General features: G+C 73.6%; 95 protein-coding genes, 3 tRNA genes and 7 pseudogenes (2 of these 105 cut by a window edge). 44 read left to right on the top strand and 61 right to left on the bottom strand.

Translation table 11 applies throughout. The features are described from left to right. Nucleotides 1-99: the 5' portion of a hypothetical protein gene (locus JS756_RS02250; protein WP_205381165.1), read on the bottom strand. The gene continues 39 nt to the left of window position 1, outside the view; the window shows 99 of its 138 coding nt (coding positions 1-99); the start codon lies at nt 97-99; the stop codon falls past the left edge of the window. Between the two features lie 365 nt (nt 100-464). Between JS756_RS02250 and JS756_RS02255 the strand changes: the two genes are divergently transcribed. Next, the gene (locus JS756_RS02255) at nt 465-2,660 is read left to right on the top strand and encodes an ATP-binding SpoIIE family protein phosphatase (protein ID WP_205381166.1); all 2,196 of its coding nucleotides are present in this window, start codon (nt 465-467) and stop codon (nt 2,658-2,660) included. 230 nt (nt 2,661-2,890) lie between these two features. On the opposite strand, the gene JS756_RS02260 is transcribed toward JS756_RS02255, so the two are convergent. Together JS756_RS02260 and JS756_RS02265 are read right to left on the bottom strand one after the other, a co-directional pair. Further along, entirely contained in the window at nt 2,891-4,252 is a 1,362-nt protein-coding gene (locus JS756_RS02260; RefSeq protein ID WP_205381167.1) for an MFS transporter, read from the bottom strand. A gap of 121 nt (nt 4,253-4,373) precedes the next feature. Continuing rightward, complete coding sequence (locus tag JS756_RS02265; protein ID WP_205381168.1) at nt 4,374-5,168, bottom strand: 3-hydroxybutyrate dehydrogenase; 795 nt, start codon at nt 5,166-5,168, stop codon at nt 4,374-4,376. A 356-nt stretch (nt 5,169-5,524) separates the two neighbouring features. Here JS756_RS02265 and JS756_RS36480 point away from each other — a divergent pair. Next, nucleotides 5,525-5,944: pseudogene (locus JS756_RS36480) on the top strand (CoA-transferase); the annotation flags it as partial. Nucleotides 5,945-6,049: 105 nt separating this feature from the next. On the opposite strand, the gene JS756_RS02275 reads toward JS756_RS36480, so the two are convergent. Further along, entirely contained in the window at nt 6,050-6,859 is an 810-nt protein-coding gene (locus JS756_RS02275; RefSeq protein WP_205381170.1) for a hypothetical protein, read from the bottom strand. A gap of 213 nt (nt 6,860-7,072) precedes the next feature. Here JS756_RS02275 and JS756_RS02280 point away from each other — a divergent pair, with 213 nt between their 5' ends. The 10 genes from JS756_RS02280 (at nt 7,073) to JS756_RS02325 (ending at nt 17,864) form a co-directional block, all read left to right on the top strand. Beyond that, on the top strand, nt 7,073-7,894 hold the full coding sequence (locus JS756_RS02280) for a pentapeptide repeat-containing protein (RefSeq protein ID WP_205381171.1): 822 nt from the start codon (nt 7,073-7,075) through the stop codon (nt 7,892-7,894). 275 nt (nt 7,895-8,169) lie between these two features. Beyond that, complete coding sequence (locus JS756_RS02285; protein WP_205381172.1) at nt 8,170-9,177, top strand: lysylphosphatidylglycerol synthase transmembrane domain-containing protein; 1,008 nt, start codon at nt 8,170-8,172, stop codon at nt 9,175-9,177. Nucleotides 9,178-9,336: 159 nt separating this feature from the next. Next, the gene (locus JS756_RS02290) at nt 9,337-10,077 is read left to right on the top strand and encodes an SDR family NAD(P)-dependent oxidoreductase (RefSeq protein WP_205381173.1); all 741 of its coding nucleotides are present in this window, start codon (nt 9,337-9,339) and stop codon (nt 10,075-10,077) included. A 74-nt stretch (nt 10,078-10,151) separates the two neighbouring features. Further along, complete coding sequence (locus tag JS756_RS02295; protein ID WP_205381174.1) at nt 10,152-10,937, top strand: crotonase/enoyl-CoA hydratase family protein; 786 nt, start codon at nt 10,152-10,154, stop codon at nt 10,935-10,937. 829 nt (nt 10,938-11,766) lie between these two features. Further along, the gene (locus JS756_RS02300) at nt 11,767-12,027 is read left to right on the top strand and encodes a hypothetical protein (RefSeq protein WP_205381310.1); all 261 of its coding nucleotides are present in this window, start codon (nt 11,767-11,769) and stop codon (nt 12,025-12,027) included. Next, the gene (locus JS756_RS02305; RefSeq protein ID WP_205381175.1) at nt 12,024-12,920 is read left to right on the top strand and encodes an XRE family transcriptional regulator; all 897 of its coding nucleotides are present in this window, start codon (nt 12,024-12,026) and stop codon (nt 12,918-12,920) included. The genes JS756_RS02300 and JS756_RS02305 overlap by 4 nt, the downstream gene beginning before the upstream one ends. An 11-nt stretch (nt 12,921-12,931) precedes the next feature. Next, on the top strand, nt 12,932-13,807 hold the full coding sequence (locus JS756_RS02310; RefSeq protein WP_205381176.1) for a hypothetical protein: 876 nt from the start codon (nt 12,932-12,934) through the stop codon (nt 13,805-13,807). Nucleotides 13,808-13,961: 154 nt separating this feature from the next. Next, entirely contained in the window at nt 13,962-14,159 is a 198-nt protein-coding gene (locus JS756_RS02315; RefSeq protein WP_205381177.1) for an antitoxin, read from the top strand. A gap of 242 nt (nt 14,160-14,401) precedes the next feature. Beyond that, nucleotides 14,402-15,496 (top strand): mechanosensitive ion channel family protein, encoded by a 1,095-nt coding sequence (locus tag JS756_RS02320; RefSeq protein WP_205381178.1) that lies wholly within the window; start codon nt 14,402-14,404, stop codon nt 15,494-15,496. A 148-nt stretch (nt 15,497-15,644) separates the two neighbouring features. Further along, complete coding sequence (locus JS756_RS02325; RefSeq protein ID WP_205381179.1) at nt 15,645-17,864, top strand: NADP-dependent isocitrate dehydrogenase; 2,220 nt, start codon at nt 15,645-15,647, stop codon at nt 17,862-17,864. 113 nt (nt 17,865-17,977) lie between these two features. Here JS756_RS02325 and JS756_RS02330 read toward each other — a convergent pair whose 3' ends face one another. Continuing rightward, entirely contained in the window at nt 17,978-18,319 is a 342-nt protein-coding gene (locus JS756_RS02330) for a DUF5713 family protein (protein ID WP_205381180.1), read from the bottom strand. 87 nt (nt 18,320-18,406) lie between these two features. Between JS756_RS02330 and JS756_RS02335 the strand changes: the two genes are divergently transcribed. Then, the gene (locus tag JS756_RS02335) at nt 18,407-19,204 is read left to right on the top strand and encodes an N-formylglutamate amidohydrolase (protein WP_205381181.1); all 798 of its coding nucleotides are present in this window, start codon (nt 18,407-18,409) and stop codon (nt 19,202-19,204) included. 133 nt (nt 19,205-19,337) lie between these two features. Here the strand turns inward: JS756_RS02335 and JS756_RS02340 are convergent, their stop codons facing one another. The 3 genes from JS756_RS02340 to JS756_RS02350 all read right to left on the bottom strand — a co-directional run bounded on the left by JS756_RS02340 (nt 19,338) and on the right by JS756_RS02350 (nt 21,969). Then, nucleotides 19,338-19,823 (bottom strand): hypothetical protein, encoded by a 486-nt coding sequence (locus JS756_RS02340; RefSeq protein WP_205381297.1) that lies wholly within the window; start codon nt 19,821-19,823, stop codon nt 19,338-19,340. A 77-nt stretch (nt 19,824-19,900) separates the two neighbouring features. Further along, the gene (locus JS756_RS02345) at nt 19,901-20,476 is read right to left on the bottom strand and encodes an RNA polymerase sigma factor (protein ID WP_205381182.1); all 576 of its coding nucleotides are present in this window, start codon (nt 20,474-20,476) and stop codon (nt 19,901-19,903) included. A 62-nt stretch (nt 20,477-20,538) separates the two neighbouring features. Beyond that, entirely contained in the window at nt 20,539-21,969 is a 1,431-nt protein-coding gene (locus tag JS756_RS02350) for a S8/S53 family peptidase (protein WP_205381183.1), read from the bottom strand. A gap of 110 nt (nt 21,970-22,079) precedes the next feature. On the opposite strand from JS756_RS02350, the gene JS756_RS02355 reads away from it, so the two are divergent. Beyond that, nucleotides 22,080-24,683 (top strand): CHAT domain-containing protein, encoded by a 2,604-nt coding sequence (locus JS756_RS02355; protein WP_205381184.1) that lies wholly within the window; start codon nt 22,080-22,082, stop codon nt 24,681-24,683. A 104-nt stretch (nt 24,684-24,787) separates the two neighbouring features. On the opposite strand, the gene JS756_RS02360 is transcribed toward JS756_RS02355, so the two are convergent. After that, nucleotides 24,788-26,647, bottom strand: a complete 1,860-nt coding sequence (locus JS756_RS02360) for a LuxR family transcriptional regulator AbsR2 (RefSeq protein WP_205381185.1) — start codon at nt 26,645-26,647, stop codon at nt 24,788-24,790. 70 nt (nt 26,648-26,717) lie between these two features. Here JS756_RS02360 and absR1 point away from each other — a divergent pair, with 70 nt between their 5' ends. From absR1 to JS756_RS02375, 3 genes and pseudogenes are all read left to right on the top strand, one after another. After that, the gene (absR1, locus tag JS756_RS02365; protein WP_205381186.1) at nt 26,718-27,800 is read left to right on the top strand and encodes a beta-glucuronidase AbsR1; all 1,083 of its coding nucleotides are present in this window, start codon (nt 26,718-26,720) and stop codon (nt 27,798-27,800) included. 317 nt (nt 27,801-28,117) lie between these two features. Further along, nucleotides 28,118-28,617, top strand: a pseudogene (locus tag JS756_RS02370) (GNAT family N-acetyltransferase). A 60-nt stretch (nt 28,618-28,677) separates the two neighbouring features. Then, nucleotides 28,678-28,768: pseudogene (locus tag JS756_RS02375) on the top strand (IS5/IS1182 family transposase); the annotation flags it as partial. 371 nt (nt 28,769-29,139) lie between these two features. Here JS756_RS02375 and JS756_RS02380 read toward each other — a convergent pair. The 4 genes from JS756_RS02380 to JS756_RS02395 all read right to left on the bottom strand — a co-directional run bounded on the left by JS756_RS02380 (nt 29,140) and on the right by JS756_RS02395 (nt 32,192). Next, nucleotides 29,140-29,562: a hypothetical protein gene (locus JS756_RS02380; RefSeq protein WP_240203102.1), complete on the bottom strand. Its 423-nt coding sequence runs from the start codon at nt 29,560-29,562 to the stop codon at nt 29,140-29,142. Nucleotides 29,563-29,745: 183 nt separating this feature from the next. Next, nucleotides 29,746-30,711 (bottom strand): phage baseplate protein, encoded by a 966-nt coding sequence (locus JS756_RS02385; RefSeq protein WP_205381187.1) that lies wholly within the window; start codon nt 30,709-30,711, stop codon nt 29,746-29,748. 296 nt (nt 30,712-31,007) lie between these two features. Then, nucleotides 31,008-31,727, bottom strand: coding sequence for an alpha/beta hydrolase (locus JS756_RS02390; protein WP_205381188.1), 720 nt, complete (start codon nt 31,725-31,727; stop codon nt 31,008-31,010). 388 nt (nt 31,728-32,115) lie between these two features. Then, nucleotides 32,116-32,192: transfer RNA gene (locus JS756_RS02395), tRNA-Pro, on the bottom strand. A gap of 345 nt (nt 32,193-32,537) precedes the next feature. Between JS756_RS02395 and JS756_RS02400 the strand changes: the two genes are divergently transcribed. Both JS756_RS02400 and JS756_RS02405 read left to right on the top strand, forming a co-directional pair. Beyond that, nucleotides 32,538-32,882, top strand: a complete 345-nt coding sequence (locus JS756_RS02400; RefSeq protein WP_205381189.1) for a cupin domain-containing protein — start codon at nt 32,538-32,540, stop codon at nt 32,880-32,882. Nucleotides 32,883-33,181: 299 nt separating this feature from the next. Further along, nucleotides 33,182-34,339, top strand: coding sequence for a Gfo/Idh/MocA family protein (locus JS756_RS02405; RefSeq protein ID WP_205381190.1), 1,158 nt, complete (start codon nt 33,182-33,184; stop codon nt 34,337-34,339). Here the strand turns inward: JS756_RS02405 and JS756_RS02410 are convergent. Next, nucleotides 34,323-34,916: a poly-gamma-glutamate hydrolase family protein gene (locus tag JS756_RS02410; RefSeq protein WP_205381191.1), complete on the bottom strand. Its 594-nt coding sequence runs from the start codon at nt 34,914-34,916 to the stop codon at nt 34,323-34,325. The two genes, JS756_RS02405 and JS756_RS02410, sit on opposite strands and share 17 nt — an antisense overlap. After that, complete coding sequence (locus JS756_RS02415; RefSeq protein WP_205381192.1) at nt 34,916-35,281, bottom strand: hypothetical protein; 366 nt, start codon at nt 35,279-35,281, stop codon at nt 34,916-34,918. Before JS756_RS02415 ends, JS756_RS02410 begins: the two co-directional genes overlap by 1 nt. A 319-nt stretch (nt 35,282-35,600) precedes the next feature. Here JS756_RS02415 and JS756_RS02420 point away from each other — a divergent pair, with 319 nt between their 5' ends. Continuing rightward, nucleotides 35,601-36,605, top strand: coding sequence for a Gfo/Idh/MocA family protein (locus JS756_RS02420; RefSeq protein ID WP_205381193.1), 1,005 nt, complete (start codon nt 35,601-35,603; stop codon nt 36,603-36,605). A gap of 152 nt (nt 36,606-36,757) precedes the next feature. Here JS756_RS02420 and JS756_RS02425 read toward each other — a convergent pair whose 3' ends face one another. The 5 genes from JS756_RS02425 to JS756_RS02445 all read right to left on the bottom strand — a co-directional run bounded on the left by JS756_RS02425 (nt 36,758) and on the right by JS756_RS02445 (nt 41,790). Further along, nucleotides 36,758-37,330 (bottom strand): GNAT family N-acetyltransferase, encoded by a 573-nt coding sequence (locus JS756_RS02425; protein ID WP_205381194.1) that lies wholly within the window; start codon nt 37,328-37,330, stop codon nt 36,758-36,760. A 523-nt stretch (nt 37,331-37,853) separates the two neighbouring features. Beyond that, complete coding sequence (locus tag JS756_RS02430; protein ID WP_205381195.1) at nt 37,854-38,756, bottom strand: sugar phosphate isomerase/epimerase family protein; 903 nt, start codon at nt 38,754-38,756, stop codon at nt 37,854-37,856. Nucleotide 38,757: 1 nt separating this feature from the next. Beyond that, nucleotides 38,758-39,669 (bottom strand): ATP-binding cassette domain-containing protein, encoded by a 912-nt coding sequence (locus JS756_RS02435; protein ID WP_205381196.1) that lies wholly within the window; start codon nt 39,667-39,669, stop codon nt 38,758-38,760. Nucleotides 39,670-39,673: 4 nt separating this feature from the next. After that, nucleotides 39,674-40,762, bottom strand: coding sequence for an ABC transporter permease (locus JS756_RS02440; RefSeq protein WP_205381197.1), 1,089 nt, complete (start codon nt 40,760-40,762; stop codon nt 39,674-39,676). Further along, a complete protein-coding gene (locus tag JS756_RS02445) occupies nt 40,759-41,790 on the bottom strand; it encodes a substrate-binding domain-containing protein (RefSeq protein WP_205381198.1) in 1,032 nt (343 codons plus the stop codon). The genes JS756_RS02440 and JS756_RS02445 overlap by 4 nt, the downstream gene beginning before the upstream one ends. Before the next feature lie 458 nt (nt 41,791-42,248). On the opposite strand from JS756_RS02445, the gene JS756_RS02450 reads away from it, so the two are divergent. The 3 genes from JS756_RS02450 to JS756_RS02460 all read left to right on the top strand — a co-directional run bounded on the left by JS756_RS02450 (nt 42,249) and on the right by JS756_RS02460 (nt 44,498). Then, nucleotides 42,249-43,127, top strand: coding sequence for a Cgl0159 family (beta/alpha)8-fold protein (locus tag JS756_RS02450; RefSeq protein ID WP_205381199.1), 879 nt, complete (start codon nt 42,249-42,251; stop codon nt 43,125-43,127). Between the two features lie 14 nt (nt 43,128-43,141). Next, nucleotides 43,142-44,032: a 5-deoxy-glucuronate isomerase gene (gene iolB / locus JS756_RS02455; protein ID WP_205381200.1), complete on the top strand. Its 891-nt coding sequence runs from the start codon at nt 43,142-43,144 to the stop codon at nt 44,030-44,032. Between the two features lie 73 nt (nt 44,033-44,105). Further along, nucleotides 44,106-44,498, top strand: a complete 393-nt coding sequence (locus tag JS756_RS02460; protein WP_205381201.1) for a hypothetical protein — start codon at nt 44,106-44,108, stop codon at nt 44,496-44,498. On the opposite strand, the gene JS756_RS02465 is transcribed toward JS756_RS02460, so the two are convergent. After that, nucleotides 44,452-45,678: an FAD-dependent oxidoreductase gene (locus JS756_RS02465; RefSeq protein ID WP_240203103.1), complete on the bottom strand. Its 1,227-nt coding sequence runs from the start codon at nt 45,676-45,678 to the stop codon at nt 44,452-44,454. The genes JS756_RS02460 and JS756_RS02465 overlap by 47 nt on opposite strands. A gap of 182 nt (nt 45,679-45,860) precedes the next feature. Between JS756_RS02465 and JS756_RS02470 the strand changes: the two genes are divergently transcribed. After that, the gene (locus JS756_RS02470; protein ID WP_205381203.1) at nt 45,861-46,613 is read left to right on the top strand and encodes a TetR/AcrR family transcriptional regulator; all 753 of its coding nucleotides are present in this window, start codon (nt 45,861-45,863) and stop codon (nt 46,611-46,613) included. Between the two features lie 113 nt (nt 46,614-46,726). Here the strand turns inward: JS756_RS02470 and JS756_RS02475 are convergent, their stop codons facing one another. The 3 genes from JS756_RS02475 to JS756_RS02485 all read right to left on the bottom strand — a co-directional run bounded on the left by JS756_RS02475 (nt 46,727) and on the right by JS756_RS02485 (nt 48,167). Continuing rightward, nucleotides 46,727-47,209: an HIT family protein gene (locus JS756_RS02475; RefSeq protein ID WP_205381204.1), complete on the bottom strand. Its 483-nt coding sequence runs from the start codon at nt 47,207-47,209 to the stop codon at nt 46,727-46,729. 76 nt (nt 47,210-47,285) lie between these two features. Then, nucleotides 47,286-47,924, bottom strand: a complete 639-nt coding sequence (locus JS756_RS02480) for a class E sortase (protein WP_205381205.1) — start codon at nt 47,922-47,924, stop codon at nt 47,286-47,288. 66 nt (nt 47,925-47,990) lie between these two features. After that, nucleotides 47,991-48,167: a hypothetical protein gene (locus tag JS756_RS02485; RefSeq protein WP_205381206.1), complete on the bottom strand. Its 177-nt coding sequence runs from the start codon at nt 48,165-48,167 to the stop codon at nt 47,991-47,993. 394 nt (nt 48,168-48,561) lie between these two features. On the opposite strand from JS756_RS02485, the gene JS756_RS02490 reads away from it, so the two are divergent. Next, the gene (locus JS756_RS02490; protein WP_205381207.1) at nt 48,562-49,611 is read left to right on the top strand and encodes a glycosyltransferase family 2 protein; all 1,050 of its coding nucleotides are present in this window, start codon (nt 48,562-48,564) and stop codon (nt 49,609-49,611) included. Nucleotides 49,612-49,988: 377 nt separating this feature from the next. On the opposite strand, the gene JS756_RS02495 is transcribed toward JS756_RS02490, so the two are convergent. The 3 genes from JS756_RS02495 to JS756_RS02505 form a co-directional block, all read right to left on the bottom strand. Then, nucleotides 49,989-50,792: a class I SAM-dependent methyltransferase gene (locus JS756_RS02495; RefSeq protein ID WP_205381208.1), complete on the bottom strand. Its 804-nt coding sequence runs from the start codon at nt 50,790-50,792 to the stop codon at nt 49,989-49,991. Beyond that, nucleotides 50,789-52,483 (bottom strand): radical SAM protein, encoded by a 1,695-nt coding sequence (locus tag JS756_RS02500; RefSeq protein ID WP_205381209.1) that lies wholly within the window; start codon nt 52,481-52,483, stop codon nt 50,789-50,791. Before JS756_RS02500 ends, JS756_RS02495 begins: the two co-directional genes overlap by 4 nt. A gap of 88 nt (nt 52,484-52,571) precedes the next feature. After that, a complete protein-coding gene (locus JS756_RS02505; protein ID WP_205381210.1) occupies nt 52,572-53,144 on the bottom strand; it encodes an SRPBCC family protein in 573 nt (190 codons plus the stop codon). A 125-nt stretch (nt 53,145-53,269) separates the two neighbouring features. Here JS756_RS02505 and JS756_RS02510 point away from each other — a divergent pair, with 125 nt between their 5' ends. Beyond that, nucleotides 53,270-53,962 carry a CDP-alcohol phosphatidyltransferase family protein gene (locus tag JS756_RS02510; protein WP_307790240.1) on the top strand — a complete coding sequence of 231 codons (693 nt, stop codon included), beginning with the start codon at nt 53,270-53,272 and terminating at the stop codon, nt 53,960-53,962. 253 nt (nt 53,963-54,215) lie between these two features. Here JS756_RS02510 and JS756_RS02515 read toward each other — a convergent pair whose 3' ends face one another. Continuing rightward, on the bottom strand, nt 54,216-54,908 hold the full coding sequence (locus tag JS756_RS02515; protein WP_205381211.1) for a TetR/AcrR family transcriptional regulator: 693 nt from the start codon (nt 54,906-54,908) through the stop codon (nt 54,216-54,218). Nucleotides 54,909-55,189: 281 nt separating this feature from the next. Here JS756_RS02515 and JS756_RS02520 point away from each other — a divergent pair, with 281 nt between their 5' ends. Next, a complete protein-coding gene (locus JS756_RS02520; RefSeq protein ID WP_205381212.1) occupies nt 55,190-56,698 on the top strand; it encodes an MFS transporter in 1,509 nt (502 codons plus the stop codon). 387 nt (nt 56,699-57,085) lie between these two features. Here JS756_RS02520 and JS756_RS02525 read toward each other — a convergent pair whose 3' ends face one another. After that, nucleotides 57,086-57,679: a PadR family transcriptional regulator gene (locus JS756_RS02525; protein WP_205381213.1), complete on the bottom strand. Its 594-nt coding sequence runs from the start codon at nt 57,677-57,679 to the stop codon at nt 57,086-57,088. Nucleotides 57,680-57,810: 131 nt separating this feature from the next. Between JS756_RS02525 and JS756_RS02530 the strand changes: the two genes are divergently transcribed. Beyond that, nucleotides 57,811-58,203 carry a nuclear transport factor 2 family protein gene (locus JS756_RS02530; RefSeq protein WP_205381214.1) on the top strand — a complete coding sequence of 131 codons (393 nt, stop codon included), beginning with the start codon at nt 57,811-57,813 and terminating at the stop codon, nt 58,201-58,203. Between the two features lie 242 nt (nt 58,204-58,445). Here JS756_RS02530 and JS756_RS02535 read toward each other — a convergent pair. Next, nucleotides 58,446-58,519, bottom strand: a tRNA-Pro gene (locus JS756_RS02535). Nucleotides 58,520-58,625: 106 nt separating this feature from the next. On the opposite strand from JS756_RS02535, the gene JS756_RS02540 reads away from it, so the two are divergent. Next, nucleotides 58,626-59,156: a DUF309 domain-containing protein gene (locus JS756_RS02540; RefSeq protein WP_205381215.1), complete on the top strand. Its 531-nt coding sequence runs from the start codon at nt 58,626-58,628 to the stop codon at nt 59,154-59,156. A gap of 48 nt (nt 59,157-59,204) precedes the next feature. Further along, nucleotides 59,205-59,984: a precorrin-6A synthase (deacetylating) gene (gene cobF, locus JS756_RS02545; protein ID WP_205381216.1), complete on the top strand. Its 780-nt coding sequence runs from the start codon at nt 59,205-59,207 to the stop codon at nt 59,982-59,984. A 162-nt stretch (nt 59,985-60,146) separates the two neighbouring features. Here cobF and JS756_RS02550 read toward each other — a convergent pair whose 3' ends face one another. From JS756_RS02550 to JS756_RS02560, 3 genes are all read right to left on the bottom strand, one after another. Beyond that, nucleotides 60,147-60,893 (bottom strand): cobalt-precorrin-6A reductase, encoded by a 747-nt coding sequence (locus JS756_RS02550; protein WP_205381217.1) that lies wholly within the window; start codon nt 60,891-60,893, stop codon nt 60,147-60,149. Between the two features lie 450 nt (nt 60,894-61,343). Further along, nucleotides 61,344-62,117: a sulfite exporter TauE/SafE family protein gene (locus tag JS756_RS02555; protein ID WP_205381218.1), complete on the bottom strand. Its 774-nt coding sequence runs from the start codon at nt 62,115-62,117 to the stop codon at nt 61,344-61,346. Between the two features lie 158 nt (nt 62,118-62,275). Continuing rightward, nucleotides 62,276-63,463 carry a thiolase family protein gene (locus tag JS756_RS02560; protein ID WP_205381219.1) on the bottom strand — a complete coding sequence of 396 codons (1,188 nt, stop codon included), beginning with the start codon at nt 63,461-63,463 and terminating at the stop codon, nt 62,276-62,278. 142 nt (nt 63,464-63,605) lie between these two features. On the opposite strand from JS756_RS02560, the gene JS756_RS02565 reads away from it, so the two are divergent. Beyond that, nucleotides 63,606-64,427 carry an alpha/beta hydrolase gene (locus JS756_RS02565; protein ID WP_205381220.1) on the top strand — a complete coding sequence of 274 codons (822 nt, stop codon included), beginning with the start codon at nt 63,606-63,608 and terminating at the stop codon, nt 64,425-64,427. Nucleotides 64,428-64,610: 183 nt separating this feature from the next. On the opposite strand, the pseudogene JS756_RS02570 reads toward JS756_RS02565, so the two are convergent. Next, a pseudogene (locus JS756_RS02570) lies at nt 64,611-65,082 on the bottom strand (HAD family hydrolase); the annotation flags it as partial. Between the two features lie 119 nt (nt 65,083-65,201). On the opposite strand from JS756_RS02570, the gene JS756_RS02575 reads away from it, so the two are divergent. The 3 genes from JS756_RS02575 to JS756_RS02585 are packed head-to-tail and all read left to right on the top strand — an operon-like array spanning nt 65,202 to nt 68,298. Continuing rightward, nucleotides 65,202-66,605, top strand: coding sequence for a type I glutamate--ammonia ligase (locus JS756_RS02575; RefSeq protein ID WP_205381221.1), 1,404 nt, complete (start codon nt 65,202-65,204; stop codon nt 66,603-66,605). A gap of 1 nt (nt 66,606) precedes the next feature. Further along, nucleotides 66,607-67,746, top strand: a complete 1,140-nt coding sequence (locus tag JS756_RS02580; protein ID WP_205381222.1) for an amidohydrolase family protein — start codon at nt 66,607-66,609, stop codon at nt 67,744-67,746. Between the two features lie 24 nt (nt 67,747-67,770). After that, complete coding sequence (locus JS756_RS02585) at nt 67,771-68,298, top strand: NUDIX hydrolase family protein (RefSeq protein ID WP_205381300.1); 528 nt, start codon at nt 67,771-67,773, stop codon at nt 68,296-68,298. Nucleotides 68,299-68,415: 117 nt separating this feature from the next. Here JS756_RS02585 and katG read toward each other — a convergent pair whose 3' ends face one another. The 17 genes from katG to JS756_RS02670 all read right to left on the bottom strand — a co-directional run bounded on the left by katG (nt 68,416) and on the right by JS756_RS02670 (nt 85,314). After that, a complete protein-coding gene (gene katG, locus JS756_RS02590; RefSeq protein WP_205381223.1) occupies nt 68,416-70,632 on the bottom strand; it encodes a catalase/peroxidase HPI in 2,217 nt (738 codons plus the stop codon). Between the two features lie 33 nt (nt 70,633-70,665). After that, nucleotides 70,666-71,103 (bottom strand): Fur family transcriptional regulator, encoded by a 438-nt coding sequence (locus JS756_RS02595; protein WP_205381224.1) that lies wholly within the window; start codon nt 71,101-71,103, stop codon nt 70,666-70,668. Nucleotides 71,104-71,159: 56 nt separating this feature from the next. Beyond that, nucleotides 71,160-71,681, bottom strand: a complete 522-nt coding sequence (locus JS756_RS38010; protein ID WP_205381301.1) for an RICIN domain-containing protein — start codon at nt 71,679-71,681, stop codon at nt 71,160-71,162. 16 nt (nt 71,682-71,697) lie between these two features. Then, a tRNA-Pro gene (locus tag JS756_RS02605) sits at nt 71,698-71,771 on the bottom strand. 316 nt (nt 71,772-72,087) lie between these two features. Further along, on the bottom strand, nt 72,088-72,444 hold the full coding sequence (locus JS756_RS02610; protein WP_205381225.1) for an MmcQ/YjbR family DNA-binding protein: 357 nt from the start codon (nt 72,442-72,444) through the stop codon (nt 72,088-72,090). A 94-nt stretch (nt 72,445-72,538) separates the two neighbouring features. Further along, nucleotides 72,539-74,932, bottom strand: a complete 2,394-nt coding sequence (locus tag JS756_RS02615; protein ID WP_205381226.1) for an ATP-binding cassette domain-containing protein — start codon at nt 74,930-74,932, stop codon at nt 72,539-72,541. Between the two features lie 103 nt (nt 74,933-75,035). After that, the gene (locus JS756_RS02620) at nt 75,036-75,602 is read right to left on the bottom strand and encodes a GNAT family N-acetyltransferase (RefSeq protein WP_307790244.1); all 567 of its coding nucleotides are present in this window, start codon (nt 75,600-75,602) and stop codon (nt 75,036-75,038) included. After that, nucleotides 75,599-76,204, bottom strand: a complete 606-nt coding sequence (locus JS756_RS02625; protein ID WP_205381227.1) for a helix-turn-helix domain-containing protein — start codon at nt 76,202-76,204, stop codon at nt 75,599-75,601. The genes JS756_RS02620 and JS756_RS02625 overlap by 4 nt, the downstream gene beginning before the upstream one ends. Nucleotides 76,205-76,250: 46 nt before the next feature. Then, nucleotides 76,251-77,153, bottom strand: a complete 903-nt coding sequence (locus JS756_RS02630; protein ID WP_205381228.1) for a LysR family transcriptional regulator — start codon at nt 77,151-77,153, stop codon at nt 76,251-76,253. 31 nt (nt 77,154-77,184) lie between these two features. Continuing rightward, nucleotides 77,185-78,378, bottom strand: a complete 1,194-nt coding sequence (locus JS756_RS02635) for a glycine C-acetyltransferase (RefSeq protein WP_205381229.1) — start codon at nt 78,376-78,378, stop codon at nt 77,185-77,187. 40 nt (nt 78,379-78,418) lie between these two features. Beyond that, nucleotides 78,419-79,447 (bottom strand): L-threonine 3-dehydrogenase, encoded by a 1,029-nt coding sequence (tdh, locus tag JS756_RS02640; RefSeq protein ID WP_205381230.1) that lies wholly within the window; start codon nt 79,445-79,447, stop codon nt 78,419-78,421. Between the two features lie 256 nt (nt 79,448-79,703). After that, nucleotides 79,704-80,279, bottom strand: a complete 576-nt coding sequence (locus tag JS756_RS02645; RefSeq protein WP_205381231.1) for a GAF domain-containing protein — start codon at nt 80,277-80,279, stop codon at nt 79,704-79,706. 61 nt (nt 80,280-80,340) lie between these two features. Then, a complete protein-coding gene (locus JS756_RS02650) occupies nt 80,341-80,967 on the bottom strand; it encodes a GTP-binding protein (protein WP_205381232.1) in 627 nt (208 codons plus the stop codon). Then, nucleotides 80,945-81,316 (bottom strand): DUF742 domain-containing protein, encoded by a 372-nt coding sequence (locus JS756_RS02655; protein ID WP_205381303.1) that lies wholly within the window; start codon nt 81,314-81,316, stop codon nt 80,945-80,947. The genes JS756_RS02650 and JS756_RS02655 overlap by 23 nt, the downstream gene beginning before the upstream one ends. A 2-nt stretch (nt 81,317-81,318) precedes the next feature. After that, nucleotides 81,319-81,753 (bottom strand): roadblock/LC7 domain-containing protein, encoded by a 435-nt coding sequence (locus tag JS756_RS02660; protein ID WP_205381233.1) that lies wholly within the window; start codon nt 81,751-81,753, stop codon nt 81,319-81,321. A gap of 116 nt (nt 81,754-81,869) precedes the next feature. Next, on the bottom strand, nt 81,870-83,936 hold the full coding sequence (locus tag JS756_RS02665) for a sensor histidine kinase (RefSeq protein WP_205381234.1): 2,067 nt from the start codon (nt 83,934-83,936) through the stop codon (nt 81,870-81,872). Between the two features lie 586 nt (nt 83,937-84,522). Continuing rightward, nucleotides 84,523-85,314, bottom strand: a complete 792-nt coding sequence (locus JS756_RS02670; protein WP_205381235.1) for a DUF429 domain-containing protein — start codon at nt 85,312-85,314, stop codon at nt 84,523-84,525. 611 nt (nt 85,315-85,925) lie between these two features. On the opposite strand from JS756_RS02670, the gene JS756_RS02675 reads away from it, so the two are divergent. After that, complete coding sequence (locus tag JS756_RS02675) at nt 85,926-87,593, top strand: ATP-binding SpoIIE family protein phosphatase (protein ID WP_438817278.1); 1,668 nt, start codon at nt 85,926-85,928, stop codon at nt 87,591-87,593. Nucleotides 87,594-88,211: 618 nt separating this feature from the next. Then, complete coding sequence (locus JS756_RS02680) at nt 88,212-90,281, top strand: SpoIIE family protein phosphatase (protein WP_307790248.1); 2,070 nt, start codon at nt 88,212-88,214, stop codon at nt 90,279-90,281. Nucleotides 90,282-90,308: 27 nt separating this feature from the next. On the opposite strand, the gene JS756_RS02685 is transcribed toward JS756_RS02680, so the two are convergent. Both JS756_RS02685 and JS756_RS02690 read right to left on the bottom strand, forming a co-directional pair. After that, on the bottom strand, nt 90,309-91,733 hold the full coding sequence (locus JS756_RS02685) for an FAD-binding oxidoreductase (RefSeq protein WP_205381237.1): 1,425 nt from the start codon (nt 91,731-91,733) through the stop codon (nt 90,309-90,311). Nucleotides 91,734-92,478: 745 nt separating this feature from the next. After that, entirely contained in the window at nt 92,479-93,147 is a 669-nt protein-coding gene (locus JS756_RS02690) for an esterase/lipase family protein (protein WP_438817281.1), read from the bottom strand. 345 nt (nt 93,148-93,492) lie between these two features. Between JS756_RS02690 and JS756_RS02695 the strand changes: the two genes are divergently transcribed. Further along, nucleotides 93,493-95,631: a helix-turn-helix domain-containing protein gene (locus JS756_RS02695; protein WP_205381239.1), complete on the top strand. Its 2,139-nt coding sequence runs from the start codon at nt 93,493-93,495 to the stop codon at nt 95,629-95,631. Nucleotides 95,632-95,713: 82 nt separating this feature from the next. On the opposite strand, the gene JS756_RS37500 is transcribed toward JS756_RS02695, so the two are convergent. The 4 genes from JS756_RS37500 to JS756_RS02710 all read right to left on the bottom strand — a co-directional run bounded on the left by JS756_RS37500 (nt 95,714) and on the right by JS756_RS02710 (nt 100,142). Beyond that, a complete protein-coding gene (locus JS756_RS37500) occupies nt 95,714-95,836 on the bottom strand; it encodes a hypothetical protein (RefSeq protein ID WP_275892633.1) in 123 nt (40 codons plus the stop codon). Next, on the bottom strand, nt 95,833-96,144 hold the full coding sequence (locus JS756_RS02700; protein ID WP_205381240.1) for a hypothetical protein: 312 nt from the start codon (nt 96,142-96,144) through the stop codon (nt 95,833-95,835). The genes JS756_RS37500 and JS756_RS02700 overlap by 4 nt, the downstream gene beginning before the upstream one ends. Before the next feature lie 51 nt (nt 96,145-96,195). After that, the gene (locus JS756_RS02705; RefSeq protein WP_205381241.1) at nt 96,196-97,842 is read right to left on the bottom strand and encodes a phospholipase C; all 1,647 of its coding nucleotides are present in this window, start codon (nt 97,840-97,842) and stop codon (nt 96,196-96,198) included. A 656-nt stretch (nt 97,843-98,498) separates the two neighbouring features. Continuing rightward, complete coding sequence (locus tag JS756_RS02710) at nt 98,499-100,142, bottom strand: LuxR family transcriptional regulator (RefSeq protein WP_205381242.1); 1,644 nt, start codon at nt 100,140-100,142, stop codon at nt 98,499-98,501. A 594-nt stretch (nt 100,143-100,736) separates the two neighbouring features. On the opposite strand from JS756_RS02710, the gene JS756_RS02715 reads away from it, so the two are divergent. Next, on the top strand, nt 100,737-103,622 hold the full coding sequence (locus JS756_RS02715; protein ID WP_205381243.1) for a M4 family metallopeptidase: 2,886 nt from the start codon (nt 100,737-100,739) through the stop codon (nt 103,620-103,622). A gap of 205 nt (nt 103,623-103,827) precedes the next feature. Here the strand turns inward: JS756_RS02715 and JS756_RS02720 are convergent. Together JS756_RS02720 and JS756_RS02725 are read right to left on the bottom strand one after the other, a co-directional pair. Then, a pseudogene (locus JS756_RS02720) lies at nt 103,828-104,229 on the bottom strand (enoyl-CoA hydratase-related protein); the annotation flags it as partial. A gap of 94 nt (nt 104,230-104,323) precedes the next feature. After that, nucleotides 104,324-105,289 (bottom strand): annotated as a pseudogene (locus tag JS756_RS02725) (AMP-binding protein); the annotation flags it as partial. A 543-nt stretch (nt 105,290-105,832) separates the two neighbouring features. Here JS756_RS02725 and JS756_RS02730 point away from each other — a divergent pair. After that, a complete protein-coding gene (locus tag JS756_RS02730) occupies nt 105,833-106,132 on the top strand; it encodes an NIPSNAP family protein (RefSeq protein WP_205381244.1) in 300 nt (99 codons plus the stop codon). Between the two features lie 414 nt (nt 106,133-106,546). On the opposite strand, the gene JS756_RS02735 is transcribed toward JS756_RS02730, so the two are convergent. Then, entirely contained in the window at nt 106,547-107,740 is a 1,194-nt protein-coding gene (locus JS756_RS02735; protein WP_205381245.1) for an MBL fold metallo-hydrolase, read from the bottom strand. 230 nt (nt 107,741-107,970) lie between these two features. Here JS756_RS02735 and JS756_RS02740 point away from each other — a divergent pair, with 230 nt between their 5' ends. The 5 genes and pseudogenes from JS756_RS02740 to JS756_RS02760 all read left to right on the top strand — a co-directional run bounded on the left by JS756_RS02740 (nt 107,971) and on the right by JS756_RS02760 (nt 113,436). Then, nucleotides 107,971-108,114, top strand: coding sequence for a hypothetical protein (locus tag JS756_RS02740; RefSeq protein ID WP_205381311.1), 144 nt, complete (start codon nt 107,971-107,973; stop codon nt 108,112-108,114). Between the two features lie 185 nt (nt 108,115-108,299). Further along, the gene (locus JS756_RS02745; protein WP_205381246.1) at nt 108,300-109,544 is read left to right on the top strand and encodes a sigma-54-dependent transcriptional regulator family protein; all 1,245 of its coding nucleotides are present in this window, start codon (nt 108,300-108,302) and stop codon (nt 109,542-109,544) included. A 115-nt stretch (nt 109,545-109,659) separates the two neighbouring features. Beyond that, entirely contained in the window at nt 109,660-111,177 is a 1,518-nt protein-coding gene (adh, locus tag JS756_RS02750) for an aldehyde dehydrogenase (protein ID WP_205381247.1), read from the top strand. Nucleotides 111,178-111,330: 153 nt separating this feature from the next. Next, nucleotides 111,331-111,555, top strand: a pseudogene (locus JS756_RS36485) (IS701 family transposase); the annotation flags it as partial. Nucleotides 111,556-111,750: 195 nt separating this feature from the next. Beyond that, the gene (locus JS756_RS02760; protein ID WP_205381249.1) at nt 111,751-113,436 is read left to right on the top strand and encodes a ribonuclease J; all 1,686 of its coding nucleotides are present in this window, start codon (nt 111,751-111,753) and stop codon (nt 113,434-113,436) included. Between the two features lie 354 nt (nt 113,437-113,790). On the opposite strand, the gene JS756_RS02765 is transcribed toward JS756_RS02760, so the two are convergent. Then, a protein-coding gene (locus tag JS756_RS02765; RefSeq protein WP_205381250.1) for a GNAT family N-acetyltransferase crosses the window boundary here: on the bottom strand, nt 113,791-113,855 show its 3' end. The gene runs 424 nt beyond the window's last position; the window shows 65 of its 489 coding nt (coding positions 425-489); the start codon falls outside the window, past its right edge; its stop codon occupies nt 113,791-113,793.

Below are 113,855 nucleotides of genomic sequence, written 5' to 3' on the forward strand. Positions count from 1 at the left end.
GGCGAGGCCGGCCCGCACCTCCGCGGGCCGCCGGGCCGTCTCCGGCACAGCCACCTTCGAGAGCGCGGGATCACGGCGGTGTTCATCGCGCGTGGCCATGCTCTCACCAGCCCTGATCCGCCCCGGCCTTCGTCGTTCGGTCGCGGCGCCGGAGCCGTCGCACCGAACGTGGGCGGGCGCTGACAGATCGTCACGACACCTCGCGAACCGCTGATCGGCGTCCTCGCCATCGACCGGGGCACCTCCCTGCCCGTGCCGCTCACCGGGCGCGGGGGCCCGGTGGTTCGACCGCACAGCCGACACCACCGGGGGGAGTGAAGGGGCGGCCCCGCGCGGCCCGCCCCTTCGCACGGGCGCACGTCGCCGACACAGCAGGCACCTCTCTCGGTACTGTGCGTGGTGAGCCGGTCCGCTCGGCGCCGTCCGGACGCGCGCACCCTGCGGAGCTTGGGTACGTTTCCGGTATGGGCAGCGACGTCGACGCCTTCCTGCTCCGGCTGGCTCGGGACCTCAGACCGCGAGAGGACCAGGCGGCCGAGATGCTGCTGATGCGCCTGCGCAGCGACCTGCCCGAGCTGTGGAAGTACGACGGCCTCGCCGCCATGGCGGCGAACGAGACGGCCGTGCACGTCACCACCTTCCTGGATGTGCTCGAGAACCGCGCCGACGTGGCCGGGGTCCAGGCGCCGCCCGAGGCACTGGAGGTCGCCCGCCGCTTCGCCCAGGGCGGGGTGCCGCTCAGCGCGCTGCTGCGGGCCTACCGCCTCGGCCACATGTGCCTGCTCCAGTTCATCCTGGGCGAGGCCACCCGGCTGACCGACGACCTGGAGCTGTTCAACGCCGCGGCGACACGGCTGATCGCGGCGGCGTTCGAGTACGTCGACCGCGGCTCGGAGCAGGTCGTCGCCACGTACCAGGTGGAACGCGACCGCCGGGTGCAGCGCCGGCTCGTGGTGACCAGCGAGGCGAGTCGCCGGATCGGGACCACGCTCGACATGACGCGCACCGCGCAGGAGCTGGCGGACGTCGGCACCGACGACTTCGCCGACCTGGTCACCGTCGACCTCCTCGACTCCCTGGTGCATCCGGACGCGCGCGTCCCGGTTCCGGAGACGGACGTCCCCCTGCTGCGCCGTGTCGCCGAGTTGTCCGCCCGGGACAGCGGGGCCGCCCGCACCGTCGGCCGCGGCCGGACGCACTCCTACCCGACGGGCTCGGAGCCGGCCCGTGCCCTGGCCACCGGGCACGCCCGCGTGTACCGCAGCAGGACCTCCGCCCCGCCCGCAGGCTGGATGCCCGCGCCGGACGGCGCGAACGCCGCGGACAACCCCGATTTCCGGTCGGTCCTGCTGCTGCCGCTGCGGGCCCGGGGCGACATCCTGGGCCTCGCCCAGTTCTTCCGCCACCGCACCGCCGCCCCCTTCGACGAGGACGACCTCCTGCTGGCCCAGGAGATCGCCGGCAGAGCGGCCGTGCACATCGACAACGCCCGCCGGTACACCCGTGAGCGCTCCACCGCCCTCACCCTCCAGCGCAGCCTGCTGCCGCAGCGTCCGGCGGAGCAGTCCGCCGTCGTGGCGGCCTCCCGCTATCTGCCCAGTGGTTCCCGGGCGGGCGTGGGCGGCGACTGGTACGACGTCGTTCCGCTGTCGGGCGGCCGTGTCGCGCTCGTCGTGGGCGATGTCGTCGGCCGCGGCCTGCACGCCTCCGCCACGATGGGCCGGCTGCGCACGGCCGTGCGTGCCTTCGCCGACATCGACCTGATGCCCGACGAGTTGCTCACGCATCTGAACGATGTCGTCATCCGCCTGCAGCGCGAGGACACGCAGGGTGACGGCGAACTCGGCGCCACCTGCCTGTACACGGTCTACGACCCGGTGTCCCGGATGTGCTCACTGGCGAGCGCGGGCCATGTGCTGCCGGCCGTGGCGAGCCCCCGTCCGGCACCGGGCGACGGAGCGGTCCCGCGGACGGTCGACTTCCCGGAGCTCCCGATCGGACCGCCCCTGGGGCTCGGCGGATTCCCCTTCGAGACAGCCCAGTTCGAGTTGGCCGAGGGCAGTCTGCTCACCCTGTACACCGACGGTCTCATCCAGGGTCGTACGCGCGACGTGGACACCGCGCGGGCGGTGCTGCGGGACATCCTCACCAGGGCGCCCGACGCGCCGGACGAGATCTGCGACCGGCTGCTGGCCGCCCTGCTGCCCAGACGGCCCTCCGACGACGTGGCGCTCCTGGTGGCACGGACCCGGGCGCTGGATCCGGGCCATGTCGCCACACTGGACCTGCCGTCGGACCCGGCGGCGGTCGCCGGGGCGCGCGACTACGCGCACGAGACGCTGACGGCCTGGGAGCTGGAGGAGCTGGCCTTCGGCACCGAGCTGATCGTCAGCGAGCTGGTCACGAACGCGATCCGCTACGGCAGGAGCCCCATCCAGCTGCGGTTGATCCTCCAGTCGGCCCTGACCTGCGAGGTCTTCGACGCCGCCGGCACCGCACCGCACCTGCGCCGCGCCCGCTCCCTCGACGAGGGCGGGCGGGGTCTGCTGCTGGTGGCCCAGCTCTCCGACCGCTGGGGTACCCGGTACAGCCGCGAAGGCAAGGTCATCTGGGCCGAGCAGTCCCTCTCCTCCGACGGAGACCACCTGAGCCGGTCGTGACCGCGGCCGTCGCCCTGGCCGCCGGCCGGAGACACGACACCGACGGTGTGGTCGACGCGCGCGGCCGAGGGGGATCCGAGGTGGGCCGGGCCGCCCGCGGCCGGGCGAGGTGTCGCGGACCGTCCGCCGGAGCGGACGGGGACTGGCTGCGGTCGCGCCGGTGGGCGGGGGTGGGCCCGGTCTGTCGCGTGCGGCGCGGCAGACCGGGCGGATCAGGGGGTGCGGCGGCCTCAGGCCGGGTCGCCCGCGGGGACCGGAGCGGTGGTGGCCGTCTCCTGGTCGCGGGAGCGGGAGAGGTCGCGGCCCCGGGTCTCCCGGGTGACCGCCACGGTGACGGTGGTGACCACGGCGGCGGCGCAGAGGTAGAGGCTGACGGGGGTGGAGGAGCCGTAGTCCTTGAGGAGTTCGACGGCGATGATCGGTGCGAGGGCCCCGGCGAGGATCGAGGCGAGCTGGGCGCCCAGGGAGGCGCCGGAGTAGCGGACCTCGGTGTCGAACATCTCGGAGATGAACGCGGCCTGCGGCCCGTACATCGCGCCGTGCAGCAGCAGACCGGTGGTGACGGCCAGGGTGATCACGGGGAACGAGGTCGAGTCGACCAGGCCGAAGAAGGCGAACGCCCAGACGGCCATGCCCGCGGAGCCGATCAGGGTGACCGGCCGCCGCCCGATGCGGTCGGACAGCGCGCCCCACGCGGGGATCGTGACGAAGTGGACGGCGGAGGCGATCAGGACCGCGTTCAGTGCGGTGCTCCGGGGCAGGTCCAGGTGCACGGTGACATACACCAGGAGGAAGGAGGTCAGGATGTAGTACGAGATGTTCTCGCCGAAGCGGGTGCCGATGGCGGACAGGACCTCGCGCCAGTTGCGCCGGAACACCTCGACGACCGGCGCCTTCTCCCGCGTGCCGTGCGCCGCTGCGGCCTCGGCCCGGGCCTGCGCGGCGAGGAACACCGGGGACTCGGACACCGAGACGCGGATCCACAGGCCGATCACCACGAGCACACCGGACAGCAGGAACGGGACGCGCCAGCCCCAGGCCTGGAACGCCTCGTCCGACTGGAACGCGGCCAGCAGCGCCAGCACACCGGTGGCGAGCAGATTCCCGCCCGGTGCGCCCGCCTGCGGCCAGGACGCCCAGAAGCCGCGGTGCCGGTCGCCGCCGTGCTCGGAGACGATCAGGACGGCCCCGCCCCACTCGCCGCCCAGGGCGAAGCCCTGGATCAGGCGCAGCACGGTCAGCAGGACCGGCGCGCCGACGCCGATGCTGTCGTAGGTGGGCAGCAGGCCCATGGCGAAGGTCGCCCCGCCCATCATCAGCAGGCTGACCACCAGCAGCTTCTTGCGGCCGATCTTGTCGCCGAAGTGCCCGAAGACGATCCCGCCCAGCGGCCGTGCGGCGAAGCCGATGGCGTAGGTGACGAAGGCGATCAGGGTGCCCACGAGCGGGTCCGCGCTGGGGAAGAACAGCGTGTTGAAGACGAGGGCCGCGGCCGAGCCGTACAGGAAGAAGTCGTACCACTCGATGGTGGTGCCGATCAGGCTCGCGGCGACGATGCGGCGGATGCCGTGTCGCGGGGTGGTGTCAGACATGGGTTCACCGGTTTCACGAACGGGACGGGGACGAAGACGGTGCGGGGACGAAGGGGGCGGCGGAGAGTGGTGCGCGGGAGCGGAACGGACGGCGCCGGGGCGGGGCGGCGTGGCTGCGGGGTCAGCCCGCGGTCCAACCGCCGTCGAGCGGGAGGGAGGCGCCGGTGAGGTAGGCGGTGTGGGGGCCGCACAGCCACAGGACGGCGGCGGCGACCTCCTCGGACTCCAGCAGGCGCTTGACGGGCGTGCGGGCGAGCAGGACGTCGGAGAGGACGTCGCCGCCGCTGATGCCGTGCGCGGCGGCCTGGTCCCGCACCTGGCCCTCGACGAGCGGGGTCCGGACGTACCCGGGGTTGACGCAGTTGCCGGTGACCCCGTGGGGAGCGCCCTCGATCGCGGCGACCTTGCGCAACCCCTCCAGGGCGTGCTTGGCGGCGACGTAGGCGGACTTGTAGGCGCTGGCGCGCAGTCCGTGGACGCTGGAGACGTTGACGATCCGGCCCCAGCCCCGGCCGTACAGGTGCGGCAGGATCCGGCGCATCAGCAGGAACGGAGCCGTGGCCATCACCTTCTGGATCAGCTCGAACCGCTCCGCCGGGAACTCGATAAGGGGGGCGACGTGCTGCAGGCCGGCGTTGTTGACCAGGATGTCGGCCTTCTGGGGAAGGAGGTCGACGGCGTCCCGGTCGGCGAGGTCGGCGACGTGCGCCTCACCTCCGCAGACCTCCGCGACGGCCTTGGCGGCTTCGCCGTCCCGGTCGACCACGTGCACGACGGCCCCCGCCCGGGCCAGAGCGTGCGCGCAGGCCCGGCCGATGCCGCTGCCGCCGCCCGTCACCAGCGCCGTGCGCCCTGTCAGGTCGACCGCGGCCGTCGGCGGCGGCAGCGCGGCCGGGGTGGGAAACGTGTTCGTCATGGCCGGAAACAGTAGGCAGGACCTGTGACGCGTCCCATGTAACCGTCCACCACAAATTGCACCCGATGAGTAGTGCTCGACTCCATAGGGCCGACACGGTGCGGCCCGGCGGAACCACGAGACCGGGTCCGCCCCCTGCTGTCCCCGCCCCCGGTGGCCCGTCCGGTACGACGATGCCCCGGCACCCGGCGACGGTCCGGCGCCGCCGAGGGTCCCGCCCCCGCCGTACCCCTCCACCCCGCGCTCCTCCCCGGCGGTCCCTCCCTCTCTCCCGGGTGCCTGCTCTCGCCCCACCCCGCGCCCCTGGCCGAACCACGGCGGCGCCGGCCCCCGACCGGACCGAGAGAGCACCCGCCGGAGCGTGCCGGGGCGGCCATACTGCGGCGATCACGCACGCGGCCATGGAGAGCCCCGTGCTCGGCGCCATGCAGGTCTCCGCGGCGGGCGACCTCGCCAACTGGATGATCCCCGGCAAGACGGTCAAGGGCATGGGCGGCGCGATGGACCTGGTGCACGGTGCGGCCCGCGTCGTCGTCCTCATGGAGCACACCGCCCGGGACGGCAGCCCCGAGCTCGTCGCCACCTGCAGCCTGCCGCTCACCGGCCGCGCCGTCGTCCACCGCGTCATCACCGATCTCGCGGTCCCCGACATCACCGCGGACGGCTTCCGGCTGGCCGAACTCGCACCCGGTGCGACCGTGGAGGAGGTGCGGGCGGCCACGGCCGCGGAGCTGATCGTGCCGGCCGCAGTCGGTGCCGTGGCGGCGGATTCCTGAGGCTCCGTCAGCGCCCGCGGACGGCCCCCGGGGCACGCACCGGTGCCGCGGGGCCCGCACGGACTCGGCCGACGGCCACGCGCGGACAGCGCCCGGGCGGCCGGGTCAGCGGAACGAGGGGCGCTGACCGTCGCGGTCCTCACCCGTCCCGCCCCGCGCGCAGTCGGCGCAGAGGTGCCCGCCCGGTGTGACGGGCGGGGCGAGGCGGTCGAGCAGCCCCCGGGCGGCCCGCCCGCAGCGCCCGAGGAGCGGGCACTCGGGCATCGCGGCGTCGGCCGGGGCACCGGGGACGGAGCACCGCGCCATGGCCGCCTCCTCCAGGCGCCCCAGCAGGAAGGGGACCGCTCCGCGTTCCAGCATGGCCAGTTCCCAGGCTTCCCGGGCCCTCGTCGCGGCCGGGCCGAAGTCGGCCGGCTCCTCGCCGTCGGCGGCGGTCCCCGTCGCCCACGTCCAGAGCACGTCGCCGGCTCCCGCTCCCACGGCCAGGGCCCCCGCCATCAGACCCGCCGTCATCAGGCCGCCGCCGACGTAGGGACGGTCTCCCAGTGCGCTCACCCCGTACCCGGTCAGCAGCAGAAGGGCCGCGATCCCGCCGGACAGACCGGGCACCAGGACGGCCGGCGGCGGCATCATCCCGCCCGTTGCCGACGACCGGGCCGTGTCACCGGTCGCCTCGACCGCGCCCCCGGATCCGTCCGCGCCGGTACGGGTCCGGACGTAGGCGTCGTACTCGACGGCCGCCGCGGAGGTGATGGCCGACCGCGCCCGGCGGGCCCGTCTGCGCAGCTGCTCCCGGCCCACGGAACCCCTTGCGCGGGCCAGGGCGTCCTGCACCTGCTGGGTGTCCAGGGCCTGGTCGAGGACCCGCTCGAAGACAACACCGATCTCCCGTACCGACGGCCCGGCCTCCGTCATTCGTCCCCCGAAGAGTGCTGCGCGACGTCCCCGTACCTGCGAAACGGCCGCGCCGAACTGCGTGTGCGGACTGGCGAGTCTAACGTTTCCCGGATTGCGCCACCTCGAAAGACGCGCTCCGGTGCGGCGCCTCCTCGCCCTGTACGGCGTTCGGGCGGCGACGGCCTGCGACAATGAGATCTTTCACGTCATGCGGATCAGGAGAGCGTCACCGTGGAGCCCGAGAACCCCGCCGCCGGCCGCGCTCAGCTGCGGGCCGACTGCTCCGCCTGCTTCGGGCTGTGCTGTGTCGCCCTGCCCTTCGCGCGCTCCGCGGACTTCGCGGTCGACAAGCCCGCCGGGAAACCGTGCACGAACCTGGGGGCGGACTTCCGCTGCGGGATCCACGCCCGGCTGCGGGAGGAGGGCTACTCGGGCTGCACGGTCTTCGACTGCTTCGGCGCGGGCCAGAAGGTCTCGCAGGTGACCTTCGGCGGGACGGACTGGCGCGCCGCACCGGAGCGGGCGGGCGCCGTGTTCGCCTCGTTCGCCGTGATGCGGCAACTGCACGAACTGCTCTGGTACGTCGACGAGGCCCTCGGCCTGCGCGCGGCACGGCCGGTCCAGCGGGAGCTGCGGGAGGCCCGCGACCGGATCGACGCACTGAGCCGACAGGACGCCGACGGGCTCACGGCTGTGGACGTGAACGCGCTGCGCGGCGAGGTCAACGCGCTCCTGCTGCGCACGAGCGAGCTGTACCGGGCGGACGTGCCCGGCCGGAGGCGCAACCATCGCGGGGCCGACCTGATGGGAGCCCGCCTCCGCGGGGCGGACCTCGCCGGGGCGAGCCTGCGCGGGGCGCTGCTCGTCGCCGCCGACCTGGCCGGCGCCGACCTGCGGCGTGCCGACCTCATCGGTGCGGACCTGCGTGACGCCGACCTCCGCGGCGCCGATCTGACGGGCTGCATCTTCCTCACCCAGGCCCAGTTGGACGCGGCCCGGGGCGACACCGCGACCCGGTTGCCGAAGGGGCTGAAGCAACCCTCGCACTGGTGAGCCGTACCGCGCGCCGCCCGTTCGCCCCACCGGAGATGCGGGTGTCCCACCGGCACCGTTAACTGAAGCGCACCGGCACCCGGCGGGCGGCGTCCCCTCACCGCCCCTCGGGTGCGGCCTCCGGCCGGGCCGGATCCGGAACCCCGAGCCGGACCCGGCCCGGTCGGCCCCTTGCCGCGGCGAGGCGCCCGCGGTGCGATGCGACGGCCGTCGGCCACGTGCCGTCCCGGTCCCGGCAACCCGCCGTTGGCGCGGGGCGGAGAACCTCGACCGGTGTGACCGCAGTGCCCCTTCCCGAGTTCCCCCGAATTCCCCACCACCGCCGTCGACGGAGGCGCTCCGGCCGTCGCCTGCCGGTCCGGCAGGTGCTGTGCCTGCTTCCGCTTGCGCTCGTCGCGGTCGTCGCCGTGCAGCACCGGTCGGTGCTCTCCGACGGCGCCGGCCTGCTGCGGAACGCCCAGTGGCCCTGGCTCGTCGCGGCGGGTTGCGCGACCTGTCTCGCCTGGGTGGCCGCGGCCCTCACCCGGCAGGGCGCGGTCGTCGCACCGCTGCCCCGACGGCGCTTGCTGGCCGCTCAGTTCGCCGCGGGCGCCGCCAACCATCTGCTGCCGACCGGGCTCGGAGCCAGCGCCGTCAATCTCCGCTTCATGACGGTGTGCGGGGTGCCGCCGGCCCGCTCCTCGGCCGCCCTCGTGCTCTATCTGCTGGCGGAGAGCATGGGAAGGCTGGTCCTGCTGGCCGCGCTGCTGCTCGTCTTTCCCGGCGCGCTGCGGCTCGGCCCGCTGCTGCCCGAACGGGCGGGCGGGCCGCTGCTGCCGGCCGTCGGCGCGGTCGCGGTCGCCGCGGTCGCCGTGACGGCCGCCGTGGCGCTCGTCGGGCGGCTGCGCGGGGCGGTGTGCGGATTCCTGCGCACCGCCCTGGGCGAGGCGCGGTCGGTCCACACCCGCCCCGCACGGGCGCTGGCCCTGTGGGGCGGCTCGCTGGCCTTCCCCGCGCTGCAGGCCGCCGGACTGGTCCTGGTGGGGCGGGCGTTGGGGCTGCCGGTGCCGCCCGGGCACGTCGCGGTGGCCTACCTGGCGGCGACGGTCGCCGTGGCTCTGGTGCCGACGCCGGGCGGCATCGGCTCCGTCGAGGCGGCTCTCGTCGTCGCGCTCGTCGCGGCGGGTGGGCCGGCCGCGGTCGCGACGGCGGTGGTGCTGGCGTACCGGATCATCACCGTCTGGCTGCCGCTGGTGCCGGGGGCGGTGACGCTGGGGGCCCTGCTACGGCTGAGGGTGATCTGAGCCCCGGGGCGGCGGCACGGGCACGCGTCCCGGCCCAGGCCCGCGAGGCGGCGCCGCCGGTGCCGGTGTGCGGGGGACGCCCGGGGCCTGCCGGTCGCCGGACTCGGCCCCGGGGCAGGATGCTGCGGGTGGGACGGGCGCGTGACAAGATCGCCGACCATGGGAACGGACAGGGCGGATCGGCCCGTCGCACTGGTCACCGGCTCCACGTCGGGCATCGGTGAGGCCGTCGCGCGGAGACTGGCGGCCGACGGGATGCGGGTCGTGGTGCACTCGCGGCGCAGCACGGAGGCCGGACAGGCACTGGCGGCCGAGCTCGGCGGGACCTACGTGCAGGCGGACCTGGCGGTGGAGGACGAGGCCCGGGGGCTGGCCGAGGCGGTCGTCGACCGTCACGGACGGCTGGACGTGCTGGTCAACAACGCGGGCGTCAGCCGGCAGATCCCGCACGACGACCTGGCCGCGGCGTCGCCGGAGGAGTGGCGCCGGGTGCTGGAGGTCAATCTCATCGCGCCCTGGGTGCTGTGCACGGCGGCGCTCCCGGCGCTGCGCGCGGCGGCCGGTGGCGGCAGCATCGTCAACATCACCAGCCACGCGGGGGTGCGGCCCAAGGGCTCGTCCGTTCCGTACGCGGCGAGCAAGGCGGCGCTGAACCACGTGACCCGCCTGCTCGCGGCGGCACTCGGCCCGGGGGTGCGGGTGAACGCGGTGGCGCCGGGACTGGTGGACACACCGCTGACGAGGGACTGGGCGCAGGCCCACGCGCTGTGGCGGGAGCGGGCGCCCATGCACCGCCCGGCCCGGCCCGCGGAGGTGGCGGACCTGGTGGCGTCCGTCGTCGCCTCCGGCTATCTCACGGGCGAGGTCATCGTGCTCGACGGCGGTCTCCACCTCACCTGAGCGGCCGGCCTCGGACGGCGGGGCCGCACCGTGCCGGTAACGTGCGGGCGTCGCCGTACAGAAGGGGATCCGCCATGCCCGTCCGCGTCGAACGCCGAGGCCCCGTCACCACCGTCGTGCTCTCCCGGCCCGAGGTCCGCAATGCCGTGGACGGCCCGACCGCCGTCGAACTCGTCTCCGTGTTCCGCGAGTTCGAGGCGGACGAGGAGGCCCGGGCGGCGGTGCTGTGGGGGGAGGGCGGCACCTTCTGCGCGGGTGCGGACCTGAAGGCGATGGGCGGCGGGCGCGGCAACCGGGTCGCGGAGGACGGCGACGGCCCGATGGGGCCGACGCGGCTGCGCCTGTCCAAGCCGGTGGTCGCCGCCGTCTCCGGGCACGCCGTGGCCGGGGGGCTGGAGCTGGCGCTGTGGTGCGACCTGCGGGTCGCCGAGGAGGACGCGGTCTTCGGTGTCTTCTGCCGCCGTTGGGGAGTGCCGCTCATCGACGGCGGCACGGTACGGCTGCCCCGGCTGATCGGCACGAGCCGCGCGCTGGACATGATCCTGACGGGCCGTCCCGTTCCGGCCCGCGAGGCGTACGAGATGGGCCTGGCGAACCGCGTGGTGCCGGCGGGCACGGCCCGCACCGCCGCGGAGGAGCTGGCCGCGGCGATCGCCGCCTTCCCGCAGGCCTGCATGCGTTCGGACCGGGCCTCGGTCCTCGACCAGGAGGGCGTGCCCGAGGAGAGGGCATTGCTGCACGAACTCCGCCTCGGCGCAGGGGTGCTGGCCGAGGGGCTGGAGGGAGCCGCGCGGTTCGCGGCGGGGGCCGGGCGGCACGGCGCGTTCGGCGACGACGCCGAGGCGCCGCGACAGCCCTGAGCGGCGGCCCTGCGGCCGGTGCGGGGCCGGAAGCCGCCCCCGGCGCAAAACGGCTGGCCCTGGTGGGGACCGGCCCGGCGCGGAGGGACGCCGGCGCAGAGCGACCCCGGTGCGGGCCGACGACGCCCGGGACCCGGCGGCCGGCGGGCACCCGGCGGAGGGTCGGTGACGGCCGGCACCCGGAGGAGGGCATGCGCCCGGCCGAGGGACTGTGGCCGACCGAGGGCCTCACTCGGCCGAGGATCCGTGCCCGGCGGGCGCTCGGGCCCGGAAGCGGCCGCTGTCCGGCGAACAGCCCCTGCGCGCAGGGCAGTAGCACCCCCGGTCACGCGATCGCGGCCAAGCCGTGGGACGTCGCCCCGACGGGATCGTGCCGGTGACGGCCGGGCGGCCGAGCCGCCGGGTGATCGGGCGCGCGGGCGGGCCGGGCCGGAGTGGTGCCATGGGTCCGGCGGTCACGCGGTGGACCGGGGGCCTTCGTGCCGTGCGGTCCCCTCTTGGACGGTTCTTCAGCACAGGGGACCGCACGGGCTTCCCGATGCGGCGTCGAGTGGCGCCTTGCTGCACATGATGCGCGTTCGCCCGGCGAAGCGCGGGCAGATGCGTTGTTTCCCCCTCAAAGGGTTGAATCATCGGCCGTTACGGTCGCGGGAACGCGGGGGCGTCATGTGCGGCGCCCGGCCGCCCCAGAGGCATTGTTCCCTAACCCCGTGATCACGTGGCGTTCCGGGCGGCCGCCGGGCCATGCTGTCTGCCCGCCTTCCTGACGGCGCTTCAGCACCGCTGCCGGAGAGGGCTGTTGGTCAGCCAACCGCTCATAGAAATCCCGATGTTCATGTCGAGTAAGAAGGTGGTGACCGTTGCCGTCCTGGTGACGGTCCTCACGTGGAGCACGGTGATGACCGTGCTGGGGCAGGTCGCGGCCGTCGCCGCCCTGCTCCCGTCCCTGGGCCTGCTCGTGCAGCAGATCGTTCAGGCCCTGACCGCGCCCGACGGCTCCCGCCCGCCCGCCGGCGCCCCCGCCCCCGACGACCGCCCGACGGCCGGTCCCGGCCGCCTCACCGGCGGCGGACAGGAGCCGCCCCGATGATCTGGCCCCCCGACGCCGACCAGCCGTCCCCGCCGGACGCCCTCCCCGCCGTCGGCCGGCGGGGCCGCAAGCCGGCCCCCATCTCCGACACCGCCGGGCTGTCGCACCGGGCCTGGCTGGAGCCGGTCCGCAGCTCCCTGTTCGCCAGCGGGCTGACCCTCGACGACCTCGTCGACCGGTCCGGCTACTCCAAGACGCGGATAAGCGAGCTGCTGCGCGGCAACGGCTACTACCCGGCCTGGGAGATCACGTTCAGCGTGATCCGAGCCCTGGGCCTGCCCGGTCGCCCGATGCGCCGGCTGTGGACGGCGGCGGCCCGGGAGGCGCGCAAGGAGCCCGGCTGGATCAAGCACTGCATCCAGCAGGTCGCCCTCCAGCCGGAACGTCCGCCCCTGGCCCACCAGGCCTTCACCGAGGCGGTCACCGGCGCGTACACCGACTACGCGCGCGCCTTCCTGCTCACCGACGACCGCGCCCGCTGGGTGGTGGCGGAGACGTTCGACATCCTGTGGCTGTGCTGGCGCGACGCCGGCACCAGCGAGGACATCCGCCGCTACGCCTGGCGGCTGCTGCGCTCGCGGGTCATGGCCCGCGCCCACCGCCATCACGAGGGCCACCCCGACCTGCGGACCGCCGTCTTCTCCACGGCCGAGGTCCACGACAGCGTGCCCGGCCACGTGGTGGTCCTCAGCGAGCTGGTCGACCTCTTCGACGCGATCGGGCGCCTGCCCCACGACCAGATGGACGTGGCCGTGCTGCGCTACCTGTGCGGCACGCCCCTGGACGACGTTCCCGACGTGCTCGGCCTGAGTCCGGCGATCACGCATGCCGTCGACCACCACGCCCGCGCCACCCTCGAACGCCTGCTCCGTCCTCACAGTCCCCGGGAGTGAATCCAGCCGCCATGACCGCCGTCGACGCCCTCCTCGCCCGCGCCCGCCTGCACCGGGCCCCCGACGTGCCCGCCGACACCGTGGCCTACGAAGACTGCGCCTACCTCGATCTCTCCGCCGATCCGGTCGCCGCCCCTCCCGGCGAGCCGCCCGGTGACGGCACCGCCGCCGAGCAGCTCGACCGCCTCTGCGAGGTCGTCGTGACCGCGGTGGCCCCCGGCACCCTGGAATTCCTCACCGACCAGCTGCCCGAGCCGCCCGGCGCCTGGCTGCTGGGCTGCGCCCTGCACCTGGCGGGCGTCGACGAGGGCGCGCGGTTCTGGTGGCAGTACGCCGCCGGCGCCGGGCACTCCCCCGCCGCCTACTGCCTCTCCCTGCACCACCACGCGCGCGGGGAGGCGCACGCAGCCGCTTTCTGGCACGACCAGACCGGCCTCGACCAGGCCGTGGAGACGGACCCGCTGCCCGTCGCCGGGGTGTGCCCGTCGCTGGGCGGGTTCCGCTTCGACGCCAGTCTCCCCACGGTCCTGCGGATCCTCAGCCACCTCGCGGCTCCCGGCCGGCGGCGCCTGCCGCACCGTGCCGACGCAGTCACCAACTACGTCGCCCGCGCCGTCGCCCACGGCTACCTCCGGTACCCGGGCGTGGAGATCCCCGTGCCCGAGCCCCGGTTCGCCGATCGGATCGGGTTCCTGCTGGGGACCGACCCGCCCTGGGCCCGCCGTATCGGCCGGGTGTTCAATCCGGCCCTGCCCAGCCGGCCGCCGGGCGGTGGGGCGTCCCGGGCGGCCGCGTCCCGCGACGGGGCCGGTGGCGGCCGTGCCGCGGCCGTGCAGGCCGACGCGGCGGCAGCCTCCGCGGTGGCCTCCTGGACCCGTACGGCCTGAGCGCCGGCTGCGGGACCGGGTGCGGAGCCGGGCGGCCCCGTCGGACGAGCACGGTGGCGCCCGTTCGGAGTACGCGGGCGGGAACCTCGCGCGGGCGGCGGGTTTGCTGGGGAAGGTCGGAAACCGCACCCGATCAACGGCGAAGGAGTCCCCCATGGGTGTCATGGACAAGCTCAAGCAGCTGGTGAAAGGCCACGAGGATCAGGCCGGCCGAGCCGCGGACAAGACGGGCGACGCCGTCGACGACCGGACCGGAGGCAAGTACGCCGGCCACGTCGACACCGCCCAGGAGAAGCTGAAGGAGCAGCTCGGCGAGGACGACCGGGACCCCCGGGACCGGCCCCACCCGTAGCGGCAGGTGTCGCCGTGCGCGGCCCGCTCCCCCCGCGGGACGGGCGGCGGCCCGCGCCGCTCCCGTTTCGGTCGTGGACCGTGGATAGGGCAGGATGAGCGCTCGTGCCGGGGCCCGCGACGCCTCGCCGGGCCCGGCGCGGTCGCACACTCCGGATACCGAGCAGGTGACATTGTGACGAGAATTCCCATCCGGCCCGCGGCGGCCCTCCGCTCAGCGGACCGTCTTGCCGGAGGTGGCCGGTGACCCGTGCCCTGACCCTGGACGACTGGATCCTCGCGGGCGTCGCCGTGGCGGCCGGCCTGCTCGCGGCCTTCCTGGCTCGGATCGTGCTGCGCTGGCTCGCACGGCACGCCGAGCGGACCGCGTGGAGCGGCGACGACATCATCGTGGACGCCCTGCGGACCGTGGTGCCGTGGGCGGCGGTCGCGGGCGGAGTGGCCGCCGCGGCGGCGGTGCTGCCGCTGGCCAAGGTGGTGCACGGGAACGTGAACAAGACGCTCCAGGTGCTCCTGATCCTGGTGGTCACCCTCACAGCGGCACGGGTCGTGTCCGGGCTGGTGCGCTCGGTGACGCAGGCCCGCTCCGGCGTCGCCGGGTCGGCGTCGATCTTCGTCAACATCACCCGCGTGCTGGTGCTGGCGATCGGCTTCCTGGTGGTGCTGCAGACACTGGGCATCTCCATAGCGCCGCTGCTCACCGCCCTCGGTGTCGGTGGTCTCGCCGTCGCGCTGGCCCTGCAGGACACGCTCGCCAACCTCTTCGCGGGCATCCACATCCTGGCCGCCAAGACCGTCCAGCCGGGCGACTACATTCGGCTGAGCAGCGGTGAGGAGGGCTACGTCGTCGACGTCAACTGGCGTCAGACGACCGTCCGCCAGCTGTCGAACAACCGCATCGTGATCCCCAACGGGCAGCTCGCCAGCACCAACATGACGAACTTCTCCCGTCCGGAGCAGAAGCTGACCATCCTGGTGCAGGTCGGGGTCTCCTACGACAGCGATCTGGAGTACGTCGAGAAGGTGACCATGGAGGTCGTCGCCGAGACGATGGCCGAGGTCACCGGCGCGGTGCAGGACCACGACCCGGCGGTGCGCTTCCACACGTTCGGCGACTCCAGCATCGACTTCACGGTGATCCTGGGCGTCGGCGAGTTCAGCGACCAGTACCGGATCAAGCACGAGTTCATCAAGCGGCTGCACCGGCGCTTCCGAGCGGAGCACATCGAGATCCCCTTCCCGATGCGGACCGTGACCGTCCAGCCCGGCTCGGGCGCGATCCCGCAGCAGCGCAGCGGGCGGGGAGCGGACGAGGTGACCGCCGCAACCCTGGACTGACCGGGCGACGCACCGGACCGGGGCCGCCGCACGTGCGGCGACCCCGGTCCGCGTCGTGGACGGTCGTGGACGGGCCCCTGTCGAGTCGGCCCCGATCACGAGATATCTTGATGTCGAGCAATGTTGCAGACGTGGAGCGGAGCACCCGGTGACTGACTCGACCATCATCTATACGCACACTGACGAGGCCCCGGCCCTCGCGACGTATTCCTTCCTGCCGGTGGTCCAGGCGTACGCCGCGCAGGCGGGTGTCCCCGTGGAGACCCGCGACATCTCGCTGGCCGGCCGCATCATCAGCGTGTTCCCGGAGTACCTGGCCGAGGACCAGCGCATCCCGGACGCGCTGAGCGAGCTGGGTGAGCTGGCCAAGACGCCCGCGGCCAACATCATCAAGCTGCCGAACATCTCGGCGTCCATCCCGCAGCTGAAGACCGCGATCGCCGAGCTGCAGGCGCAGGGCTACGCCCTGCCGAACTACCCGGACGAGCCGCGCACCGACGAGGAGCGCGAGATCCGCGCCCGCTACGACAAGATCAAGGGCTCCGCCGTCAACCCGGTCCTGCGCGAGGGCAACTCCGACCGCCGAGCCCCGGCGTCGGTGAAGAACTACGCCAAGTCCCACCCGCACCGCATGGGCGCCTGGTCCGGCGAGTCCCGGACGAACGTGACGACCATGGGCGAGGACGACTTCCGCTCCACCGAGAAGTCCGTCGTCGTCGCCGAGGACGGCACGCTGAGGATCGAGCTGGTCGCCGAGGACGGCTCCACCACCGTCCTGCGCGAGTCCGTACCCGTCCTCGCCGGCGAGGTCGTCGACGCCTCCGTGATGCGCGTGGCGAAGCTCCGCGAGTTCCTGACCGCGCAGGTCGCCCGTGCCAAGGCCGAGGGCGTGCTGTTCTCCGTGCACCTGAAGGCCACGATGATGAAGGTCTCCGACCCGATCATCTTCGGTCACGTGGTGCGTGCGTTCTTCCCTAAGACGTTCGCGCGGTACGGCGCGGACCTGACCGCGGCCGGCCTGTCGCCGAACGACGGCCTGGGCGGCATCTTCAAGGGCCTGGAGGGCCTGCCGAACGGCGCCGAGATCAAGGCCTCCTTCGACGCCGAGCTGGCCGAGGGACCCGAGCTGGCCATGGTCGACTCCGACAAGGGCATCACCAACCTGCACGTCCCGTCGGACGTCATCGTCGACGCCTCCATGCCGGCCATGATCCGTACCTCGGGCCACATGTGGGGCCCGGACGGCCAGGAGCACGACACCCTGGCGGTGCTGCCGGACTCCTCCTACTCGGGCGTCTACCAGGCCGTCATCGAGGACTGCCGGGCCAACGGCGCCTACGACCCGGCCAGCATGGGCTCGGTGCCGAACGTCGGCCTGATGGCCCAGAAGGCCGAGGAGTACGGGTCGCACGACAAGACCTTCGAGATCGCGGCCGCGGGCACGGTCCGCCTCGTCGACGCGGCCGGCACGGTCCTGATCGAGCAGCCCGTCGCCGAGGGCGACATCTTCCGCGCCTGCCAGACCAAGGACGCCCCGATCCGCGACTGGGTGAAGCTCGCCGTCACCCGCGCCCGCGCCACCGGCGACCCGGCGGTGTTCTGGCTCGACGCCACCCGCGCCCACGACGCCAACCTGATCGCCAAGGTCGAGCAGTACCTGCCGGAGCACGACACCGAGGGCCTGGAGATCAAGGTCCTGTCCCCGGTCGAGGCGACGAAGCTGTCCGTGGAGCGCATCCGCCGCGGTGAGGACACCATCTCCGTCACCGGCAACGTCCTGCGTGACTACCTGACCGACCTCTTCCCCATCCTGGAGCTGGGCACCAGCGCCAAGATGCTGTCGGTCGTCCCGCTGATGGCGGGCGGCGGCCTGTTCGAGACGGGCGCCGGCGGCAGCGCGCCGAAGCACGTCCAGCAGCTGGTCAAGGAGAACTACCTGCGCTGGGACTCCCTCGGTGAGTTCTTCGCCCTGGTGCCCTCGTTGGAGCAGTACGCCACGGCCACCGGCAACACCCGCGCCACGGTCCTCGCCGACACCCTCGACCGCGCCACGGCGACCTTCCTCGACGAGGACAAGTCCCCGACCCGGCGCGTCGGCGGCATCGACAACCGCGGCAGCCACTTCTACCTGTCCCTGTACTGGGCGCAGGAGCTGGCCCGGCAGACCGAGGACGCCGAGCTCGCCAAGGCCTTCGAGCCGCTGGCCGAGACGCTGGCCGCCAACGAGCAGAAGATCGTCGACGAGCTGATCGCCGTCCAGGGCGAGCCGGCCGAGATCGGCGGGTACTACCAGCCCGACCCGGCCAAGGCCGCCGCGGTCATGCGCCCGTCGGCGACCTGGAACGAGGCCCTGGCCTCGCTGAGCTGACGCCTGCGCCCCGAACACGGGGCGGCCCGTCCGCCCCGACCCCGGGGGTCGCCCTCCGCCCCGGCCGCGCACTGCCCGGCCGGGGCGGAGGTGTGTCGCGTCCCGGCCCGGCCTCACCAGTTCCGCGTGGCGATCAGCTCCTCCACGTCCGCGTCGGCGAAACCGTAGGCCTGTGCCACGGACCAGAACGCCTCGGCCAGCTCCTCCCGCGCGACCGTCTCGATCTCGCTGCCGGCCTCCTCGAAGGCGGTCTCCAGATCGTTGAACTCCTCTGTCGCGGCCCGGGTCAGGACGTACAGAGCGTCCACGTCGGCGGGCTGCTCCGCCTCGATCCGCTCGCACAGCCGCAACAGGATCGCGCGTCCCCGGTCCAGGACGTGGTCCGGGTAGTAGTCGTCCTCGTACAGGGCCTTCAGGAACACGTGTCCGGTCACACGCGGGTTCTCGACGGGCACGGCAGGCCTCCCCCTCTGTCCACGGCGTCTCCGTGTGACACCGTGATCATGCACCAGGCCACCGACAACGCCCTTGGGAGCCGCCCCATGTCCCCTGCCGCCCCCTCCTTCGAGCTGCTGCCCGGGGCCGGAGGATCTCCGGTGCTGCTCCATGTCCCTCACTCGGCGCGGCGGATACCGGCGGCCGTGCGCACGGGCATCGTGCTCGACGACGCGGCGCTGGAGCGGGAGCTGGACCACATCACCGACGCACACACCGCCGAGATCGCCGCCCGGGCCGCCGGCGCGGCCGGTCTGACGCCCTGGCGGTTCGTCAACCGGCTGTCCCGGCTGGTCGTCGACCCCGAGCGGTTCCCGGACCAGCGGGAGGAGATGCTCGCCGCCGGGATGGGTGCCGTGTACACGCGGACCACGCACGGGGAGGCGCTGCGGCCCGGGGACACCGATGGAGAGCCGCTGCTCGCCCGCTACTTCCGGCCCTACGCGCGGGCGATGACCGAGGCGGTGGCTGAGCGGCTGGCCGCCACCGGACGGGCCGTGATCATCGATGTGCACTCCTACCCCGCTCGCGCGCTGCCCTACGAGCTGCACGGTGACGGGCCGCGGCCCGCGGTGTGCCTGGGCACGGACGCCCGCCACACCCCGCCGGAGCTGCTCGCCGCGGCGCGGGAGGCGTTCGCCGGCTGCGGCGACGTCGGCCTCGACAGCCCGTTCGCCGGGGCCTACGTGCCGCTGCGCTTCCACGACACCGACCAGCGGGTGGGCGCGCTGATGGTGGAGATCCGCCGGGACACGTACATGACCGAGCCGGGCGGTCCGGCCGGCCCCGGACTCGACCGGCTCGCCGCCGCCCTGGGGCACCTGGTGGACGCGGCCTCCGGCTGACCCACCGGGCGCGGCGCCCACCGTGCCGCACCGGGCGGGGCGGGCGTCCGTCGACAAGTCACCGCGCCGCACCGTGGTGCGGCGGACGCCGCCGTGCTCCGGCGACCGAGCCGGGTGCCGCACCCGCTCCGGGTCAGGCGCGCAGCCACTCGGTGACGACCACCGCACCGCCGGTGCGCAGCCGCAGCGCGAACGGGCCGGCGGGTGGCGCGTCGGAGGCGAAACGGCCCATCGCGTCGGCGGTCAGGGCCGTGCCGACCTGCGGTCCGCCGAGGACCTCGATGCGGGCCTGCTGCGGTGGCAACAGCTGCCCCAGCAGCCCCTCGTCCGTCACCTCCACGTCGACGGTCAGTTCACCCGCGCGGAAGGTCAGCATGCGCGGGGTGTCGGCCTCCCCACGGACCGGGAGGGCGTCGACGAGGGAGTCGAAGGCCAGTTCCGCGATGCGGGCGTCGAGGTCGTACAGCGCGTAGGCGTCAACGGCGAGTTCCCGCAGTGCGTCCGGCAGCGGGTCCAGGACGGCCGCGGCCCGGCGCAGCGCCTCCTCCACGCGCTCGCAGTCGAATGCCTCGCCTTCGAGGGCGCGGTCGGAGGCTGCCCGGTCGACGACATGCTCCACGGCGGCGTCCTCGCGGACGCCCTCGTCCCTGACGTCACGCTCGTCGCCGACGTCACCGTCGTGGTCGTTGATGGCGTTCACAGTGCTCCCCGTGCGTCGAGTCGGGCCCGCAGCCGGCGCAGGCACCGCTGGCGCAGCGGGCCGATGCTGCCGACGGCGATGCCCAGGGCGGCGGACACCTCCTGGTAGCTGGGCGGCGGCGAGGCGATCAGCACCCGAAGCAACTGGCGGCAGCGATCGCCGAGTTCCTCGAACTCCTGCCACACGTACCGGATGCGTTCGCTCTCGGCGGCGGCCTCCTCGGCGTCCAGCAGTGACTGCTCGGGCGTGCCGTCCTCGCTCACCCGGTCCAGCAGTTGCGGATCGTCGGTCGGCACGAGCCGGCTGAGGCTCCGGATCACCTTCAGGGACTCGTGCCGCGCCGTGCTCGCCAGCCAGGATCCCGCCTTCTGCGGTTCCCGGATCCGGCCCAGGTGCTGCGCGAAGCGGAACCACACCGTCTGGTACACCTCGTGCGCGTCGGCGTCGGAGAGCCGGTGGGCACGCACCACGGACCACACGAGCGGGCTGAGCCCCTCCACCAGCGCCTTCCAGGCCGCGCCGTCACCGTCGACGGCGGACCGGACGAGCGCGCCGACATCTGCACGTTCCACGGCAGTCCCACCCCTCGTGTACGGCAAGTCATCGTACGCCGTGCACGAGGGGGCCCCGGCCCTCACGCGGAGAGAGCGGGCTGCCCGACGGACACCGGGCGCCACGTGGCCGGCCGCAGCGCCGCCACGTGCGTCCCGCGGACCTCGGCGAACCCGGTGTTCTCGGCCAGCAGCCGACGCCGTGCCGCCCGGGGGTCGGACTCCTTGTGCTCACTCATACGGGCGGCGACCAGACCGGCGGCCAGCGGGGTGGCGAAAGAGGTGCCGCTCCAGCGCGCGAGCCCCTCGAACATCACCTGGTCCGGTTTGACGGTGGTGCCGTCGTCGCTCAACACGCCCGTGTGGCGCGGCGACCGGCAGGTGCAGGTGTAGTCGAAGCCGTACCGGCACGTCTCGTAGGTCGAGTGCTGGTAGATGTACGGCACCGGCGACTCGAATCCGGTGAGGGCGCCGGTGAGACGCTCGCCGGGGGCGTAGACCTTCACCCAGGGACCGTGGTTGGAGAAGCAGGCGCCGAACTCGCCGTCGCCGCGCAGCGCGCCGACCGAGAGGACCACGTCCTCGAAGCCGGGCAGGTCCGCGTAGGCGGCGGGCCAGAAGGGGGTGGCACTGGCGTTGTTGCCGGCCGCGGCGACCAGCAGGGTGCGCTGCTCCCGCAGTTCCCGCATGAAGGCCTCGACGCCGAGCAGGCCGTCGGTGCGACCGTTGGAGGTGCCGGCCGACAGGCTGATGATGTCGGGCCAGCCCTGCCGGTCGACGGCGGCGAACAGGGCGTCGCCGAAGTCGGATTCGAGGATCGTGCCGGCGTCGTCGAGCGTGTTGCGGACGGCGATGTCGGTGGCGGGCGCGACGGCCGCGACGAGCCCCGCGATGAACGTGCCGTGGCCGACGTACTGGTGCAGCACTCCCCGCCCGTCGGTCTCCTCCGTCTGCGGGTCGCCCTGGGTGCGGGCGAGCGGTGGATAGGAGCGGTAGTCGTGCATGAGCCCGGTGTCGACGACCAGGACGGAGACGGCGGCCTCGACGGCGCCGGGCGCCGAGGCGGGTGCCGGGTCGGCGCCGCCGGTGAGCGGGGCGGGCACGGGCTCGTCGCCGGGGCAGGCGTTCACCGCGATCGACACCACGTGGTTGCGGCTGATCAGAAGGCGGCCCGCGCGCCCCTCCGCCTCGCGCAGCGCGCGCAGCGCGCCCGCCACGGCCGGGTCGCCGCGTCCGTCACCCCGGCCCGGGTCGCCGACCCGGATGCGGGTGATGCCGGAGCGGTTGCTCTCCGGGCTCTCCCGCCGCACGTGGTCGGCGACGAGTCCCGGTGCTCCGGCGAAGTGACCGCGCACCGTGTCCTCGACGAGACGGGCCTCCTCTCCGTCCCGGGCGAGCACGACGCCCTTCTCGTAGATGAACTCGGCGGAGTCGTCCGGCCCCATCGCCAGGGGGACGTCGGGCAGCGAGCGCCGGATGGTGTCGAACTGCTCGCGGAATCGCTGGGGTGCCATGGCGTGTCCTCCCACAGGTGCGGTGGTCGTCAGTCTGAGCCGCCCCGCGACTGTTTGATACAGCGACGATCCTGTGTGCCGCACCGGCGCGGACCACTACCATCCGTGGGGTGACAGCGGGCAACGACGCGGTTCTCGAACTGCTGCCGATGGTGTTCGCCGCCCCGGGCGAGGCGCTGGCGCGGGCGGAGGCACTGCTGGCCGACGACCCCGCGCCGCTGCCCGCGTCCGTCGCCCACCAGGTGATCGGCATCTGGCAACGGGACTGGGGGGACCTGCGCCTGGCCCTGCGTCACCTGCGGCGCGCCCGCGACCTCGCCGCGCGCGCGGACTCCGCCGAGCGGGAGGGGGACGTGCTCGGCACACTCGGGGTGGCGCTGGTGCACGCCGGGCGCACCCGGCAGGGCCTGGCCGCGTTCGAGCGAGGGGTCGTACGCACCACGGGCCACACCCGCGCGCGCGTGCTGTACCGGCGGGCCTACGCCTGGTGGGTGCTGGGGCACCATCGCGAGGCACTGGAGGACGTACGCCGGGCGATACCGGTACTGCGGCAGGAGAACGACGTCATCTGGACCGCGCGGGCGCTGACCCTGCGCGCCACCGTGCACCTGGCGGTCGGCGCGGTGGACCGGGCGGACGCCGACTTCACCGCGGCGGAGACGCTGTGGGACACCACGGGCCAGGAGCACGACAAGGCGGACGCGGTGGAGAGCCGGGGTCTGGCCGCGTTCCGCTCCGGTGACGTGCCGGCGGCGCTGCGGCTGCTGGACGAGGCCGAGCAGCGCTATGCCCGGCTGGGCACACCGACGTTCATGCTGAACATCCGGCGCTGCGAGGTCCTGATGGCGGCCGGGCTCGCCCCCGAGGCACTGGCCGAGGCCGACGCGGCGATCAAGGTGCTGGACGGGATCGGCGGCCAGTCCACCCGCAAGGCGGAGCTGCTGTTGACGGCCGCCCGTGCGGCCCGGCGGGCCGGTGACCCGCACACGGCGATCGCCCGGGCCGCCGTCGCCGTGCGGCTGTTCGCCGCCCAGCGGCGCTCCTGGTGGGAGACCCACGCGCAGCTCGTCCTCATCGAGGCGCGGCACGCCGCGGGGCGCGGTTCGGGGCGCCTGGTCGCGGACGCGGCGGCCGTCGCCGGGAAACTGGCCTCGTCCGGGGCTCCGGTGGCACCGGAGGCCTCGCTGCTGGCCGGGCGGATCGCCCTCTCCCTGGGCTGGACGGCGGATGCGGAGCGGCATCTGGCGCAGGCGGCCCGCAGCCGCCGCAGCGGGCCTCCGCTGGCCCGTCTGACGGGCTGGGCGGCCCAGGCCCTGCGGGCGCAGGCGGCCGGGTCGGGCCGGGGCGTGCTGCAGGCCTGCCGGCACGGGCTCGACGTCCTCGACGACCACCGGATGACGCTGGGGGCCTCGGAACTGCGGGCCCGTGCCACGGAGCAGGGTGCCGAACTGGCGGCGCTCGCGCAGCGGGCCAGCCTGGCGCACGGCGGGCCCCGGCGGCTGCTGGAGTGGAGCGAGCGCTGGCGGGCGACCGCGCTGTCCGCGCCGCCCACCCGCCCCCCAGACGACCAGCGGCTGCTGGGTGAACTGACCGCGTTCCGGGAGATCGCCGCGCGTGCGGAGGAGGCCCGCGCCGAGGGCCGTCCGGTTCCGGCCCTGGAGCGTGAACAGCGGCGCCTGGAGCGGGAGATCCGCTCCCGCACGCTGCACCTGCGCGGAGAGGTGCCGGGCGGCGGGGACCGGTTCGACACGGCCCGGCTGCTGGACCGGCTCGGGACCACCCGGCTGGTGGATCTCGCCGTGGTGGACGGCCGGGTGCACGTGCTGCTGTGCGGACAGGGCCGGGTGCGGCGCTTCACAGCCGGGTCCGTCGCGGAGGCGGAGGCCGAGGCGGAGCATGTGCAGGCCGGGCTGCGCCGGCTCGCCCACCCGGGCGCGGAGGCGAGGCTTCCGGTGATGGAGGCGGCGGGGCGCCGACTGGAGGAGCTGCTGCTCGGCGGGGCCGCCGCGCACCTGGGCGGCGGCCCGGTCGTGGTGGTGCCGCCCGGTCGGCTGCACCGGGTGCCCTGGGCACTGCTGCCGTCGCTGCGGGAGCGGGTGGTGAGCGTGTCGCCGTCGGCGAGCAGTTGGCTGCGTGCCCGTGGGACCGCGCCACCCCCGGTCGGCCGGCAGGTCCTGGTGCGCGGACCGGGCCTGGCGACCGGAGGCGCGGAGGTGCCCGAACTCGCCGACCGCTACGGCACCCCTACGGTTCTGGAGGACGACGGCGCGCGCGTGCCGCGGGTGCTGGGGGAGCTGGACGGGGCGGCCCTCGCGCACATCGCCGCGCACGGCACCTTCCGCAACGACAGTCCCCTGTTCTCCTCGTTGCGGATGGCCGACGGGCCGCTCATCGTCCATGACTTCGAGCGTCTGGCCCGCAGCCCGTACCGGCTGATCCTGTCCTGCTGCGACACCGCCCGTTTCGCCTCCGTCGGCGCCGACGAGCTCCTCGGCCTCGTCACCGCCCTGCTGCCGCTGGGCACAGCGGGCGTGGTGGCCGCCAGCGCGCCGGTCAACGACGCCGCCGTGGTTCCGCTGATGCTCGCCCTGCACAAGGGCCTCGACGCCGGTCTGTCCCTGGCGGAGGCCCTGCGCGACGCCCGCGCCGCCCTCCCGGACGACGCGGTGCACCGGGCCACGGGGTGGGCGTTCACGGCCTTCGGGGCGGCCTGACCGCCGAGTGTCGGCCGGGTGCCTGCGACCGCCGGGGCGGCGTTCCGCGGCGGGTGCGGGGGCGGTGACGCCTCCCTCGACACCGCGGCGCGGCAGGAGGGCGGTCACGCCGGGCGGCCGACCGGTGGACCGAGCAGCCGCGGCAGAGCGCTGCGGTCGCCGCCGCCGAGGCGGGTGTAGGCGCTGTGGAGGTGGTTGCCGACGGTGCGGACGGACAGGGTGAGGCGCTCGGCGATCTGACGGTTGCTCAGGCCGTCCGCCGCGAGGGTGACGATCTGCCGTTGCCGGGCGGTGAGTTCGCCGAGGACCAGCGCCGACAGAGCGGGCGTGCGGGGGGCCTGGCAGCGGCCGGCCAGGGCGACGGCCCGGGTGCGTGCGGTGCGGGCTGCGCTCGGATCGCGGTGCACGCCCGCGGCCTGGGCGTGGGCCTCGGCGGCGAAGAGCAGGAATCCCCGGTCGCGCAGTGCCTCGGCGGCCCGGTCCAGGGCGGGCCCGTCGCCGCGGGCGAGCGCGTCGGCGTGCGCGGCGAAGACGCTGTCCGGCCGGAGCCCCGCCGCGCGCTCGGGGGCCCCGAGGCGTACGGCGTCGTAGGCGGCCTCGTCGCCGGTCGCGGCGAGGGCGGCGTCGAGGTCCCCGCGGGCGACCGCGGCCCACACCGCGACCGGGCCCCCGGCGTCTCCGGTCCGGCCGCAGGCCGCGAGGCCGCCCTTTCCTGCCGTTGCCGGGGGCTTGCCCGACTGCGCCGATGCCAGGGCCAGTTCGATTCGGCAGGCGGGGTCCTCCGGCGCCCGGCGGGCCCAGGACGCGGCGTCGCCCAGGTCGCCGCGCAGGCGGGCCAAGCGGGCGCGTACGGCCGCGTACGCGGGGGGCACGGGCAGGTCCTCTGCCAGGAGCCACTCCCCCGCCGGGGTCGGCAGTTCGCGTACGTCGTCCTCGTCGATCCGGTGGGCGAGTGCGGCCGTCTCGGCCTTGAGGGCGAGTTCCCGCTCCTCGGGGCCGGGGTCCAGGCGGCGGGCCCGCAGCCGGCCGGCGGTGGCACGCAGCACCGGACCGTGCAGGGCGTGGGCGAGGCGGACGGCACCGGCGGCGTCCACGTCGATCAGGCCGTCGGCCTCCAGGCACTCCAGAGTCCGCAGGTCGAACAGGTCGACGTCCAGCGGGGCCGGTTCGGCGAAGGCGAGGCGATCCAGTGTCTCGCGCTCGCCGGGGTGGGCGCGGTCGAGCTGCGGGTCCGTCCGTTCGCGGACGGCCGCCGTCACCGGCAGGGGTCCGCGCCAGGCATACGTGCCGCTGTCCGGCTCCGGGACGAGCCGCCCGCTGCCGCGCACCGCGTCCAGCAGGTCGCGCAGCAGCCGCAGGTCACCGTGTGCGAGCCGGTGCAGGCGGTGGATCGTGAGCGGTTCCGGGGCGGTGTCCAGGCTGCCGAGCAGCCGGGCGGTCTGCTGCCTGCCCAGCGGCTCCAGGGACAGGCGCGGCAGGAGCTGCCCGCTCCACAGCCGGCGGATCGCGTCGGGCGCGGGGGTGCCGACGGTGGCGACCACCAGCAGCCGGGTGCGGCCGTGTACGGCGAGGTGGTGGACCAGGGCGGCCGAGTCGTCGTCGAGGAGATGGGCGTCGTCGACCAGCAGCAGCCGGGTGCCGGACAGGCGCCGCAGCGCCTCGTGCAGGGAGACGGTGCCGGGCAGCAGATGGGCGAAGGCGGCGTACGGCGTCCACGGGGTCGCGGGGGTCCCGGTCACCTCGACGCAGGCGGTGCCGCGGACGGCCTCAGCGGCCAGGCGGGTCTTCCCGCAGCCCGCCGGGCCGGTGACCACCAGCCCGGAACGGCCGGCGGCCAGGCACCGGCGGGCGAGCTCCAGTTCCTCGTCCCGGCCGGTGAACGGCCAAGGCGTGTCGGGGACGTGCGGGTGGTCGGGGGGCGTCGGAGGCGCAGTCGTCACAGTGTCAGGAGCTCCGGTACTCATCCCTGATACAGGGCGACTTGAGTAGACCTCGACTCAGGCCCCCGGTCGCCCGCCACGGCAGCCTGGGCGCATGACCGCTCGCTACTGCTCGCTGCCGCGGCAGTCGGCCCCGGTGTTCGCGCCCGGGCTGACCGCCGAGCGGCTCGGCGCGCTGGCGGCCGGGCGGCGCATGTGGGTCAACGGCACGACGCTGCACTACCACTTCTCCGACGCCCGTACGGACGCCTCGGTGATCTGCGTACCGGGGACCGGGCGGACCCGGCGCGTACCGTGGACCGGCTCCCCGGAGCAGCAGGAGGTGGTGCGCGACTGCTTCCGCACGTGGCAGGACCTCGGCATCGGGATCGGTTTCTCCGAGGTCGCCGACCGCTCCGAGGCGGAGCTGCGGATCGGGTTCCAGCAGGGCGACGGTTCCTGGTCGGCGGTGGGCCGGGAGGCGCTGCGGATCGGGGTGAACGAGCGGACGATGAACTTCGGCTGGGATCTGACCACTGCCGGGGGGCACGGTACGGTCCTGCACGAGATCGGTCACGCGCTCGGCATGCTGCACGAGCACCAGAGCCCCTTCGCCGGCATCCACTGGGACGAGGAGGCCGTCTACGCCGATCTCGCGGGCCCGCCCAACTTCTGGAACCGGCAGACGACGTACGGCAACATCCTGCGCAAGCTGGACCCGGCCGAGGTCAACGGCTCGGTGTGGGATCCGCTGTCGATCATGGAATACTCCTTCGGCCGGGGGCTGATCCTGGAACCGGAGCAGTTCCGCGGGGGCATCCACCCGCCGGGCGCCCTGTCCGCCCTCGACAAGGAGTTCGCGCTGCGCTGGTATCCGCCGGCCGGCTCGCAACTCCTGCCGCTCGTGCCGTTCCGCTCGGCGCCGCTGGCGCTCGGCGCGGGCGAGCAGGCCGACTTCTCGTTGGAGCCGCCGGAGACCCGCGAGTACACCCTGGGCGTCTTCGGTGACGGCGACGCCGTCGTCGTGGTGTTCGAGGAGCGCGACGGGGAGCCCCGCTATCTCGCCGGCCGGGACGACGGCGGCACCCCGCGCAACGCCACGATCAGGGCCCGGCTCGTCAAGGGCCGCCGCTATGTCGTCCGGGTCCGCCTGTACTCCTGCTGGGGTTCGGGCGAGACGGCCGTCATGTGCTGGTGACGGCATGTCACAAGGCCACCCCGGGGCCGGATCGCAGTCCGGCCCCGGGGGGAAGGGGCCGCGGACGCCACCTCCGGGGGAGGGTGACGTCCGCGGCCCGCATCGCGTGCGAGGTCGCGGCCGCGGGCTCGGCCCGGTGAACGGAGCTGTCCAGGCGGTCTCCGACACCGTGACCACGCCAACTGTGGTGTGATCAGCCCACTGCGCCAGGTTCTCCCTGCTCGAATGCATCAGGTCACAGGGGAACCGGCACTGGTCTGCGCACCGCTGACGGAAACTCAGTCGGCACGAGCCCACTGTCCGGGTAGAGTCGGGCGGTGCCCGAGCTGAAACGGCTGCGTGCCGGCGACGCCTCGGCTGTCCTGGCCTTCGAGCAGGTGAACCGTGCCTACTTCGCTGCCTCGGTCTCCGACCGCGGTGACGAGTTCTTCGAACGGTTCGCCGACCGGTACGGCGCCTTGCTGACCGAACAAGAGGCCGACGTCTGCGCCTTCTACGCCCTCGTCGCCGAGGACGGCTCGGTTCTGGGCCGGTTCGATCTCTCCGACATCGAAGACGGTGCCGCCGATCTCGGGTACCGGGTTGCGCAGCGCGTCGCCGGCCGCGGCGTGGCGACCGCGGGTGTCCGGGAACTCTGTCGGCTGGCGGCGGCGCGGCACGGTTACGGATACTGCGGGCGGCCGCCGCCCGCGACAACGCCGCTTCCCGGAGGGTGCTGGCCAAGGCCGGGTTCGTCCCGGTCGGCCCGCCCGACCCAGCCGATCTCGGTGGCAGGCCCGGCACCTGGTATCAGCGCGACCTGGAGGTCCAGCCGTAGAGTTCGATGATGCCGGTGGACCGGCCACCGCGGGAGGGCTGGGGCCACCGCTGATCACCGTTCGTGCCGTACACGGGCATCCCGTGGGAGTTCCTGCTCCAGGAGTTGGGGTGCGGCTCGGGCATGACGCGCCGGCGGCGCCTGCGCGACGGAAACGGGGCGGGCGTCCGGCAGTGGCCGCACGAGTCGTTCCTGGCCGCGTCGGACGGCGCCGGCGCACGGGACTGGTCGAACTGCTCAACCGCAGAGGGCAGCCTGCCTGGTTGGAGCTGTCCACCATCCTGTTCGTGTATCCGGGGATCTTCCACGACCGACAGCGCAGGCATTCCCCGGCGGGCATGCTCAGCCCGGTGGAGTACGCATTCCGGGCCCCCGGAGGCTGGAACCAGACAACTCGACTCCCCCCGCCTCGACTCGGGACAGGCCGCGGTCTCCACCGGACCCGGGGTGGTTCAGCGGCGGCCGCAACAGAGACGTCGAACGACGGCCGGCGTGGTCAGGGCGAGCAGTGCCGCCGTCGACTCACGCCTTGCCGTAGACCACCGGGGAGCACTCCTCCCAGGTCCCCTTGACGGCGCAGATCTTGAGCGCCACGGTGGTCTCCTCGGCGATGTTGCCGCTCTTCCAGGGTGAGCAGTAGGGCGAGTTGTGGCCCCGAGTGCTGGCGACACGGTCCGTGTGCCAGGAGCCGCTCGGCTTGATGTCCATACGGACCTCGATGCCCACGCCGTCCGCCCTGGTGTCGCAGGCCCGGATCGCGTCGCCGGGGACGGAGCCCGACGGGTCGGCGTTGAAGTAGCCGGTGCCGGCCACGTAGCCGCCGTAATAGGCGGTCATCTCCACGCTGGTGGAGGCGGCGGCCTGACCGGTCAGGCCGATGACAAGTCCGGATGCAGCCGCAGCGGCCGTCATCGCCTTGGCGGTCAACTTCATGGTGCGCTTCATTGGCTCTCCTTGGTCAGGGCAGGCCGCGGCGAGGCGCTTGTGCTTGGGTCCCCCGCATGACCAACCGCTGCGTCCGGACGTCCCACTCGGACACGCGTTTGAATGCATCGAAGATCTTAGTTTGCTACTTCCCGACGGGCAACAGGTTTTCCCCGAACCGACCCGCAGTGGCCTGATCCGGCATCAAACCAGGGTGTTCTTGTAGAAGAGGTTCGAGCGCCGGTCACCCGCGGCGCCCGAGGCGAAGCCGAGGAAGAGGCGGGACTGTCCGGCGTCCGTGCGGTAGACCGCCAGGCCCTCGGGCTCGCGGAATTCGAGCGTGCTGCCCGCCTTGGTCAGGACCGGCCCCTGCGCGATCGCGCCCGTGTTCAGGTTCACGCTGACGAGGTGGGCATTGCCCGGCACGGGGTTGCTCGCAGAGTACGCATTGCCCGTCAGGTAGTAGAGGTACTGGCCATAGGCCGTGTAGCCCTGCATGGTGCCCGGAATCGACGGCTGCTCGAAGTAGGCCCTGGGGCGGCTGAAGTCTCCTGCCCGCACGTCCGCCATGGCGTAGACCGCGATGTGCTTCGCGCCGTACTTGTGGTGACGGACGACCATGTTCTCGTACACCGGGTCGATGGAGCAGGTGTACTCGACGGCTTCCGGCACGGGGCTGTACCTGGTGATGGCTGACGACGTACGGGACAGCGAACCGCCCTTCACGAACTTGAAGCACGCGAGCCGGGTGCCGTATCCGTTCGCGTTCGCATCGACCTCGGTCCACAGCCAGCTCTCGGCACCACGCGGCTCCACACCGAACGCCACGCCGTGGCCGAAGCCACTGAGGTGCATGTACGAGACGTAGTCGCCGGCGAAGTCCAACTGGGTGATGCACAGGTCGCCGGCCTTCGCGTCGGTGCCGTTCCGCCGCTGCGCCACGAACAGGCGCTTGTTGACGCTGTCGAAGGCGAAGCTCTGCTGCACGGTGACGTCGTGCAGCCGCTTGTGCCGGAACAGGTCGTACGAGGGCTTGGTCAGATCGAAGCGCGGCGAGGCGGACACCGCAGCGGAGGCCGTTCCCGCTCCGTGGCCCAGGCCGAACGCGGCGAGCGCGATCCCACCGCACCCACGCAGCACGCTGCGGCGTTTCAAAGGTTCCTGTGACAAGAGCCCTCCCCTGATCAGATGAGTGCGCAATACACTATCGATGGGGAATCCGCGCGTGGCCCGAGCCTTCCGGTTCACCACCCTGCTCGCACAAATGCCGCGCGGTCTTCGCTTCTTTCATCCCATCAAACCCCGGCGTTCCTAGGGCAACGCGTCATTCTGCCAGGAGTTCGTACAACTCCGCCGTGAATGCTCCCAGGTCCTCCGGGACCGCGGCCGCATCCGCTGGTGTCACGCCATCACAACGACACCCGCAGCCAACGGACACGCCGCTCACAAATGAAGCTGTCCAAGCCCTACCGGCCGCCCGCGATCGACTCCAGCATCGCCGCCGTCCGCTCGGGCTCGGCGAGTATGGCGTCATGTCCGCAGGCGATCTCGCGGATGTCCCAACCCGCCCGCACCGCACGGCCGTAGGACCGGTCGAGACTCGCCAGTGCCGGCCGGGTGTGCCGGATGTAGGTGGCGGGAAGGGCCGCGAGCGGCGCGGGGTCGTAGTGCGCTGCATCGGTCTGGCACCGCAGCGGAAAGGCCGTCAGCCGCTCACCCACGTGAGGACGCAGGTCGTCCGGGACGCCCCACTGTTCCAGGAACGCCGGTGCCGGTGGGAGGAACCACCCCTCGCCCCGCTCCCGGGCGATCCGCCGGTAGCCGTCGGCGACCCCGGGCGGCTCCACGTCCAGCAGGCACTCCCCCGGCTCCACGAGGAAGGCCGCGAGGAAGGTCAGCGAGGCCAGCCGTTCGGCGACGGTTTCGGCGAGCGGCCCAGCGAGCACACCGGCGTAGCTGTGCAGCACCAGATGCACATCGGTGAGGTCCTCGAACCACAACAGCTCGGTGAGGTCACGTACATGGGTCGCCAGACCGACCTCAGGAGTGAGCGCGTCGCGCCGTTCGCCCTGCCCGGTCAGGCTCGGGGTGAACACCTCGTGCCCGGCCGCGCTGAGGATCCGGCGTACCGGGGACCAGCACCAGCCTCCGTGCATCGCCCCGTGCACCAGCACAAATGTCGCCACCGACCGCACCGCCCGCCCGTCCGTCCCGCGCCACCGCGGGTCAGCATACGAAGGCTCGGCTCCGAATACTCCGCGCCACCACCGCCCGAGCCCCTACCGTGCCCCGGATGCACTTGTGGCCCCGAGGTGGCCGGTGAGCCGCCGTCGCCAGTGGACGCGTCCGGCCTGTGCCTGGTGGAGCCTGCGCCGGACAGGGCAAGGGTGATGTGGCGGTGCCAGGAGATCCAGTGGTGGACCTGGTAGGCCCACGCCACCTCCGGATTCGACGAACCACCGGCGATCGCCCCCGGCGCGGGCGTGCGACCACACGGCGACCGCCTGCCCCTCAAACGCGTGAAAGGCCGCCCTCTCACAGTTGAGAGAACGGCCTCCGACCTGCGTTTCCGCATGGTCGGGACGACAGGATTTGAACCTGCGACCCCTTGACCCCCAGTCAAGTGCGCTACCAAGCTGCGCCACGTCCCGATACGACTCGCGCGGTGCACCCCCGCGATCACGCAGACAAACCCTACCGCACGGGAACGGGTGCCCTCGCCGGGGCACCGCGACCGGGCCTTCACCGAGCGCGGAGGGGCCTGGTCGTGGCGGTGGGGCGCGTCACCGCCGGGCCCACGGCCGGGATCCGGCCGGGATCCGGCCGTCTCCGGCAGGCGACGCCCGGGGCCGGCGGCCAGGGCCGTCCGGTGAGCGGCGGGGAGTCATGTCCGCTGTACCGCGGGCGAGGGGCGCGACGGAGTGTCCGGTCCGCCGGGCCCGAACCGCACACACTGTCCACGGCGGGACCGGGTGGATCCCCGCTAGGTTCACCCCATGAACCACGCCTTCGCCCTGCACATCCCCGACGCCGCGCTCGAGGCCGAGCCGCTCGACCCGGAGCAGATCGTCTCCGGCACGCCCGAGGTGACCGGGAAGGTGGTGTGGGAGTCGGCGGACGGCCGGCAGATCCGCGGCATCTGGCAGATCACGCCCGGTGTGGTGACCGACACCGAGGCGGACGAGGTCTTCGTCGTCGTCAGCGGGTCGGCAACGGTCGAGGTCGAGGACGGGCCCACGCTGCGCGTCGGCCCCGGGGACATGGCGGTCCTGCGCGCCGGCGACCGTACGACCTGGACGGTCCACGAGACGCTCCGCAAGGCCTATGTGATCAACCAGTGACCGGCGGGGCCGTGGTGCCCCGCGCCTCCAAAGCGGGCGGGGCCACCCGGACCCGCCGCTCCCGCGCGCCTGGTCGGACCGGTCCCGCAGGCAGCGGGCAGCAGGCAGTGGCGAGGTCGGCCACGGGGGATCCCGGCCCTGTCGGCCGCGTCGCGGACCGCCGGCGGCCTTGCGCGGTCCGGACCATGACGCTCAAGGACACGCCCTGTTGGGGACGTTGACAGTGGATCAGCGGCGCATCAGGGTGGGCGGAGGTTCGGACCGGTCCGTCCACGGGGAGTCCCGGAGAGGCTGCTGCCATGATGCGCACGCTCGGCGTCGCCGTCGTCGGGTTCGGCTGGATGGGACGGGTGCACACGCGGGCCTACGCGCGCGTGGCGCACCACTACCCGGAGCTCGCGGTGCGCCCGCGGCTGGTCGCGGTCGCCGATGAGGTGCCGGGGCGGGCGGAGCGGGCCGTGGAGCTCTTCGGCTTCGCCACCGCCACCCGCGACTGGCGCGAGGTCGCCGCCGATCCGCGTGTGGAGGCCGTCAGCATCACCGCGCCGAACTTCCTGCACCGCGGGATCGGCACCGCGATGGCCGAGGCCGGCAAGCACATCTGGATCGAGAAGCCGGTGGGTCTGACTGCCGAGGACGCCCGCGCGGTCGCCGCGGCCGCGGCCGCGGCGGGAGTGCAGGGCGCGGTCGGCTTCAACTACCGCAACGCACCCGCCGTGGAGGCCGCCCGCGATCTGATCGCCTCCGGCGGCATCGGCAGGGTCGCGCACGCGCGGGTGCGGCTGTTCAGCGACTATGCGGCCGACCCTGAGGCCGCGCTGACCTGGCGGTACGAGCGCGAGCGCGGCGGCAGCGGGGTGCTGGGCGATCTCGCCTCGCACGGCGCCGACCTGGCCCGCTTCCTGCTCGGCGACATCGCCGCCCTCACCGCCGACACGGCGATCTTCCTGCCGGAGCGGGCCCGGCCGACCGGCGACACCGCCGGCCACGCCCGTGCCGCGGGCGGTGCACCCGGCCGGGTGGAGAACGAGGACTACGTCGGCTGCCTGCTGCGATTCGCCTCCGGTGCCCGTGGCGTCCTGGAGGCGTGCCGGGTCTCGGTCGGCGAGCAGAACGCGTACGGCTTCGAGGTGCACGGCACCCGGGGCGCGGTGTTCTGGGACTTCCGCCGGATGAACGAGCTCGGCGTCAGCCGGGGCACCGGCTACCGGGACCAGCCCGTCGGCACGGTGTACGTCGGCCCGGGCGACGGCGAGTACGGCGCCTTCCAGCCGGGCGCGGCCAACGCGATGGGGTACGACGACCTGAAGGTGATCGAGGCCCACCGGTTCCTGCGCTCGGTCGACGAGGGCACCCCGTACGGCACCACCCTCGACGACGCCGTGCACAGCGCCGCCGCGGTGGAGGCGATGGCGCGTTCGGCGGTCGACGGCACGTGGGTCAGTCCGCGGACCTGAGCCCGAGCAGGGGCACCCCCGCGGCCAGGGCGTCGGCGATCCGTCGCGGCGGGACGTCCAGCGGACCCGAGGTGCGGGCCAGGAGCGGGAGTTCGACCTGGACACCGCCGCCCCGGGTCAGGTTCACCGGATTTCTGGCGTGCAGGCCGCGCAGGGCCACCGGGATCGCGCCGAGGTCCGTGACCGCCCGGAACTCCGGGCGCAGTGTGCGCAGTGCGTAGGCGAGCCGGCGCGCGGCGGACCGGTTGCGGCCGCCGAGGAACACGGTGCGCGGCGCGGCGCGGCGCAGATGGCCGTGGAGCGACACGGTGACCGAGACGTGCTCCAGGAACGCCTGCAGCAGCTCGCAGTGGCCGACCGCCATGCGGGGGGAGGGAAGATGCACCGGATCCCGGACACCGGGCTGCCGGAACACCAGGCTGGTGGCTCCGCAGCGCTCGGCCACCGTCTCCGCGAGTTCGCCCGTGCCGCCCTCGTTGTCGGCGTGCAGTGCCAGCAGTCCGGTCGCGCCGCGCCGGGTCAGGGTGACCGTGAACGGCACACCCTCGATCTCCACGTACTCCGTCCGTCCGCTCATCAGGGCTTCCCCTGCCCGCCGGGTCCGCCCGGCGCCGTCCCGTCCGCCGCGCGAGGCCGCACGGTGAAGGGTGCCACCGCCCGGATCACGGACGGCGGAGCGGGCTCCACAGGTGGGCTCGCGGGCCCCGCGTACGAGGATGCGGGCTCCGCGAGCGCGGGCTCCGCGAGCGCGAGAGGCCCGTGGGCGCGGGGCCCGGTCCTGTGGACTCCGCGGACGTCCTGGCACAGGTCGCGGTGCGGAGTGGCAGACGGGCGGGGCGCGGACGGCACCGGGGCTTCGCCCATGGCGCCCACCCGGTCGGTGAGCCTCCCGGCCGGGCCCGGCCGGTGCGCGCCCTCGCGGATCGGGAAGGGGTGGCCCATGTGCCGGCTCCTCCCGGGGTTCGTGACGGGTCTCCGCCTGTTGTCCGACTGGTTTGTCAGGACAAGAATGGCAGCGCCGAGCAGGCCTGTCATCGTGCCCCCCCCGCACCGGCCCGGCTCCGCGGCGGCCCGCGGCAGCGTCCGCAGGCGGGGCAGGATCGTCCGGCCGGAGGAGATCGCCGCCCGGGGTCCCCGCCGTGCGGCCGGACCGGGACCGTCCGGTGACCGGCGGGTGATCGACTGGGGGCCGGGGGCGCCCCGGCGGTCCCGGCGCGACACCCCGTCAGCACTGTCCGCACCCGCGCGTCCAAGGAGCAGCATGCGAATCGGAATCCTCGGCCTCGGCCGTATCGGCGCCTTCCACGCCGCGACCCTCTCCGGGCTCGACGCCGTCGAGTCGCTCGTCGTCACGGACCCGTTCACCGACGCGGCCAAGGCCGCGGGCGAGCGCTTCGGTGCCGAGGTCGTGGACTCACCCGAGGCCCTGCTGGCGTCCGGGGTGGACAGCATCGTCGTGGCGGCGGCGACCGATGCGCACCCGGCGCTGATCCGGGCCGGCGTCGACGCGGGTGTCCCCGTCTTCTGCGAGAAGCCCGTGGCCCGCACCATGGCCGGGGGCACGGAGGTGCTGAAGGCCGTCCAGGACCGGGGGGTCCCGGTGCAGATCGGCTACAACCGCCGCTTCGACGCCGGGTTCCGCACCGCACGTGCCGCCGTGCGCGCCGGGGCGCTGGGCACCCTGCACACCGTGCGGTCCACGACGCTCGATCCGGCGCCGCCCCCCGCGGCGTACATCGCGGCGTCCGGCGGGATCTTCCGCGACTGCGCGGTGCACGACTTCGACATCATCCGCTGGGTGACCGGGCGCGAGGTCGCCGAGGTCTACGCCGCAGGCGGCAACCGCGGCGCGGCCTACATCGCGGAGGCGGGCGACGCCGACACCACCGCCGCGCTCCTCACCCTGGACGACGGCACCCTCGCGGTGGTGTCCAACTCGCGCCACAACGGGCGCGGTTACGACGTCCGCATGGAGCTGCACGGGTTCACCGACTCCCTCGCCGTAGGTCTCGACGACGGGCTGCCGCTGCGCTCGGCCGAAGCGGGTGTCGCGTTCCCGGCCGGCCCGCCGCACGCGTTCTTCCTGGACCGCTTCGCCGCCGCCTACCGTGCCGAACTCGCCGTCTTCACCGAGGTCGTCGCCGGCACCCGGCCGTCCCCGTGCACCGTCGAGGACGCTCTGGAGGCCGGCTGGATCGCCGAGGCCTGCACGCGGTCGCTGCACGAGCGCCGGCCGGTGGCACCGGCGGAGGTCCGGTCGCGCTGACCAGGGCGTGTTTCGACAGTGGCGTCGTCCGCCCGGAGTGCGGTGTTCGCGGCGTCCGGTGCGGTGCGTCGCGCGGTGGAGGGTCGCCCCGCGTACGGGGTGATACGCGGGCGATCCCGCCGACCGCGTCCCAGCCTCACCGGGCACTACACCTACCGCGCCGGGGCGGTGCGCGCGTGCAGATGGCCGTCGAGGGGGTGCGCGGGCGGCACGGCGGGCAGCACCGTGACGAGGTCGTACCCGCAGGCGCGGGCGACCCGGCAGGAGGCCGCGTTGTCCACCTGGTGCACCAGCTCCAGGCGGGCCGGCCCCTCGGCGCCGAACGCGTCGAAGGCCCACACGGTGAGCGCCCGCAGCGCCCGGGAGGCGACGTGCCGGCCGCGCGCGTGGGCGGCCGTCCAGTAGCCGACCTCGGCGACGGGCAGACCCGGGGTGCCGTACTTGAGGACGACGTGCCCCACCAGGTCGTCGCGCGCGCCGTCCGCCCGAGGTTCCGTCACGGCGAACGCGAACCGCCGGCGCGTCTCCCGGCCGCGGATCTGCTCCCGCAGCCAGCGCTCCGCGCTCGTCTCGTCCTCCACGGGAAAACCGGTCCAGCGGCGCAGGGCGTCGTCGCGGCCGAGCGCGGCCAGGTCGGCGGCGTCCGCGAGGCGCCAGGGACGCAGGGCGAGAGCGGGAGCGGTGGAGGTGGCTGGTGCCTCCAGGCGTACGGTGGGCAGGTCCATGGCAGGAGCGTACGCGGCTGCCGGGCGGGTGCCCTGCTCGGGACGGTCCACCGGGCAGGTCGCGCCGTCCGGTGGGGTGCGGCGCGCGGCGGAGCGCGGGGCGCGTCCCGTCGGTGGGCGGAGCGGGCGGCACCCGGCAGGGGTGGCGGAATGCGGTGAGGGCCGGTGGGGCGGTCGGGTGCCCGGGGCCTTCCGGTCACCGCGCCGGGTCACTGGAAGACGGCCAGCGGGCGCTCCACGATCGTCTCCCTGGTGTCCGGGTCCCAGCTCGTCACCTTTCCCCGGCAGTGGGCTCGGAAGACGCCCTGCAGCGGACGGGGACTTCTCGTGCGCGTCGACCATGCGTCCACCGGTCAGCGTCGCGATCCGTCGCAGTGCGGTGGCGTCGGCCTCACCGAAGTGGATCGGGTGGGTGGGAACGGCGCGGGCGGCGGCCGGGCACGCCCGGTACCGCTCGGTGAACGCGGTGGCGCCGAGGCCCGCGTTGTTTCGAGGTGTGACGGCCTTTTGCGGACCGGGCTCCTCAGGCCCCGCAGGAGCGCAGGAACCTCCTGGTGCGTTGCGCGATCGGCAGCGGCCGGTCGGGGGCGCAGGGGTACATGTCCTGCTCGACGATGGCGAACAGCTCCACCCCCAGCGCCTGGGCTGCGGTCAGAACGGGTTCCAGGGCCGGCACCCCGGAGGGCGGTTCGCACATCACTCCGCGCTGCACGGCGGGCCCGAAGGCGATGCCGTTGTTCACCACGTCGGCGAGGATCTCCGGGTCGACCTGCTTGAGGTGCAGGTAGCCGATGCGCTCGCCGTAGGTCTGGATCAGCTTGACGCTGTCGCCGCCGCAGTAGGCGTAGTGCCCGGTGTCCAGGCAGAGGTTGACCAGGTCGGAGTCGGTGGCGTCGAGGAAGTGCTCGACGTGGGTCTCGGTGTCGAGGTGGGTGTCGGCGTGCGGGTGGACGACGATGTCCAGGCCGTAGGTCTCCCTCACGCGGTGGGCGAGGCGCTCGGTGCCCCGCGTGAGGTGGGCCCACTGCTCGGCCGTCAGCTCCGGCGGCTCCAGGATCCGCGCGGTCCTGTCGTCGCGCCAGAAGGACGGGATGACGACGAGGTGCCGGGCGCCCATGGCGCGGGTGAGGGCGGCGACCTGGCGTACGTGCTCCCAGGTCGACTCCCATACCGACGGTCCGCGGTGCAGGCCGGTGAAGACCGTGCCGGCGGAGACCTTCAGGTCCCGCCGGACCACCTCGTCGGTGAGCCGGGCGGGGTCGGTGGGCAGGTAGCCGTGGGGGCCGAGTTCGATCCACTCGTAGCCGGCTTCGGCGACCTCGTCCAGGAAGCGGTCCCAGGGCACCTGCTGCGGGTCGTCCGGGAACCAGACGCCCCAGGAGTCGGGGGCGGAGCCGACGCGGATGCGGTCGAGGGCGGCGGGCATGTCAGGGCGTTCCTTCCTCGGTGCCGGTCGTCACCGGCGCGCAGGGGTCCCCCTCGGGGGGTCCCTCGGCGCCCGCGTGGTGGACCTGGGCCAGTTCGTGCTCGAGGGCGGCGAGTTCGGCGCCGCCCGCCATGTGGTGCGTCAGCTCCTGAAGGCTCACCTCGCTGCGGTCGGCGGAGAGTTCGAGGGTACCGAGGCGCAGCACGCTGAAGTGGTCCCCGACCAGGTAGGCGTGGTGCGGGTTGTGGGTGACGAGGACGACGCCGAGGCCGCGGTCGCGGGCGGCGGCGATGTACTTGAGCACCACACCGGACTGCTTGACGCCGAGGGCGGCGGTGGGCTCGTCCAGGACCAGGACGCGGGCGCCGAAATGGACGGCGCGGGCGATCGCGACGCACTGGCGCTGGCCGCCGGAGAGCGTGCCGACGGGCTGTTCGAGGTCGTCGAGGGCGATGCCCATGCTGCGCAGTTCACTGTCGGCCGTCCTCTTCATCGCCGCGATGTCCAGGCGGCGGAAGGGCCAGGGGCCCCTGGTCGTCTCGGAGCCGAGGAAGAAGTTGCGCCACACCGGCATCAGCGGGACGGTCGCCAGGTCCTGGTAGACGGCGGCGATGCCCCGGTCGAGGGCGTCGCGGGGGCTGCGGAAGCGGACCGGGGCGCCGTCGACGAGGAACTCGCCCTCGGTGTGTCGGTGCAGCCCCGAGACGATCTTGATGAGGGTGGATTTCCCGGCGCCGTTGTCGCCGAGGACGCACGTGACCCGGCCGGGGCGGACGGCGAGGTCGACGTCGTGCAGGGCGCGGACGGCGCCGTAGGACTTGCCGGCGCCCCGCAGTTCGGCCAGGGGCGTCCCACCCGGCGGGGGTGTGCCGGCGGCTGCGCCGCCGTGTGTGCCGATGGCGTCGGTGGTCATGGCGTCACCTCCGGGAGGCCGTGCGCCGGACGTACAGGTTGACGAGGACGGCGCCGAGGAGCATCACGCCGAGGAAGGCCTTGAACCAGTCGGGGTTCCAGCCGGCGTAGACGATGCCCTGGTTCACCAGGCCGAACATGAAGGCGCCGAAGACCGGGCCGACGGCCGAACCCTGGCCGCCGGTGAGCAGGCAGCCGCCGATGACGGCCGCGGCGATGTAGATCAGCTCCTGGCCGACGCCCTCGCCGGACTGCACCGTGTGGAAGGAGAACAGGTTGTGCATGCCGACGAACCAGGCGCCGAAACCGACCGCCATGAACAGGATGATCTTGGTGCGGTCCACGGGGACGCCGACGGCGCGGGCGGATTCCCGGGCGCCACCGACCGCGAAGACCCAGTTGCCGAACCGGGTGCGCAGCAGCACCCAGGTGGCCAGCGCCGCGAAGAGCAGCCACCACAGCACGGTGGTCTTCACCTGGACCCCGCCGACACCGAACGACGAGGCGAAGATCTGCCGGGCCCGGTCGAAGCCGTCCATGTCGCTGATGTCGTCGGTGGCGACGTTGCCGGTGACGCGCTTGGTCACGGCGAGGTTGACGCCCTGGAGGATCAGGAAGGTGCCGAGGGTGACGAGGAAGCTGGGCAGGCCGGTCCGCACCACCAACCAGCCGTTGAGGGCACCGATCGCCAGCGACACCAGCAGGGCGACGACGACGCCGGTCCAGACGTTCACCGTCAGCTGGTAGCTCAGCATGCTCGCGGTGAGCGCCGAGGTGATCACGGCGACGCCGGAGGACAGGTCGAACTCGCCGCCGATCATCAGCAGGGCAACGGGCAGGGCCATGATGCCGATGGTCGAGGACTGGTAGAGGATCGTGGCCGTCGAGCCGCCGTGGCGGACGGCCGGAGCCGCGACGAGGAAGAAGACGAGGACCGCCAGGGCCCCGAGGAGGACGCCCACCTCGGGCCGGGCCAGCAGGGCGACCGCCGGGGAGCGGCGCCGGGCGCGGTCGCTCCCGCCGCCGCCCGGGACCGGCGCGCCCGCTCCCGGTGCGCCCGGGGCAGGCGGGGCCTGCCGGGCCGTGCTGCTCATCGGGTGCCCTTCGCGGCGAAGGCGTCGATCCGGGCGACGTTCCCCCGGTCGACGAAGGCCGGACCGGTCAGCACCGGCTGCTCACCGCCGCCCAGGTAGTTGCCGTTGGTCCGGTACAGCCACAGGGAGTCGACCGCGAGGTAGCCCTGGAGCCAGGGCTGCTGGTCGACGGCGAACTCGATACTGCCCCCGGCGATCGCGCCGGTCAGTTCCTTGTTCAGGTCGAAGGTCACCACCTTCGCGCTGCTGCCGGCCTCGGCGACCGACTGGGTGGCGGTCAGCGCGATCGGGGCGCCCAGCGCGACGACGTGGTCGATCGAGGGGTCCTGCTCGAGCTTGGCGGTGACGGTCGCCTTCACCGACGGCATGTCGGCGCCGTTGACGTAGAGGTTCTCCACGGTGCCGGAGAACGTCCCGCGCACGCCGTCGCAGCGCTGGGTGAGGCCTATGTTGCCCTGTTCCTGGACGACGCAGACGGCGTTCTGCGCGCCGGCCTCGTTCAGCCGGCTGCCGAGGGCCCGGCCCGCCACGGTCTCGTCCTGGCCGAAGAACTCCAGCAGGCCCAGCTTCTTCCACTCGCTCAGCCCGGAGTTGAGGCCGACCACGGGGATGCCCGCCCTGCGCGCCGTGCCGACGACGTCCTTCAGGGCGTCCGGTTTGGCCAGGGTGACCGCGATGCCGTCCACCTTCTGGTCCACGGCGTTCTGGACCAGATTCGCCTGACCGCCCGCGTTCGGGTCGGCCGAGTAGACCAGCCTGATGTTGTCCTTGGCCGCGGCGGCCTCGGCGCCCTTGCGGACGATGTCCCAGAAGGTGTCGCCGGGCGACTGGTGCGTGACCAGGGCGACGGTCATGCGGGGCGTGGTGGCCTTGCCCGCGGAGGCGCCCGCGCCGCCCTCCTCGGCCTTCTTGCCGCCGGAGCCGCTGGAGCAGCCGGCGAGGATCAGGACCGCCGCGGCGGCCAGGGCGAGGGCGGGGGCGAGTCCGCGGGGGCGGGCGGGGCGGGCAGAGCGGGCAGAGCGGTCCATCTCTCCGGCACCTCACTGTGCGACGGGGGAAGGGTGGAATCGCGGCGGGAGGATCGCCGCGGCCGTGCTGATGCGCTGGGACCGGATCCAAGTCCTCGGCATGCCCAGTGTCAATACTTTGTCAGGACATCATTTCAGCGACAGGTTCGAATGTCCGTACAAAATGTTGACAGCGTCGGCCCCGGCGCCTACACCTGGGAGGCGGCAGGGCCATCGCCCCCGCATCGAGGAGCGTCGCGCATGTTCGATCTGATCGCCATGGGCTGTACCGGAGTTGATCCGTACCCCCCGCGGCGCCGCGTACCCCTGGAGCGGGTGGGGAGCTTCGACGGGTACCCCGGCAAGGTGTTCGGCTCCGAAGTCCCTGCCGCGTCCCGTCCCACCCGCCCGTCGGTGAGGACCGCACCCGCGGCGCCCGGCGGACGCCTCCCGCGGTACCGCCGGACGGAGCCGCGGTCGTGACCATCGGCATCCCCGACCTGGTGTCGGTCCGCGCCCGGCACCCCGAGGCCGTCGCCGAGGCAGCGGCCCGGCGCTCGCGCCGCCCCCTGGTGCGCGACGGCGGCCGTCTGATGATCGTCGCCGCCGACCATCCGGCGCGCGGCGTCCTCGGCGCCGGCGACCGCCCCCTGGCCATGGCGCATCGCGCCGATCTCCTTCGGCGGCTCTGCGTGGCCCTGTCCCGGCCCGGCGTCGACGGGGTCCTCGCCAGCGCCGACGTCCTGGAGGACCTGCTCCTGCTCGGCGTGCTGGAGGACAAGATCGTCATGGGCTCGATGAACCGCGGTGGACTGGCCGGGGCGGTCTTCGAGATGGACGACCGCTTCACCGGCCACCGCGCCGCCGACCTCGCCCGGCTCCGCTTCGACGCGGGCAAACTGCTGCTGCGCATCGACCACACCGACGCCGGCTCGCTCACCACCCTGGAGAGCGCCGCCCGCGCCGTCGACGACATGGCAGCGCACCGGCTGCCGGTGTTCGTCGAGCCGTTCGTCTGCCGTCGGGTCGACGGCCGCGTGTGCAACGACCTGTCGGCCGAGGCCGTCACCCGCTCCATCGCCATCGCCTCGGGCCTGGGCGGCACCTCCGCCTACACCTGGCTGAAACTCCCCGTCACCGACGACCCGGACGACATGGCCGCGGTGCTGGAGACCTCGAGCCTGCCGGCCGTGCTGCTCGGCGGGGACGTCGGGGCGGACCAGGAGGCCGCCTACGAGCGGTGGGGCAAGGCGCTGCGCCTGCCCGCCGTCCAGGGCATGGTGGTCGGCCGCTCGCTGCTCTACCCGGCCGGGGGCAGCGTCGCGGAGGCGGTCGACACGGCCGTGGGGCTGTTGTGACCCGGAGGCACCGCATGACGTACCACCTTCCCGCGGGCACGGCGGCCGCGGGCCCCTGCACCGTCGACATCACGCCCGAGAGCGCCGGCTGGGGCCACGCCCGCCTGCGGGTCCTCGACCTGCCGCCGGGCGGCAGGTACGCCTTCGACACCGGCGACAGCGAATGGATCGTGCTCCCGCTCGCCGGTGGCTGCACGGTCGCCGTCACCGACGACTTCGGCGAGAACTCGTTCGAGCTGGCCGGCCGCCGGGACGTCTTCAGCGGCGTGAGCGACTTCGCCTACGCACCGCGCGACGCCCGTACCGCCCTCACCTCGGCGGACGGAGGACGCTTCGCGCTGACGGGCGCCCGCTGCTCCCGCCGGCTGCCCACCCGGTACGGCCCCGCCTCCGAGGTGCCGGTGGAACTGCGCGGGACGGGCAGCTGCTCGCGCCAGGTGAACAACTTCGGTGCGGCCGAGGTGTTCGGGTGCGACAAGCTCATCGCGGTCGAGGTGATCACACCCGGCGGGAACTGGTCGTCGTTCCCGCCGCACAAGCACGACGAGCACCGGCCGGGCGAGGAGTCGGAGCTGGAGGAGATCTACTACTTCGAGTTCGCCGCCCACGGCTCCACACCCGGCCTCGGCTACCAGCGGGTCTCCCCCTCCGGCCGGGGCCGGGGGACGGACGTGCTGGCCGAGGTCCGCGACGGGGACGTCGTCCTGATCCCGGACGGCTGGCACGGCCCGTCCATGGCCGTGCCCGGCCACCACATGTACTACCTCAACGTCATGGCCGGCCCCGAAACCGAGCGGGCCTGGCTGATCCGCGACCACCCCGACCACGCCTGGGTGCGCGACACCTGGCCCGGCCGGCCGGTCGATCCGCGGCTGCCCCTGTACACCGCCCCGGCCGGCCCCTGACGAGGCCGCGCCGTCCGCCCTGCCGCGCGATGCCCCTCGGGCACCGCACACGCCCGGCGCCCACCACGTGCCGGTGTTCGCGTTCGTGGCCCTCGATGTGCTGTCCGCACTGCTGGCCTCGGTCCTGCTGCTCGCCCTCTTCGACCGCCGGCTCGTCCCCGCCCTGCTCCCCGCCGCCTGGGTGGTCTGCCTTTCAGTGCAAACGGGTCTGTGCACAGCCCTGCCTGCGGTCCGGGATGGACGAGTCCACCGGGTCCTGCGCTCCGCGGCCCTCGTCTCCGTGGCGGGGAGCGTGGCGTGGTGGTTCGCGCCGGGCGTCGGCCTGCTGCACGACACGCTCTTCGCACTGCCCGTCACCGTGTCGGCGACGCTGCTGCTGCGGCAGGCGAGGCGCCTGCGGATGCGGACGGCCGCCGCGGCTACCCCCTGCGCACCCGCTTCAGCCGCTTCGCCACCCCGGCGCTGATCCGCCCGGTGGCGTAGCCGGTCCCGCACACGAACCGCAGCAGCGGCCCGAAGGTGGGGGCCGCGGACAGCCCGGTGAAGAACAGGCCGGGCACCGAGGCCTCGAAGCGGGTCGAGAGCCACGGCGCCCCGGAGACGGTCACGGCGACCTCGCGACGCAGGTCCGGGCTCAGCACCCCCAAGCGGCCCAGGTCCACCCGGTATCCGGTCCCGGCGATCACGTGGTCGACCCTCAGCAGGCGGCTGGACCCGTTCGATCCCCGCAGCTCCAGACGTACACCTCCGGCCCCGTCCGGTGCCGCCGAGGCGATGCTCGTGCCGCAGCGCACCGAGACGGCCCCGTCGATCCGGTCGCGGAGCCACCACGCGCCGTGCGGCCCGAGCACGGTCCGCAGCACCTGCTCGCGGACGTCTTCGGGCAGGTGCCGGAAGACGGCGGGGCCCTTGCAACTGGCCACCAGCGGCCAGCCCTCGCCGAGGAGGGAGTTCGGGGCCCTCAGCCGCTCGCTCAGCGGTCGCTCCTCCGGCCAGTCGGTCCACGGGGCCTCGTCGAAGGCCAGCGCGGAGGTTCGGGCGAGCACCGTGGCCCGGGCACCCGCCTCGTGCAGCAGCGCCGCGCTCTCCAGCGCCGACTGCCCCGCCCCCACGACGGCCACGTGCCGCCCCGCGAACGGCGCGAAGTCGACGTGGTCGGCCGTGTGGGAGGCAAGTCCGTCCCGGGCGAGGGCGGTGAGTTCGGGCGGCATGTGGGCGAACTCCGCGGCGCCCACGGCCAGCACCACGGCACCGCTGCGGAACTCCTCGCCGGACTCCAGGACGACCCGGAAGCCGCCATCGGATGCCCGGTCCACCTGGCGCACCGTCACCCGTTCGAGTTGCGGTGCGGCGTACCGCTGGAACCAGAGCCCGTACCGGACGAACTCCGACAGCGGCACCGGGTCGCGCAGGCCGCGAGGCGCCCGCCCCTCGATCGCGGCGAAGTCCTGCAGTCGATGTCCGGGACGTGGCGAGGCGATGGACGAGGACAAGGGCGACGACTTGAGGTACATGCCTTCGGGCATGTGGCTGCGCCATCCGCCCATCGGCTCCCCGAAGACACGGAGAGGGATCCCGCGGTCGTTCAGGTGCGCCGCCGCGGCCAGGCCGTACGGTCCGGCTCCGACGACCGTGACGCGCTGCAAGGTTGCTCCTGGCGAGTCCACGATCCGCTCCCTGTCGGGCGGGCTGTCGGGCCGGTCTCCCCTCTCCGCACCCGGATGGGCGTACATTTACGCCGTATACGTACAGACTGCGCCCCGGGGGGCCTAGAGTCAACACGGCACGGCACGGCGACAGGGCCAGGCCGGCCAGCAGGAGGTGGGACATGGCCGAGGAGAGGCCCGGGCAGCATGCGCAGAGCGGCGCGGAGGCTCCCGCACGGCGCGCCAGCGATCACGGGCGCTATGGCCGACTGAGCCGGGAGCGCGTGCTGGCCACGGCGCTGGAACTGGTGGACCGGGAAGGCCTGTCGGCGCTGAGCATGCGGCGCCTCGGCGCCGAACTCGGCGTGGAGGCGATGGCCCTGTACCGGTACGCCGACAGCAAGGACGCACTGCTCGACGGCCTGGTCGAGGCGCTCTACCAGGAGCTGGAGGAGCGGCTGGCCGCCGAGGCGCCGGCCCCCGGGACGGAACCGGACTGGCGTGCCGACCTGCACCGGATCGCACGGGTCACCTACGACGTGTGCCTCACCCACCCGCAGGCGGTGCCGCTGCTGGCGACGCGCATGCTGGCGGTGCCGCTGGCGCGCAGGCCGCTCGCCGTCCTCCGCGACCACGAGCGGGTCCTGGACCTGCTGAGGCGGGCGGGGCTGGACGAGGCCGCCACGGCCGCCGCCTTCCGGGCGTTCACGGCGTGGCTGCTGGGATACGTGTCGGTGGAGCTGCGCCCGGTCGTGGACAACCCCGACGAGCCCGAGCCGTCCTTCCGGCTCGGGCTGCACAGGATGCCGGCACAGGAGCTGCCGGTCCTGCGGGAGACGACGCCGGTCCTGGCCGAACGCGGCGGGCCGGACGGCCTGGCCACCGGACTGGACGCCCTCCTCGACCGGTTGGCGGGACCTCCCCGTTCCGGCTGAGCCCCTGCCGCGGTACGCCGGAGCGCGACCGGGGGCCGCCCCGGGCGGCACGCGCGTCACGGAGCGGCAGCGGCGGCACCCCACCGGCGGGGCGCCGACCCGGCGCGGCGGTGTCAGGCGGCCGCGCGGAGCCGGTCCAGCTCGGTACCGATCGCCTCCCGCAGCGCGTCGTGCCGCGGGCCGAGCCTGTCCCGCTCCCCGGTCCACCGGTCCGGCGGGTGCAACCACACCGGCGCACCGGCCAGTTCCGCCGGCTCCCACGTGTACCGCGGCCAGACATGGGCGTGCAGGAACGGATCCCTGTTGCCCAGGATCTCCAGGTTCACCCGGCGGAAGCCGGGATCGAGACTGCGACAGGCGCGCTCGACCGCCTCACCCAGCAGGTCCATGTCGGACAGGAACGCCAGCCGCCCGGCCCTCGGCAGGTCGGACAGCCGCTCCACACCCGGCTCGTCCACCAGGAGCACCGAGTACCCCGGCAGGAACTGGACGTCCCCGATCACCGCGAAACCCGCCGAGAGCCGCCGCAGCACGGTCGGGTTCTCGCCCCGCAGGGCGGCACCGATCCGGTCCGCCCGCCAGTCCTGTGTCGTCATGGCCCGAAGCTGTCGAAACGCGACCGGCCGCCGCCCCTTCGGCTCTGCGCCCGCACCCGGGTCGCGGCCCTCGCCTTCACTCCAACTCGCCCCACACGACGAGACGATGCGTGTAGGCGCGGGTCACCGGGTCGCGGTCCGTGCACGTCGTGAGGGTGATGCGGGCCTTGTCGGGTTCGGCGCCGGGCCTGTTCGGCACCGGCAGAACGACGCCGACTTCGGTCGGCTCCACGGTCTTCGTGGCGGTGACGCGATAGGTGTACGTTCGCCCGCGCCACTCCACGACGAGCGCATCGCCGCGCACCAGTTCGTCCAATCGATTGAACGGCTGGCCCCATCCGGTGCGGTGACCGGCAACGGCGAAGTTGCCGGTGTCGCCCGGTAGCGCCGTGCCCGGATAGTGCCCCGGCCCCTTCGCCAGGTCGTCCGGAGACACGCCCTCGACGACCACGGGGTGGTATCCGGCACCGAATCGCGGAACACGCAGGACCGCGAGCGCCGCCCCCTCCTGCGGCCCCGACGCAGGCACCGGCCCGCTCCCGGAAACGGCCGGCGAGTCGTATCCGGCCCGCGGCAGGGAGAGCTGCGCGCGCAGGTCGCGCTGGGCCTGCCCGTAATCGTGGTTCCGCTGCCAGTTCCGGTACGCGGTGAAGGCCCCCAGCAGCAGACCCGCCAGGATCAGCCCCACCCCGACAGAGCGGATCAGGTTCCGCATGATGCGACACCCCCAGGCGTTCCGGCGGGATCGCTCGTCGCACGGCCCCGCCGCGATGGACGGGGGTCAGGTGTCGTCGCCGTGCGTCCGGCGGGGGACCAGCCGCAGGAGGGCGAATCCCGCCGAGACGAGAACGAACATCACGATCCAGAACCAGATGCTGTCCACACCGCCGGTGACGGGCAGCATGCCGGCACCGGCTCCCGCGGTAGCCGCCGTACCCGCGCCTGTGTAGTCCGCCATGATGTACCCCTTTCGAACGCAGCGAGCACGACGGAATGACCGGAGCACGTACGAGCCTCTGACCCCACCCCGCCGTACACTGCACGTTTACGATGTATATATACACTTTGGACCCGCTGGGCGACGAGGGCAAGCGGAGCCCCCATCCACTTCCCGAGCCACCCTCCCCCGTCGCGTTTGACGCGCCACGACACCGGCCGGATACTGGAAATCAGCGTACGTTTACATCGTAAACGCAGATGGCAGACCGGCACGGTTCGACCGAAGGACGGACGCCATGCCCCCTATCCAAGGCCCCCGCCCTGTCCTCGACGGCCGGGTCCCGCCCACCCGGACGCCTCCCCGCCCCCGGCTCGGGCCGGGGGGACCCCGGGCGACGAAGGGGCCGGGAGTCGTGGTGGCGCTCGTCCCCGCGTACAAAGAGGTGGACTCGCTGCAGCACGTCCTCGACGCGCTCAACGCCCAGACGCGCCCGCCCGACCGCATCGTCGTGACCCTCGACCCGCACAAGGAACCGGCAAGGACCGCCGAACTGGAACGGATCGGCCGCGGGGCCGGCGCCGAGGTACGGCACTCGGTCGGCAACCGGTACAAGAAGGCCGGCAACCTCAACGGGGCACTGGCCGAACTCCTGCCGTCCCTCTCGGAGGGCGACGCGATCCTCGTGCAGGACGCCGACACCTACCTCGACCCCCGCTTCATCGAGGTGGCCCTCGCGAAGCTGCTCGAGGGCCACGGTGCCGCTGGCGGCAACTTCCGCGGCCGCGGCGGCGGCGGGCTGTGCGGAGCCTTCCAGCGGAACGAGTTCGCCCGGTATGCCCGGGACACGGCCCGCAAACGCGGAAAGGTGCTGTGCCTGACGGGCACCGCCTGCCTGTTCCGGGCAGAGGCGCTCAAGGACGTGCTGGGGGCGCGCGGGAACGGCGAGCTGCCGGCCGCGGACGGTGTGTACGACACCAAGGTGCTGACCGAGGACAACGAACTCACCCTGGCCCTGAAGCACCGCGGCTGGCGCGTCGTGGCACCTGCCGGGGCCACCATGACGACCGAGGTCATGCCTACGTGGCGCGAGCTGGCGCGGCAGCGGCTCCGCTGGAAGCGCGGAGCCCTGGAGAACCTCTTCGACTACGGGCTGACGCGCCACACTCTCGAAGGATGGGTCAGGCAGCTGGTCGCCCTGCTGGGCACCGCCGTGTCGGCCTTCTACCTGGGCGCCCTGCTGTGGTTCCTGTGCAGCGGAGCCGGCGTTCGCATCGCACCGTTCTGGTTGCTGCTCTCCGCGTTCTACGCGATCGAGCGGGCGATCACCGTGAACGCCCGGGGGTGGCGGGTGGCGGCTGCCTCGATGCTGGTCCTCCCGGAATGGTGCTACGACCTGTTTCTCCAGGGGGTGCACCTGCGGGCGCTGACTGAGACGGCTCTGCGCAGGGAGCGCACCTGGTAGGGCGCGTCGGGTTGCCCCCGGTCCGCCGCAGCCGGGTCCGTGGAAGCGGGCATCGGCCGGACCAGGAGACGGGACAGGGGATGGGTGTGGACGTGACCGCGGAACGGGTGACCCGCTGCCGTGCGAGCGGGTGACGGCGTACGCCATGAACGGGCACCGCGACGCCGAGTGACCCGGGCGACGCGCTCGCCCGGCCGGGAACGCGGCCCTTCGACCTCACCGGCCGCCCGATGCGCGGCCGGCGCGTCGTCGGCGCGTCGGCCCTCGCCGAGGACGAGGACCCCGCCGACCGGATTGACCGGGGGCACGGCTTCGCGTCGGTCCTGCCCCCGAAGTAGGCCCCCTCGGTGGGGAAGGCAAGGGCCGCCCGCCCGCGCCTACCCCGCGGTCCGCTCGGCGACGAGCAGCGCGTAGCCGAGCACGCCGTCGGCGACCGCGGCCCGGGCCGCGTCCAGAACCGCCGGTGCCGACGCCAGGTCCACACCGGCCTCGGCGAGGCGGGCCGGGACAGTGACGCGCAGCAGGTCCAGTCGGGCCTGGATCCGGTCGATCATGCGGAGCATCGCGTCGTCGTGCCGCTCCGTGACGAGGGTGCGCAGCCCGACCGCGGCCAGGATCTCGGCGTACGCCTCCAGCGGACGGGCATCGGCGACGCAGGCGATGCGGGCGGCCGGGCCGCGCAGCTCGGGCGGGATGCGGTCGGTCTCGGCGGTGACGTCGCTGATGCCGAGGCGGCCCCCGGGCCGCAGGACGCGTGCGAACTCGGCGGCGGCTCGGCCCTTGTCGGGGAAGGTGCACAACGCGCACTCGCACACCACGGCGCCGAAGGTGGCGTCCCCGTACGGGAGACGCTCGGCGTCACCGGTGATGAACCGGGCGCGGCCGGCCAGCCCGGCGGCCCGGGCCGCGTCCCGCGCGCGGGCGGTGTTCGCCGCCGCGTAGTCCACGCCGTCGGCCTCGACGCCGTAGGCGTGCGCGAGGAGCAGGGCGGTGGTGCCGCGCCCGGAGGCGACGTCGAGGACCCGGGTGCCCGGGGCGAGGGCGAGGATGTCGGCGAGTCGGCGGGTCAGGGCGGTACCGCCGGGATGGTACGACTCGCCGAGGAGCAGGGCGACGGCGTCCGAGGAGTACGCGGCACCGCAGCAGGACTTCAGCGGCTCCCCGCTCGGCGGCCGGTTCACGACGGGCCCTCTCCCTGCCCGCTCGTGGCGTCCGGCGTGCGTTCGGCGCCGCCGCCCTGCGCGGCGTTCCCCGCCTCGGGGCCGGCGCTCACGGTCTTGGAACCGTACGGGGTCGGTGTCAGGCGGTCGGCGAGCGGCAGGGCGTTGGGCGCGACCGGGGCGACCGGCACGCCGGACATCTCGGCGCGTACCTGCTCGCGGTAGCCGACGGAGTTGTACGCGCAGAACGGGATCAGCCGCCCGTCGGGGGTGATCTCCTCGACGCAGCACTTCATCAGCTGCCTGACGTTGAGGGTGTACGGGTCCTGGAAGTCCTGCACGACGATCATGAACGCCTTCTCGTCGAGGTGCTTCACCGCCTCGGGCAGGTCGATGCCGCACGCTCCCCCGCTGCCGAGGGCGTCGGAGTTGCCGCCGCAGCCCAGCGCTTCGGCGGTGGCCCGCAGCCGGTCCTCGGTCACGCCCGCGCCCATGACCGCGGAGGCCGACCACAGCTTCTCCAGCGCCTCGCGGATCCCGGGGTCGGGCATGACGCGGTTGGTGACGTAGTCGAGGTGCTCCTCCACGTCCAGCAGCCGTGGGAGCGGGACGACGACGCGGTCGCCCGGTTCGCCGTCCACGAGCAGGTAGGTGACGGAGCGGCAGGTCGGGAAGCAGCAGGGCACGGGGAAGAAGTCGCCCGGTCGGAACCAGGCCGGGCGCTGCTCGTTGATCAGCCGGATGACGTCGGGGTTGGTGAGGCGGTCCAGCGGGTCGAAGGCGATGTGGCGGCCGGAGTGGGTGACGGGCTGGAACACCACGGAGCGCACCGCGGGATGGTCGATGCCGTACTCGATGATCGCCCCGAGTTCGTGCTCGTTGAGTCCGCGCTCGACGGCGGCGACCAGGGTGACGGTCAGGCCGGCCGCGGCGCAGTTGTCGAGCGCCTTCTGCTTGACCGCGCGCAGGTCCCGGCCGCGGATCTCCCGGTGGGTGCGCTCGTCGAAGCCGTCGAACTGGAGGTAGACGTTCACCGACCGGCCCGGCACCCGGTTGCGCCTGCCCAGTTCGGCGGCGAAGTTCCTGTCGCCGGCCAGCCGGATGCCGTTGGTGTTGAGGGTGACGCTGTTGATCGGGCGGGCCTGGGCGAGGTCGACGAAGTCGAGGATGTGGCGGTGGATGGTGGGCTCGCCGCCGGAGAACATCACCACCTCCGCCTCGCCCTCGCTCGCCACGAAGGCGTCGAGCATCCGCTCGCACTGCTCGTGGGTGAGCGCGTAGCCTCCCCCGCTCGCGGCGCCGCTCGATCGGGGCGACCCCCATGGCTGGTGACCGGAGTCGGCGAAGCAGATCGGGCAGTCCAGGTTGCAGCCGGTGTTGACCTCGATGATCCCCAGGCAGGCGTGCTGCTTGTGCTCCGGGCACAGCCCGCAGTCGCTCGGGCAGCCGTCCCTCACCTCGGTCTGGAAGGTGAGAGGGAGGGTGCCGGGCTTGTTGAAGCGGGCGGAGGACACATACTCCTCGGCATCCCCGTACACCAGTGCCTCGAACTCGCCGTGGTCCACACACCGTTTGCGCAGGTACACCTTGCGGTCGCGGATGTTGACCTGCGCGTCGACGGTCGTCTTGCACAGTGGGCAGACGGACTTGGTGAACTCCACGAACACCTCGTCCCTGTCGGCCCCGCGCCGCGGCGCCGGTGCCTCGGACATCACAGAACTCCTCTCGAAGGGGACGGTCGTGCCGGCCACCGGGGCGCCGCCGTCCGGGGCGCGCCCGCTGTCAGCGGTGCCGGTTGCCTCACGGCGCCGCCGCGCGCCGCTCGGCCTCCTGCCGTACGGCGGCCAGGGTCGCAGTGACGGCCGCCTCCCACCGGGGAGCGACCAGGCCTCCCCACCACTGCCCCGCACCCCACAGATCGGTGGCCAGCTCGCCCGCGTACACCAGCCGTGTCCCGGGGCCGTACTCGGTGAGGGTGAACGTCTCGGTGACTGCGGGCACCGGCCCGCGCACGAGCCGGAAGTCGATCCGGTCCGGGCGGGCGAACCGCACCGTCTCCACCGTCGTCGCCGTCAGCCGCCCCCCGGCGACCGGGGTGCGGTGGGCGGCGAGCACCATGTCGGTGCCCCGCTCCAGCACGGTCACCTTCTCCCGCATCGCCCGCGTGGCCCGGCCCAGGTACGGCTGGGTGACGACGTCGAACACGACCGTGCGCGGCGCCGCGATGTCCACGGTGCGCGGGCCGAGTGCACGGGTTCTCCGACCGGCCCGCACGTCCAGCGGCAGCGCCCCCGTCACCAGTCCCAGATATCCGGCCGCGACGGCTCCGCCCGCCATCACCGCCCCCGCCACCAGAGCGCCGATCCGCACCATTGCCCGACCTCCACGCGTGTCCGTCCGTTCCGCACACCGACGCTAATGCCGCACGGCCCGGCGACGGGTGAGCGCGTGAAGCTTCGTCACGGCGCGTCGCGCCCTACGGTGGACACCATCACCGCGTGTGTGCGGAGGCGAAGAACATGAAGTCGCTGCTCGACCGGGCGGACAGCAGAGCCGCCACGAACGCGTTGCTGGCCGAGGTCCGCGGCGGGACCTTCCGCCCGGCCGCCGTGGGGAGGTTCCTCGGGCTCGCCGTGCGCCGCTCGCTGCACCAGGCCGTCCGCCGACCGCGTGCCCTGGCCGAACTGACGGTCCTGCACGGCGCCCTGTACACGCCGGCGTCCGGCAGACGGCCAGGAAGGCGCTGGGTGGCGGTCAGCTGGGCACTCGCGGTGCTGCACCTGGGGCTGCTGGAGCACCGCACCCGCCTGACCCTCCCGGACGCCCTGACGCTGGTCCGCGCCAATCTCCCGGCCCTGCCCGTCGGCGACCACCGCGCCTGCGGGGTGGTGGCGATCGGCTTGGACGTGGCCGACGGACGACTCGCCCGCCACCAGGGCACCGAAACGCCCTTCGGCGCCTACGCCGACACCTTCGCCGACGCCGCCTTCTGGATGTGGCTCACCCTGCGCCACGAGCCCGACCGCGCCGTCCGGGCCGCGGCGGTGGCCGTATGGGCGCTTCCCGTCGTCGCCGTCACCGGTCTCGCGCTGTGCCGCGGTGCCGTGCCCGAGCGGCCCCGCCCCGTTCTGCTGCGGCCTGCCGCCGCCCTGCAGATCGTCGTCGCGCTGCGGCGTCTCACCCGTCGCTGACGCCCCGCTCGCCCCTGACCGTCCCGGGAGCCGGTCCGCTTCACGCTCCGCCCGGGCTCACCCGTTCGACGTGCCCCCATCGAGGTTCCGGCGCCCGTCGCGGAACCGGTCCGCACCCGGTCCGGACGGGCGATCCCCCGGCCTGGTGCGGAGGAATTCCCGCGGTCGGCACGGAGGGATCTCCCGCGGCGCCGCGCGGTGGGCATCCCCGCAGCCCGCGCCGTGGGCGTCCCGGCTTCGGGGGCGGGAGGCGTCACCGGCCGGTCGGGCCGCCGGTCCTCGGCGGGCGCGCCGCCTGCTCCTGCCGGCGCCGGGCCGTCGGCGCGGGGCCGCCCTGCGCGGGGCGGCGCCCGGGCTCGCTCAGGGTCTGGCGCACCGCCGGGCCGAGGTGGCGGATGATCTCCTCGTGGCTCATCGAGGCCATCGGCTCCACGCGCAGCAGATAGCGGGTGGTGATGAGCCCGGCGACCTGCGCGCAGAAGGCCATGGCGCGCCGACGGGCGGCGGTGCCGCCGAGCGAGGCGGCGACGCGGTCCACGATCTCGCGTTCGACGAGCTCCCGGAGGAGCGCCGCGAAGGTGTCGTCCTGAACGGCGTTCCGGACCAGTGCGAGCAGGACGGGGCCGGACTCCGGGTCGTCCCACGCGGCGAGCACGCGCTGCAGGGCCCGCTGGGGAAGGGTCGCGGGATCTCCCTCCAGCACCTCGGCCACGACGTCCGCCGGGTTGACGGAAAGCGCCAGCGCGGCACCGAACAGGCCCTTCTTGGAGCCGTAGAAGTAGCTGATGAGGGCCAGGTCCACACCTGCTTCGGTCGCGATGGAGCGCAGGGTCACGGCGTGGTAGCCGTCCTGGAGGAATCGGCGGCGGGCGACGTCGAGGATCTCGGCCCTGGTGTCCGGGCTGCCGGGACGCCGGCCGCGGCGCTGGGCTTTATTCATCATCATTGAAATCCTATCCCGCGGGACCGCTCGTCACCCGGCGGCGGTCACCGCGGTTCCCGGCCGACCGCCGGCCGCCGCCCCCATGTCATCGGGCGCGGCCCGGCCCCGTGCCGCGGACGTCCGGGGCCGCGCGGGGCCCGGCACCGCCGCCGACCTTATTCATCATGGTGGAATTCGCACCCGCGGCGCCTGCACCGTGGCCCTGCGGACAGCCCGCCGGCTGACCGCGTCCGCAGGCTCCGTGCACCCCGGCACCCCGTCGGGAACTCCAGGAAGAACATCACATGAGCGTCGTGCAGCCTCTCGATACCGCCCGTCCCGCGCCGCCCCCCGTCCGCCAGACCCTCGTCCTCGTCATCACCTGCCTGGCCCTGGGCGGCGTGGTCGCGGCGATGGCGTCGCTCAACGTGGCGCTGCCCAACATCGCCAGGGAGACCCACGGCAGCCAGACCCAGCTGTCGTGGATCATCGACGCCTACAGCCTGGCGTTCGCCTCGTTGCTCCTGCCGGCCGGTGCGCTGGGTGACCGGTTCGGCCGCCGCAGGGCTCTGCTCGCCGGTCTGGCGATCTTCGGGGCGGGCTCGGGGGCGGCGGCGCTCACCACCGATCCCACGACGCTGATCGCCTTGCGTGCCGTGCTCGGGGCGGGGGCCGCCCTGGTCATGCCGGCCACCCTGTCCACGATCACCAGCACGTTCTCCGGAGCGCAGCGGGCCCGCGCGGTCAGCGTGTGGGCCGCGGTCGCGGGGGCCAGCGCGGTGGTGGGGATCCTGGCCTCGGGGCTGCTGCTGGAGCTGTGGTCCTGGCCCTCCGTGTTCGTGCTGAACGTCGTCCTCGCGCTGGTCGCCCTGGTCGGCACCCTGCTGTACGTGCCGGAGTCGGCCGAGCCGGACGCCTCGCGGATCGACGTGGTCGGCGTGCTGCTGTCGGTGGTGTGCCTGGCGGCGATCGTCTACTCGGTGATCGAGGCCCCGACCCGGGGCTGGGGCGACGCGGCGACCCTCGGCGGCATCGGCCTGGGGGTGGTGCTGCTGGCGGCCTTCGTCGTCTGGGAACTACGGCAGTCGAACCCCCTGCTGGACCCTCGCCTGTTCCGCAACCGGCGCTTCACGGCCGGCTCGCTGTCGATGACGCTGGTCTTCTTCGGCTTCTTCGGCTTCATCTTCGTGATCATGCAGTACCTGCAGATGGTGCGCGGGGACAGCGCCCTGGTCGCCGCGGTGAGCATGCTGCCGCTGTCCGTGGGCATGGTGCCGTCCTCGCGGCTGAGCCCGCGCCTGACCGCCCGATTCGGAGCGAGGGGCCCGTGGGTCGTCGGGCTGCTGGCCGTCGCCGTCGGCATGGGCGCCCTCGCCCAGATCGACGCCCGGAGCTCCTACTGGCTGATCGCCACCGCGCTCTTCTGCAACGGCCTCGGAATGGGGCTGGCGATGACTCCGGCGACCACCGCCATCACCGGCGCCCTGCCGCGGGCACTGCAGAACGTCGGCTCGGCGATGAACGACCTGACGCGGGAGCTCGGCGGGGCGCTGGGGATCGCGGTTCTCGGCAGCATCCTGAGTGCCACCTACCGCGATGGGCTGGACCTGACCGGCGCGCCCCCGCAGATCGCCGAGGCGGCCCGGTCCTCCCTGGCCGCCGCGAACGCCGTCGGAGGCCCCGTGGCCGACCAGGCCCGGACGGCCTTCCTCGACGGCATGCGGTTCGCCCTGCTGGGCAGCAGCACGGTCGCCCTGCTCGCCGTGGTCGCCGTGTCCCTGCTGCTCCGGCGCCCGGAGCCGGCACCGAAGTAGCCGACGCGCCGCCCGCTCACCCGGCGCCGGGCCTCCGCGCCCGCCGGGCACCCGGCCCCGGGGAGGCCGTGGCGGGCGGGCGTCCCGTGGGCCCGGCGGGTGCGGGAGGCCGGTGCGGTCCGGCCGCCGCCCCGCCTCCACCGCGTCGCGGCAGGACACCGGCCGGCCCGGCGCCCTGCCGTGGATCCGCCGCCGACCCGCCCGGACCGCACGTGGCCGGGGGCTGCGCGGCACGCGGAGCACGTGTGAGCCGCGGGGGGTGCAACAGGGTGCCGCTCCCTCCGTGCCCGGAGGGAGCGGCACGATTCCGTGTGCCGGGCTCGCGCGGGGCCTCGGTCCGGCGAGTGGAGCAGGAGAGCGGGACGGAGAACTCGACGGGTGGGAGCCTCACGCCGGTGATGCGGCGCGCCCCTGCCCACCGGCGGCCGCGGCCCGTCGTCGGAGCCGGCGGAGGGCGGCCTCGCCCCAGCGGATGTTCTCCCGCTCGAACGCCATGCCGCGCATCAGCGTCAGGTACGGCCCGATCCGCTCGGCCTCCTCGAAGTACTCGTCCTCCGTGCGCCCCTTCAGCAGGCGCTCCCGGATGCGTTCGTACCGCGCGAGCTTGGCCGCGGCCCAGTCCGTGCGCTCGCCGATCGCCGCGCATACGGCCTCGATGTCGCCGACGTCCGCGCACTGCACCTTGACCAGGAGCTCGTCACGGATCGTCGTCGGCCGGGCGGGCGGTTCGGAGACGTAGGCGCGCACGGCTTCCGTCCCGGCCTCGGTGAGGGAGAACAGCCGCTTGTTCGGGCGGCGCTCCTGTGCGACGACCCGGGCGGTGACGAGGCCCTCGCCCGACATGCGCTCCAGCTCGCGGTAGAGCTGTTGGGGGGTGGCCATCCAGAAGTTCGCCACGGAGGCGTCGAACTGCTTGGCCAGGTCGTACCCGGACGCTTCCCCTTCGAGGAGGGCCGCCATCAGCGCGTTCCGCAGGGCCATGCGGGGACGCTAGCACAGCGTTGATCATTCGCGGATTCGACGGGTGGAGGCCGGCCGGGGGCTGGACAAGGCCCGGAAGGCGTCCATAGCCTCCGCTGCACCTAGTCAACTAATTGAGTAGAGGTGATCCCGTGCACCCCTTCCGCAAGGCCGTCGAGACCCAGGACCACGCGGCCGTCGAGGCGCTGCTCGCCGAGGACGTCGTCTTCACCAGCCCCGTCGCCTTCAAGCCGTACCCGGGCAAGGCGATCACCGCCGCGATCCTGCGCGGGGTCTCCCGGGTCTTCGAGGACTTCACCTACGTGCGTGAGATCGCGAATCCGGACGGCCGCGACCACGCGTTCGTCTTCACGGCGACCGTCGGCGGCAAGCAGATCCAGGGCTGCGACTTCCTCCACTTCGACGAGGAAGGGAAGATCGACGACTTCCTGGTCATGGTCCGGCCGCTCTCCGCGGCGACGGCGCTGTCCGAGGCCATGGGCGCGCAGTTCGACCGGATCGCCCGGGAGGCGGCCGCCGGGTGACAGGCGTCGAGAGCCCGGGTGGTACCGGACCGGCCGCCACGGCGCTCGGACGCGCCGCCTCCGCGCGCTGAACGGGCGACCCGGCGCCGCTCCGCCGCGTCCACCGCCCCGCCCCGGGAGCGGCCCGACGCGGCTCCCCCGGCCGAAAGGCCCCGGACGGCACGGGAGGAGCGGCACCGAGCATGACCGAGAGGCCGTCTCGGATCTCTCCGACACGGCCTCTGATCTGCGACTCTCACGAGTCGGGACGACAGGATTTGAACCTGCGACCCCTTGACCCCCAGTCAAGTGCGCTACCAAGCTGCGCCACGTCCCGGTCTGCGTCTCTCGCGGTGCTCCGCGTGATCGCGACGGAGAGAACTCTACCTCACACCGGGGGCCGCCCCGAAGTGGTCCCGGCCGCGGGAGAGGACAATCGAGGAATGAGCGACACGGGTCGGACGGACGCCGCAGACACCGCGCGGCCGGGCGGTGCGCGAGACCGGGACGGTGCGGGCCGCGCCCGGAACGCCCGGCCACGGGACGGGCTCGGACGCCCCCTGCCCTACGGCACCCCAGGGGTGCCGCGGCAGCCCGAGGGGGTCGTCCGCACGCCGGACGAGACCGTGGCGGAGGCGCAGGCCCTGCTGGACACGGGCCGCCCGTTCCACGCGCACGAGGTGTTCGAGGACGCCTGGAAGTCGGGGCCGCGGGGCGAACGGACCCTGTGGCGGGGGCTGGCCCAGCTCGCGGTGGGCCTCACGCACGCCGCCCGCGGGAACACCACCGGCGGGGCCCGGCTGCTGCGGCGCGGGGCGGGGGCCGTGGCGGAGTGGACCGCCGGAGCAGGCGAGGCGCGGCCGTACGGGCTGGATCTCGCGGGCCTGGTCGCCTGGGCCGGCGAACTGGCCGCGCAGGTGGAGACGGGCGGGGCCGCCGTCGACGCGCGGCAGCGGGCACCCCGGCTGCGCTGACCGGCGGGCGGTGCGGTCACGGTCCGTGGCGTACGGCAGACTCGGGGCGTGCGAACCATTCATGTCATCGGCATCGGCGCGGGCGACCCCGAGCAGCTCACCCTGCAGGCGGTCAGGGCGCTGCGGAGCACGGACGTGTTCTTCGTCCTGGACAAGGGCGAGGTGAAGAGCGACCTGACGCGGCTGCGCCGGGAGATGCTGCGGACGCACTGTCCGGACGGCGGCTACCGCGTGGTCGAGGCACGGGATCCCGAGCGGGACCGCGGGGCGGACGGAGCGTCGTACTCGCCGGCCGTGGGCGACTGGCGCAGCGCCCGCGCCGACATCTACGCGCGGCTGATCGCCGAGGAACTCGGTGAGGACGGGACCGGGGCGTTCCTGGTCTGGGGGGACCCGGCGCTGTACGACAGCACGATCGCGATCCTGGACGAGGTGCGGGAGCGCGGCCGGGTCCCCTTCGCGTACGACGTCGTTCCCGGGATCAGCAGCGTCTCCGCCCTGGTCGCCCGGCACCGCATCGGGCTGAACAGGGTGGCGCGGCCGGTGCAGATCACCACCGGCCGGCGACTCGCGGAGAGCTTCCCCGAGGGCGTGGACGACGTGGTGGTGATGCTCGACGCACATCAGGCCTTCCAGCGGTACGCGGACCAGGACTTCCACATCTACTGGGGTGCCTACATCGGCACCCCGGACGAGATCCTGGAAGCCGGCCCGATCGCCGAGGCCGCGCCGCGGATCGAGCGGCTACGCGCGGAGGCCCGCGAGCGCAAGGGCTGGATCATGGACACCTACCTGCTGCGCCGCGGCTCCGGGGACGACAGGGCATAGCCCCCCGCGCCCGCCGTGCCTCGGGCCCCGGCGCGGGTCCCGTCCCGACCGTCGCGTCCGCTGCCCGGCGCGCGTTGCGTCGTCGGCTTCGCTTCGATGTGTCAAGGCGGGCGGGGGACCGCTCGGTGTGCCGCGCGCGGTCGACCGGCCGCGTGCCTCGGTTCAGGCCACGTCGAGGCCGAGGAGGTCGAGCACGCCCGCCAGGTCGGACACGGCCGTCACCCCGTCCGGCAGCGCGGGCCTGCGGACGACCACGACGGGCAGGCCCAGGCTCCTCGCGGCGCTCAGCTTCGCGGCCGTCGCCTCTGCGCCGCTGTCCTTCGTCACGATCACGTCGATGCGGTGTTCCCGCAGCAGCGCCGTCTCGTGGGCCTCGGTGAACGGGCCGCGGGCCAGCAGGAGGTCGGTGTGCGGCGGCATCGGCGGCTCGGGCGGCTCCACGGACCGTACGACGAAGTGCAGTTGCGTCAGGTGGGCGAAGGAGGCCAGTCCCAGCCGGCCGGTCGTCAGCAGCACCCGGCGTCCGAGGGCCGGGAGCAGTTCGGCCGCGTCGTCCAGGGACGCCGCCCAGTGCCAGCGGTCCCGGGGGCCGGGGCGCCAGCCGGGCCGCCGGAGTACGACGGCCGTCACCCCGGCGGCGGCTGCCGCCCGGGCGACGTTCGCCGTGATCGTCGCGGCGAACGGGTGGGTGGCGTCGACGACCGCGTCCACCGCGTGTTCCCGCAGCCATGCGGCCAGCCCGTCCGCGCCGCCGAAGCCGCCGACGCGGACCTCCCCCGCCAGAGCGCCGGGCCTGGAGACCCGCCCGGCGAGGGACGTGGTGACGCGGACTCCCGGGCGCGCCGTCAGATCGTCGGCCAGCAGGCGCGCCTCGGTGGTTCCGCCGAGGAGCAGGACGTGCGGGGACATGGGGACGAGCGTACGGGGACGTCGCGGGCGGACGACCACCGGGACCGGGGCGGCCCGGCGGGCCTGCTACCGACGACCGAGGGGCACGCGGGCACGCCGCTCCCGGGGCCACCGCACGGGGCGGCCCGAGGGCCGGAAGGGCGAACGGGAGACCGCACGCCCCCCGGCCGAACACCCCGCACACACGCCCCGGCCCCGGGACACCGCCGGATCCGGGCCCGTCGGCACCTCGGGGTCGGGGTGGGCCGGGTCGGAGCCCACGACGACCCCGCGGCCCCCTCGGGACCGTCGGGTGCGGTGGTCCCGAGGGGGCCGCGGGGTGCCCGTAGGGGTTCGGGGGACCGGCGTGTGCCGGGCCCGCCCGGACCGTCCGGTCGTCCGCGGCTGCGGTGGCGCGGCCGGGGAGGGCGGACCGGCTCGCGACGCCCGGCCCGCGCCTGCGGCCGCCGTCTACCGCAGCAGCAGTTGGAGGCCGCCGGCCACCGTGGCCACGATCACCAACTGCTCGAACAGGCGCTGGTTGATCCTGACCACAGCCCATCTGCCGAACAGCGCCCCCGGCACCACGAACACCACGAGCGCGGCGTCCAGCAGCAGCGAGCGGCCGTCGATCAGCCCGAGTCCGGCGCTGAAGGGCACCTTGGAGACGTTCACGATCAGGAAGAAGAACGCCGACGTACCGAGGAAGCCCAGCTTCCGGAATCCTGCGGACAGCAGGTACATGGACATCACCGGGCCGCCCGCGTTGGCGACCATGGTGGTGAAACCGCCGAGGACGCCGTAGGAGCGGGCCCTGGCGCGGCCGGCCCGCGTGGTGACGGCGTCCGGTACGTCCCCCGCTCCGGCCGTGCGGCGGCGCCACACCGTCACCGCGGCCATCAGCAGCAGGATCACTCCGATCGACGTCCGGACGACCGCGTCGTCCGCCCGCATCAGGAACAGCGCGCCGAGGACCACGCCCGCCGCCACCGCCGGGAACAGCCGCCACAGTGTGGGCCAGTGGGCGTGTCGCCGGTAGGTGAGGACGGCCAGCACGTCCCCGGCGATCAGCACCGGCAGCAGCACCCCGGTCGAGGCGCGGGCGGGCAGCACCGCCGCGAAGATCGCCAGGCTGACCGTGTTGGCGCCGCTGACCGCGGTCTTGGAGAAGCCGACGAGGAGGGCCGCGAGGGCGAGGGCGGCGAACTCCGGGCCGGTCAGGTGCCACAGCGTCATCGTGTTCATGCGGACACCGATGCTATGTCCCGCCGTCCGGTCCGCGCAGGTTCCGCCCCCTGCGGGCGACCGGCTCCGGGGCCGCCGGGACGCCACCGGCGCGCAGCGTCCCGACGACCGGCGTACTGCGCCCGCGGCCCCCCGCGCGGGGCGCCGTCAGGGTGCGCTCAGTGCCGTTCGACGAGGACGGCGCTGCCCTGCCCCACGCCCACGCACATGGTCGCGAGCCCGCGCTCCGCGCCGGTGCGGCGCATGCGGTGCAGCAGCGTGGTGAGGATGCGGGCGCCGGAGCAGCCGAGCGGGTGGCCGAGCGCGATGGCGCCGCCGCTCGGGTTGACCAGGTCGGGGTCGATGCCGAGCTCGTCGACGCAGGCGAGGGCCTGCGCCGCGAACGCCTCGTTGAACTCGGCCTCCTGGACGTCGCCGATGCTCCAGCCCGCACGGCGGAGCACCTTGCGGGTGGCGGGGACCGGGCCGATGCCCATCACGTCGGGGTGGACTCCGGCAGAGCCTCCCGCGACGTACTGGCCCATGGACTCCAGGCCCAGGTCGTTCAGGGCCTCCTCGCTGACCAGGATCAGGCCCGCGGCACCGTCGTTCATCGGGGAGGCGTTGCCCGCGGTCACCGTGCCGCCGGCGCGGAAGACCGGCTTCAACCTCGCCAGCTTCTCGGGGGAGGTGTCCTCGCGGATGCACTCGTCCGCGTCCACGACGGCCCCGTCCGGGCGCTCCACGGGCAGGATTTCGTCGTCGAAGTGGCCGTTCTTGCGGGCCAGGGCGGCCAGCCGGTGGCTGCGCAGGGCGAACTCGTCCTGCCGCTCGCGTGTGACGCCGTGGCGCTCGGCGACCTCCTCGGCGGTCTCCCCCATCGACAGCAGGCCGTGCAGCTCCTGCATCGCCGGGTTGACCAGCCGCCAGCCGAGCCGGGTGTCGGCGGTCTCCATGCGGTGCGGCAGGGCCTCGTCGGGTCGGGGCAGCACGAACGGGGCGCGGCTCATCGACTCCGAGCCGCCGGCCACGACGATCTCGGCCTCGCCCGCGGCGATGGTGCGGGCGGCGGCGGTGACCGCTTCGAGGCCGGAGGCGCACAGGCGGTTCACGGTGGCGCCCGGTACGGTCTCGGGCAGCCCGGCGAGCAGCACGGCCATACGGGCGACGTTGCGGTTGTCCTCGCCGGCCTGGTTGGCTGCGCCCCAGTACACGTCGTCGATCCGCGCCGGGTCGAGTGCGGGCAGGTCGGCGACCAGGCCGCGGACGACGGCGGCGGCCAGGTCGTCGGGCCGTACGGAGGACAGGGCTCCGCGCAGTTTGCCGATGGGCGTGCGGCGGGCAGCCGCGAAGTGGACGGGACGCACGAGGAGGACTCCTGACCGACGACGCTGTGGACCAGCGAGCTCTTAATTAGCACTGCTAGTTTTGGACTATAGACCGCCCGGCGGCTCCCTGGGAAGATCCTCCGGGAACCTTCACCGCCCCAGCCGGAGGAGACGAGGAGACATGGCCGACAGCCGCGAACACGTGCTGGAGGGAACCCGCGGCACGCTCGTCGTGCGGGAGTGGCCCCACGAGCGGCCCCGGTACGTCGCCCTGGTGGTGCACGGCTACGCCGAGCACGCCGGACGCTACGGGGACCTCGCGGACGTCCTGGTGGCGCACGGCGCGGCGGTCTACGGCCCCGATCACGTCGGTCACGGCCGATCGGCGGGCGAACGGGTGGTGATCGAGGACTTCGAGGACGTCGTCACCGACGTGCACGCGGTCGCGGAAGTGGCACACGCCGCGCATCCCGGCCGCCCGGTCGTGGTGATCGGCCACTCCATGGGCGGCCTGATCGCCGCCCGCTACGCCCAGCGGTACGGCGACGGCCTCGCCGCACTGGTGCTGTCCGGCCCGGTGATCGGCGCGTGGGAGACACCGGGGCGGCTGCTCGCCGAGGCCGAGGCGCACGGAGAGGTCCCCGACATCCCCGTCAACCCCGCCGCGCTGTCCCGCGACCCGGAGGTGGGGGCGGCGTACGCGGCGGATCCGCTGGTGTGGCACGGCCCGATGAAGCGCCCCACGCTGGAGGCGTTCCTGCGCACGCTGGAGACGGTGGCCAAGGGCGGGGACGTGGGCGCGCTGCCCGTGCTGTGGCTGCACGGAGACGACGACCGGCTGGTCCCGCTCGCCGGGAGCCGCATCGGTGTGGAGCGGTTGAGCGGGGGCGCGCTGACCGAGCACATCCACGCAGGCGCCCGGCACGAGGTGTTCCACGAGACCGACAGGGACGTGGTCCTCGGCGAACTGCTCCGCTTCCTGGACGGCGTCCTCGCCGCCTGAGTCCCCGGAGGCCGCCGGATCGGTCCCGGATGTCCCGGGCAACCGCGGCGGCTGCACGGAGCGCTTGCGGCACGCCGCCCGAGCGGGCGAGGACCAGGGGCGGATCTTCCCCGGGTGCGCCCCGGGGACCCCTCCGCCGTCGGGCCCCCGGCCCTCCGCACGCCCCTCCGGGACGGCAAGGCCCTTGCACACCTCGGCGAGGAACGGCTCGTCGGTGCGCTCCACGTACGTGGACCGCTTGCCCCAGACGTCGGCGCCGACGTCCGCGCCGCCCGCCGCCCGCCGCCCGGGTGCGCGCCGCACCCGCGATCCGGGCGGCGACACCCGGTTCCAGCGGGTCGCTGCTCAGTTCGACGCCGTCGCGCACGGCGTAGGTGCCGTTCTCGGCGATGAACACCATCCCGTCGGCGGCACCCTCGAACTCCCGGGCCAGAGTGGCGTACTGCCGTCCGCTCGCCGGGCAGAACAGCACCCCGCGCTCGCGCGGCAGCCGCAGCGCCTCCGGCAGGCCCTCGGGGGCGTTCTTGTCGTCGTCCAGAAGGGTGCCGTCCATGTCGGTGACGACGAGCCGGATGTCGGGGCGGGGCTCACCGGCGCGGGGCCGGGGCGCGTGCGGCTCCGGTGCGGTGGTCAGGGGCGGGAGGGAGTAGGGCATGTCCAGCTTTCGGTCACGGTGACCACCTCGTCACCCTGACCGGGGCCCGGTTCTGCCGGACACGCCGATCACCGGGCGGCACAATGGGGCGGGCCGGCCCAGCCCGTCGAGGAGGACGCATGACCACCCTTGCCGACCCCGTACCCGGCGGACGTCCGGGGGACGTGGCCCGCGCCACCGCCCTCGGCGGTGAACTCGCCGGGCGGGGAGTGCAAGGGATCGTGCTGTCCTACGTCGACACCGCGGGCGTCTGCCGGGTGAAGACGGTCCCGACGGCGAAGCTCGCCTCGGCGGCGGCCTGGGGCATCGGCATGTCCCCGGTGTTCGACACGTTCCTGGCCCACGACACCATCGTCTCCACCGGCGTGCTCGGTTCCCCCGACGGAGATCTGCGCCTCTACCCGGACCTGGACGCCCTGGTGGCCCTGTCGGCGCAGCCGGGCTGGGCGTGGGCGCCGGTCGACCGGATCACCCAGGACGGCCACCGGCATCCGGGCTGCAGCCGCACCGTGCTGCGCCGGATCGTCTCCGAGGCCGCCGAGCGCCACGGCCTCGCCTTCAAGGCGGGCATCGAGATCGAGTGGGCGTACGGACGCGGCGACGTGCCGGACGACGTGTTCGTGCCCGCGACCGCGGGTCCGGCGTACGGCGCCGTCCGGCAGGTCGATCTGAGCGAGTGCACCGCCGACCTGCTGGCCGCGCTCGCCGCCCAGGGCGTGGAGGTCGACCAGCTCCATCCCGAGTACGCAGCCGGGCAGTTCGAACTGTCCACGGGCGCCCTGGACCCGGTGGCGGCGGCCGACCGCAGCGTGCTGGTACGGCAGACGGTCCGCGCGGTGGCCCGGCGGCACGGGCTGCGGGTGTCCTTCGCCCCGGCCGTCACCGCCGACGGCGTCGGCAACGGCGGCCACGTCCACCTGTCCGCCTGGCGCGACGGCGCCAACCTGCACTCCGGTGGCGCCCGCCGCCACGGCATGACCGGCGAGGCGGAGTCGTTCACCGCCGGGCTCCTGGCCCGCCTGCCGGCCCTGACCGCGGTGACGGCGCCGAGCCCGTCCAGCTATCTGCGGCTCAGGCCCTCCCGGTGGGCGGGCGTGTTCACCGCGTGGGGGCTGGAGACCCGCGAGTGCGCGCTTCGGGTGATCACCGGGACCGCGGGACGCCGGGACCAGCAGGCCAACCTGGAGGTGAAGCCGGTCGACCTGGCCGCCAACCCCTATCTCGCGCTGGCCTGTCTCCTCACCTCCGGCCTGGACGGCCTGTCCCGGGGCGCCGCGCTACCCGGGGAGGTGACCGGTGACCCGGCCCGGTTCACCGAGCAGGAGGCCGCGGCCCTGGGCGTCGGGCGGCTGCCGGTCTCCCTGGCCGAGGCCGTCGCCGCCTTCCGCGGCGACGAGGTGCTGCGCGCGGCGCTCGGACCGGTCCTGGCGGATGCCGTGACGGCGGTGCGCGAGGGCGAGATCGCCTCCGTCGAGGGCCTGGACGACGATCAGGTGGCGGCGGCCTACCGGTGGACCTACTGACGTGGGCGGCGCCGTTCACGAGGAACTGACCGCGCTGCCGCTGGTGGACCACCACTGCCACGGCGTGACGACCGGGCCCCTGGACCGCCCCGGCTTCGAGGGGCTGCTCGGCGAGGGCGGCCGATGGCCGGGCAGCGGTCTGTCGCCCTTCGACACGCCCCTCGGTCTCGCCGTGCGCAGACACTGCGCGCCCCTGCTGGACCTGCCGCGGCACACGCCCGCCGAGGAGTACCTGGCCCGGCGCGCGGACCTGGGCGCGGCGGAGGTCAACCGGCGTTTCCTGCGGGCCGCGCACACCTCCGTCCTGTGCGTCGACACCGGATACGCCCCGGCGGGCGCCACGTCCCCGGGGCAGCTGGCGCAGGCGGCGGACGCGGTGGCGCACGAGGTCGTACGGCTGGAGACCGTCGCCGAGGCCGTCGCCGCGCGGGGCGTCGAACCGGACGCCTACCCGGAGGCGTTCCGCGCGGCGGCCGAGGAGGCCGTGCGCCGGCCCGGTGTGGTGGCGGTGAAGTCGGTGGCCGCCTACCGGACCGGCTTCGCCCTCGACCCGGCCCGCCCCCCGGACGCGGAAGTGGCCGCGGCGGCCCGGCGCTGGCTCGCGCACGGCGGCGGGCGGCTGGCTGATCCGGTGCTGGAGCGGCATCTGCTGTGGGCGGCCGTCGACCTCGGGCTCCCGCTCCAGTTGCACGCCGGGTTCGGTGACGCCGATCTCCGCCTGCACCGGGCGGACCCGGCGCTGCTGACCGACTGGCTGCGCCTGACCGCCGGAACGATTCCGGTGCTGCTCCTGCACTGCTGGCCCTACCAGCGGCAGGCGGCCTACCTCGCGGCGGTGTTCGAGCAGGTCCATCTGGACGTCGGGCTGACGCTCCATCACGTCGGGCCGGCCCGGGCGCGGGCCGTCCTCGCCGAGGCGCTGGAGATCGCCCCGTTCCGCAAGCTGCTGTACAGCTCGGACGCCTGCGGGCCGGCCGAGTTCTACGCGCTCGGCGCGCTGGCGTTCCGGCAGGGACTGGCCGGGCTGCTGCAGGACCTGGTCGACGCCGACGAGACGGACCTGCGGGACGCGCTGCGGATCGCCCGGTGGGCGGGAGCGGAGAACGCCCGCCGGGTCTACCGGTTCTCCGATGTCTCCTGAAAGTATGATCAAGCAATGTCTGACATGACCGAAACCACGCCCGGTTGGCTGTCTTCCGACGACCTGGAGCTGGCGCGTGCACGGATGCCGATCCTGTACGTCGAGGCCGTACCCGTGCGGGTCGACGACAGCGGCGAAGTCACCAGCATCGGACTGCTGCTGCGCATCGGGCCGGACGGAACGGTCAGCCGAACGCTGGTCTCCGGCCGGGTGCTGCACCACGAGCGGGTCCGCGACGCCCTGCTGCGCCACCTGGAGAAGGACCTCGGCCCGGTGGCGCTGCCCCGCATCCCGGCGTCGCTGCAGCCGTTCACAGTGGCGGAGTACTTCCCCACGGCCGGGATCACGCCGTACCACGACCCGCGCCAGCACGCGGTGTCCCTCGCCTACGTCGTGCCCGTGACCGGGGACTGCCGGCCCCGGCAGGACGCCCTGGACCTGGTCTGGTTCAGTCCGCAGGAGGCCGCCTCGGCGGCGGTGCAGGGCGAGATGCCGGGCGGCCACGGTTTCCTGCTCAGGCAGGCCCTGGCCCACCTGGGTCTGCCGCACTGACCCGGGCGCCGCGAGGCCGCCCGGGTCGTCCGCGTACGGCGGAGGCCGCCCGCTCGCGGACGAACGGGCGGCCTCCGCGCCGGGGTCCCGCGCACGGGGTGCGCGGGACGACCGGGATCAGGCCAGGTCGAACCGGTCGAGGTTCATGACCTTGTCCCAGGCGGCGACGAAGTCCTGGACGAACTTCTCCTTCGCGTCGTCGGCGGCGTAGACCTCGGCGACGGCCCTCAGCTCGGAGTTGGAGCCGAAGACGAGGTCGGCACGGGTGCCGGTCCACTTCAGCTCGCCCGTGGCGGCGTCCCGGCCCTCGAACGCGGTCTGGTCCTCGCTCGTCGCCTTCCACGTCGTGCCCAGGTCGAGCAGGTTGACGAAGAAGTCGTTGGTGAGGGTCCCGGGCGCGCCGGTGAGGACGCCGTGCTGCGACTGCTGGTGGTTGGCTCCCAGCACGCGCAGGCCGCCGACGAGCACCGTCATCTCGGGGGCGCTCAGGGTGAGCAGGTTGGCCCGGTCGAGCAGCAGGTACTCGGCCGGCAGGCGGTTGCCCTTGCCGTGGTAGTTGCGGAAGCCGTCCGCGCCCGGCTCCAGCGCGGCGAAGGACTCCGCGTCGGTGTGGTCCTGGGTGGCGTCGACGCGGCCCGGGGTGAAGGGCACCTCGATGTCGAAGCCGGCGTCCTCGGCGGCCTTCTCGACGGCGGCGCAGCCGCCGAGGACGATCAGGTCGGCGAGGGACACCTTCTTGGCACCGGTGTCGAACTCCGCCTTGACGCCGTCGAGGGTGCGCAGCACCTGGGCGAGCCGGTCGGGGTCGTTGACCTCCCAGGTGCGCTGGGGCTCCAGGCGGATGCGGGCGCCGTTGGCGCCGCCGCGCTTGTCGCTGCCGCGGAAGGTGGAGGCCGACGCCCAGGCGGTGGAGACCAGCTCGGCGACGGTCAGCCCCGAGTCGAGGAGCTTGGCCTTCAGGGCCGCGATGTCCGAGGCGCCGATGACCTCGTCCTCGCGCTCCGGCAGCGGGTCCTGCCACAGCAGGGTCTCCTCCGGCACCTCCGGGCCGAGGAACAGCGACTTCGGGCCCATGTCGCGGTGGGTCAGCTTGTACCAGGCGCGGGCGAAGGCGTCCGCGAACTCCTCCGGGTTCTCGTAGAACCGGCGGGAGATCGGCTCGTAGATCGGGTCGAAGCGCAGCGACAGGTCGGTGGTGAGCATCGTCGGGAGGTGCTTCTTCGACGGGTCGTGGGCGTCGGGGACGACGGCCTCGGCGTCCTTGGCCACCCACTGCTTGGCTCCGGCCGGGGAGTCGGTCAGCTCCCACTCGTAGCCGAAGAGGTTCTCGAAGAAGTTGTTGCTCCACCGGGTGGGCGTGGTGGTCCAGGTGACCTCCAGGCCGGAGGTGATGGCGTCACCGCCCTTGCCGGTGCCGTAGGTGGACTTCCAGCCCAGGCCCTGCTCCTCCATGGAGGCCGCCTCGGGGTCGTTGCCCACCTGGTCGGCGGGGCCGGCGCCGTGGGTCTTGCCGAAGGTGTGGCCGCCGGCGATCAGGGCGACGGTCTCCTCGTCGTTCATCGCCATGCGGCGGAACGTCTCGCGGATGTCGCGGGCCGCGGCGATCGGGTCCGGGTTGCCGTTGGGGCCCTCCGGGTTGACGTAGATCAGGCCCATCTGGACGGCGCCGAGCGGGTTCTCCAGCTCGCGGTCGCCGGTGTAGCGCCGGTCGTCGAGCCAGGTGGTCTCGGGACCCCAGTAGACGTCCTCCTCCGGCTCCCAGACGTCCTCGCGTCCGCCGCCGAAGCCGAAGGTCTCGAAGCCCATCGTCTCCAGCGCCACGTTGCCGGCGAGGATCATCAGGTCGGCCCAGGACAGGCTCCGGCCGTACTTCTGCTTCACCGGCCACAGCAGGCGCCGCGCCTTGTCGAGGTTGGCGTTGTCCGGCCAGCTGTTCAGCGGGGCGAACCGCTGCTGGCCGGCCCCGGCGCCGCCGCGGCCGTCGCTGATGCGGTAGGTGCCGGCGCTGTGCCAGGCCATGCGGATGATCAGCGGACCGTAGTGGCCGAAGTCGGCGGGCCACCAGTCCTGCGAGGTGGTCAGCACCTCGGCGATGTCCCGTTTCACGGCCGGAAGGTCGAGGCTGCTGAACGCCTCGGCGTAGTCGAACTGCTCACCGAGCGGGTTGGCCGCGGGCGGGTTCTTCGCCAGGATCTTCAGGTTGAGCCGTTCGGGCCACCACTGGCGGTTGCCGCCGCCCTGAGTGGGGTGCAGGGCACGCCCGTGCGCGACCGGGCAGCCGCCCTCACCCTCGCTCTTGGCGTCGGTGACGATCGCATCGGGGTTCTCAGCCATGGGATTCCTTCCGGACTAGGTGGATCTAGGTACTCAGGAAGTGCTGGCAGTGGAGCAGTCGGGGCACACACCCCAGTAGATGACCTCGGCCTCGTCGATCGCGAAGCCCCGGTCGTCGGCCGCGGTCAGGCACGGTGCGTGACCGACCGCGCAGTCGACGTCGACGACGGCACCGCACGACCTGCACACGAGGTGGTGGTGGTTGTCGCCGACCCGCCCCTCGAACCGCGCGGGGCTGCCGGGCGGCTCGATGCGGCGCACGAGTCCCGCGGCGGCGAGAGCGTGGAGAGCGTCGTACACCGCTTGCAGGGAGATGTGGCCGACACGTGTGCGCACCCCGGAGGCGATCGCCTCGACGCCGAGGTGGTCACCGTCCCGGACGGTTTCGAGCAGCGCGACACGGGCGGCCGTGACCCGCAGGCCGGCTCCGCGCAGCTCGTCGGCCGTGGTCGCAGGCTGGGATGCGGTCATACCGACGAACCTACCCTCAAAAACACGAATGATTCAAGGAAACAAACGATACAAGTCTAGTGTCGTGTCACGGACACGGGGGCGGGAATCCGGTCACGCACCGCGCCCCCTCCGCATACGTACCGCGACACGCCGCCGTTGTCCCGCAGGCACGGCGAGGGCCGCCCTCCCGGTGCCGGGAAGGCGGCCCTCCGTTCCTTCCCGTCCGTGCCGAGCGGCGGCGCCCCCGTCACCGGCCGACACGCCGCGAACGGTTGCGGTCGCCCCTCCGAGCCGGGATGGCCGGACGCGGTCGGCCGGTGCGGATGAAGGGCGGGGCTGGGGCGCCGAACAGGCCGCCGGGTGAGTGCGGAGCCCTCGGTGGTCGCGGCGGGGGTGACGGCGAGGCCACTGTTCCGGGCGACCAGCCCGTACACATGGCCGCCGTGGGACCGGAGGGAGAACCTCTGGTCGGACTTTCCGGAGTCGCAGGGCCACCGGACAGCGGCGGCGCCGGGCGCGGTGGAGGTACAGCGGACGTCCAGGCACAGGCGGGCACGGCGAAGGCCGCTCCGGATGCCTCCGGAACGGCCTTTGATGTGTGACTCTCACGAGTCGGGACGACAGGATTTGAACCTGCGACCCCTTGACCCCCAGTCAAGTGCGCTACCAAGCTGCGCCACGTCCCGCTGCCCGCCTGACCTGGGGATTCCCCGGCCGAACGCGCAGAGAAACCATACCGCACTCGGACGGGTGGTCGCGCGCACCTTTCCGGGGCGCACGGCGACGCCTGCCGCGGCCGAGCCGTCGTCCGGTCCCCGGGCATCGCCGGGGCTGCGGGCCGCATCCTTCCGGGGCGCGGGGGCGTCCCTCGGGGGCCGGCAGCCGGAGCCCCCTCCGCTCCGGCTGCCGACGCCGAGAACGGATCATGCCAGGGGGCACCGACAGCAGAGGAAGCACCGACGCCCCCTGGCCCCGACGCCCCGCCGCCACCGCTCGCACGCGTCAGTCCGTCGGGTGCCCCAGGGCCGGGTGGGCCTCGTGGAGCCGCGGCGGCGCGGCCTGCCGCCAGGAGTCGGCGAGGATGTCACGCAGTTCCTCCTCGTCCTCCAGGACCGCCAGGCGGGCCCGGACCCAGGCGAACTGCGCCTCGTGCCCGGCGATCCAGAACTTCTCCGGCTCGGCGAGGACCAGTTCGTCGCGCTCCTCCTTGGGACAGCGCACGGCCATGGAGGTCTCGTCCTCGGGCAGGGTCGCGAACATCTTCCCCGCCACCCGGAACGTGGGCATGCTCCAGGCGGTCTTCTCGGTCGTGTCCGGCAAGGACAGGGCGATACGGCGTACGTCTTCGGCATCCGGCATGCTCCGCACCGTAGTCAATGCCACTGACATGCGCCCGGCCCGCCCGTCCCCGTCCCCGTCCGGCCGATCAGGCCCGCCCGGCCGATCGGGCCCGTCAGGCGCCGACGTACTGGGCGAGATGCCGGCCGGTGAGCGTGGAGCGGTCGGCGACCAGGTCGGCGGGCGTCCCCTCGAAGACGATCCGGCCGCCGTCGTGGCCGGCGCCGGGGCCGAGGTCGATGATCCAGTCGGCGTGCGCCATGACCGCCTGGTGGTGCTCGACGACGATGACCGACTTGCCGGAGTCCACCAGCCGGTCCAGCAGGCCGAGCAACTGCTCGACGTCGGCGAGGTGCAGGCCGGTGGTCGGCTCGTCGAGGACGTAGACACCGGCCTTGTCGCCCATCCGCGTGGCCAGCTTCAGCCGCTGACGCTCGCCGCCGGAGAGGGTGGTGAGCGGCTGGCCGAGGCTGAGGTAGCCGAGGCCCACGTCGGCCATCCGCCGCAGGATCCTGTGGGCCGCGGGGGTGCGGGCGTCACCGGCGGCGAAGAACTCCTCCGCCTCCGACACCGGCATGCCGAGCACCTCGCTGATGTCCCGGCCACCGAAGCGGTACTCCAGCACCGACGCCTGGAACCGCCGGCCCTCGCACTCCTCGCACGGCGTGGCGACGCCGGCCATCATCGCCAGGTCGGTGTAGACGACGCCGGCACCGTTGCAGGTGGGGCAGGCGCCCTCGGAGTTGGCGCTGAACAGTGCCGGCTTGACGCCGTTGGCCTTGGCGAAGGCCTTCCGGATCGGGTCGAGCAGTCCGGTGTACGTGGCCGGGTTGCTCCGCCGGGAGCCGCGGATCGGGGTCTGGTCGATCGTCACCACTCCCGCGTCGGAGGGGATCGACCCGTGCACGAGAGAACTCTTGCCCGACCCGGCGACGCCGGTGACGACGGTCAGTACCCCGAGCGGGATGTCGACGTCGACGTCGCGCAGGTTGTGGGTGCTCGCGCCGCGCACCGCCAGGGTGCCGGTGGGCTTGCGGACGGTCTTCCTGACCGCCGCGCGGTCGTCGAGGTGGCGGCCGGTGACGGTGCCGCTGGCCCGCAGGCCCTCGACGGTGCCCTCGAAGCAGACGGTGCCGCCCGCCGAGCCCGCGCCGGGACCGAGGTCGACGACGTGGTCGGCGATGGCCACGACCTCCGGCTTGTGCTCCACCACGAGCACGGTGTTGCCCTTGTCCCGCAGTCGCAGCAGCAGGTCGTTCATGCGCTGGATGTCGTGGGGGTGCAGGCCGGTGGTGGGCTCGTCGAAGACGTAGGTGACGTCGGTCAGGGACGAGCCGAGATGGCGGATCATCTTCACGCGCTGCGCCTCGCCGCCGGACAGCGTGCCGGAAGGACGGTCGAGGGCCAGGTAGCCGAGGCCGATCTCCACGAACGAGTCGAGGGTCTGCTGGAGGGCGGTCAGCAGCGGCGCCACCGAGGGGTCGTCGAGCCCGCGGACCCATGCGGCCAGATCCCTGATCTCCATGGCGCAGGCCTCGGCGATGTTGACCCCGCCGATCCGCGAGGACCGGGCCGCCTCGCTGAGCCGGGTGCCGTCGCACTCGGGGCAGGCGGTGAAGGTGACCGCCCGGTCCACGAAGGCCCGGATGTGCGGCTGCATCGCCTCCCGGTCCTTGGCCAGGAACGACTTCTGGATCTTCGGGATCAGCCCCTCGTAGGTGAGGTTGACCCCGTTGATCTTCACCTTGGTCGGCTCGCGGTGGAGGAAGTCGTGCCGTTCCTCCCTGGTGTAGGCGCGGATCGGCTTGACGGGGTCGAAGAAGCCCGACTCCCTGATGACCCGGACCACCCAGCCGTCGCCGGTGTAGCCGGGGATGGTGAACGGGTCCTCGGCGAGCGACCTGGAGTCGTCGTACAGCTGGGTGAGATCGATGTCGGAGACCGTGCCCCGGCCCTCGCAGCGGGTGCACATCCCGCCGGTGCGGCTGAAGGTGACCTTTTCCGTCCGGGTCTTCTCGGCACCCCGGTCGACGGTGAAACCGCCGCTGGCGCTGACCGAGGCGACGTTGAAGGAGAACGCGCCGGGCGGGCCGATGTGCGGCGCGCCGAGGCGACTGAAGAGGATCCTCAGCATGGCGTTGGCGTCGGTGGCGGTGCCGACCGTGGAACGGGGGTCGGCCCCCATCCGCTGCTGGTCGACGATGATCGCGGTGGTCAACCCGTCGAGGACGTCGACCTCGGGTCGGGCCAGGTTCGGCATGAAGCCCTGCACGAAGGCGCTGTAGGTCTCGTTGATGAGCCGCTGCGACTCTGCGGCGATGGTGTCGAACACCAGCGAGCTCTTGCCCGAGCCGGAGACTCCGGTGAAGACGGTCAGCCGCCGCTTGGGGATCTCGACGTCGACGTCCTTGAGGTTGTTCTCGCGGGCGCCGTGCACGCGGATCAGATCGTGGCTGTCGGCGGCGTGCGGCTCCGGTACCTGCGCGTCCGGCCTCGTGGCCCTGGTCATCGACTCTCCCTGTCGCCTCGGGTCGCAGCTCGGTGGTGACTGGCTCCGGTCACGCTAGCGGCGGTGGCGCGGCCCGCGCTTCTCCATTACTGACGGGCTTCCTTCAGGACTGACGGGAGCCCGTTCCGTCGGCCTCCGGCTGCCGCCGGCGGACCGGCCCGATCGCCTTGTAGTAGAGCGTCGTGGGCTTGAGGACGCCTCCCGGGTCGGCCGCGTAGTCGGGGATCACGCCCGCACGGGTCCAGCCCGCGGCGGCGTACAGGCGCTCGGCGGGGCTTCCGGTCTCGGTGTCCAGGTGCAGGAGGGAGACGCCGGCGACGGCCGCCGCCTCCTCGGCGGTGGCCAGCAGGGTGCGGCCCAGCCCCCGTCCGCGGGCCTGCGGACGGACCATGAGTTTGACCAACTCGGCGCGGTGGCGGCTGTTCGGCTTGTCGGCGAAGGCGAGGCCGACGGTGCCGGCGACCGCGCCGCCGTCCCCCGCCGCCCACACGGCCAGCCGACCCGCGGCCACCGCATCGGCGCGCTCCTGCCACCATGCCAGCGCAGCGACGCGGTCGAGCGGCGCCAGGAAGCCGACCGAGGCGCCGTCGGCCACGGTGTCGGCCAGCAGATCCGCGAGCGGACCGGCGTACTCCCGCAGCCCGGACGCGTCGAGCCGTCGCAGGATCACGGCCGCACCACCGCCAGCAGGTACCGTGCCTCGGCGTCCGCCACGCTGCGGAACCGTGTGGGACCCCACACCCGCATCCGCAGGCAGTCACCGGCCTCCAGCAGGTGCGCCACGTGCTGCTCCGTGACCTCCAGTGCGCCTTCCAGTACCCAGACGTGCTGTTCCAGGCCGGCCACGGGAGGCCGGTCGTAGGCCAGGTCGGCACCCGCGGCGAGGCGGCCCTCCACGAGCTCGCCGCGCAGTCCTGCGTGCGGCGGCGACACCGCCCGCCGTACGAAACCGCCTGCACGGTCCTGCCACACCGGCTGCTCGGCGGCCCGTAGCACCGGGGCGGGCTTCGCCTCGACCTCGCTGAGCAGCTGGGACATGGTCCGCCCGTACACGTGGCACAGGCGGTTGAGGACGGCGGCGGTGGGGCTGGTCTCGGCGCGCTCGGCGCGGGACAGCGTGGACCGGCTCACCCCGCTGCGCTCGGCCAGCTCGTCCAGGGACCAGCCGTGCCGGGCCCGCAGCTCGGCGAGACGGGCCGCGAGACGGGCGTCGACGGGGTCGGGCTCGGGGGTGGAAGAGCCCTGCTCGGGCGGGACGGGATCGCTTCTCATGTACGGGACGGTATCCCGGATGTGAGACAGCCGGATTACGCCCGCCTCACGCCCGCGCCGCCTCCTCCAGGGCGTCGAGCACCGGGCGGATCAGCGGATGCTCCTCGGCACCCCGGCGCACTGCCGCGAAGACGCGCCGGGTCGGCGCCACGCCGTCGACGGGGCGCACCACCACTCCGGACAGATCCATGCCGCGCAGCGCGGAGCGCGGGACGAGCGCGACGCCCGCGTCGGCCGAGGCGAGGGCGACGACGGCGCGGAAGTCGTCGGAGGAGTGCTCCAGACGGGGCTGGAAACCGGCGTTCTCGCAGGCCAGGACGACCACCTCGTGGCAGGGGTTGCCGGGGTAGGGGCCGATCCACGGGTCCTTGGCCAGGTCGGCGAGCGGCACTTCGGCCGCGTCGGCGAGCCGGTGGTGCACCGGGACGACCGCGTCGAACGGCTCGGCGTACAGGGGGACGTGGGTCAGGCGCGGGTCGTCGGCGGGCGGCGCCCCGCGGTACTCGACGGCGACGGCCACGTCGACCTGCCGGTCCAGCACCATCGGCAGGCTGGCGTCACCCTCGGCGTCCTGGACGCGGATGCGGATCCCGGGCGCCGCGACGGCCAGGCGCGCCAGTGCCGGGGCGACGACCAGGGCGATGCCGGTGGCGAACGCCGCGACGGTGACCGTGCCGGCCTGGCCGGAGCCGTAGGCGGCCAGCTCGGACTCGGCCCGCTCCAACTGGGCGAGGACCGCGTTGGTGTGGCTCAGCAGGATCTCGCCGGCCGGGGTGAGCCGTACCCCTTTGGCGCTGCGCTCGACCAGGCGGTGGCCGGTCTCCTGCTCCAGGGCGGTCAACTGCTGGGAGACCGCCGAGGGGGTGAGGTACAGCGCGGCGGCAGCCGCGGTCACCGTGCGGTGGTCGGCCACCGCACGGAGGATGTGGAGCCGCCGTGCCTCGATCATCGGACCGATTATCTCAAGGCGCCGGAGCGCTTCAGTCCCCCAGCTCCGCCCGCGCCGCCACGAAGGCGTCCACGGCCCGGTCGACGTCGGCCGTGGAGTGCGCGGCGGACAGCTGGACGCGGATGCGGGCCTGGCCCTGAGGGACGACCGGGTAGGAGAAGCCGATCACGTACACGCCGCGCTCCAGCAGCAGCTCCGCCATCCGGCCCGCGCGAGCCGCGTCGCCGATCATCACGGGGGCGATGGCGTGGTCGCCGGGCAGGACGTCGAAGCCCTCCTCGGTCATCCGGCGGCGGAACAGCGCGGTGTTGTCCGCGAGGCGCACCCTGAGGTCGTCGGCGGACTCCAGCAGGTCCAGGACCTTCAGCGACGCCGCTGCGATCACCGGGGCGAGCGTGTTGGAGAACAGGTACGGCCTGGAGCGCTGGCGGAGCAGGGCGACGATCTCGGCCCGGGCGGCGACGTAGCCGCCGGAGGCGCCGCCGAGCGCCTTGCCGAGGGTGCCGGTGATGATGTCGACGCGGTCCATGACGCCGTGCAGTTCGGGCGTGCCGCGGCCGGTGGGGCCGACGAAGCCGACGGCGTGCGAGTCGTCGACCATGACCATCGCGTCGTAGCGGTCGGCGAGGTCGCAGATCTCCCGGAGGGGCGCCACGTAGCCGTCCATGGAGAAGACGCCGTCGGTGACGATCAGGCGGCGCCGCGCGCCGGACGCCTCCTTCAGCTTCGCCTCCAGGTCCGCGAGGTCCCGGTTGGCGTAGCGGAGGCGGCGGGCCTTCGACAGGCGGATGCCGTCGATGATGGAGGCGTGGTTGAGAGCGTCGGAGATGACCGCGTCCTCCTCGCCGAGCAGCGTCTCGAAGACACCGCCGTTGGCGTCGAAGCAGGAGGAGTACAGGATCGTGTCCTCCTGGCCGAGGAACGCCGACAGTCGCGCCTCCAGCTCCTTGTGCACCTCCTGGGTGCCGCAGATGAAGCGCACGGACGCCATGCCGTAGCCCCAGCGGTCCAGGGCCCGGTGGGCGGCGGCGACCACGTCGGGGTGGTCGGCGAGGCCGAGGTAGTTGTTGGCGCAGAAGTTGAGGACCTCGCCGGGACGACCGCCGGCGGTGACCTCGACGGTCGCGGACTGCGGGGTGCCGATCACCCGCTCGGGCTTGTGCAGGCCGGCGGCGCGGATCTCGTCGAGGGTGGCGCGCAGGTCGTCGCGCACGGTGTCGAACATGGGACAGCTCCTTGGAATGCTGGTGGCGTACGCGGTGGACTCAGGCGGTCCAGTCGAGGATGACCTTGCCGCCCTTGCCGCTGGCCGCGTCGGCGAACGCCGCCTCGAAGTCGCGGTGGCCGTACCGGCCGGTGATCACGGGGGCGAGGTCGAGGCCGCCCTCGAGGAGCACGGTCATGGCGTACCAGGTCTCGTACATCTCGCGGCCGTAGATGCCCTTGATGGTGATCATCGAGGTGACGATCCGCGACCAGTCGACGGGGAACTCCTGGGCCGGCAGGCCGAGCATCGCGATCCGGCCGCCGTGCGTCATGTTGGCGATCATGTCGCGCAGCGCCTCGGGCCGGCCGGACATCTCCAGGCCGATGTCGAAGCCCTCGCGCAGGCCCAGTTCGCGCTGCCCGTGGGCGATCGGCGCGCGCGTCACGTCCAGCGCCAGGCTCACGCCGACCTTGCGGGCCAGGTCCAGCCGCTCCTCGCTCACGTCGGTGATGACGACGTTGCGGGCCCCGGCGTGCCGGGCGACGGCGGCGGCCATCAGGCCGATCGGGCCGGCGCCGGTGATCAGCACGTCCTCGCCGACGAGCGGGAAGGAGAGCGCGGTGTGCACGGCGTTGCCGAACGGGTCGAAGATCGCCGCCACGTCGAGGTCGACCGGCATCCGATGGACCCAGGCGTTGGAGGCGGGCAGGGCGACGTACTCGGCGAACGCGCCGTCGCGGCCGACGCCGAGTCCGACGGTGGCCCGGCACAGATGGCGGCGCCCGGCCAGGCAGTTGCGGCACTTGCCGCACACCAGGTGGCCCTCGCCGCTGACCAGGTCGCCGGCCTTGATGTCCGTGACGTCGCGGCCGGTGTCGACGACCTCGCCGACGAACTCGTGCCCGACGACGAGGGGGGTGCGGATCGCCTGCTGGGCCCAGCCGTCCCAGGACCGGATGTGCAGGTCGGTGCCGCAGATGCCGGTGCGCAGCACCTTGATGAGGACGTCGTCGGAGCCGACTTCGGGCTCCGGGACGTCCGCGAGCCACAGCCCGGGTTCCGCCTTCTGCTTGACCAGCGCCTTCAACGCTACGGCTCCTGTGGGTGCGTTCCCGGGTGCGGGCATGCCGAGAGAGCCCGTGCCCGGGAGGGAAGTGGAATCGTGGAGCAATCTGCCGCACGTCGGGCGCCGCGGTCCATCGAGGTTTTCTTAAGCGCCGCCTCAGCTTTCCTTCACACCCACTGACCTGCACCGACAGAGGCGTTCCGGCCCGGTCGGGGCGGCGCGCCGACACGCTCGGTGGAGCCCCGGACGCGCCCGTTCCGTCGGCCGGCGGGGCCGTTCACGGGGGCAGGCCGTCGGCAGCACTGCGCTCCAGTCGGGCGACGAGGTCCGCGGCCGACGCCTTGATCGCGGCCAGGCCGTCCCTGCCCCAGGGCCGGGGCGTGGTGTCCGCCACGCTCACCGTGCCGAGGACGGTGCCGGTGCTGTCGATGAGCGGGGCACCGAGGTAGGAGCGGATGCCGAAGTCGTCGACGACCGGGTTGCCGGCGAAGCGGGGGTAGTCGCGGACGTCCTCCAGGGCGAGGGCGCGACGGCGGACGACGACGTGCGGGCAGTAACCGTGGTCCCGCGGCAGGGTGCGGCCGAGTGCGGGGCGGGGCGTACCGCCGGGGGGCGGCGGGGGCGGGGCTGGTGCGTGCAGGCCCGCGAAGAACTGCCCTCCGTCGTGCGGGAAGTTGACCACCGCGTACGGCGCCCGGCTGAGGTCGGCGAGGTGGTGCGCGAAGGCGTCCAGGGCCGGTTCGGATCGCCGGCCCAGGCCGAGTGCGTGCAGCCGGGCCAGCCGGGCGGGGACGTCCCGGTCCTCCGGGGTGAGCAGCAGCCGACCGGCCGGGCGCGGTGGGTCGTAGCTCATGCCCGGGCTCCGGGCTGGTGGACGTGGCGCATGTACGGGCTCCGTGGCTGGTGGGCGGGCATCACATGTGGGCGCCGCGGCTGGGCGCGGTGGTGGCGGGCGCGTGGGCGATGAGGTGCCGGACGAGGGTGAGCAGGGTCTGCACCCCGGACGCGGAGATCCGGGCGTCGCAGCGCACCACCGGGACCCCGGGGTCCAGGTCGATCGCGGCGCGCACCTCCGCGGGGTCGTAGCGGTGCGAGCCGTCGAACTCGTTGATCGCGACGATGAATCCGAGGCCGCGTTCCTCGAAGAAGTCGACGGCGGCGAAGCATTCCTCCAGTCGCCGGGTGTCGGCGAGGACGACGGCACCGAGCGCGCCTTCGCACAGCTCGTCCCACATGAACCAGAAGCGTTCCTGGCCGGGGGTGCCGAAGAGGTACAGCACGTGCTCCGGATCGAGGGTGATACGGCCGAAGTCCATGGCGACGGTCGTCTCGACCTTGTTCTCGATGCCGTCGAGTTTGTCGGTCGCGGCACCGGCCGTGGTCAGCAGCTCCTCCGTACTGAGCGGCGCGATCTCGCTCACGGCACCGACGAAGGTGGTCTTGCCGACCCCGAAGCCGCCCGCCACGAGGATCTTCAGCGCGGTCGGGAAGGGGTCGCCGTCGTCGGTGTAAGCCGTCTCAGAGCTGTCGTCGTAGTCCATCGAGCACTGCCTCCAGAAGGGCCCGGTCAGTGGGGTGGTCGTGGAACGCGGGGGGCTTGGTGGTCAGGGCTCCGCAGTCGACGAGGTCCGACAGCAGCACCTTGGTCACCGCCGCCGGCAGCTTCAGATGGGCGGCCACCTCGGCCACCGGCATCGGCGCCCGGCACAGCTCCAGTGCCTGCGCGTGCTCGGGGCCGAGGTAGCCGAAAGGGGTGGCACCGGTGGCCATGAGCTGCGACATCAGGTCGAGCGGGACGGTGGGCCGGGTGCGGCCGTTGCTGACGGTGAAGGGCCGCACCAGACGCCCGGCCGCGTCGTCGAGCCAGGGTCCGTCGCCGGCCGCCGCCACGCTCAAGGCCGCATCACCGTCGGTTCCCCCGCCTGCTGCCGGGGTGCGGTGACGAGGTAGGGGCGGACGCTCTTCACCAGCATCGCCATCTCGTAGCCGAGGACCGCCGCGTCGGCCTCGCGGCCGGCGAGCACGGCGAGGCAGGTGCCGGAGCCGGCGGTGGTGACGAACAGCAGCGTCGAGTCGAGTTCGACGACGACCTGACGGACGTCGCCGCCGTCGCCGAAGCGGACTCCGGCGCTGCGGCCGAGGGAGTACAGGCCGGAGGCCAGGGCGGCCATGTGGTCGGCGCTGTCCGGGTCGAGTCCGTGGACGGACTTCACGAGCCCGTCGTTGGACAGCAGCACGGCACTGGTGGTGTGCGGTACGCGCTGCACGAGGCCGCTCATCAGCCAGTCGAGGTCGGAGACACGGCCGGTCGGCGCGTCGCTCGCCATGGTGGATCGACTCCTTGGGATACGAAGGTCAGCGGGAGCGCTCGGGGCGGAGCTGAGCGTGGGGCGGGGACTGGTACCGGGAGTGGGGCCGGTACCCGGGGTGGTGCGGGTGGTGGTCATCCGGCCGGTGCGCTCCCGTCGTGCCGGGTGGTCGGGGCGGTGTGCTCGGGGCCCGGCTCGGCCCGGCCGTCCCGGGCGCGCGGTGCCCCGGACGCCGGGCCCGTGGGGACGGCGCGCGCCTCGGATGCGGCCGGGGGCGGTTCGTCGGCGGGGCGCCGAGCCGTCGGGGTCGTGGACTCCGGGGGCGGTCCGGCATCCGGACGGGGGCCCGGGCCGGCCTCGGCGAGACCGATTCCGCGCTGGAAGGCGGCCATCAGGCCGGGGTCGTGACCGGCGGGCTGCTCGGACTCCGGGCGCGACGCGGGGCCTCCGCGCAGCTGGGGGACGAGGTGTTCCCGGGCGCGGCGGCGGGGCAGCCGGGGCGGGCCCGCGGTGCCGTGGGCGGGCCCGACACGCGGTAGGGCCGGTGAGCCGCCGTCGTCCTCGACGGCGGGCCGGTCCTCGGCATGGATGCCGGGCGGCGCGGCGGCGGGGTTGACCCGGTCCTCGTGTCTCCCGCGCACGGGAAGCGGCGCCGGGGGCCCGTCGGGGTCCCGGGCCGCGCGGGGCGCGGGCGGCGCGGCCGCGGGTGCGCGGGTGTCGAGGTCCACGGGCCGGGGCGGGCCGGCCGGGTCGGAGGTGTCGTACTCCGGGTGGTGCGGTGCGGCGGGGACGTCCGCGGGGTCGCGGTCCGCCCGGCGGTGCCCGGCATGGGGCACGGTCGTGGCCGCCACGGGGCCGGGATCCCCGGTCGGGGAGGTGCGCGGGGAGGGCTGCGGCGCGGCCGGCGCGGTGCGGGGCTCCGGGGCGGCGGGCGGCAGGGCCGCCGGCGTGCCCGCGGGAGCCGGTCCCGTCCCGCCCACGACGCCTTCCTGCCCCGGCTGCGCCGCGGCGGATCCGTCCGCTCCCCGCGCCGCGCCGAGCACGTCCTGCGGGACGACGAGGACGGCTTGGACACCGCCGTAGATGTTGCTCTGGAGGCGGACCCGGATTCCGTGGCGCCGGGCCAGCTGCGAGACGACGAACAGCCCGATACGGCCGTCGGCCAGCAGCCGGCCGACGTTGACCTGGTCGGGGTCGGCGAGCAGGGCGTTCATCCGGTGCTGCTCCTCGACCGGCATGCCGAGGCCGCGGTCCTCGACCTCGACGGCGAGCCCGGAGGTGACCAGGTTGGCGCGGAGCAGCACCTGGGTGTGCGGGGCCGAGAAGACCGTGGCGTTCTCGACGAGTTCGGCGAGGAGGTGGATGACGTCGGCGACGGCGTGCCCGCGCACCTCGCCGTCGACGGGCGGCACGAGTTTGACCCGGGAGTACTGCTCGACCTCGGCGATGGCCGAGCGCAGCACCTCCGTCATGGGGACGGGGTTGCTCCACTGACGCCGGGAGACGGCGCCGCCGAGCACCGCGAGGTTCTCGGCGTGGCGGCGGATGCGGGTGGCGAGGTGGTCGACGTGGAAGAGCCCCTTGAGCAGGTCGGGGTCCTCCATCTCGTTCTCCAGCTCGTCGAGGATGGAGATCTCGCGGTGCACGAGGGACTGAAGTCGCCGGGCGAGGTTGACGAAGACCTCCAGCTTCTGCCGGCTGCCGGCCTGGCTGGAGAGCTGCGCGCGGGCCAGGTCGGCGGCGAGCAGCTCGAACTCGTCGGCGTCGGCGGGCGGCTGGCCGCGGGTCTTGCGCTGCGGCGGGGCGTCGCCGCGGCGGAGCGCCTCGACGAGGGAGCGCAGATCGGCCTCGCCGCGCGCACTGTTGCGGCGCAGTGCGCCGATGCGCTCGCTGATTCCCCTGGCGGCCCGGCCGGCGGCCACGGCGGCGATGACGATCCCCGCTCCGGCGACCGACGCGGCGCCGGCCAGGACGGCCCACAGGGAGAGGCCGGGCCGGGTGCCGCTGGAGCGCACGGCGAAGAGGACGGCCGCGCAGGCGCTGAGGGCGACCGCGACGGGCGGGAGGACGGCCAGACGCAGGAGCTGTGGCCGTATGTGGGTCTCGGGCACGGCGGGGAGGGTGCGGGCTACCGGCCGCCCGTGCCGCCCGCCGCCCTCACGGCGGTCGGCGCGCGCGGCCGGTGCGCGGAGGTGAGACATCGGTGTCCTCGTACTGGTCCGTCGGGCCTGTTTGCTCGCGCATGGTGCGCAACTCGGCCACTCACAGTAGTCGCCAACGCATCAGGTGCGATGGGCAGTTGACAAAGTCACCCGCAAAGCGTCCCACTCTGGTATGAGGGCTCGCACGAACGATCGACAACCCGCACTCGAGTCCGCCCCGATCCAGCCCCCTTTCGATCTATTCTGATCACATCCGGCCGTAAGCGATCGCAAATCGGACCACACCTCGGGCTGGGGGATGTCCTGTCCCTGCCGGTGCCTCTTCCGGGACGACGCGACCCGACCGCAGGACGCCGTCGGCGGGCACCGCAGCATTCACCCGCGAAGGGGAGTGGTCGTGTCACGAGGCGGTCGAAATGCGTCGGCCGGTGGCCGCCTCCGGTCCCCGTCCGATCCCCGACCGCTCGGCCCCCGGCCCGGAACCGCTCCCGCGCGGCGCACAGCCGACGCCGGTCGCGCGTCGCCGCGCCGACGGGCCGGGGCGTCCGCTACGCCGAATGCCCGTCCGCACGCCGGTCGGCCTGCCGCGGGCGGCACGGGCGGTATGCGGTCGTGGCGGCCTGTGTCAGGGGACGAGCGCCGCGAGGCTGCAGCCGGGGAGGTGGATCCAGCCCTCCCGCTCGGCCGCCGCCCGTTCGGCCGCGGTCCGCGGCCCCCGGGTCCCGCCGATCTGGACGGCGCGCGCGACGAGCGCGCACAGGAGCGCGTCGAGACGGTCGTGGCTGTCGACGCACTGCGCCCGCACCGGTTCCGGCAGCACCACTCCCAGACCCTGCTCCACCGACCGCACGATGTCCTCCCGGACCGGCCCGGCCTCCGTCCCGGCCCGCTTGTAGCTGGTGCGGGGGCGGATGCCCCAGCACCGCAGGGCGGCGGCCGGGTACACCTCCGCCACCTGACCCGAGCCGTCCCGGGGCACCGGCGCGTCCGGGGAGCCGAGCGCGGCCAGCAGCCGGACGGCGCGCAGCGCCACGACGCCCAGCAGATCGGTGGAGACCGACAGGGGTGGCCGCATCCGGGTCGCCTTCCAGGTGAGGTCGTCGGTGAGCCGGAACCTCAGCGGGTCCAGCCCGGCCCGGCCGTCCTCCCGTTCCTCGTAACGCACCGGGGCAGGCAGCGGCTCGCCCCGGTGGTGGGCGCCGACGGTCGCCACGAAGCTCGACGGCCACCCGAGCGGGCAGTCGAGGCCCGTCCTGTCTGCGGCGCGGATGAGGGCCAGCAGGTCCTCGTCCCCCTCCGGTGCCAGGAACTCGGGGGTGAGCCCGCTCCCGCCGCCCCAGACGACACGGCACACCGCGGTGCGCCGCGCGCTCGCGGCCAGATCGACGCCGACCGTCACCGCCCTCGGACCCGTCATACGCCCATCCTGGGGCATCCTCCCGGCGGTCCGCGCCTGCCTGCGGCCTGACGGCCCATCAGGGTCGGTCGCCAGGGCGACCGACCGGGTCGTCGCCGAACCAGCCGCCGCCCCGTCGGCTCACGGCTCACGGCTCACGGCTCACGGGCAACGGGCAACGGGCAACGGGCAACGGGCAACGGGCAACGGGCAACGGGCAACGGGACGACCGACGACCGACGACCTGACGAAGTGTGGGTTCCGCGAACCGGCCCGACGGGCCCGCACCTCGGCGTACGCCTCCGGACCCGGCGGCGCCTTCGAGGAGGTGCTGCCGCGGCGCGTGCGCCAGCACGCGTCGGCCCGGCCGGGCCGACGCGGGAGAATGCCGGTCCGGCGCGTCACGTCGGCCGGAGGAGCCGCGGGACGACGACCGTCCGTGCCCGTCCGCACGAGGAAGGTTGTGGCGGGTCCGGCCGGGAGGCGGGCATGGTGGCGGCGCACCGGGCAGAATCGACTGAGGCAGAACGTGACGGAGGTGCCGTGTGCGGACGACAGCGGGTCGGTGGCGCTCCCGGCCCGGCCCATGGGTTCCCCGAGGGCGCCGGGCCCTGCGGGACGTCCTGTCCCCGGTGGCCGAGGTACTGGGAGCACGTCACCGGCTGGCCTGGCTGAACGCGGCGGGTCTACGCATCGGCACCACGCTGGATCTGCGCCGCACAGCCGAGGAGCTGGCCGACTTCACCGTGCCCGAACTCGCCGACGGCTGCGCGGTGGACCTGCTGGAGTCGGTCCTCCGCTTCCAGGAGGGCGACCGCCGCGACGGACACGAGGGCGCCCTGCTGCGGGCCATGGCGGTGTCCCAGGTCCACGGGCTGGAGCTGGCCCCCGATCCGGTGGGGCAGCCGTCCGTGCACACCCTTCAGCGCCTGGGCGCGCAGTGCCTGACCTCCCGCAGACCCGTCCTGGTCGGCCGGATGACCCGGGCCGACCACGACGCGGTCGCCCCCGGTCCCGAGGCGGCGGAGCTGATGCGCCGGGCGGGCGTGCACTCGTACATGGCGGTCCCGCTGATCGCCCGGGGGGAGCTCCTCGGGCTGGCCGACTTCATCCGGGCGGGCAGGCGTCCCGCGTTCACCCGCGCCGACCTGGCCCTGGCCATGGAGCTGGCCTCGAAGGCGGCCGTGTACATCGACAACGCGCGCCTGTACGGCCGGGAGCGCCTCCAGGGCGTCATGCTGCAGCGGACCCTGCTGCCCCGGGCCACCCCACGCACTCCCGGGCTGGAGGTGTCCTCGTGCTACACCCCCACCCCGGACCCGGCCGGAGTGGGCGGCGACTGGTTCGACGTGGTGGCGCTGCCTGGCGGTCGGAGCGCGGTGATGGTCGGGGACGTGATGGGTCGGGGGCTGGCCGCGGCGGCGACGATGGGCAGACTGCGTACGGCGGCCCGGACGCTGATGGCACTGGACATCGCCCCGGAGCGGATGCTGGCCCGCCTCGACCTGGCCGTCCGCGATCTGGAGGAGGAGCAGGTGGCCACGTGCCTGTGCGCGGTGTACGACCCGTGCAGCAGCACGTTCCGCATCGCCAGCGCCGGCCACCCGCCGCCTCTGCTGACCCTGGACGACGGCACCGACTGCTACGTCGACCTGCCGGTCGGGGCACCGCTGGGTACCGGGGTGATCCCGTACGACCCGGTCGAGTGCACGGTGGCGCCGGGCGGGCGGCTGATGCTGTACACCGACGGGCTCATCAGATCCCGCACGACCGACGTCGACGCGCAGCTGGCCGGTCTGAGGCGAACCGCCCGTGAGGCGCTCCCCCAGGCAGCGGCGGTCTGCGACGCGGTCCGGTCCCGGCCTGGCGGGGACCCCGAGGACGACGCCATCGTCCTCATCGCCGGGACGGTACCGGTCACCCCCGGCGACGAGGCGCACACGTGCGCGCTGCCGCCCGACGGATCCGCCGCGTCCCGGGCCCGGCGCACCGTGCGCGAGGTGCTGCCGAAGTGGGGACTGCCGGACCTGGTCGACAGCACCGAACTCGTGGTGAGCGAACTGGTGGGCAACGCCCTGCGCTACGGACACGCCCCGGGCGAGCTGCGGCTGGTACGGCACGAGCGGCTGACGGTGGAGGTGTCCGACACGGGCCCGGATCTGCCGCAGATCCAGCATGCCGAGCTCAGCGACGAGGGGGGCCGCGGACTGCAGCTGATCAACATGATGTGCCGGCGCTGGGGGGCGTGCCGCACCCCGGCCGGAAAGGTCGTCTGGGCGGAGCAGGACCTGCCGTCCTGACGGCGCGGACGGCAGGACCGCACGGACGGCAGGTGCGGCGCCGACAGCAGCTGCCGCGCGAATGCCGCGCGAATAGGTGCGGCGCGAACGGCCGGGTCGGCCGGGGCAGGGAGCCCGGGAGGGTGATGGAGCCCGGGGACTGCGGGCCGCGCGTCCCCGGCCGCCGCCGGGCCGGTTTCCGCCGCACCCCCACTCCCCTGGCACGTCCCGTGGCGGCACGTTCCCGCGCTACGTCCCGAGGGAGCGGTACGCCCCCGGGGCGGGACCGGCCGGACGGGCGCTCGCGCCCCGACGGGGCGACCATGGTGGTGTGACAACGCGACTGGGCCGGGCCGGCCGCGTCCGTGCGCGCCGGTTCCGCCGGCTCACCGGCCCGCGTACCCGCCGCGGTCCCGTCGACCGCGCGCCGGGCGAGCGGAACGGCCGGGCGCCCCTGCGCGGCGCGGCGGGCCGCGTCCGCACCGAGGTGCGCGGTGCCCCGGTGCAGTGGCCCCGCGCCGGCGGACGGCAAGGAGGAGGAAGGGACTCCGCGGACGCGTCCGCGGTCCCCGTGCACGCCGGCCACCACGCTCCGCCGGGCCGGGACCCCGCTGCCGTTCGTCGGCGAGGAGGCGTCCGGTGAGTGAGCCGGTGGAGGAACTGGTCAGCGGTGCCGCCCGGGAGGCCGGAGGGTGGATGGGCGCGCTGCCGGTGGCGCAGGTGGTCACCAGTGCCGACGGCATCGTCGTGCGGTGGAGCCGCGCCGCGCAGGAACTGCTGGGCCACTCCCCCCAGGAGGTGGTGGGACGGCACATCGCCGAACTGCTCCACCCCGGCGCCGACCGGAGCCTGGGCCGGTCGTTGTGGGAGGCGGTGGCCGGCGGCCGGGGCGTGATGGGCACCGTCACCGCCTGGCACGCGGACGGGCATCCGATCGAGCTGGAGATCTGGGCCGGTCCCGTCACCGACCGCCACAACGACACGTCCGCGGTCATGGTGTTCGCGGCCGACGCGCACGCGGCCCGCCGGATCCGCGGCTCGTCGGCCGTCTGGGACGGGCTGTTCGCCCGCTCCCCGGTCGGCATCGCCGTCCTGGACACGCAGCTGCGGTTCCTGCGCGTCAACCCGGCCCTGGAGAAGATGAACGGCCTGCCGGAGTCCGCCCACATCGGCCGGCGGCTGTCCCAGTTGCTGCCGGAGGTCAACGCCCGCGACATGGAGGAGGCGATGCAGAGCGTCGTCGACAGCGGGCAGCCGGTGCTCGACCGGCGCCGGGTCGGCCGCACCCCGGCCGACCCCGACCACGACCGGGTGTGGTCGTGCTCCTACGTCCGCGTCGAGGACCCCGGGAACCGGCCGATCGGCGTGATCGCCTCCCTGCTCGACATCACCGACCAGCAGCGCGCCCACACCGAGGCCGAAGCCGGGCGACGGCGTCTGGCCCTGCTGAGCGAGGCGTCGATCCGGGTCGGCTCCACACTGGAACTGGAGCGCACCGCGCAGGAACTCGCCGACCTGGCCGTTCCCGCCCTGGGCGACGCAGCCACCGTCGACGTGCTGGACACCCTGGCCCGCGGGGACGAGCCCGGCCCGGGGCTCGCCGGCGGGATCAGCCTGCGCCGCCTCGGCAAGGCTCCGCTGTCCGGCTCCCCGGTCACCGACATGCTCGCCCCGCTCGGCCGCACCCTGGTCTTCCCCGCCACGGCCCCCTACACCCTGGCCCTCTCCGAGCGGCGGCCGTTCCTGCTGGCCCGGATGGACGCCCAGAGCATCGCGCCCGCCGCCCGCCACAGCAGCCGGCCCACCCAACTGCTGGAGGTGGGCGCGCACTCGTTCATGATGGTCCCGCTCGTCGCCCGTGACCTCGCGCTGGGCGTGGCCACCTTCTACCGCACCCGCGCCGGTGCGCCGTTCGACGGCGACGACGTGGCCCTCGCCTCCCAGCTCGCCGCGCGCGCCGCCGTCAGCATCGACAACGCACGCCTCTACCACCGGGAGCACGACACCGCCGTCACGCTGCAGCGCAGCATGCTGCCGCAGCACATCACCCCGCCGACGGGCATCGAGGTGGCCCACCGCTATCTGCCCGCCAGCGACGCCAACGAGGTCGGCGGCGACTGGTACGACGTACTGTCCCTGCCCGGTGGCAGGGCGGCCCTGCTGATCGGGGACGTCATGGGCCACGGCATCACCGCCGCGGCGGTCATGGGCCGGCTCTCCGCAGGCATCCGCACGCTGGCCCGGCTCGACCTGGAGCCGCGGGAGATCCTCGCCCAGCTGGAAGCCGCACTGGACGATCTGGCCGAACCGATGCTGGCGACCCTGCTGTACGCCGTCGTCGACCCCGCGACCGGCCACTGCCGGCTGACCCGCGCCGGTCATCCCCCGCCCGCCCTGATCACCCCGGACGGCGATGTGCGCCTGCTGGACCTGCCGCCCGGCGTCCCCCTCGGGGTCGGCGGCGCGCGCTACACCACGACCGACCACGTCCTCGCTCCGGGCAGCGTCCTCGTGCTGTACACCGACGGTCTGATCGAGTCCCGCGGCACCGACATCGACGAGCGGCTCGCCGAGCTGACGTACACGCTCGCCGAGCCCTTCCCCTCGCTCGACGCCCTGTGCGACAGCCTCCTGGCGCGCCTCATGCCCGCTTCCGCCGACGACGACATCGCCCTCCTCGTCGCGCGCACGACGCAGGTCGGGAGGTGATCCAGGGGCGGCCGCGGGCAGGGGCACTCATCCCGGTGGGATGTTGCGGTTGACGCGGAAGACGTTGTCCGGGTCGTAGCGCGCCTTGATGCGGCGGAGCCGCTCGTACGTGCCCCGGTAGGCGTCGGCGGTCCGGGTGGTGTCGTCCTCGGCCAGCTGGAAGTTGACGTAGTTCCCGCCCGTCGAGAACGGCCGGATCCGCTCCCACCCCCGGCGGACGGCGGCGACGATCCCCTCACCGTCGGCCTGCGGCGGCCACACCCCGGAGAAGCCGCTGATGAACCTCGCCTCCCGGTTGCCGACGGCTCCCCCGTCGCCGTCGATGTCGTTCAGCGCACCCCCGAGATGGAAGACGACGGAGAAGGACAGGGGCGACGCGACGTCCAGCGCGGCGTCCCGGAAGACGGGGAGGTAGTCCTCCGGCAGGTCCGGCAGGAACTCGGCCTTCCAGTACTGGTCGAGGCCCTTGGGCTCCAGCGCGTCGATCATCGACTGCTGGGCCACGTACGGCTTCGTCCCGATCAGGTCGAAGAGCGGCTCCCCCAGACCCCGCAGCGGGGCGAGGTCGGATTCGACGTCGGTGCCGCTGTGGCACACCAGAAGCGCGGCGACGGGCCGCAGGTGCCACTCGGCGGGGACGAACGGCGCCGGCGGTGCGAGCCGGACGACCGCCACCGCCGTCAGCTCGCGCGGTGCTGTCGCCGTCAGTTCCCGGTACGTCGCGAGCACGTCGTCGGCGCGGTCGGCGGGCCAGGCGGCGATGCCGCCGGTGACGACGGGGCCCACCTCGTGCAGCCGGAAGGTGAAACGGGTGACGACACCGAAGTTGCCGCCCCCGCCGCGGACCGCCCAGAACAGGTCCGGACGGTGCTCCCGGTCGGCGGCCGTCGGCACGCCGTCGGCCGTGACGATCTCGACCTGCTCCAGGTTGTCGGCCGCCCATCCGAACCGCCGCGTCAGATAGCCGAAGCCGCCGCCGAGGGTCAGGCCCGCCACGCCCGTCTCGGACACGAACCCGAGCACCGTCGCGAGGCCGTGTTCCTGGGTCGCCCGGTCGACGTCCTGCAGCAGGCATCCCGGGCCGACGTGCGCGAGGCGGCGGGAGACATCGACGGTGACCTCGCGCATGCCGGACATGTCGAGGGTCAGCCCGCCGTCGGCGAGTGCCGTCCCGGCGATGTTGTGGCCGCCGCCCTTGACGCTCAGCAGCAGGCCGTGGTCCGCGGCGAAGCGCACGGCCGCGGCCACGTCCCGGGCGGACGCGGGCCGGACGACGAGGGCGGGCTTCGCCGTGACCATGGCGTTCCAGACCCGGACGGACTCGTCCCAGCCGTCGTCCCCGGCCGTGAGCAGCGGCCCTTCGAGCCGGGTGCCGAGTTGCTCGATCTGTGCGGAGGTCAGGCCGACGTGCCCGCCGTCGAGCCCGGTGACCTCGAACAGTTTCGTCCTCATGCCGGTTCCTCCTCCCGTGACGGCTCCATCGCCGCGCGCAGCGCGTCGAGGAAGGCGTCGGGCTGCTCGGCGGCGGGTCGTCCCGGCAGTCCGCGCTCTTGCGTGCTCATCACGGCCTCCTTCCCGCGTCCTCGGTGCCCGGCGCGCCGGACGACCTGGAGGTCCCGTGGTCCGGCGGCGGCAGGGCAGGGACCGAGGGGGTCACTGGAAGGGTCCCCCTGCGGCGGCGCTGGGCGCATCGGTCGCCTCACCCATTCGCCGCCTCGCACCGTGTGGGTATTTCTGCGCAGTCGGCTCGGACGTGGATGTGGGAGAGGGCCCACCCGCCCCGGCCCGCGTGGCTCCGGCCCACCAGAGCGCACCTCGGCGGGCGGACTGCCTCGCGGCGCGGTCCGGTGCCCCGACAGCCGACGTCGGCCCCGGAGCGGCGCCCGGCACGCTCCCCCACCACTCCCAGGGCGTGGGTGGTGAGCCGGGGCAGGGCTTCACCACGGCTGTGGTGGTACTCGTGCAGAGGCTGTGGGGTCGGGGCCCGCATGTCGCCGTGGCGGTCGGCGCCCCGTCGTCATGGTTCTCACCGTCCTGGGCCACCAGTGGCCGGCCTCGCCCGTGGCACCGCAGCGCATGCATCGGCCGCATCGGCGGACTCCCTGTGACCGGCGATCGGCCACGACCGGCCCGGCACCGTCGGCGGAGCAGTGGCGGGGTCGCCCCAGCGGCGGGAGGCGGCCCCGGCCCGAGTCCGTCAGGCGATGAAGTCGCGGACCTGGCTGTAGACGCCGGAGTCCTCGTTCATGTGGGTGTGCGAGATGCATCCGACCAGCACGTTGGTGGCGCCGGCCAGCTTCGCGCTGGAGTCCGGGTTGATGGCGGCGTCGCAGTTCGACCAGTAGGCGGCGTAGTCGACGTTGCCAGGCGTCTCGTCACCGGAGTTGAGCGCCGTCAGGAAGCTGCTTCCACTCGTCATCTCCTTGCAGGAGGTGTAGAGCCATGCGCACAGCGCGGAGACGTCCGTGCCGTGGTTCACGCCGGCCGTCGAGACGAAGTCGTCCACGTAGGCGGTGCCGCCCAGGTTCTTGAGGTAGTAGCGCGCGCTGAGCGCGCCCATGGAGTGAGTGACCAGGTCGACCTTGGCGGCCCCGGTCTGGGCGAGTACCTGCTGCACCTTGGTGGCCAGCTGTGCCGCGGTGGTCTTGTTGGACTGACTCCACGAGTACGACCAGGTGTACAGCTCCGAGGAGGAGTAGCCGTCGGACTTGAACTTCGAGACCCAGGTGTCCCAGGTGCCGGCGGAACTGCTCAAGCCATGCACGAAGATCACGGGATTGCGCGTAGCGGCGTGGGCCGGCGTCGCGACGAGGGCCGGAATGACCGTTGCGAGGGCAGTGGTCACGATTGCGGTGCTGTTCCGCACAAGACGTCTCACAGTGCTCCTTACCGAGGTGGGGTGGATGGAGTCTCGGGCCGACCCCGCCCTCCCGGCATCGGTGAAGTCGCCGGTCTCCGTGTACGGGTCTGCTCAACGCCGGTTGCCGTCCCTCGAAGGACGGGCGGAGGCCACTCAGGCGCCGACCCGGCCCGCCGGCCCGCCCCGGCAAGCCACCGCCACCCGCCCGGCTCTCATGTGAAGTCCTGTCAGCCGCAGGACCGATACGCATGTGCCGCAGGTCTTTACGCGCGAGTAACTCACCAGTAACCTCCGCTCGGTGCAGCCCGCGCGATCCCCCACCCCCCACCCCCCACCTCTGGCCACGCCGACATGCCGACCGAATGTGAAACCATGCCTTTGGCCGGACACCTTTCCGAAGGCGTCCGAAGCCGCGTTCTGCGAGCCGTGCACGGTGATGCACGGGCCGCAGCCGAGACACTGGGCCTTCTGACGGACCGACAGCGAAACGGTGTCGACCCCCTGCCGAGCGAGCCCTCAGAGCTCGCACCCGCCAGGCTGCGGGAACTGCGGCGCCGGATATCCCGCCTGCCCGCCGATACGCGCAGGCTGGTGCTGCTCGCCGCGTGCGACCAGTATCCGGTGGCGACGAACGCCTTCTCGCGAGCGGTGGTGGCCGCCGGCATGGACAGTCGGGCGGTGGCTCCGGCGGAGGCCGCCGATCTCGCCCACCACTCGGCCACCGGTATCACCTTCCACGACCGCTGGGCCTGCATCGCGGTCTATGAGGGCGCTTCGGTAGTGGACCGGAGGGAGGCTCACTGCCTGCTGGCGCGCGTACTCCACCACGACAGCGAGGCGCCTGAGCGTGCCTGGCATCGCGGTGCTGCGGCTCTCGGGCCCAGCAAGCGACTCGCCGCCGAGCTCGAAGCAGCAGCGCATACTGCCCGCCGCCACCGCAGGCACACTTTGGCTTGTGCTCTGCTGGAGCGGGCCGCCGCACTGCATCCGGACCACGGCAGCAGCGCCACACTGCTCGGAGAAGCCGCCACGGACGCCTGGCACGCCGGGGATTCCGACCGGGCCCGCCGACTCGCCAGGGCAGGCGGCGACACCGCGATGCTCGGTGTCCTCGCGCTGCGCGGCGGCGATGCCGGCGAGGCCTTCGAGGATCTGCTGTCGGCCGCGGCCGGGTGTGCGGAGCGTGACCCCGAGCGTGCCGCCCACCTGTTGGCCCGTGCCACCGAGGCCCTGGTCTACTCAGGGGACCTGCGACGGTGCCGTGAGGCCGTCGAGGTGGCCCTCCGATGCCGCCTGACGCCACCTGGGACGCTGACCGGACTCGCCGCTGCCGCCGAAGGCGACTACGACGGGGCCCGTCGGGCGCTGCAGAGCGCTCCGAGGCGCGGGGCTCCCCAGCAGGACCCCATCCTTCTCATCCACGACGGCGTTGCCGCGATGTTGCTCGGGGATCCCGTCCGGGCTCGTTCGGCGACCATGCGGGCCGCCGCCGCGGCACGCATCCGCAACGACGGTGCTGCGCTGCCCCAGGCACTGGAGTTCCGGAGTTACGCCGAGTTCTGGTGCTCGCGTCCCCAGGCCACCGAGGCGGCGGTACGAGAAGCTTTGCGGCAGGCCCAAGAGAGCGGACAGGACAGCGGCGCCTGTCATCTCCGAGCCGCACTCGCCATGTGCGCCGCCATCCGGGGCGACCGGGAAACCTGCCAGTCGCAGGCGGAGGCGGCGACAGAGTACGCGCTGCCACGGGGACTCGGGCTCGCCTCGGCCCTCAGCTTCTGGGCGCAGGCATTCCTCGACCTCGGTGCGGGCCTGCCGGCGGCGGCCGTCGCACGCCTGCGCGCGCTCATCAGCAACGGGCACCCTGTCATTCGGCATCTCGCCACCCCGCACTACGTCGAAGCCGCCGTCCGCACCGGCGACACGGCCCTCGCCCACCACGCCCTCGACTTCTACGAGCGCTGGGTCGACGCCGTCGGGTCCGACACCCACCGCGCCCTCGTCGCCCGTTGCCGAGCTCTGCTCGCCGCCGGGCCGGAGGCCGACGCGTACTTCCGCACCGCCCTGGACCTCCACACCACCGGCGTCCAGGACTTCGAACGTGCTCGCACGGAGCTGTTCTTCGGCTCTGCCCTGCGCCGCTCCCGCCGACGTGCCGAGGCGCGTGACCGGCTCCTCAGCGCACTGCAGTCGCTGGAGCACTTCGGCGCTCCGCAGTGGGCCGCCCAGGCACGAGCCGAACTGCGGTCCCTCGGTGAGGCGGCTCTGCCCAGAACCGCTGTCGGCGAACAGGACGACCTCACGCAACGGCTCACGCCCCAGCAACTGGTGATAGCCCGCATGGCTGCCGAAGGCGCCACCAACCGTGAGATCGCAGCCCAGCTCCTTCTCAGCCCCCGCACCATCGACCACCACCTCCGTGGAGTCTTCACGCGTCTCGACATCCGGTCCCGCATCGAACTCGCCCGCGTCCTCCTGCCTCGGGACGCCTGACGGCGGGTGCGACCGCGGGGGGCGAGCCGCGGAGCGCGCAGCCCTCCGCTCGGGAGGCGCCGCCCTTCTCCGGCAACGACCGTCAGGGGGGCATCACCGCCTGCGGTCCGGCGCTCGGCGGTCTGCTCATCCCGGGCGGCGCCCGGGCGGCCTGCGCCAGGCCGCCCAGCCAGGCCAGGTCGCCGGGCGGCAAGCGGACCTTCACCTCCGTGCTCCACCACCCCGACCGGCGCTCAGCCGCCCGTCGCCCCCCAGCCACACCAGCGCGGCCGTCACGAGTGCGGCCGTGCCCGTTTCCAGGGTGAGGGGGACGCTGGGCGGGTAGCGGGGAGAACGGCTGCCGGGCAGGCTGCGGAACTTCTCCGGGACGCCGGTTCCGGGGGCGGCGGCCCACTGGGCCGGACCGCCGGTACCGAGCATCCAGTGGGCGGCGCGGATGGCGGGACGATCGTGGAGGTGGGCTCCTGCGCCCGTGAGGAGGGGGAAGTCCACGTCGAAGGATGCGGTGACCACCGGGGCGCGGTGCCGGCGGTGGGTGCCCACAGGCGCACGCCGCGACCGGGGTCACCGGGGTACGGCCGGGCGTGCAGGGGTGGACTCCTGGGCCGGCATGCTGTTGGCCTGGGGCAGCGGGTAGGGGATGCCGACGCCCAGGGTGCCCGCCAGGGCGTTGAGCACCGCCTGCTCTGCGACTTCGGTGTCGCCCAGCGAGACCGGCGGGAGGTGGGGGAAGGCGGTGGTGGGTGCCTGGGTCAGGTTGAGGGCACCGGTGAAGTCGTGGGTGACGCCGCGGCGCCAGGTCGAGAGGTTGGGTACCTCCACTCCGAAGCGTGTCTCGATGAAACGCAGTACCGAGGTGTGGTCCAGTGTGCCGGAGTAGCGGTATCCCCCCGCGCTGAAGGGGGAGATGACCAGTGCAGGGGTCCGGAAGCCGAGCCCTGTCGGCCCGTCGACGCCGCCTGCGGCGCTCGGCAGCGTGGCCAGCCACTCGCCGGGGGTGCCCTCGGGTGCCGTGGGAGGGGTGATGTGGTCGAAGAAGCCGCCGTTCTCGTCGTACACCACCAGTACCACGGTCTGGGCCCACACATCCGGGTTGGAGACCAGGATGGACAGCACCTGCTGTACGAAGTACTCCCCGTAGTGCGGTGGTGCAGCGGGATGTTCGCACTCGGCCAGCGGCGGGATGATCCAGGACACCGAGGGAAGTCTGCCCGAGGCCACGTCGGCCTTGAACGTGGCCGGGTAGCTGGGCGTGAGCCCCCGCCCGACCAGTTCGATGCCGGTACGGGAGAACGGGTTGGTGTAGTTCTTGAAGTACGGGAGCGGGTTGATCGCGAGCACGCCCAGCGGGTCGTTGTAGACCTTCCAGCTCACCCCGGCTTCGAGCAGCCGCTCCGGCATGGTCTCCCAGCTGAGCTTGCCGTACTCGGCCAGGCGGTTGCCGAAGGTCTGCACCACCGGGCCGCCGTGCTCGCCCTCCGGATCGATCGAAGCGGACATCAGCATCAGCCGGTTGGGGTCGGTCGGACCGAGTACCGAGCAGAAGTACCCGTCGCAGATGGTGAACGCGTCGGCCAGGGCGTAGTAGAACGGCAGGTCCTGGCGGGTGAAGTAGCCCATCGTGACGGGCCCGTTGGCAGCGCCGTCCGCATCGAGGTGGGCGTCGACGAAGGAGTCCATGGCGCCGCCGTTCCAACTGCGGTGCTGCGTCGCCCAGCTGTGGGAGACGTCGTTGGTGCTCTGGCCGTTCTCCAAGGGAGGCCTGCTCTGCAGGCGGAAGGGCTGCAGATAGCCGGAGGGCGTGACACCCACGCCCGGCTGGAAGCCGAACTGGTCGAACACGGGGTAGTCGTGCCCGTTCCTGCTCTGCGTGCGCACATCGGGGTCGCTGAAGCCACGCACCTGGGACAGCGTGCCGAAGTAGTGGTCGAACGAACGGTTCTCCTGCATCAGCACCACGACGTGCTCGATGTCGCTGAGGCCGGCCGAACTGCTGGCTGCCGCAAGGGCGGTGTCCAGCAGCCGGGACTGGTCGGAGTTCGGCCGTCCTTCCGCGCCCTTGCCGATCAGTGCCGCCGCGCCCGCTGCCGAGGCACCGGTGATCAGTCCGCGCCGGGTGAGCCCAGGGCGTACGTCGGCGCCGGGTACCTGTTCGGGTGCGCGGTCCGGTCTGGCGGAGCCCGCTTCGGGCGTGACGGGTCTGTGCTGCAAGTCGTGCCGGATGTCGTTCACTCAATCCTCCGCAGTGGGGGTGCCGAACGAGCACAGGGTGTGGTGCGGATGATCTGTGGTCGTGAGCATGTCAGGAATCGAGCGGATGGCACGTCAGGTTACTTATGAGTTCACGACTCGTGAAGCCGTCGCGCACGGATCCTTCTCCGCCGCGCCACCCGGCGCCGGGCGCCACCTGTCCGACGCAGACGTCGGCATCCGGTGCGCTGCGCCGGAAATCGCGGTCTCGGGTCTCTTGCCGGTCTTCGGCGGCCGGCGGTGCGACCTCGGTGAGGTGGTCGGCGAGGGGGATCCGAGGATCACCTCGGCGGTCCTGATCCAGGTGAAGGGCCTGGAGTCCTCGTTCCACGAGTTGATCCAGCTCCTGATGTCGCCCTCCGGCGCCTCCGCCGAGGTGTGGACGCCGCGGCGGACGAGCCTGCCCGTCAGCAGACCGAACAACCGCTCCGCCCGGTTGATCCGGGACGAGCCGGTGGGAGTGAGGTGGACGTGGAAGCGGGGGTGTCTGCCGCGCCAGGTCCTGACCCCGGGCTGTTGCGGGTGGGGCAGTCGTCACGCATCAGGTGCACATCAAGGCCGCCGGGAACCGCCTTGTCCATCATGACCAGGGACGACGCCGTCTCCGGCGCAGCACACTACAGCCCGTGCTCGTAGGCGTACGCCACGGCGGCGGCCCGGGAGGAGACGCCCAGCTTGGTGAACATGTTGCTCAGGTGACGGGCGACCGTCCTGTCGCTGATGACGAGCCGGTCCGCGATCTCCCGGTTCGACGCACCGGTCGCGACCAGGCGCAGCACCTCGACCTCACGGGGGGTCAGTCCGCCGGGACCCGGGTGGGCGGCGCCGCCCGCCCGCCGCAGGAGCCGCCGCGCCTCCTCCAGGGCCGGGGCGGCACCCAGGTGCTCGAAGACCCGTCCGGCGGCCTGCAGCTCCATCTCGGCCGTGTCGTGGTCGCCGATCCGGAGGCAGGCCCGCGCCAGTTGCAGGCGTACCCGCGCCGTCTCGTAGGGAGCGTCCATCTCGTGCCAGGCGGCCGAGGCGCTGCGCAGGGCGGCGCACGCGGCCTCCGATTCGCCGGCGGCGAGGAGCAGGGAGCCGTGCGCGTACGCCACCACCGCGCGCAGGTAGGGCGAGTCGAAGCCGGCGGCGATCCGGTCGAGCTCGTCCGCGGCGTCCCGCGCGGCGTCGACGGATCCGGCGGCGAGCTCGATCTCGACGCAAGCGGCCAGCAGCCGGGGCCGCTCCTCGGGCCCGCGGGTCTCGGCGACGGCCCGGCGGATCGCGGCGGCCGCGTCGTCGACGCGGCCCTGTGCCAGCCGGAGCAGTGCCAGGCCCGGCTGCGCCGGGTGCCCGTGGCCGACGGCCTCGCGGTAGCACTGCTCGGCCCGGGAGTGGGCGCCGCGCAGTCGGTGCAGTTCGCCACGCTGGTACAGCGCCATACCCATCACCGGGTCGCCGGGCGGGTCGGACAGGTGCTCGCAGGCCCGCCGCGCCTCGTCCATGGCATCGGCCCACTCGCCCCGCAGCTGCATGATCTCCGACCGGTGCACCAGGCACTGGCCCCGGTACGGCTTGAGGTCCTGCTGCGCGGCGCACCAGCGGCTCAGCGCGGCCGTCCACTCCTGCACGCGGCGGAGGTCGAACACCCCGCGGCAGGCCAGGATCACGGCGCAGTAGACGATCCCCGCGGTGATCGGCGACACCTCGCCCGTCGTCACCGCCACCATCGCCTCGTCCAACAGCGCCACGCCCCGCGCCACCCCGCCCAGCGCGACCAGCGCCTGGCCCCGTCCCAGCGTCCCGAAGGCCCGCAGGTCGGCGTCGTCGAACCGCTCGGCGATGCCGGTGATCTCCACGAACGCGCGGTGTGCGGCCTCGGCGTCGCCGCCGTCCAGCGCCTGCAGCGCCGCAGGGATGCGCAGGTAGCCCTGCTCGGCGCAGTCCAGTGCGGTGTCCGTGAGGATGTGCTGCGCCCGTGCCAGCCATCCGCCGCCCCGGGCCTCCTCGCCGCGCAGGACGAGCATGATGCCGAGCCAGAACGCGGACCGTACGGCGGGCGAGGCCTCGCCTTGAGCCAGGTGCGCGTGGTGGGCTCGCTCCCAGGACCCGGCCGCCGCATCGAAGGCGCCGATCAGGTACGCCGCTCGCGCCATCCGGTCGAGATCGCCGGCGGGCAGCGGACGCTGCCGGTCCGCGGCCGACAGGTGCTCGTACGCGTCCCGCCAGGCCGACCGCTCGTACGCGGAGAGACCCTGTGCGCGCGGATCGACGGTGGCCATGCATGCTCCCGGGCGACGACGACCGGTGGGCACCCCTTGTGGGAAGCATACGTGCCGACCCGCGGACCGGGTCCGGGCCCGCGGCGGCTTCCGCCACCGCCTTCCACCGCGGGGCGTGCGGCCGGGCCCGGCGGGCAGGGACGCACGCGACCCTCGGGGCAGCGCGGGGCCGGCTCCGGCCCGGGTCCGTCGCAGGGACTCCGGCGTCCCTGCACCGGGGCGCTCCCGGTGCACGCCACTCCGGTACCCCCGACCGGGTTGTCCACGCCCGCCCCGGTTCCGCCCGGGGACCGTCGTCGCGGCGGCTCCGACCGCCCTCGGACGCACTGTCGATTTCAGGTCTCGCCGCGGCCCGGGACGCGAGCCGGGCCGCGCACCCGCCGGGCCCCGCGGTGACCCGCCGGGCCCGGGCCCGGTGCCGCCTCGCGGTCCGCGGGAGCCGCGCGCGGTGTGGTCCGGAAGTCGCCTGCGGCGGCTCCTGCCCCGTTGATGCGTCACCGCACCGCGGGTTACATGTCCCTGCCCGGCCGCGCAGGGCGGCCGGACCGCATTCCACACACCCGTGGTGATGGGGGGAACATGCGTTCGACCGGCATGGGTTCGAAGGATTCGGCGGAGTTACGCACGGCGGGGGCGAGAGCCGGAGCGGGGGCGAGAGCCGGAGCGGGGGCAAGGTTTCGACGAAGCGGCATATCCAGTGCGGCGGCGCTCATCGGCGCCGCCGCACTGCTCGTCTCGGCGCCGGACGCCGTCGCGAGCGCGGCGGGCGACGAGCCCCTGCCGAGCCCCGGCGAGGTGATCCCCGGGCAGCGGACCGCGACACCGTCGCTGGTCGACGGGATCCGGGAGCGGGCACCGGCCGCCCGCGACGCGGCGGGCGCGGCGACGGCCCACCTGGCCGCGCGGACGGAGCGCTACCGGATACCGGCTCCCGCCCGGGACCTGGAGCCCGTGGCCACGGTCACCGGCGACGGCAGCGAGACGGTCCGGCTGCAGCAGCGGTACCACGGCGTGCCGGTCCTCGGCGGACAGTACGTGGTCCGCATGGAGACCGAGGGCGGCAGCAGGGTCGTCACCGGCACCTCGGGGAAGTACTTCACCGGGCTGGACACCGGCACGACGGCAACCGTCGGCGACGACCTCGCCGTCGAGCGCGCGGTCGACGCCGTACGCACCGAACTGGACGGACGGCGCTTCGACGGGCCGGCGCACGGCGAGGCCGACGTCCCGCAGCTCACCGGGGTCTCCAGCGGCCTCGTCGTGCTGCCCACCGGCACCGGTGTGCTGACCCGGCACATCACGGTGCGGGGCCAGGCCCCCGGGCACGCCGAGCCGGTGCTGCGCGAGGTGTACATCGACGCCCGGGCCGGGTACCCGGTGCTCCAGTACAGCGGGCTCGCGACGTTCGACGCACCGGCCGCGGCCCCCGCCCGCGGAGCGGCCGGCGTCCGGGCCGCCGAGCCCGCCGGGGAGGCTTCGTCGGGGACCGAGGCCGCGGGGTCCGGGGTACGGCTCAACGGCCGCGCCACGCACCTGCGGGTGACCCGGGACGACGCCCTCGGCGCCTATGTGCTGCGCGACCGGTCGAGGACCCGCAACGGCTCCGACAATGTCCTGTCCACCTGGGACGCCCGCGGCACCTGGGTGTCCGACGTCGTCGGCAAGTGGCCCGACGGCATCAAGGAGTTCGCCTCGCCGACGGCCGAGTTCGGCGCCGAGGCGACCGATGCCGGCGCGGTGGACGCGCACTGGGCCGCCGGCCAGGTCTACGACTACTACCGGGACACCTTCGGGCGCGAGAGCCTCGACGGCCGCGGCATGGCCGTGAAGTCGCTGGTCGGGATCACCAACTACGGGCAGCCCTACGTCAACGCCTTCTGGGACGGCCAGAAGATCGCCTACGGCACCGGCGACGCCGAGTACCGCCCGCTGTCCGCGTCGCTGGACGTCGTCGGCCACGAACTGACGCACGGGGTGATCTCCCACTCCGCGAACCTCGTCTACGCGGGCCAGTCCGGCGCCATGAACGAGGCGATCGCGGACTACTTCGGCAACGCCATCGAGACGCACGCCTACCGCATCCCCATGGACGACCCCGACGCGGGGCTGATGGGCGAGACGCTGTGCCGCACGAAGGCGCCACGGGCCTGCTCCTTCCGCGACCTGAACGACGGGCGGACCACCGCCGCGTCCTTCCTCGGCGTCGGCTTCGGCACCGACAACGGCGGCGTCCACCTCAACTCCACCCTCTTCTCCGGCGCGTTGTGGGACATCCGCGAGGACCTCGGGCCCGCCCGCGCCGACGCCGTGGTGTACAAGGCACTCACCGAGTACCTGACCCCGCTCGACGGCTTCACCGAGGGCAGAGCCGCGGTGATCGCGGCGGCCAAGGACCTCGACGTGCGCGGCAAGGACCTCAAGAACGTCCGGCGCGCCTTCGACGCGCACGGCATCGTGCCCCATTGGGAGCGCGCCCTGGGCATCGACTCGGACCTGCTCCTCGGCCGGGTCGACACCACCGGTTCCGCGCTGGGCGCGAGCGGCACGTGGTGGGTGGCGTCCCAGTCGAACGAGGACGGCTCCGAGCCCTACTCGGTGTGGGCCGGACGCACGAACGGCAAGGGCCGGCTCAAGCTGATCAGCCCCAACGACGGCCGCTACCACGTCAATCCCGCCACCGACGGCACCACCGTGGTCTGGCAGGCGTACGGCGAGAAGTCCGTGGAGATCCTGGCCCGGCCGCTGGCCGGTGGACCGATCAGGACCCTGTGGTCCGGCCGCAGCGCGGGCTCCCACCTGGCGGTCGAGGGCGACGTCGTGGTCTTCGACCACAGCGCCCGCGCCGGGCTGCGGAACGTGATGCACCTGAGGATGAGCGACCCGGACAGCCTGGTGCGGCTGGGCGGCGGCCGGTACCACAGGACGAGCTTCCCCTCGCTCCGCAACGGCAGGATCGCCTACCAGGAGACCCGGCGTGTCGCAGCCGTGTACGAGTACAGCACCCGCGTGCTGGACCTGACGACCGGTGAGGACACCGTGGTGCAGCAGGCGGCCCCCGGCACGAGCCTCGGCCCGACGGCCCTCAGCGGCGACCGTGTGCACTGGCTGCTCGACGAGGTCTGGGGCAACGGCACCACAGCCCTGCGCAGCGCGCGGATCGACGGCTCGGACGTCACGGACCTCAGCCCGGAGAACGGTCCCGGGGCGCTCGACGTCATGGATCTGACCGCGTCGAACGAGGCGGTGACGATGGTCGCCAGGGTCCCGGACACCGAGATCCGCAACAAGTCCCTCGCCAAGCTCTGGCAGTTCTCGCCCGCACGCCCGGGCGGCGAGACGCTCAAGCGGCGGGTGTCCTGCAACCGGGGTGAGCAGTTGTTCCCCGCCGCCGCGGCGGGCACCCGGGTGGTGTGGCTGGACTCCACCACCGGCATCAGCAGCGTGGTGACGCGCTCCCGGCCCGCCGGCACCTGCGCCTGACCCCGCGGCACCCGGCACGACGGCCCCGGCCGGAGCGGTCCGTCCGCCCCGGCCGGGGTCCGGCACGGTCCGCCCCGCACCGGTGTCACCGGCCCGGGGAAGCGCCGCCGCGATCGCCCCGGGGGGGGCGGACCGGCCGGGCACCGGCAGGCCCCCGCCCCCTCCCTGGCGGCGCGGGCGGACCCTCGTGCCGCCGGGGCGGCGGTCAGCGCCCGGTGAACTCCGGCGGGCGCTTCTCCAGGAAGGCCCGCATCCCCTCCTTCTGGTCCTCCGTCGCGAACAGGGCGTGGAACGAGCGCCGCTCGAACCGCAGCCCGTGGCTCAGCCCCACTTCCAGGGCCTGGTCCACGGCCTCCCGGGCCGCACGCACCGCGGCCCGGCCGTACCCGGCCACGGTCGCCGCGGCCTCGGCCACCTCCCGGTCGAGCCCGTCCGAGGGCACCACCCGGGAGACCAGACCGGCGCGTTCGGCCTCCTCGGCGCCCATCCGGCGGCCCGTCAGGATCAGGTCCAGCGCCTTGGCCCGCCCGACCAGCCGGGTCAGACGCTGGGTGCCGCCGATGCCGGGTATCACCCCCAGCAGGATCTCCGGCTGGCCGAACACCGCCCGGCGGTGCAGGCGGGCGGGGGCCGTGGCCCCCGGTGCAGCGCCGGGACCAGGCATCGGCCAGAGCACGCGGACACGGCTCCCCCGCGACGGCCACCACCCGTACCCGGGCGCAGGACTCGGGATCGATCGTGGCGAGCACGCTGGGCGTCGCGACGATCACGTCCACGTCGCGCACCGCGCGGGCCGCGTCGGGTCCGCGCACGACCAGGGTCGCCCCGTGCGAGAGCGCTCCGAGGATCTCCCACGCGGCCATGTCGAAGGCGATGTTGAGGATCTGGCCGACCCGCCAGCCGGGCCGTATCCCGAGGTCCCCCGGTGCGGTGAGCAGCAGGTTGCAGACGTTGCGGTGGGTGACGGCGACCCCGTTGGGACGCCCGGTCGTGCCGGACGTGAACAGGACGTAGCAGACGTCGTCGGGCTGGACCAGGCGCAGCGGCCGGAAGCCGGCGGCGTCCGCGGGCAACGCCTCCTCCATCACCCGGTCGACGGCCGTCAGGCGCGTACCCGGTGGCAGGGCGAGGGTCTTCTCGTAGGCCGATGTCGTCAGCACGACGGTGATGTCGGCGGCACGCACGACGTGCTCCAACTGCGAGGCGGGCGCCAGCGCCGCGTCCTGGGGCACATAGGCGGCACCCGTCTTGAGGACGGCGACCAGGCCGACCAGCATGGGCAGCGAGCGGCGCAGGAACAGCCCGACGCGGTCGCCGGGGCGCACTCCCTGCGCGGTGAGCAGGGCGGCGAGGCGGTTCGCCCGCGCGTCCAGCTCACCGTAGGTGATGGACCGTCCCTCGTGCTCGGCGGCCACCGCGTCCGGCAGGGCCTCGGCGTACTCCTCGACGGGGTGGTGGATGCAGGGGTGCGACGGTGCGGCATCCGGCCCCTGCCCGAACTCCCGCAGCAACCACCGCTGCTCCTGCGGGAGATGGGCCAGGGGAGCCGGGTTCCAGGGGTGCTCCGGCGACTGTGGGCCGCGAGGACGACGGCTTCGGGCAAGGGCGTCGCCCGTACGGGGTGCCCACGGCGGTGCCGGGGCCGCCAGGGACAGCTGGTCGGTCATCTCAGTGCTCCCGGGTCGGAAGAGGTAGGGACGCGGCGGGCGAACGGACCCGTCGGCGCCGCCATCGAGAACACCAAGCGTTGGGCCCGTTGAACACGTGAACGGGCGTCGCGTCAGACTTCGGTAAGAGTCGCGGGCGCGCCGGCTCCGGGGGGCCGAGCGGGCCGGGGCCCCGCAGGGGTCGGCGGGCGGCACGGACGGGCCGGCCGGGCGACTCGTGTCGGGGGCTCACGCAGGGTTCGACTCACGCCGGGTGAGCCCCTGCTGAACGGCTTTGCAGGCGGCGTTCGGCCGTGAGGCCGGTCTCCCCGGCGCGGCTTCCGGTCCTCGGCAGGGCAGGAACGGCGCGGTACGGCCCGTTGCACGACGCTCCGCCGGGAGCGGGACACGAACGAACTGATCGGGTCCGGCAGGCTTGCGACGCGCCCCACGTCGGCCGCACCGGGTGGGAACGGACGCGGACGGATCCTGGCGGAGGACGCGCTCCACAGGGGGAGCAGAATGGGACCGTGGGAATCGACACGGGCGACTTGGGGGAATCCAGTGACCGGCAGTGAGTCGAGTGTCCACATCGTCATCATGCGCCTGCGTCCCGGCACGAGCCGAGAGGGGTTTCTCGACGCCACCCGCCGGATGGCGGACTGGCTGCAGTCGCAGCCCGGATTCCTGGGTTACGAACTCTACGAGGCCGAGGACCACTGGGCCGATCGTCTCGAGTGGGCCAGTACCACCCACGCCGAGAAAGGCAGGCAGGCGTTCCTGACGACGGAGATCTACACCGAGTTGATCCGGTATGTGGCTGACGACCACCAGGGACTCATCGGCCGCCGCGTGCAGTGGTGAGGGCGCTGCGCCCCCGCCTCCCCACCGAGTGGGCCGCGATGCGGTGGCCGAGGGTGCACTCCGCGGCGGCGGTCCGGGCGGAACGCCCCCAAGGGACGGGGCCGGGGGTCGGCGCGGCGGCACCCCCGCACACGGTCCCGGTCCCACCCGCTCCCCGCAGGCCGTCACCGCCGGTCCCGCCTCGGCGTGCTGAGGTCAGAGCGGTTCCAGGTTCTCCCGGTAGCGGCGGATCACGTCCGGGTCGGCCAGGAACGGTATGCCGAAGGCGAGGAGGCCGGTTTCCCCGGTGCGCCCTCACCTCCTGTGCCGCAGCCCCCTGGCCTCGGATGCCCGTCACAGCAGCTCAAGCCCACTCGGCTGCCGCCATGCCTGCACGGCGGCATGGGGACGCGTCACCCGTCGGCCGGAGCGCGGTCAGTGCTCGCCCACGAAGTCGAGATCGTCCTCACGGGTCCCGACGGAGATCTCCGCCGGCTGCGGCCGGCGCCAGGAGGGCATCGTGGGAGGAGCCACGGGTCGCCACCAGCGATCCGTCGGCAGCTTCCCGGCCGGCTCGAACGGCTCGCCGGGCTGCGGCAGCGCGACGGCCTGCCCCGCCTCATCGGCGACGTCCTTCATCCACTCCCCCGGCTCGGCCCAGGCGTGCGGCGCGAGGTTGAAGGTGCCCCAGTGGATCGGCAGGAGCACACCGCCCGGTTCGCCGCCCTGGAGGTCGAGATGGGCGCGCAGGCCCTCCTCGGGCGTCATGTGGATGTCCGGCCAGAACTCGCTGTACGCGCCCACCTGGATCATCGTCGCGTCGAAGGGGCCGTGGGCGGCACCGATGTCCTTGAAGCCCTCGAAGTAGCCGGTGTCGCCGCTGTGGAAGATCCGGTGCTCCTCACCGGCCACGGCCCACGACGCCCAGAGGGTGTGCTGGGTGTTGCGCAGGCCCCGGCCGCAGAAGTGACGGGCGGGTGTGGCGGTCAGGGTGAGGCCGTCGACCCGGGTCGCCTCGTGCCAGTCCAGCTCGCGCAGGCGGGTGGAGGACACGCCCCAGTGTTCGAGGTGGGCGCCGACCCCGAGCGGCACGGCGAACACGGTGTCCGTGCCGGCCAGCGACTTGATCGTGGGCAGGTCGAGGTGGTCGTAGTGGTCGTGCGAGATGACCACGACGTCGACCGGGCCGAGCGCGGCCAGCGGCAGCGGCGCCGGGTGCAGTCGCTTCGGACCGATGAACGGGAACGGGGAGCAGCGCTCGCCCCACACCGGGTCGAACAGCACGCGGCGCCCGTCGATCTCGGCCAGCACGCTGGAGTGGCCCGTCCAGGTCACCCGCAGCCCCGTGGCGGCCGGGCGGGCCAGGTCGGCGAGGGTCGTCGCGTGGACGGGCACGGTGCCCTGCGGAGCGCGGCCCACGCGGGCGTCCTTGTCGAAGTAGACCCGGGCGAAGTCCAGCGCCGACCCGGACGGGCGGGTGCGTGCGACACCGCCCGGGTTCTGGAAGACACCGTCCTTGAAGTGCGGTGACCGGCGGATGCGGGCCATGCGCTCACCACCGGGGTCCGCGCCGAAGGCAGCGGGCCGAAGCGCGCGGGCCCCAGAGCCGGAGAGACGGAAACCGGTCACGGCACCTCCAGAGGAAGTAGGGGTCTTCCATTATGGTCGGCGCCTCCGACAAAGCAGGAACGGGAGGTGCCTCGCGGGAGGCGTGGGACCGCTGCGGGAGGAGAGGGTTCTCTGTGGGATGCGCGGGAGCGGCACCGGAGGCGAGGGGCGGCGCGGGTGGCGGGCCGGCGGCATCGGAACCGGGGATCCGATGCCGGAGCCTCGGGCCCCCTGCCGGAGGCGGGAGAGCCGTGGGTCCCTCACCGGCGACGGGCTCCGTCGGACAGGTGCTGGAGCGCGCCGCAGCCGACGGCAGCAGCCCGCGGGCCGCCGCGCACGCGATCGCCGCCGACCGTCTACCGATGATCGCGGAGCGGTTCGGCCGGTACCGCTGAGCCGCCGCTCCCGGGCCCGTGAGCGGGTCCGCGGCGGCGCGACCTTGCTTTTGCGCACCGCGTGGCCGATAACTCTGTCATCGGCCCGCACCCGGATGCGGGCCCGATCCGCGGGGAACCGCGGGTGCCGAGCACCACCCGGGAGGACCGTGGGCGGTGGTCCCCGGACGACGGCAGGGGAAGTGATGTCACAGCGCAGTGACCTCAGGCGGCGCAGGACGACGCTGGAGAGCGAGTGGACCCGGTGGGTCCCGCGGCTGAAGGAGGCCCCGCTCGCGCCCGGCGGTACGGCGCTGCGGCCCGAGGTGACCGAGTCCTGGCTGCGTTCCCTGAGCAGCGTGGACCCGGAACGCGGCAGCGCGCCGGACGCCGACGGCGACCCGGTGGCGCGCCGCTGGGCCGCCTCCCCGCTGCGGCGGCCGGTCGACGAGCTCGCCGGGGAGCTGAACAGCATCGCCGCCGACGCCGGGTTCGTCACCGGTGTCACCGACGAGTCGGGCACCCTGCTGTGGACGTGCGGCGGGCGCCGCATGCGGCAGCGGGCCGAGCAGGTCAACTTCGCGCCCGGGGGCCGCTGGGACGAGGTCGCCATGGGCACCAACGCGCTCTCCCTCGCGCTGCGCACGGGCCGCCCCAGTACCGTCTTCTCCGCCGAGCACCTGGTGTCGGTCCTGCACGGCTGGGTGTGCTACTGCGCGCCGGTGCACGCACCGGACGGCCGTGTCCTCGGGGTACTGGACCTGTCCACCACCTGGGACCGCTCGCATCCACTGGCCATGTCGACCGTGCGTTCGCTGGTCACCGCGATCGAGAGCAGGCTCGCCGCCGAAGCCCGCGTGCCGGGCACGGCACCGGCCGACCCGGCCTTCCCGGTGCGGCTGAGCTGCCTCGGTGCGGCGCGGGCCGAACGCGGCGGCACACCGCTGCCGGTGCGCCCGCGCCAGCTGGAGATCCTTGCCCTGCTCGCCCTGGAGCCGGACGGATTCAGCCCGGAGCAGTTGCGCGCGGCCCTCTACGGCGACCGGCCGGTGACCGCGTCCACGTTCAAGGCGGAGGTCTCCCATCTGCGCCGCGCCCTCGGGGGCGGCATCACGCCTCGCCGCTACGCCCTGACCACCCCCGTGGCCTGCGACGCGGTGGAGGTGCTGCAGGCCCTGGAACGCGGCGACACCTCCACGGCGCTGCACCACTACCGCGGCCTGCTGCTGCCCCGCTCCGAGGCGCCCGGCGTCGTGGAGTGGCGGGCCCGGATCGAGGTCGCGGTCCGGGAGGCCGTGCTGGCGTCCCGATCCCCGGAGCACGCCCTGCGCTACGGGGACCGCGCCCCGTACGACGTCGCCGTGCACGAGCACGCGCTGCGGCTGCTCGCCCCGGACGACACGCGCCGCTCGATCGCCGTCGGCCGGCTCAGCATCGCGCTGGACGACTGAAGGGCGGCGCACGGGGCCGCGCCAACCTCGCGCCAACCTCGCGGCGTCACAGTGGGCCACGACGCGGCGGCACCGGCCGCCGCAGTGCAGTCACCGTCCTCCGAGGAGAGCCGCCATGGTGTACGCGCAGCCCGGAACAGAAGGCAGCATCGTCGAGTTCGCCCGCCGCTACGACAACTTCATCGGCGGCGAGTGGGTCGCCCCCGTCGACGGCCTGTACTTCGAGAACCCCTCACCGGTGACCGGCCGTCCCTTCACCGAGGTGGCCCGTTCCACGGCGGCCGACGTGGAACTCGCCCTGGACGCCGCCCACCTGGCCGCTCAGAAGTGGGGCCGTACCCCCGCCGCGGAGCGGGCGGCCGTGCTGCTCCGGGTCGCGGACCGGATCGAGGAGCACCTGGAGAAGATCGCGGTCGCGGAGAGCTGGGAGAACGGCAAGCCGGTGCGTGAGACGCTGGCCGCCGACATCCCCCTGGCCGTCGACCACTTCCGCTACTTCGCGGGAGTGGTCCGTGCCCAGGAGGGCAGCATCGCGCAGATCGACCCGGACACGGTCGCCTACCACTTCCCCGAGCCGCTGGGCGTCGTCGGCCAGATCATCCCGTGGAACTTCCCGGTCCTGATGGCCGCCTGGAAGCTGGCCCCGGCCCTCGCCGCCGGCAACTGCGTCGTCATCAAGCCCGCCGAGCAGACCCCGGTCAGCCTGCTGTACGTCATCGACCTGATCGCCGACCTGCTCCCGCCGGGCGTCGTCAACGTGGTCAACGGCTTCGGCCTGGAGGCCGGCAAACCGCTCGCCTCCAGCCCCCGCGTCGCCAAGGTCGCCTTCACCGGCGAGACCACGACCGGCCGCCTGATCATGCAGTACGCCAGCGAGAACATCATCCCGGTGACGCTGGAACTGGGCGGCAAGAGCCCGAACATCTTCCTGCCGGACGTCATGGCGGCCGACGACGACTTCCTGGACAAGGCCGTCGAGGGTTTCGTGATGTTCGCCCTCAACCAGGGCGAGGTGTGCACCTGCCCGTCCCGCGCACTGGTCCACTCGGCCATCTACGACGAGTTCATGGCCCGCTGCGTCGAGCGGACCCGCGCCATCGTCTGCGGCGACCCGCTGGACCCGGCGACCATGATCGGCGCCCAGGCCAGCTCCGACCAGTACGAGAAGATCCTCTCCTACATCGACATCGGCAGGAAGGAAGGCGCCGAGGTCCTCACCGGCGGCGGGCGGCGCACGGTGCCGGGTCTGGAACACGGCTACTACATCGAGCCGACGATCTTCCGCGGCAGCAACGACATGAGGATCTTCCAGGAGGAGATCTTCGGCCCGGTGGTGTCGGTGACGACGTTCGACTCGGTCGACGAGGCCCTGAAGATCGCCAACGACTCCCAGTACGGCCTCGGCGCGGGTGTGTGGAGCCGGGACGGCAACACCGCCTACCGCCTCGGCCGGGAGATCAAGGCCGGCCGCGTGTGGACCAACTGCTACCACGCCTACCCGGCCCACGCGGCCTTCGGCGGCTACAAGAAGTCCGGCATCGGCCGCGAGAACCACAAGATGATGCTCGACCACTACCAGCAGACGAAGAACGTTCTTTGCTCCTACAGCCCCAAGAAACTTGGGTTCTTCTAGTACTGCAGCAGGATTTCGCTGTCTGACCTGGTCTTTCGCCGGGTGGCGGGAGTGTAGCGGGACTTCGGTCGTGCGGGGGCGGTCTCACGGAGACCGCCCCTCGATCGTGCGGCAACGCCGCAGGTAGTGACAGCGGCGGGGCAGCCTCCGAGGGTGATCACCGAGTCTGCCGCCGCGCAGTGGGACCTCGAACTGGACGATCTCTTCCTGACCATCGGGCACCGCTTCGGCCGAGTCGAGCTCCGCCGCCGCAGGCGGGACTACGTACGCGGGCTGCTCGCCCCGGTGGCCCGCAAGAACAGCCGGCAGCTGGCCGAGCAGGCCGGCCACCGCACGCCCGACGGCCTGCAGCACCTCCTCGCCGGATCGAAGTGGGAGCCCGGCCGATGGTGCCGACGAGGTCGTTTTCGGTGCTGGGGGTGACGAGGGTACCGCTTTCACCCCTGCCTGTTCCGGACGCCGGCGTGATCCGATCGTGCCGAGTCACCCGCTGCGGGTATCCCGCTCCGTCGGGAAAGGGAGATCGCACAGGCAATGGATCACCCCGTCCCGCTCTCCGGGTACCGTCAGGGTATGAGTCATCCGCACCCCGAACTGAAAGCCGCCCCACCTCTTCCCGAAGGAGGGCTGCGGGTCATCGCCCTGGGCGGCCTGGGTGAGATCGGCCGCAACATGACCGTCTTCGAGCACGCGGGCAAGCTGCTCATCGTCGACTGCGGCGTGCTGTTCCCCGAGGAGACCCAGCCCGGCGTGGACGTGATCCTGCCGGACTTCACCTCGATCCGGGACCGCCTGGACGACATCGTGGCCGTGGTCCTCACCCATGGCCACGAGGACCACATCGGCGGCGTGCCGTACCTGCTGCGCGAGCGGTCCGACATTCCCGTCGTCGGCTCCAAGCTGACGCTGGCGTTCCTGGAGGCCAAGCTCAAGGAACACGGCATCCGGCCGCGCACAGTGCGGGTACGAGAGGGCGACCGGCGTGGCTTCGGGCCCTTCGACTGCGAGTTCGTGGCGGTCAACCACTCCATCCCCGACAGCCTCGCCGTCGCTGTCCGCACCCGCGCCGGGATGGTGCTGCACACCGGCGACTTCAAGATGGACCAGTTCCCTCTCGACGACCGCATCACCGATCTGCGCGCCTTCGCCCGCCTCGGCGAGGAGGGCGTGGACCTGTTCCTCACCGACTCCACCAACGCCGAAGTACCTGGCTTCACCACCTCCGAGCGTGAGCTGAATCCGGCGATCGAGCAGGTGATGCGCACCGCGCCGCGCCGCGTCATCGTCTCCAGCTTCGCCAGCCACGTGCACCGCATCCAGCAGGTTTTGGACGCCGCCCACCAGCACGGCCGCAAGGTCGCCTTCGTCGGCCGGTCGATGGTCCGCAACATGGGCATCGCCCGTGACCTGGGCTATCTGAAGGTCCCCTCCGGTCTGGTCGTGAGCACGAAGGAGCTGGAGAAGCTCCCGGACCACAAGATCACTCTGGTGTGCACCGGCTCCCAGGGCGAACCGATGGCCGCGCTGTCACGGATGGCCAACCGCGACCACATGATCCGCATCGGTAAGGGCGACACCGTCCTGCTCGCCAGCTCCCTCATCCCCGGCAACGAGAACGCCATCTACCGGGTGATCAACGGACTCACCCGGTGGGGCGCCCACGTGGTCCACAAGGGCAACGCCAAGGTGCACGTCTCCGGGCACGCCAGCGCCGGCGAACTCGTCTACTGCTACAACATCGTCAAACCCCGCAACGTCATGCCTGTGCACGGCGAATGGCGCCACCTGCGGGCCAACGCCGACCTCGCCATCCGCACCGGTGTCGACCCCGACCGGGTCGTCATCGCCGAGGACGGCGTCGTCGTCGACCTTGTCGACGGGCGCGCGTCCATCACCGGCAAGGTCCCCGCCGGCAACGTCTACGTGGACGGCATGGAAGTCGGCGGCGCCACCGAAGCGTCCCTCAAGGACCGCCTCACCCTCGCCGCCGAAGGCGTGGTCACGGTGGTGGCGATCGTCGACGCAGACACCGGCGCCCTCGCCGAGGCCCCCGACTTCCTGGCCCGGGGCTTCGTCCACGACGACACCACCTTCGAGCCGGTCATCCCCGTCATCGAGAAGACCCTGGCCACCGCGGCCGAGGAAGGTGTCGGGGACGCGCGCCAACTCGAACAACTCCTCGCCCGCGCCGTCGCGAACTGGGCGTTCCGCACCCACCGCCGCAAGCCCCTCATCATCCCTGTCATCATCGACGCCTGAACCACAGCCCGGCGGCACGGTCCCGGTCCCGGTTCCGGCCGCGGCCTCGCCGGCATCGACGCCGGGCACGGGAGTAGGCAGCCACCCCGGCAGACCGGGGTGGCAACGCACTCCACATGATGAGTCATCGGAAGGGTGTCGGCCTGCGCGAGCCGTGGAAAAGAGCAGCTCAGCACCACTTTCTCGGCTCGCCGCGCAGCGTGCGGGCGCACAGCGCCTCAAACGAGCGTCACGGCCGAGCGGCCCGCGCCTACTGTTCAGGAAAGGATCGGCTGTGACAGCCGGCTCGCGGCGGGGATCCGCCCCCAACCACCATGCAGGCGAAGCCGGTGCCCCGCCAACCGGCACACCGCGTCATTCCGAAGGAATGCGAAACTCGAATTCGGGACGGTCCCACGGCACGGCGGGCGGGTTCGCGA

The organism is Streptomyces actuosus (genome assembly GCF_016921115.1).
Classification (GTDB): domain Bacteria; phylum Actinomycetota; class Actinomycetes; order Streptomycetales; family Streptomycetaceae; genus Streptomyces; species Streptomyces actuosus_A.

What these genes read in the sequence shown, in the direction of transcription:
- JS756_RS02255 (WP_205381166.1), top strand. Translation starts at nt 465, where the DNA reads ATGGGCAGCGACGTCGACGCCTTCCTGCTCCGGCTGGCTCGGGACCTC.
- JS756_RS02260 (WP_205381167.1), bottom strand. Translation starts at nt 4,252, where the DNA reads ATGTCTGACACCACCCCGCGACACGGCATCCGCCGCATCGTCGCCGCG.
- JS756_RS02265 (WP_205381168.1), bottom strand. Translation starts at nt 5,168, where the DNA reads ATGACGAACACGTTTCCCACCCCGGCCGCGCTGCCGCCGCCGACGGCC.
- JS756_RS02275 (WP_205381170.1), bottom strand. Translation starts at nt 6,859, where the DNA reads ATGACGGAGGCCGGGCCGTCGGTACGGGAGATCGGTGTTGTCTTCGAG.
- JS756_RS02290 (WP_205381173.1), top strand. Translation starts at nt 9,337, where the DNA reads ATGGGAACGGACAGGGCGGATCGGCCCGTCGCACTGGTCACCGGCTCC.
- JS756_RS02295 (WP_205381174.1), top strand. Translation starts at nt 10,152, where the DNA reads ATGCCCGTCCGCGTCGAACGCCGAGGCCCCGTCACCACCGTCGTGCTC.
- JS756_RS02300 (WP_205381310.1), top strand. Translation starts at nt 11,767, where the DNA reads ATGTTCATGTCGAGTAAGAAGGTGGTGACCGTTGCCGTCCTGGTGACG.
- JS756_RS02305 (WP_205381175.1), top strand. Translation starts at nt 12,024, where the DNA reads ATGATCTGGCCCCCCGACGCCGACCAGCCGTCCCCGCCGGACGCCCTC.
- JS756_RS02310 (WP_205381176.1), top strand. Translation starts at nt 12,932, where the DNA reads ATGACCGCCGTCGACGCCCTCCTCGCCCGCGCCCGCCTGCACCGGGCC.
- JS756_RS02315 (WP_205381177.1), top strand. Translation starts at nt 13,962, where the DNA reads ATGGGTGTCATGGACAAGCTCAAGCAGCTGGTGAAAGGCCACGAGGAT.
- JS756_RS02335 (WP_205381181.1), top strand. Translation starts at nt 18,407, where the DNA reads ATGTCCCCTGCCGCCCCCTCCTTCGAGCTGCTGCCCGGGGCCGGAGGA.
- JS756_RS02350 (WP_205381183.1), bottom strand. Translation starts at nt 21,969, where the DNA reads ATGGCACCCCAGCGATTCCGCGAGCAGTTCGACACCATCCGGCGCTCG.
- JS756_RS02360 (WP_205381185.1), bottom strand. Translation starts at nt 26,647, where the DNA reads ATGAGTACCGGAGCTCCTGACACTGTGACGACTGCGCCTCCGACGCCC.
- absR1 (WP_205381186.1), top strand. Translation starts at nt 26,718, where the DNA reads ATGACCGCTCGCTACTGCTCGCTGCCGCGGCAGTCGGCCCCGGTGTTC.
- JS756_RS02380 (WP_240203102.1), bottom strand. Translation starts at nt 29,562, where the DNA reads ATGAAGCGCACCATGAAGTTGACCGCCAAGGCGATGACGGCCGCTGCG.
- JS756_RS02400 (WP_205381189.1), top strand. Translation starts at nt 32,538, where the DNA reads ATGAACCACGCCTTCGCCCTGCACATCCCCGACGCCGCGCTCGAGGCC.
- JS756_RS02405 (WP_205381190.1), top strand. Translation starts at nt 33,182, where the DNA reads ATGATGCGCACGCTCGGCGTCGCCGTCGTCGGGTTCGGCTGGATGGGA.
- JS756_RS02410 (WP_205381191.1), bottom strand. Translation starts at nt 34,916, where the DNA reads ATGAGCGGACGGACGGAGTACGTGGAGATCGAGGGTGTGCCGTTCACG.
- JS756_RS02415 (WP_205381192.1), bottom strand. Translation starts at nt 35,281, where the DNA reads ATGGGCCACCCCTTCCCGATCCGCGAGGGCGCGCACCGGCCGGGCCCG.
- JS756_RS02420 (WP_205381193.1), top strand. Translation starts at nt 35,601, where the DNA reads ATGCGAATCGGAATCCTCGGCCTCGGCCGTATCGGCGCCTTCCACGCC.
- JS756_RS02425 (WP_205381194.1), bottom strand. Translation starts at nt 37,330, where the DNA reads ATGGACCTGCCCACCGTACGCCTGGAGGCACCAGCCACCTCCACCGCT.
- JS756_RS02430 (WP_205381195.1), bottom strand. Translation starts at nt 38,756, where the DNA reads ATGCCCGCCGCCCTCGACCGCATCCGCGTCGGCTCCGCCCCCGACTCC.
- JS756_RS02435 (WP_205381196.1), bottom strand. Translation starts at nt 39,669, where the DNA reads ATGACCACCGACGCCATCGGCACACACGGCGGCGCAGCCGCCGGCACA.
- JS756_RS02440 (WP_205381197.1), bottom strand. Translation starts at nt 40,762, where the DNA reads ATGAGCAGCACGGCCCGGCAGGCCCCGCCTGCCCCGGGCGCACCGGGA.
- JS756_RS02445 (WP_205381198.1), bottom strand. Translation starts at nt 41,790, where the DNA reads ATGGACCGCTCTGCCCGCTCTGCCCGCCCCGCCCGCCCCCGCGGACTC.
- iolB (WP_205381200.1), top strand. Translation starts at nt 43,142, where the DNA reads ATGACGTACCACCTTCCCGCGGGCACGGCGGCCGCGGGCCCCTGCACC.
- JS756_RS02470 (WP_205381203.1), top strand. Translation starts at nt 45,861, where the DNA reads ATGGCCGAGGAGAGGCCCGGGCAGCATGCGCAGAGCGGCGCGGAGGCT.
- JS756_RS02475 (WP_205381204.1), bottom strand. Translation starts at nt 47,209, where the DNA reads ATGACGACACAGGACTGGCGGGCGGACCGGATCGGTGCCGCCCTGCGG.
- JS756_RS02480 (WP_205381205.1), bottom strand. Translation starts at nt 47,924, where the DNA reads ATGCGGAACCTGATCCGCTCTGTCGGGGTGGGGCTGATCCTGGCGGGT.
- JS756_RS02485 (WP_205381206.1), bottom strand. Translation starts at nt 48,167, where the DNA reads ATGGCGGACTACACAGGCGCGGGTACGGCGGCTACCGCGGGAGCCGGT.
- JS756_RS02500 (WP_205381209.1), bottom strand. Translation starts at nt 52,483, where the DNA reads ATGTCCGAGGCACCGGCGCCGCGGCGCGGGGCCGACAGGGACGAGGTG.
- JS756_RS02505 (WP_205381210.1), bottom strand. Translation starts at nt 53,144, where the DNA reads ATGGTGCGGATCGGCGCTCTGGTGGCGGGGGCGGTGATGGCGGGCGGA.
- JS756_RS02515 (WP_205381211.1), bottom strand. Translation starts at nt 54,908, where the DNA reads ATGATGATGAATAAAGCCCAGCGCCGCGGCCGGCGTCCCGGCAGCCCG.
- JS756_RS02520 (WP_205381212.1), top strand. Translation starts at nt 55,190, where the DNA reads ATGAGCGTCGTGCAGCCTCTCGATACCGCCCGTCCCGCGCCGCCCCCC.
- JS756_RS02525 (WP_205381213.1), bottom strand. Translation starts at nt 57,679, where the DNA reads ATGGCCCTGCGGAACGCGCTGATGGCGGCCCTCCTCGAAGGGGAAGCG.
- JS756_RS02540 (WP_205381215.1), top strand. Translation starts at nt 58,626, where the DNA reads ATGAGCGACACGGGTCGGACGGACGCCGCAGACACCGCGCGGCCGGGC.
- JS756_RS02550 (WP_205381217.1), bottom strand. Translation starts at nt 60,893, where the DNA reads ATGTCCCCGCACGTCCTGCTCCTCGGCGGAACCACCGAGGCGCGCCTG.
- JS756_RS02555 (WP_205381218.1), bottom strand. Translation starts at nt 62,117, where the DNA reads ATGAACACGATGACGCTGTGGCACCTGACCGGCCCGGAGTTCGCCGCC.
- JS756_RS02565 (WP_205381220.1), top strand. Translation starts at nt 63,606, where the DNA reads ATGGCCGACAGCCGCGAACACGTGCTGGAGGGAACCCGCGGCACGCTC.
- JS756_RS02575 (WP_205381221.1), top strand. Translation starts at nt 65,202, where the DNA reads ATGACCACCCTTGCCGACCCCGTACCCGGCGGACGTCCGGGGGACGTG.
- JS756_RS02585 (WP_205381300.1), top strand. Translation starts at nt 67,771, where the DNA reads ATGACCGAAACCACGCCCGGTTGGCTGTCTTCCGACGACCTGGAGCTG.
- katG (WP_205381223.1), bottom strand. Translation starts at nt 70,632, where the DNA reads ATGGCTGAGAACCCCGATGCGATCGTCACCGACGCCAAGAGCGAGGGT.
- JS756_RS02595 (WP_205381224.1), bottom strand. Translation starts at nt 71,103, where the DNA reads ATGACCGCATCCCAGCCTGCGACCACGGCCGACGAGCTGCGCGGAGCC.
- JS756_RS02610 (WP_205381225.1), bottom strand. Translation starts at nt 72,444, where the DNA reads ATGCCGGATGCCGAAGACGTACGCCGTATCGCCCTGTCCTTGCCGGAC.
- JS756_RS02615 (WP_205381226.1), bottom strand. Translation starts at nt 74,932, where the DNA reads ATGACCAGGGCCACGAGGCCGGACGCGCAGGTACCGGAGCCGCACGCC.
- JS756_RS02625 (WP_205381227.1), bottom strand. Translation starts at nt 76,204, where the DNA reads ATGAGAAGCGATCCCGTCCCGCCCGAGCAGGGCTCTTCCACCCCCGAG.
- JS756_RS02630 (WP_205381228.1), bottom strand. Translation starts at nt 77,153, where the DNA reads ATGATCGAGGCACGGCGGCTCCACATCCTCCGTGCGGTGGCCGACCAC.
- JS756_RS02635 (WP_205381229.1), bottom strand. Translation starts at nt 78,378, where the DNA reads ATGTTCGACACCGTGCGCGACGACCTGCGCGCCACCCTCGACGAGATC.
- JS756_RS02645 (WP_205381231.1), bottom strand. Translation starts at nt 80,279, where the DNA reads ATGAGCTACGACCCACCGCGCCCGGCCGGTCGGCTGCTGCTCACCCCG.
- JS756_RS02650 (WP_205381232.1), bottom strand. Translation starts at nt 80,967, where the DNA reads ATGGACTACGACGACAGCTCTGAGACGGCTTACACCGACGACGGCGAC.
- JS756_RS02660 (WP_205381233.1), bottom strand. Translation starts at nt 81,753, where the DNA reads ATGGCGAGCGACGCGCCGACCGGCCGTGTCTCCGACCTCGACTGGCTG.
- JS756_RS02665 (WP_205381234.1), bottom strand. Translation starts at nt 83,936, where the DNA reads ATGTCTCACCTCCGCGCACCGGCCGCGCGCGCCGACCGCCGTGAGGGC.
- JS756_RS02670 (WP_205381235.1), bottom strand. Translation starts at nt 85,314, where the DNA reads ATGACGGGTCCGAGGGCGGTGACGGTCGGCGTCGATCTGGCCGCGAGC.
- JS756_RS02685 (WP_205381237.1), bottom strand. Translation starts at nt 91,733, where the DNA reads ATGAGGACGAAACTGTTCGAGGTCACCGGGCTCGACGGCGGGCACGTC.
- JS756_RS02695 (WP_205381239.1), top strand. Translation starts at nt 93,493, where the DNA reads ATGCCGACCGAATGTGAAACCATGCCTTTGGCCGGACACCTTTCCGAA.
- JS756_RS02710 (WP_205381242.1), bottom strand. Translation starts at nt 100,142, where the DNA reads ATGGCCACCGTCGATCCGCGCGCACAGGGTCTCTCCGCGTACGAGCGG.
- JS756_RS02715 (WP_205381243.1), top strand. Translation starts at nt 100,737, where the DNA reads ATGGGTTCGAAGGATTCGGCGGAGTTACGCACGGCGGGGGCGAGAGCC.
- JS756_RS02745 (WP_205381246.1), top strand. Translation starts at nt 108,300, where the DNA reads ATGTCACAGCGCAGTGACCTCAGGCGGCGCAGGACGACGCTGGAGAGC.
- adh (WP_205381247.1), top strand. Translation starts at nt 109,660, where the DNA reads ATGGTGTACGCGCAGCCCGGAACAGAAGGCAGCATCGTCGAGTTCGCC.
- JS756_RS02760 (WP_205381249.1), top strand. Translation starts at nt 111,751, where the DNA reads ATGAGTCATCCGCACCCCGAACTGAAAGCCGCCCCACCTCTTCCCGAA.